The 115,343-nt window shown below is 63.6% G+C and carries 81 protein-coding genes, 2 tRNA genes and 1 pseudogene (1 of these 84 only partly in view); 53 read left to right on the plus strand and 31 right to left on the minus strand.

Going from position 1 to position 115,343, the window contains the following annotated elements; translation table 11 throughout:
• Nucleotides 1–946, minus strand: the 5' portion of a protein-coding gene (locus FKZ61_RS09485) for an acyl-CoA dehydrogenase family protein (protein WP_211358497.1). 245 nt of this gene lie to the left of the window's left edge; only the first 946 of its 1,191 coding nucleotides appear in the window; its start codon is at nt 944–946; the stop codon falls past the left edge of the window.
• A 377-nt stretch (nt 947–1,323) separates the two neighbouring features.
• Between FKZ61_RS09485 and FKZ61_RS09490 the strand changes: the two genes are divergently transcribed.
• Nucleotides 1,324–2,370 (plus strand): SIS domain-containing protein, encoded by a 1,047-nt coding sequence (locus FKZ61_RS09490; RefSeq protein ID WP_141609873.1) that lies wholly within the window; start codon nt 1,324–1,326, stop codon nt 2,368–2,370.
• Between the two features lie 83 nt (nt 2,371–2,453).
• Here FKZ61_RS09490 and FKZ61_RS09495 read toward each other — a convergent pair whose 3' ends face one another.
• Entirely contained in the window at nt 2,454–2,930 is a 477-nt protein-coding gene (locus FKZ61_RS09495; protein ID WP_141609874.1) for an aminoacyl-tRNA deacylase, read from the minus strand.
• Between the two features lie 129 nt (nt 2,931–3,059).
• Between FKZ61_RS09495 and FKZ61_RS09500 the strand changes: the two genes are divergently transcribed.
• Nucleotides 3,060–3,719, plus strand: a complete 660-nt coding sequence (locus FKZ61_RS09500; protein WP_141609875.1) for a hypothetical protein — start codon at nt 3,060–3,062, stop codon at nt 3,717–3,719.
• Between the two features lie 177 nt (nt 3,720–3,896).
• Here FKZ61_RS09500 and FKZ61_RS09505 read toward each other — a convergent pair.
• A tRNA-Glu gene (locus FKZ61_RS09505) sits at nt 3,897–3,969 on the minus strand.
• Between the two features lie 365 nt (nt 3,970–4,334).
• Between FKZ61_RS09505 and FKZ61_RS09510 the strand changes: the two genes are divergently transcribed.
• The 4 genes from FKZ61_RS09510 to FKZ61_RS09525 all read left to right on the plus strand — a co-directional run bounded on the left by FKZ61_RS09510 (nt 4,335) and on the right by FKZ61_RS09525 (nt 9,672).
• Nucleotides 4,335–6,422, plus strand: coding sequence for a TIGR03960 family B12-binding radical SAM protein (locus FKZ61_RS09510; RefSeq protein ID WP_141609876.1), 2,088 nt, complete (start codon nt 4,335–4,337; stop codon nt 6,420–6,422).
• A 25-nt stretch (nt 6,423–6,447) separates the two neighbouring features.
• Nucleotides 6,448–7,350 (plus strand): TIGR03936 family radical SAM-associated protein, encoded by a 903-nt coding sequence (locus FKZ61_RS09515; protein ID WP_141609877.1) that lies wholly within the window; start codon nt 6,448–6,450, stop codon nt 7,348–7,350.
• 1,299 nt (nt 7,351–8,649) lie between these two features.
• On the plus strand, nt 8,650–8,886 hold the full coding sequence (locus FKZ61_RS09520; protein WP_141609878.1) for an acyl carrier protein: 237 nt from the start codon (nt 8,650–8,652) through the stop codon (nt 8,884–8,886).
• A gap of 138 nt (nt 8,887–9,024) precedes the next feature.
• Nucleotides 9,025–9,672 carry a molybdenum cofactor guanylyltransferase gene (locus FKZ61_RS09525; protein ID WP_141609879.1) on the plus strand — a complete coding sequence of 216 codons (648 nt, stop codon included), beginning with the start codon at nt 9,025–9,027 and terminating at the stop codon, nt 9,670–9,672.
• A gap of 7 nt (nt 9,673–9,679) precedes the next feature.
• On the opposite strand, the gene lexA is transcribed toward FKZ61_RS09525, so the two are convergent.
• The 4 genes from lexA to FKZ61_RS09545 all read right to left on the minus strand — a co-directional run bounded on the left by lexA (nt 9,680) and on the right by FKZ61_RS09545 (nt 19,695).
• A complete protein-coding gene (gene lexA / locus FKZ61_RS09530) occupies nt 9,680–10,387 on the minus strand; it encodes a transcriptional repressor LexA (RefSeq protein WP_141609880.1) in 708 nt (235 codons plus the stop codon).
• Between the two features lie 300 nt (nt 10,388–10,687).
• Nucleotides 10,688–11,086, minus strand: coding sequence for a MazG-like family protein (locus FKZ61_RS09535; RefSeq protein ID WP_141609881.1), 399 nt, complete (start codon nt 11,084–11,086; stop codon nt 10,688–10,690).
• A 73-nt stretch (nt 11,087–11,159) separates the two neighbouring features.
• Nucleotides 11,160–11,966: a DNA repair protein RecO gene (gene recO / locus FKZ61_RS09540; protein WP_141609882.1), complete on the minus strand. Its 807-nt coding sequence runs from the start codon at nt 11,964–11,966 to the stop codon at nt 11,160–11,162.
• Nucleotides 11,967–12,096: 130 nt separating this feature from the next.
• On the minus strand, nt 12,097–19,695 hold the full coding sequence (locus tag FKZ61_RS09545; protein WP_141609883.1) for a CARDB domain-containing protein: 7,599 nt from the start codon (nt 19,693–19,695) through the stop codon (nt 12,097–12,099).
• Nucleotides 19,696–20,182: 487 nt separating this feature from the next.
• On the opposite strand from FKZ61_RS09545, the gene FKZ61_RS09550 reads away from it, so the two are divergent.
• Genes FKZ61_RS09550 through FKZ61_RS09560 form a run of 3 tightly spaced genes read left to right on the plus strand, consistent with a single transcriptional unit; the run spans nt 20,183 to nt 23,423 of the window.
• Complete coding sequence (locus tag FKZ61_RS09550) at nt 20,183–21,364, plus strand: COG1470 family protein (protein WP_141609884.1); 1,182 nt, start codon at nt 20,183–20,185, stop codon at nt 21,362–21,364.
• A gap of 27 nt (nt 21,365–21,391) precedes the next feature.
• On the plus strand, nt 21,392–22,432 hold the full coding sequence (locus tag FKZ61_RS09555) for an ABC transporter ATP-binding protein (RefSeq protein ID WP_141609885.1): 1,041 nt from the start codon (nt 21,392–21,394) through the stop codon (nt 22,430–22,432).
• Entirely contained in the window at nt 22,416–23,423 is a 1,008-nt protein-coding gene (locus FKZ61_RS09560; protein ID WP_141609886.1) for an ABC transporter permease, read from the plus strand. Before FKZ61_RS09555 ends, FKZ61_RS09560 begins: the two co-directional genes overlap by 17 nt.
• A gap of 431 nt (nt 23,424–23,854) precedes the next feature.
• Here FKZ61_RS09560 and FKZ61_RS09565 read toward each other — a convergent pair whose 3' ends face one another.
• The gene (locus FKZ61_RS09565; RefSeq protein ID WP_211358498.1) at nt 23,855–24,952 is read right to left on the minus strand and encodes a zinc-binding dehydrogenase; all 1,098 of its coding nucleotides are present in this window, start codon (nt 24,950–24,952) and stop codon (nt 23,855–23,857) included.
• Nucleotides 24,953–25,271: 319 nt separating this feature from the next.
• Here FKZ61_RS09565 and FKZ61_RS09570 point away from each other — a divergent pair, with 319 nt between their 5' ends.
• Complete coding sequence (locus FKZ61_RS09570) at nt 25,272–27,575, plus strand: ATP-binding response regulator (protein WP_170199510.1); 2,304 nt, start codon at nt 25,272–25,274, stop codon at nt 27,573–27,575.
• Here FKZ61_RS09570 and FKZ61_RS09575 read toward each other — a convergent pair.
• Entirely contained in the window at nt 27,508–28,692 is a 1,185-nt protein-coding gene (locus FKZ61_RS09575; protein ID WP_141609888.1) for a response regulator, read from the minus strand. The genes FKZ61_RS09570 and FKZ61_RS09575 overlap by 68 nt on opposite strands.
• Nucleotides 28,693–29,146: 454 nt before the next feature.
• On the opposite strand from FKZ61_RS09575, the gene FKZ61_RS09580 reads away from it, so the two are divergent.
• From FKZ61_RS09580 to FKZ61_RS09610, 7 genes are all read left to right on the plus strand, one after another.
• On the plus strand, nt 29,147–30,532 hold the full coding sequence (locus FKZ61_RS09580; protein ID WP_141609889.1) for an extracellular solute-binding protein: 1,386 nt from the start codon (nt 29,147–29,149) through the stop codon (nt 30,530–30,532).
• A 131-nt stretch (nt 30,533–30,663) separates the two neighbouring features.
• Complete coding sequence (locus FKZ61_RS09585) at nt 30,664–31,572, plus strand: carbohydrate ABC transporter permease (protein WP_141609890.1); 909 nt, start codon at nt 30,664–30,666, stop codon at nt 31,570–31,572.
• 12 nt (nt 31,573–31,584) lie between these two features.
• Entirely contained in the window at nt 31,585–32,514 is a 930-nt protein-coding gene (locus FKZ61_RS09590) for a carbohydrate ABC transporter permease (protein ID WP_211358499.1), read from the plus strand.
• Between the two features lie 110 nt (nt 32,515–32,624).
• The gene (locus tag FKZ61_RS09595; protein ID WP_141609891.1) at nt 32,625–33,569 is read left to right on the plus strand and encodes an NAD-dependent epimerase/dehydratase family protein; all 945 of its coding nucleotides are present in this window, start codon (nt 32,625–32,627) and stop codon (nt 33,567–33,569) included.
• On the plus strand, nt 33,566–34,690 hold the full coding sequence (locus FKZ61_RS09600; protein ID WP_141609892.1) for a Gfo/Idh/MocA family protein: 1,125 nt from the start codon (nt 33,566–33,568) through the stop codon (nt 34,688–34,690). Before FKZ61_RS09595 ends, FKZ61_RS09600 begins: the two co-directional genes overlap by 4 nt.
• A gap of 583 nt (nt 34,691–35,273) precedes the next feature.
• On the plus strand, nt 35,274–37,982 hold the full coding sequence (gene acnA, locus FKZ61_RS09605) for an aconitate hydratase AcnA (protein ID WP_141609893.1): 2,709 nt from the start codon (nt 35,274–35,276) through the stop codon (nt 37,980–37,982).
• Nucleotides 37,983–38,055: 73 nt separating this feature from the next.
• Nucleotides 38,056–39,858 (plus strand): M3 family oligoendopeptidase, encoded by a 1,803-nt coding sequence (locus FKZ61_RS09610; RefSeq protein WP_229964202.1) that lies wholly within the window; start codon nt 38,056–38,058, stop codon nt 39,856–39,858.
• Here FKZ61_RS09610 and FKZ61_RS24455 read toward each other — a convergent pair.
• Nucleotides 39,848–40,444, minus strand: a complete 597-nt coding sequence (locus FKZ61_RS24455) for an abortive infection family protein (RefSeq protein WP_170199514.1) — start codon at nt 40,442–40,444, stop codon at nt 39,848–39,850. The two genes, FKZ61_RS09610 and FKZ61_RS24455, sit on opposite strands and share 11 nt — an antisense overlap.
• A gap of 829 nt (nt 40,445–41,273) precedes the next feature.
• A complete protein-coding gene (locus tag FKZ61_RS09615; protein ID WP_141609894.1) occupies nt 41,274–44,765 on the minus strand; it encodes an ABC transporter substrate-binding protein in 3,492 nt (1,163 codons plus the stop codon).
• Between the two features lie 217 nt (nt 44,766–44,982).
• Between FKZ61_RS09615 and FKZ61_RS09620 the strand changes: the two genes are divergently transcribed.
• The 4 genes and pseudogenes from FKZ61_RS09620 (at nt 44,983) to FKZ61_RS09635 (ending at nt 49,687) form a co-directional block, all read left to right on the plus strand.
• Nucleotides 44,983–45,258, plus strand: a complete 276-nt coding sequence (locus tag FKZ61_RS09620) for a DUF4242 domain-containing protein (protein WP_141609895.1) — start codon at nt 44,983–44,985, stop codon at nt 45,256–45,258.
• Between the two features lie 227 nt (nt 45,259–45,485).
• Entirely contained in the window at nt 45,486–47,615 is a 2,130-nt protein-coding gene (locus FKZ61_RS09625) for an FG-GAP-like repeat-containing protein (RefSeq protein ID WP_141609896.1), read from the plus strand.
• 34 nt (nt 47,616–47,649) lie between these two features.
• A complete protein-coding gene (locus FKZ61_RS09630) occupies nt 47,650–48,150 on the plus strand; it encodes an OsmC family protein (RefSeq protein ID WP_141609897.1) in 501 nt (166 codons plus the stop codon).
• A gap of 632 nt (nt 48,151–48,782) precedes the next feature.
• A pseudogene (locus tag FKZ61_RS09635) lies at nt 48,783–49,687 on the plus strand (IS5 family transposase).
• A 74-nt stretch (nt 49,688–49,761) separates the two neighbouring features.
• Here FKZ61_RS09635 and FKZ61_RS09640 read toward each other — a convergent pair.
• The 3 genes from FKZ61_RS09640 to FKZ61_RS24460 form a co-directional block, all read right to left on the minus strand.
• Nucleotides 49,762–50,793 (minus strand): methyltransferase, encoded by a 1,032-nt coding sequence (locus FKZ61_RS09640; protein ID WP_141609898.1) that lies wholly within the window; start codon nt 50,791–50,793, stop codon nt 49,762–49,764.
• 169 nt (nt 50,794–50,962) lie between these two features.
• Nucleotides 50,963–51,274 (minus strand): DUF2442 domain-containing protein, encoded by a 312-nt coding sequence (locus tag FKZ61_RS09645; protein ID WP_141609899.1) that lies wholly within the window; start codon nt 51,272–51,274, stop codon nt 50,963–50,965.
• Nucleotides 51,255–51,494: a DUF4160 domain-containing protein gene (locus FKZ61_RS24460; protein ID WP_141609900.1), complete on the minus strand. Its 240-nt coding sequence runs from the start codon at nt 51,492–51,494 to the stop codon at nt 51,255–51,257. Before FKZ61_RS24460 ends, FKZ61_RS09645 begins: the two co-directional genes overlap by 20 nt.
• 443 nt (nt 51,495–51,937) lie before the next feature.
• Between FKZ61_RS24460 and FKZ61_RS09650 the strand changes: the two genes are divergently transcribed.
• The gene (locus FKZ61_RS09650) at nt 51,938–52,909 is read left to right on the plus strand and encodes an integron integrase (protein WP_141609901.1); all 972 of its coding nucleotides are present in this window, start codon (nt 51,938–51,940) and stop codon (nt 52,907–52,909) included.
• 229 nt (nt 52,910–53,138) lie between these two features.
• On the opposite strand, the gene FKZ61_RS09655 is transcribed toward FKZ61_RS09650, so the two are convergent.
• The 5 genes from FKZ61_RS09655 to FKZ61_RS09675 form a co-directional block, all read right to left on the minus strand.
• Complete coding sequence (locus FKZ61_RS09655; protein WP_141609902.1) at nt 53,139–54,131, minus strand: hydroxyacid dehydrogenase; 993 nt, start codon at nt 54,129–54,131, stop codon at nt 53,139–53,141.
• Between the two features lie 14 nt (nt 54,132–54,145).
• Nucleotides 54,146–55,633 carry a sulfatase family protein gene (locus FKZ61_RS09660; protein WP_141609903.1) on the minus strand — a complete coding sequence of 496 codons (1,488 nt, stop codon included), beginning with the start codon at nt 55,631–55,633 and terminating at the stop codon, nt 54,146–54,148.
• A 195-nt stretch (nt 55,634–55,828) separates the two neighbouring features.
• Nucleotides 55,829–57,364 carry a sulfatase family protein gene (locus tag FKZ61_RS09665; RefSeq protein WP_141609904.1) on the minus strand — a complete coding sequence of 512 codons (1,536 nt, stop codon included), beginning with the start codon at nt 57,362–57,364 and terminating at the stop codon, nt 55,829–55,831.
• Between the two features lie 74 nt (nt 57,365–57,438).
• Complete coding sequence (locus FKZ61_RS09670; RefSeq protein ID WP_268251941.1) at nt 57,439–58,578, minus strand: LysM peptidoglycan-binding domain-containing protein; 1,140 nt, start codon at nt 58,576–58,578, stop codon at nt 57,439–57,441.
• A 141-nt stretch (nt 58,579–58,719) separates the two neighbouring features.
• A complete protein-coding gene (locus tag FKZ61_RS09675; protein WP_141609906.1) occupies nt 58,720–59,274 on the minus strand; it encodes a c-type cytochrome in 555 nt (184 codons plus the stop codon).
• A 352-nt stretch (nt 59,275–59,626) separates the two neighbouring features.
• Here FKZ61_RS09675 and FKZ61_RS09680 point away from each other — a divergent pair, with 352 nt between their 5' ends.
• From FKZ61_RS09680 to FKZ61_RS09700, 5 genes are all read left to right on the plus strand, one after another.
• Nucleotides 59,627–60,871: an MFS transporter gene (locus FKZ61_RS09680; RefSeq protein ID WP_141609907.1), complete on the plus strand. Its 1,245-nt coding sequence runs from the start codon at nt 59,627–59,629 to the stop codon at nt 60,869–60,871.
• A 366-nt stretch (nt 60,872–61,237) separates the two neighbouring features.
• The gene (locus FKZ61_RS09685; RefSeq protein ID WP_170199516.1) at nt 61,238–62,968 is read left to right on the plus strand and encodes an ABC transporter substrate-binding protein; all 1,731 of its coding nucleotides are present in this window, start codon (nt 61,238–61,240) and stop codon (nt 62,966–62,968) included.
• Between the two features lie 296 nt (nt 62,969–63,264).
• Nucleotides 63,265–64,086, plus strand: a complete 822-nt coding sequence (locus tag FKZ61_RS09690) for a sugar phosphate isomerase/epimerase family protein (RefSeq protein WP_141609909.1) — start codon at nt 63,265–63,267, stop codon at nt 64,084–64,086.
• Between the two features lie 369 nt (nt 64,087–64,455).
• Complete coding sequence (locus FKZ61_RS09695) at nt 64,456–65,343, plus strand: dihydrodipicolinate synthase family protein (protein ID WP_141609910.1); 888 nt, start codon at nt 64,456–64,458, stop codon at nt 65,341–65,343.
• Between the two features lie 35 nt (nt 65,344–65,378).
• Complete coding sequence (locus FKZ61_RS09700) at nt 65,379–66,593, plus strand: hypothetical protein (RefSeq protein ID WP_141609911.1); 1,215 nt, start codon at nt 65,379–65,381, stop codon at nt 66,591–66,593.
• On the opposite strand, the gene FKZ61_RS09705 is transcribed toward FKZ61_RS09700, so the two are convergent.
• The 3 genes from FKZ61_RS09705 to FKZ61_RS09715 all read right to left on the minus strand — a co-directional run bounded on the left by FKZ61_RS09705 (nt 66,590) and on the right by FKZ61_RS09715 (nt 72,674).
• Nucleotides 66,590–68,692 carry a chloride channel protein gene (locus FKZ61_RS09705; RefSeq protein ID WP_141609912.1) on the minus strand — a complete coding sequence of 701 codons (2,103 nt, stop codon included), beginning with the start codon at nt 68,690–68,692 and terminating at the stop codon, nt 66,590–66,592. The two genes, FKZ61_RS09700 and FKZ61_RS09705, sit on opposite strands and share 4 nt — an antisense overlap.
• 218 nt (nt 68,693–68,910) lie before the next feature.
• On the minus strand, nt 68,911–69,630 hold the full coding sequence (locus FKZ61_RS09710) for an NUDIX hydrolase (protein ID WP_141609913.1): 720 nt from the start codon (nt 69,628–69,630) through the stop codon (nt 68,911–68,913).
• Nucleotides 69,631–69,755: 125 nt separating this feature from the next.
• On the minus strand, nt 69,756–72,674 hold the full coding sequence (locus FKZ61_RS09715; RefSeq protein WP_141609914.1) for an ABC transporter permease: 2,919 nt from the start codon (nt 72,672–72,674) through the stop codon (nt 69,756–69,758).
• A gap of 528 nt (nt 72,675–73,202) precedes the next feature.
• On the opposite strand from FKZ61_RS09715, the gene FKZ61_RS09720 reads away from it, so the two are divergent.
• The 8 genes from FKZ61_RS09720 to FKZ61_RS09755 all read left to right on the plus strand — a co-directional run bounded on the left by FKZ61_RS09720 (nt 73,203) and on the right by FKZ61_RS09755 (nt 81,525).
• Entirely contained in the window at nt 73,203–75,074 is a 1,872-nt protein-coding gene (locus tag FKZ61_RS09720; RefSeq protein WP_170199517.1) for an ABC transporter substrate-binding protein, read from the plus strand.
• Between the two features lie 149 nt (nt 75,075–75,223).
• Entirely contained in the window at nt 75,224–76,234 is a 1,011-nt protein-coding gene (locus FKZ61_RS09725) for an ABC transporter permease (RefSeq protein ID WP_141609916.1), read from the plus strand.
• Between the two features lie 227 nt (nt 76,235–76,461).
• Nucleotides 76,462–77,367 (plus strand): ABC transporter permease, encoded by a 906-nt coding sequence (locus tag FKZ61_RS09730; protein ID WP_211358500.1) that lies wholly within the window; start codon nt 76,462–76,464, stop codon nt 77,365–77,367.
• Nucleotides 77,364–78,377, plus strand: a complete 1,014-nt coding sequence (locus tag FKZ61_RS09735; RefSeq protein ID WP_211358501.1) for an ABC transporter ATP-binding protein — start codon at nt 77,364–77,366, stop codon at nt 78,375–78,377. Before FKZ61_RS09730 ends, FKZ61_RS09735 begins: the two co-directional genes overlap by 4 nt.
• On the plus strand, nt 78,352–79,383 hold the full coding sequence (locus FKZ61_RS09740; RefSeq protein ID WP_141609917.1) for an ABC transporter ATP-binding protein: 1,032 nt from the start codon (nt 78,352–78,354) through the stop codon (nt 79,381–79,383). The genes FKZ61_RS09735 and FKZ61_RS09740 overlap by 26 nt, the downstream gene beginning before the upstream one ends.
• A gap of 103 nt (nt 79,384–79,486) precedes the next feature.
• Nucleotides 79,487–80,002, plus strand: a complete 516-nt coding sequence (locus FKZ61_RS09745; RefSeq protein WP_141609918.1) for a thiamine pyrophosphate-binding protein — start codon at nt 79,487–79,489, stop codon at nt 80,000–80,002.
• Between the two features lie 100 nt (nt 80,003–80,102).
• Entirely contained in the window at nt 80,103–80,690 is a 588-nt protein-coding gene (locus FKZ61_RS09750; protein WP_141609919.1) for a thiamine pyrophosphate-dependent enzyme, read from the plus strand.
• 40 nt (nt 80,691–80,730) lie between these two features.
• A complete protein-coding gene (locus FKZ61_RS09755) occupies nt 80,731–81,525 on the plus strand; it encodes a cyclase family protein (protein WP_141609920.1) in 795 nt (264 codons plus the stop codon).
• A 123-nt stretch (nt 81,526–81,648) separates the two neighbouring features.
• Here the strand turns inward: FKZ61_RS09755 and FKZ61_RS09760 are convergent, their stop codons facing one another.
• A complete protein-coding gene (locus FKZ61_RS09760; protein ID WP_141609921.1) occupies nt 81,649–83,460 on the minus strand; it encodes an ABC transporter ATP-binding protein in 1,812 nt (603 codons plus the stop codon).
• Nucleotides 83,457–85,262 (minus strand): ABC transporter ATP-binding protein, encoded by a 1,806-nt coding sequence (locus FKZ61_RS09765; RefSeq protein ID WP_141609922.1) that lies wholly within the window; start codon nt 85,260–85,262, stop codon nt 83,457–83,459. The genes FKZ61_RS09760 and FKZ61_RS09765 overlap by 4 nt, the downstream gene beginning before the upstream one ends.
• A gap of 777 nt (nt 85,263–86,039) precedes the next feature.
• Between FKZ61_RS09765 and FKZ61_RS09770 the strand changes: the two genes are divergently transcribed.
• Complete coding sequence (locus FKZ61_RS09770; RefSeq protein WP_141609923.1) at nt 86,040–87,116, plus strand: FxLYD domain-containing protein; 1,077 nt, start codon at nt 86,040–86,042, stop codon at nt 87,114–87,116.
• 144 nt (nt 87,117–87,260) lie between these two features.
• Here FKZ61_RS09770 and FKZ61_RS09775 read toward each other — a convergent pair.
• Nucleotides 87,261–87,333 (minus strand) — tRNA-Glu (locus tag FKZ61_RS09775).
• 255 nt (nt 87,334–87,588) lie between these two features.
• Between FKZ61_RS09775 and FKZ61_RS09780 the strand changes: the two genes are divergently transcribed.
• From FKZ61_RS09780 to FKZ61_RS09850, 16 genes are all read left to right on the plus strand, one after another.
• The gene (locus tag FKZ61_RS09780) at nt 87,589–88,941 is read left to right on the plus strand and encodes a nitrilase-related carbon-nitrogen hydrolase (protein WP_170199519.1); all 1,353 of its coding nucleotides are present in this window, start codon (nt 87,589–87,591) and stop codon (nt 88,939–88,941) included.
• Between the two features lie 427 nt (nt 88,942–89,368).
• Nucleotides 89,369–90,556, plus strand: coding sequence for a homocitrate synthase (gene lysS / locus FKZ61_RS09785; protein WP_141609925.1), 1,188 nt, complete (start codon nt 89,369–89,371; stop codon nt 90,554–90,556).
• Between the two features lie 11 nt (nt 90,557–90,567).
• Entirely contained in the window at nt 90,568–91,191 is a 624-nt protein-coding gene (locus FKZ61_RS09790; protein ID WP_141609926.1) for an NUDIX hydrolase, read from the plus strand.
• Between the two features lie 4 nt (nt 91,192–91,195).
• Nucleotides 91,196–92,629, plus strand: a complete 1,434-nt coding sequence (locus FKZ61_RS09795; protein WP_141609927.1) for an aconitase/3-isopropylmalate dehydratase large subunit family protein — start codon at nt 91,196–91,198, stop codon at nt 92,627–92,629.
• Nucleotides 92,630–92,736: 107 nt separating this feature from the next.
• On the plus strand, nt 92,737–93,237 hold the full coding sequence (locus tag FKZ61_RS09800) for a LeuD/DmdB family oxidoreductase small subunit (RefSeq protein ID WP_141609928.1): 501 nt from the start codon (nt 92,737–92,739) through the stop codon (nt 93,235–93,237).
• Complete coding sequence (locus tag FKZ61_RS09805; protein ID WP_141609929.1) at nt 93,234–93,695, plus strand: NUDIX domain-containing protein; 462 nt, start codon at nt 93,234–93,236, stop codon at nt 93,693–93,695. Before FKZ61_RS09800 ends, FKZ61_RS09805 begins: the two co-directional genes overlap by 4 nt.
• Before the next feature lie 10 nt (nt 93,696–93,705).
• The gene (locus FKZ61_RS09810; protein ID WP_141609930.1) at nt 93,706–94,773 is read left to right on the plus strand and encodes an isocitrate/isopropylmalate dehydrogenase family protein; all 1,068 of its coding nucleotides are present in this window, start codon (nt 93,706–93,708) and stop codon (nt 94,771–94,773) included.
• Nucleotides 94,774–94,901: 128 nt separating this feature from the next.
• A complete protein-coding gene (gene lysW, locus FKZ61_RS09815) occupies nt 94,902–95,087 on the plus strand; it encodes a lysine biosynthesis protein LysW (protein WP_141609931.1) in 186 nt (61 codons plus the stop codon).
• A gap of 4 nt (nt 95,088–95,091) precedes the next feature.
• Nucleotides 95,092–96,024 carry a lysine biosynthesis protein LysX gene (gene lysX, locus FKZ61_RS09820; protein WP_141609932.1) on the plus strand — a complete coding sequence of 311 codons (933 nt, stop codon included), beginning with the start codon at nt 95,092–95,094 and terminating at the stop codon, nt 96,022–96,024.
• 204 nt (nt 96,025–96,228) lie between these two features.
• The gene (gene argC, locus FKZ61_RS09825) at nt 96,229–97,284 is read left to right on the plus strand and encodes an N-acetyl-gamma-glutamyl-phosphate reductase (RefSeq protein WP_141609933.1); all 1,056 of its coding nucleotides are present in this window, start codon (nt 96,229–96,231) and stop codon (nt 97,282–97,284) included.
• A 149-nt stretch (nt 97,285–97,433) separates the two neighbouring features.
• The gene (locus FKZ61_RS23935; RefSeq protein ID WP_268251944.1) at nt 97,434–97,568 is read left to right on the plus strand and encodes a hypothetical protein; all 135 of its coding nucleotides are present in this window, start codon (nt 97,434–97,436) and stop codon (nt 97,566–97,568) included.
• A 138-nt stretch (nt 97,569–97,706) separates the two neighbouring features.
• Nucleotides 97,707–98,510: a [LysW]-aminoadipate kinase gene (locus FKZ61_RS09830; RefSeq protein WP_141609934.1), complete on the plus strand. Its 804-nt coding sequence runs from the start codon at nt 97,707–97,709 to the stop codon at nt 98,508–98,510.
• A gap of 16 nt (nt 98,511–98,526) precedes the next feature.
• A complete protein-coding gene (gene proS, locus FKZ61_RS09835) occupies nt 98,527–99,969 on the plus strand; it encodes a proline--tRNA ligase (protein ID WP_141609935.1) in 1,443 nt (480 codons plus the stop codon).
• Between the two features lie 44 nt (nt 99,970–100,013).
• Complete coding sequence (locus FKZ61_RS09840; RefSeq protein WP_141609936.1) at nt 100,014–101,204, plus strand: aspartate aminotransferase family protein; 1,191 nt, start codon at nt 100,014–100,016, stop codon at nt 101,202–101,204.
• 63 nt (nt 101,205–101,267) lie between these two features.
• On the plus strand, nt 101,268–102,521 hold the full coding sequence (locus FKZ61_RS09845; protein WP_141609937.1) for a [LysW]-lysine hydrolase: 1,254 nt from the start codon (nt 101,268–101,270) through the stop codon (nt 102,519–102,521).
• Nucleotides 102,522–103,023: 502 nt separating this feature from the next.
• The gene (locus tag FKZ61_RS09850) at nt 103,024–105,012 is read left to right on the plus strand and encodes a LysM peptidoglycan-binding domain-containing protein (protein WP_141609938.1); all 1,989 of its coding nucleotides are present in this window, start codon (nt 103,024–103,026) and stop codon (nt 105,010–105,012) included.
• A gap of 218 nt (nt 105,013–105,230) precedes the next feature.
• On the opposite strand, the gene FKZ61_RS09855 is transcribed toward FKZ61_RS09850, so the two are convergent.
• The 6 genes from FKZ61_RS09855 to FKZ61_RS09885 all read right to left on the minus strand — a co-directional run bounded on the left by FKZ61_RS09855 (nt 105,231) and on the right by FKZ61_RS09885 (nt 114,574).
• Entirely contained in the window at nt 105,231–106,019 is a 789-nt protein-coding gene (locus FKZ61_RS09855; RefSeq protein ID WP_141609939.1) for an SH3 domain-containing protein, read from the minus strand.
• A gap of 65 nt (nt 106,020–106,084) precedes the next feature.
• A complete protein-coding gene (gene serA / locus FKZ61_RS09865) occupies nt 106,085–107,689 on the minus strand; it encodes a phosphoglycerate dehydrogenase (protein WP_141609940.1) in 1,605 nt (534 codons plus the stop codon).
• 32 nt (nt 107,690–107,721) lie between these two features.
• Nucleotides 107,722–109,425 (minus strand): arginine--tRNA ligase, encoded by a 1,704-nt coding sequence (gene argS, locus FKZ61_RS09870; protein ID WP_141609941.1) that lies wholly within the window; start codon nt 109,423–109,425, stop codon nt 107,722–107,724.
• 223 nt (nt 109,426–109,648) lie between these two features.
• Nucleotides 109,649–112,459, minus strand: coding sequence for a DNA polymerase I (gene polA / locus FKZ61_RS09875; RefSeq protein WP_170199521.1), 2,811 nt, complete (start codon nt 112,457–112,459; stop codon nt 109,649–109,651).
• Nucleotides 112,460–112,682: 223 nt separating this feature from the next.
• Nucleotides 112,683–112,892: a hypothetical protein gene (locus tag FKZ61_RS09880; RefSeq protein ID WP_141609943.1), complete on the minus strand. Its 210-nt coding sequence runs from the start codon at nt 112,890–112,892 to the stop codon at nt 112,683–112,685.
• A gap of 149 nt (nt 112,893–113,041) precedes the next feature.
• A complete protein-coding gene (locus FKZ61_RS09885; RefSeq protein ID WP_141609944.1) occupies nt 113,042–114,574 on the minus strand; it encodes a glycosyltransferase in 1,533 nt (510 codons plus the stop codon).
• A gap of 282 nt (nt 114,575–114,856) precedes the next feature.
• Here FKZ61_RS09885 and FKZ61_RS09890 point away from each other — a divergent pair, with 282 nt between their 5' ends.
• Nucleotides 114,857–115,282 carry an Hpt domain-containing protein gene (locus FKZ61_RS09890; protein ID WP_170199523.1) on the plus strand — a complete coding sequence of 142 codons (426 nt, stop codon included), beginning with the start codon at nt 114,857–114,859 and terminating at the stop codon, nt 115,280–115,282.
• Nucleotides 115,283–115,343 lie beyond the last annotated feature (61 nt).

The raw sequence follows: 115,343 nt of genomic DNA on the forward strand, positions 1-115,343 counted from the left end.
CCAGCCAGGCGGCCTTCCACGCCAGGGCTCGGGCCGCCTCCACCCGGATGCGCATGTCGGCCAGCATGAACCCGACCCCCTGGAACTGGGCGATGGGCTGGCCAAAGGCCGTCCGCTCTCCCGCATACTTGACCGCTTCATCCAGGGCCCGGCGGGCCACGCCGGTGGCCGCCGCAGCCACCGGGGGGCGACTGCGGTCGAAGACCTGCATGGCCAGCATGAACCCGTCCCCTTCCCGGCCCACCAGGTTGCTGGCCGGGACCTCCACCTCTTCGAAGAAGACCATGGCTGCCTGGGCCGCGTGCTGGCCCATCTTCTCCAGGGGCTTGCTGACGCTGACGCCGGGGTAATCCCGCTCCACGATGAAGCAGCTCATGCCCTTGTGGCCCCCTTCGGGGTCCGTCTTGGCAAAGACGGTGAAGAAACTGGCCACCGGCGCGTCGGTGATCCAGGTCTTGGCGCCGTTGAGGATGTAGCTGTCGCCCTTGCGGGTGGCGGTGGTTTTGATGCCAGCCACGTCAGAACCGGCGTCGGGCTCGGTCATGCAGTAGGACATGATCTTCCCTTCGTCCACCAGCCGGGGGAAATAGCGCTTTTTTTGCTCGTCGCTGCCGGCCAGCAGCAAGGGAAGGACGGCCAACTGGTTGAGCATCAGGGCGGTTTGGATGCCGGAGCAGGCATAGGCCAGCTCTTCGGCCACCAGACATTCCTCCAGCACGTTGGCGCCCAGGCCGCCGTACTCCTCGGGGATGTTCATGTTGACCAGCCCCACCTCCCGGGCCTTGTGGAAGATGTCCCAGGGCCATTCCCCGCTGCGATCGTATTCATCCGCCCTGGGCAGAATTTCCTTGCGCGCGAAATCCCTGGCCAGCTCCTGGAGCATGCGCATCTCCTCGGACAGCTCGAGCTGCAGGCCGGTGCTCTCTGCCATGGTGTCGTGCAACATATTTCGCTCCCTCCCTCTTGACCGACTCCGGGCGCCGCCATCCCGGGCAGGCTTGTAGCTGGTGATGGGCGACTCCCGCCTATTTGGGGTATCTCGATTGAATACCCGGGCTATTCTGGTATTGTTGTGGGTGGGTTTATAATATTCCCCCAGTAGGGAAAGGGGAGAACAGTGACCTGCAAAATTTTTAAACGCAAAGGCGCAAAGGCGCAAAGAAACGCAGGAGAGAGTCACCCGAACCAGCGTTCATCTCCGTGGGTCAGCGTCCTCATTTGACCTTTGTGCAGTACTTTTGTGCAGTAGAGTGTGCAGTAGAGCTATCCAATCGAAAACGCCAAGAGACAAACGTCAAGAGACAAACGTCAAGAGTGAGGTAAATGTTAGAAAATTCGCACCTGTATCGGGAGATCCACGAGCAACCCCAGGTGTTGGCGGATCTCCTGGAGAGAGCCCGGCCAGCCATTCAGGGACTGGCTCGTGAGATTCAGCGCCGGCAGATCCGGTACGTCATGATTGCGGCCCGGGGCACCAGCGACAACGCCGGCCGCTACGCCAACTACCTGCTGGGCGCGGTCAACGGCCTGCCGGTGGCCCTGGCGACCCCCAGCCTGTACACCATCTACCGACGTCCTCCCCGCCTCACCGATGCCCTGGTGTTGGGCATCAGTCAGAGCGGCAAGAGTCCAGACATCGTCAGCGTGGTGGCCGAAGCCCGACGCCAGGGCGTGCTCACAGCCGCCATCACCAACGAGGGCGCTTCCGACCTGGCCCAGGAGGCCGACCACGTCATCCTGTTGCACGCCGGCGAGGAGCGCTCCATCGCCGCCACCAAGACCTACACCAGCCAGCTCATGGCCCTGGCCCTGCTCAGCGCCACCCTGGCTGACGACGCGGAAATGTTGGCCACCCTGGAGCAGGTGCCGGACGCGGTGGCCAACCAGTTGACCCTGAATGAACAGATCGGTGTCCTGGCCCAGCGCTACCGCTACATGCGGGACTGTGTGGTTATCGGCCGGGGGTACAACTATGCCAGCGCCTTTGAATTGGCCCTGAAGCTCAAGGAGCTCACCTACACCATTGCCGAGCCCTACAGCAGCGCCGATTTTCTGCACGGCCCTCTGGCCCTGATCGAGTACGGTTTCCCGGCCATCGTCTTTGCCCCCACGGGCATCATGCTGCCGGAGATGCAGAGCTTCATCAGCCTGTTGCGGCAGCGGGAAGCCGAGGCCATCGTCATCAGCGATGACCCGGCCACGCTGGCCATGGGGCGCATCCAGCTTCCCCTGACCACGCCCGTGCCGGAGTGGATCTCGCCCATCACCGCCATCGTCCCTGGGCAGCTCCTGGCCATGCACCTGGCCCACGCCCGGGACTACGATCCCGACCATCCCCGGGGGCTGCGCAAGGTCACCGAGACCCGCTAGTAAATCCCGGCAGAAATTCGCCGAGCGCATCCACCAGGGGGCGTGCCGCCGAAGTTCTGCCGTGGTATTTCTGCCAGACTGGGTTAGAGCCGGATGACCCGGGCGCCGACCAGCTTGATCAGAGCCTGGACGGGCAGCTCCACGTTGGCCCCCCGCTGGCCAGCGCTGACGGCGATGGTCTCAAAGGCCAGGGCGCGATGGTCCAGGTAGACGCTAAAGCCCCGGTTGATCAACGCCAGCGGGCTGATCCCGCCCGTCTGCAGGCCGGTCAGCGCCTCGGCCTGGTCGTGGGAGGCCATGCGGGCCCGCTTGATGCCCACGGCCCGGGCCAGCGCCTTGAGGTCCAGGGTCTCGGGCCCGGGAACCACCACCAGCATGGGCTTGTGGTTGGGCTGGTCAGCCAGAACGACCAGGGTCTTGAAGACCTGCGCCGGCGGCAGCCCGATGGCTTCGGCCACCTCTGTGGCTGAGTGGATGCCGGCATCGTAGTCGTAGGTGTGGATGCGGTAGGGGATCTTTTTGCTGTTGAGAAGACGGGTAACGTTGTTCTTGAATTCCATGGGACCTGCCTGTTGGAGTCGTGCGTGGTATGACGTGATGGGTGAACCCCTTTACACACCGCCTGAGCTCTGGGCGTATTGACGCCTCTCGGAATCAGCCGGCTTCCGGACTGGGGTAAAGAAGCGTTTATGGACTACCTGGAACGGTTATGGGCAGAGAATCCCACCACGGTGGCCGCACTTGGCGTCCTCCTGGTGTGCATCCTGGCTATCCTCTCCGCGCTCATTCGGGCCCGCCAGCGCAGCCGTGACCTCTTGGCCGCCCTGGGAGACAGCGCCCGGGGGCAGGTGGTGTTGCTGCGGCCTCTGGGCCTGTGGGGGTTCGAGGCGGCCATCCAGCCGGCGCCGGAACCGTTCAGCCAGTTTGTGGTGCGCTATCGGGCTGCGCCGGCCCTGCTGGCCTGGCTGTTGCGGCCCCTCCTGTACGGCGCCAATCAACTCACCTTCCAGGCCAGCCTGAACACCCGGCCGGCCGGCGAGCTCCTCTGGATCCGGGGTCAGGTGCCCAGTCGAGCCCTGGGCAAAGGAACAGAGCTGGGCCTCTGGGTCCAGCATCGCCTGGACATCAGCGGCAGCGAATACGCCACCCGGGGACCGAACCCGGGTGCGCTCCAGCACGTCTTTCTGGATCTCCAGACCCGCTTTGGCCCGATCTTGCGCAAGGTGAGCATCCAGGCCGACGCCGCGCCAGAGATGGAGGTGGTGGTGCGCACCCGAGGCCTCAACCCGGAACAGATTCCGGCCCTGGTGGCCACCTTGCGGGCTGCCGGCCGGGCCGCCCTCTATTGACCCTGCGCAGATCAGCGTCAAAACCCAAAAGTGCCCAAAAGGAATACAGCGGCGTTTCGCTCTACCAAGAGCCTAAACGCCGCTGCATATCCATGATATCATCTTCACAAACGACTTTACTACGGCGATGTGATGCCCGGCGCTAAGCGCCCTGCGATGTGTGTTGTGAAGATGAAGTAGCGCATACGGGATTCGAACCCGTGTCTCTGCCTTGAGAGGGCAGTATCCTAGGCCTCTAGACGAATGCGCCACGATTGTGATTGGCCAAGATGGTGGCATTCTACGTGTTTCAGGGGACTTTGTCAAATTTCTGGAGCCTTGGGGTGCATCATAATCGGTGCATCATGATCAGGGTGTCGCTGGCGTTTGCCGATGGGAGGGGCTGGAGGTGAAGCGGGGAAGCGGAGGGGGGAATTGTTCCCTCTGTTCCGCCTGACTGTGCTATAATGGACCTCCCCCGGCGGCCTGGCACGCCGTCCATGGCGTCGCCCGGATCGGTCGGGATACCAAGCGATGCCAAGACCAAGACTCCATGGCGGGTTCAAACCCCGCTCAGGCATCCACGGTGGGCCTGAAACCACGGTTGGCCTGAAAGATGAGAAGGAAGGAGCTGGTATGTTGCGGACACCCAAACAGATCACGCGCGCCCTGGATCGGGTGCTGCATACGGTCGAGAAGCCTGCACGCTACACCGGCGGCGAGCTCAACAGCGTCGCCAAGGATTGGGCGGATCCCCACATCCGCACCAAGGTGGCCCTGGCCTTCCCCGACATCTACGAGCTGGGGGGCAGCAATCTGGGCCTCATGATCCTCTACGACCTGATCAACAAGCGGGATGATCTGCTGGCGGAACGGGTCTACTGCCCCTGGCCCGATTTTGAACAGGTCATGCGGCGGGAGGGCATCCCCCTCTACGGCCTGGAAACCCGCCATCCCCTGATGGACTTCGACATCGTCGGCTTCAGCCTACCCTACGAGCAGCTCTTCACCAACGTGCTCACCATGCTGGATCTGGCGGGCATCCCCCTGCGCGCGGCCGACCGCACGGCTGCACACCCGCTGGTCATCGCCGGTGGCTCGGCCTGCTACAACCCGGAGCCCATGAGCCCCTTCTTCGACGCCATGGTCATCGGCGAGGGAGAAGAGGTGATCTTCGAGGTCATCCAGGCCTACGAGGCGTGGCGCCAGGAGGTGGGCCCGGTTCAAGGGGCCGGGGACCCTGTCGCCGACAGGGCTGTCCGTCGGCGCCTTTGGGAATACCTGGTCAAAATACCGGGTGTCTACGTGCCCCACTTCTATGAGGTGAGCTACGCGGCCGACGGCACCATCGCCGCCATCACCCCGACCCACCCGGATGCGCCGCCCCAGGTGCTCAAGCGGGTGGTCACGGTGCTGCCACCCCCGGTGACCCGCTTCATCGTGCCCTTCATCGACGTGGTCCACAACCGGGCCGCCATTGAGATCATGCGCGGCTGCACCCGGGGCTGCCGCTTCTGCCAGGCAGGGATGATCTTCCGCCCCGTGCGGGAGCGGCCGGTGGAGGAGGTGCTCCAGGCCGTGGGCGAGATGATCGAGGCATGCGGCTTTGAAGAAGTCAGCTTCCTGAGCCTGAGCAGCAGCGACTACACCTATGTGGAAGAGCTGGTGCGCCGGACCATCGAAACCTATGGGGCCAGGAAGCTGAGCATCGGCCTGCCCAGCCTGCGCATCGAAAGCTTCAGCGTGGATCTCATGGAGATGCTGGAGAAGGGGCGGCGCCGCTCCGGCTTCACCTTTGCCCCAGAGGCAGCCACCGACCGCCTGCGGGATGTGATCAACAAGCCCATCGCCTCGGAAGAGCTGCTCCAGACCGCCGAGGAGGTCTACCGCCGTGGCTGGACCACCATCAAGATGTATTTCATGATCGGCCACCCGACCCAGACCCTGGAGGATGTGCAGGCCATCGCCGACCTCTCCAAGGAAGTGCTGGCGGTGGGGCGCCGGGTGTTGGGCAAAAAAGCCAACGTGCGCATCGGCGTCAGTACCCTGGTGCCCAAGCCCCACACCCCCTTCCAGTGGGTGCCCATGGAGGACGAGGCGGTCATCCGGGCCCAGATCGACCTCCTCCAGCGGGAGCTCCGGGGCCCTGGCATCTACTTCTCCTGGAACAACCCGGAGGAAACCCTGGTGGAGGCTTTCCTGACCCGGGGGGATCGACGCCTGGCCGACGTGATCCAGCGGGCCTGGGAGTTGGGCGCCAAGATGGAAGGCTGGGGCGAATGGTTCAACTTCGACGCCTGGCAACAGGCCTTCGCCGAGCTGGGGCTGGACATGGACTGGTACGCCCGGCGCGCCCGCCCGGTGGACGAAATTTTGCCCTGGGACCATATCTCCGCCGGCCTGAAGAAGGAGTTCCTGACCCAGGAGTACATCCACACCTACCAGGGCGGCGTGGTGGATGACTGCCGGGAGCACTGTTTCAGTTGCGGTATCCTGGGCTATTTCAAGGAGCAGCGCCGGGAGGCGCCCGACGAAGCCTGGGGGTGCCCGGCCTTGGGGCGGGGTAAGCAGCGGCAGCCGGTCGATATCACCCCCATTCCCCTCTATTTCAACGACCAGATGTCCCCGGACCGGCAGGGGCAGTTCGACCATCGGGTGCCCCAGCGCCGCTTTGGCACCGTCAGCAAGCGGGCTCAGGCGGCTGTAGCGTCCGGCGATGATTGAGGCCGATGAAGGAGGGAGGTAGATCATGGAATCGACCCATCTGACGACTTCTGCGCCGGATGCGGTAGAAGCGGAACAGGCCGAAGAAGCCCCGCGCCAGCGGGTCCGCATCCTCTTCGAAAAGGGGGAGTCCATCAAGTTCATCTCCCACCAGGATGTTTTCCGCCTGTGGGAGCGAACGGTGCGCCGGGCGGACCTGCCCCTGCTCTACAAGCAGGGGTTCAACCCCCAGCCCCACATCCAGTTCGCGTCGCCGTTGGGGGTGGGCATCACCGGCGTTCAGGAGCCGGTGGACATGATTTTCAGCCCGCCGGTTCCCCTGGAAGAGCTACGCCGCCGCATCGAGGCAAAATTGCCGCCGGGCGTCCGCCTTCACCACATCGAAGAGGTTCCCCTCAAAACCCAGGCGCTGCAGAGCCTCCTGATCGGCGCGGATTACACCATTCTCATCTTTGCCGAGCCCGGCGAGATCCCCGAGGTCCAACTCCAGGAGCGGATCGAGGCGTTCCTCGCCCAAAAGGAGGTGTGGCGCGAGCGGCAGCGCAAGGGCAAGACCTACCTCTACAACCTCCGTCCCCTGGTCCTGGAGTTGACCTACCAGGGCTATGTGCCGGAGCGGGAGGAACACCGCATCTTCCTGCGGGTGCAACAGCGGGCCGGGGCCACTGGCCGGCCGGACGAAGTGGTGGCCGCCATGGGCTTTGAAGCCTTTGCCCGGACCCTGCGCCGGGAGCGGCTCTATTTCGAGCACATTCCCGAGGATGCCGCTCTCTTTGCCCGTTATCCCGTGGTGGCCCAGGAAGAGATCATGGCGCGGCCATCGGAGCCCGGGCGCGGGCGGCGGCGCCGGCCCTCCCAGAAGCAGAAACCGCAACGCCGGTCTGCCGGGCGCTCCATCAACGAGCGGGCGGCCGATGAGTTCATCTGAAACCAGCTCAGCAACAACAACCAAAAAATTGGCATCCTGCCCTGAAAAAATGGAACACGGATGGGCACGGATGGGTAGGTCCGGCCAGGAGACCGGACCTACCCATCCAGCGGGACGGGAACCCATGTCACGCAGGGATGCGTGACCTACGGAGCGTGCCCTTTTTTCATCCCCCGCGGGGCCATGAAGGTGCATGAAGCACTCAGATGCCGACTCCGCGTCGAAATCGTGGTCGAAATCGTGAACGACTGAGATTAGAATCATTGAGGGGGAAAAGAGGAGGGCCCACCATCGTTTTGGGACGATGGTGGGCCTGTACAAAGGAGGAACCAAAGGAGGTGCTGGTTAGGAGGTTGTGAAGTAAGCTCCCCTCATACTTCACAACTCCGGCAAGCGACCAAAGCGCTTGGGGCCCTATCTCTGCCACCCCGAATGATAGCGATGATTGCTGCGTTGTCCCCTGTCGAACAGGCTACCATGGACTTCGACGTTGATTCGACAGGTGCCTTGGTCGCTTGCCGGAACCCTTCAGCTTGCTCTTTGGCTCCGGCGCTCTCGCCACAGCTTGTCTACCAGTATATCCACGAGGGTTACATTTGAGTTACGAAATGGCCCCGATCAAAGGGAATTTTTCAAATTCACCCGTCATCGGCGCAACTTTTACACTTTCCCCGTGTTGTTAATGATCGGGTTCGCCGGGACAGCCAGACGACACCATTCACCCTCGTTCGAATTATCACAAATTGTAGACGAGCCATGTTGTGGATGGGTTGCGTGTCTGTCTCCCCCTGAGGTTTGACAGCTTGTCACGCACTGACTACAATGGCCCATGCGTTGTGGACCGGTGAGCGCACCAGGGATGGTGGCACGTCTATCGTCATCATCTGTCGCCTGTGCCAGGGCTTCAGGGCATAACGTTCGGTTGCTTGCCTCTTGCCCAAAAGGAATGCGCCCGCATAGCGGCGATTTCGGTACGTCACGATTGTTGCCCATCTGCGGAGTGAGTATCCTCAGATGCGGCTCCATTCCGCTGGGCCCGGCATCTGAGGATGCCGACTCCGCGTCGAAATCGTGAACGACTGAATTTCACTTCATATCGGAAGTTGAACATTCTCGAGCGGTAAAGCAGCCGGCAAAGCCGACTTTTGTCCAAATTAGAATGGCTCATCCACCCCAAATGGGGCCGCCGGGCCAGATTGTTCCGCCGGCTACCGAGCCCAGAGGTTGGGGAGATGGGCAAAAAGGTTTTTGACCAACGAATTTGAACACCGAATTTGAACACTGAGGAGAGATTTAGACATGTCCGAAAAAGATACCTTCGAGCGGGTTCGCGCAATTATCGTCGAGCAGTTGGGTGTGGATCCGAGCGATGTGACCATGGACGCCAACTTCCGGGATGACCTGGAGGCCGACAGCCTGGACCTGGTCGAGCTGATCATGGCCTTCGAAGAGGAGTTCGGCGGCGAAATCAGCGACGAAGAGGCCCAGAAAATCGTCTCCGTAGGCGACGCCGTCCGCTTCCTGGATGCCCTCTGATCCCGACCGGCCACGAACCATTGGCCACGGAACCGGGATGCCAGATAGCCTGACCGGTCTGTGAACTTTGAGGCGAGCTGCTGGAAACACTGCGGCTCGCCTTTTTGTTCTGGCTCGGTTGTGGCAGAGGTGCGGCCCATGTCTCGTCAACATCCTGACCCTCCCGTTGCCCTCATCCTCAATGCCGGTGGCCAAAGCCGGCGGATGGGGCAGCCGAAAGCCCTGTTGCCCGTGCCCGGCAGCGGCCAGCCCCTCGCACTCCACATTGTCCGGCGGCTACGTCCCCTGGCCGCCGGCGGCCTGGTGGTGGTGACCAACCAGGCCGAGATCGCCCGCCTCTTCCCGCCGGAGGAGGGCGTTCAGGTGCTGGGCGACGCGTATCCCGGCGGCGCATTGGGTGGGCTGGCGACGGGCCTGGGGGCATGCGACGGCTGGGCCATGGCCGTGGCCTGTGACATGCCCCTGGTTTCCCGGGAGATCTTTGCCTGGCTGATTCAGCTGGTATCCAGGGAGTTGGATGAAGGAGGCGCAGAGCGGTGGGACGCGGTGGTGCCGCTGGTGGCCGGCTATCCCCAATCGTTCCATGCCCTCTACCACCGGCGTTGCCTGCCTGCCATTGAGGCCACACTACGGCGGGGAGAGCGGCGGGTTGCCAGCTTTTTGGCCGATGTGCGTACGAGGTATGTTACCGAGGAAGAGATCCGCCCGCTGGACCCGGCGTTGCGTTCCTTCCTCAACGTCAACACGCCGGAGGAATGGGCGGCGGTCCGGCCTTTTCTGACATAAAGTGGAATTATGTGTGCTCCACCAGCCGGATGACCGAGACCACTTTCCCATTGATGCGGACCTGATCGGCCGGCCGGACAATGGGCTGGTAGGCCGGGTTGGGATTCGCCGGCTGGAGGCGTACGTTGCGCCCTTCTCGGTAGAGATATTTTAGGGTCGTCTCCTCGTCCCCCTCGATCCACGCCGCCACCATGTCGCCATCGTCGGCGGTTTCCTGGTGGCGCAAAATCACGATATCCCCATCCAACACGCTGGCGTCGATCATGGAATCCCCCTGGACCCGCAGGGCAAAGAGGGGACCCCGGGCCCGGAAGAGCCCCTCGGGCACTTCCACCCACCCTTCCGGGTTGGTGGTCTCCCGAGGTTCAACCTGGATGGGCGTGCCGGCAGCGATGGGCCCCAGGATGGGGATGCGCAGCAGGGGGCCCGAGGAACCATTGCCGTTCTGGCTCTCTGCTCCGTAGCCCGCTGGCGCCTCCAGCCCCAACTCTGCCTGAATTCGCTCCCAGTTCAGGCTAAGGCCGCGGCTGACCTCCTTGCGGCGGCTGATCAGCTTCATCTCCTCCAGTTTGGCCAGGTTGTAGTTGACCACCGACGTGCTGGAAATCCCCACCTGTTCGCCGATCTCCCGGATGGTGGGCGGGAATTCGTTTTCCTGGAAAAACTGGATGATAAACTGGAGGATCTTGCGTTGTCGCTCGGAGAGATTGCCCATGACAAACCCTTTCGTGTCGCTGTTGGGACCGCATATCCCGGGTGCCACTGGCAGACAGGCTTTTCTGCTGGCGAAAGCCGTCAATGTCAAGTGGCGCCCAGTTCAGGCCTGGGAGACTGCCTGGCCCGGGGGAGCCCGGTCAACGCCCTCATGGGACCGATTTCCGGTTGAGATTCAGCCGACAAACTCTGGCCAATATCCCAAATGAGAACGTTTGTTTCCCAAATTTATCCCAAGTATACACGAACATTTGTGCGGTGTCAATAGGCAGACGCACGTTTGTTCTGTCAGGGCTCTGTGCTATTCACCCTCCGGGGCATCCAGCGCGGCGTCGGCCAGGTATTGCTTGAAGCGGCGCCAGTAGGCCTCCCGCTCCGCGGGACCGGTGGAGGGGTCGGGGAAGCGTTGGTCGGCCTTCTCCTGGCCCCGGCGCATGGCCTCTTCCATGTCGATGCCACAGAGGTAGGCCAGCTTGAAGATCATGACCTGCAGGTCGCTGAGCTCCAGGGCCAGCTCCTCCCGCAGGGCTTCCAGATCCGCAGGCGACAGGGGACGATAGCCTTCCAACATCTGGACCAGGCGGCTGATCTCTCCCAGCTCTTCCATGGCGTGAAGCAAGGTGTGGCTGGGCAACACCTTGTCCCATTCCCGGGCCTTGTCCCAGGATTCCAACCACTGTTGATATTCCCGGATGTGCATGGCGACTCCTGTGGGGTGTCCGTGTGGGATGTCTGTGTGGGGTGGCGATGAACGGGTGGCCGCCTGTCAGGCTTCATCCATGGCTGGCCTGGGGCGCAGGAGGGGGCGCAGGGCGGCTTTGCTGGAGGCGACGCAGGAACTCTACTGAGCGAAGTTGCCGTTCCAGGACGGTCAGCAGATAGCGATAGAGGATGTTTTCCACCTGGCGCAACAGGGAGGGGCGTACCTTCAGCCGCTGCACCTCTGCCCAGGGCTGCCGCTGGAGATGGCGCAAGATCTTGAGCACATCCGGCGGTACGGCTTCGCAGTCCGGCCGGGACTGGCCACAGCGGGGGCAGTAGACGCCCCCCTCCTGCAGGCTCAGGAAGTTGGTCACCGGTTCCAGCGCTTCCCCACAGCCCAGGCAGTGGAAGAGCTCGGGCTGGAAGCCAGTCAGGCTGAGGAGGTGGAGTTCGAACCAGCGCAGCAGGAGCTGGGGATCGTAGTCCGCGGCTCCGTCCAACACCCGCAGCGCCAGCAGGGCCAGGTCCCAGAGAGGCTGGTTTTCATCTTCGGCTTCCGTGAACGCGTCGAGCAGCTCGCAGATGTAGCCGGCCCGGCTGATGTGATCCAGATCTTCCCGCAGATGGCGGAAGCTCTCCACCGTCACCGCCTCGGTGATGATGTCCCAGGTGCGGGCCTGGGCCACCAGCAGGGAGGCATGGGTGAAGAGCTCCAGGTGTCCAGCTTTGCGGCTGGTGGTCTTGCGAACGCCTTTGGCGATCAGCTCCAGCTTGCCCAGGCCCGGCGTGAAGACGGTCAGGATGCGGTCGGCGTCGCTGTAGTCTCGCCGACGCAGGATCAGGGCGTGGGTGCGGTAGATTCGTTGGCGGTTGCTCATGGACGATGGCTCATATTGCTCCGGGTAGACCTGCCCATCCCCGGACAGGAGGGATGGGCAGGCAGCACAAACTCGCTCTTCGGTTCTTTGGGGCGCCAGACTACGCCCCGGGTGACAGGCGGGGCCGGGCCTAGGGCTGGGGGCTTAATCGAACCAGCACTTCGGCCAGATTGTCCGACCGGTCGCTTTCCACCAGCGACCCTTCCGGATCCACCACCACCTGAATGGCGCACTCCCCTTTCCGGCCATCTACCGGGTAGAGGGCCCGCACCATCTGGCTGCCGCCAGCCGGCAGCACATCCAGCGTCTGTACCTCGCCGATGGGCTTCACCGTGCCGTCCACCACTTCCCGGAACTGGACCGGCACGCCATAGGCATCCACATCGCCTTCGTTGTGGATCAACACGGCGACCATCAGGGTGTCATTGGCGCCGGCGCTCAGCGGTTCGACCACCATCTGTTCCCGACGCACCGTCAGGTTCAGGTGCGCCGGGGTAGCCTGGGCCTCTTCGCCCGAGCCTTCACCCACGGTCAAAGTTTTGGTCGCTTCGTTGTCCGTCTCGTCGGACTCGGAGATGGTGTCCTCCGGATCCACGATCACTTTGATGGAACGCTCCCCGGCCTTGTCCGTGGTGTCGTAGGTGACGGTGGCGGTAGTCGTGTTGCCGGCGGCGATGTTGCCGACGTTCTGGTCTTCGCCGATGGGCTCTTCGCTGCCGCCGGTCACATCCAGGAAGCGCACGACCACACCGCTGGCGCTGGCCTGGCCGCTGTTGGTGACGATCACCGTGATGGTGACCAGGTCGCCCGGCGACGGCGCCGGCGGGTCGAAGCTGATTCCCTCGGCCGTCACCTGGAGGTTGGGCTGGTTCGGCGACGGCGTCTCCGAGGGCGGGGCCACCGTCAGGGTGGCCTGGGCCTGGTTGTCTTCCTCATTTGTCTCGGCGATGGTGTTGTTGGGGTCGGCCGTGACCTGGATCTGGCGCTGGCCTTCCTTGCCCGTGGTGTCGTAGGCCACCTGGGCGATACCGCTGCCGCCGCTGGGAATGCTGGCGATGGTCTGGGTGCCGATGGGCGTGTTCCCGCCGTTGGTGACGTCGGTGAAGCGCACCTCCACGTTGTTGGCGTTGCGCTGGCCGGTGTTGCGCACCGTGACGGTCACCGTCACCAGGTCGCCTGCGGAGGGACTGCTGGGTGTGAAGCGGATGTCGCTGCTCTGGACCACCAGGTTGGGCGCGGGCGGGGGCGCCACGGTCAGGCTGGTGGTGGCGGTGTTGTCGGTCTCATCGCTCTCGGCGATGGTGTCGTTGGGGTCGACCACCAGCTGAATCTGACGGGTGCCCGCCTTGTCGGTCACGTCGTAGGTGACCTGGGCCACGCCGCTCTCCCCGGCCGGGATGCTTTCGATGAGCCGTTGCTTGTCGATGAGCTCCTCCTGGCCGTTGGTGATGTCTACCAGACGCACCACCACATCGCTGGCTGGCGCTGTGCCGTTGTTCAGCACCGTGGCCCGGATGGTGACCAGGTCCCCGTCGCTGGGCTCGGCCGGCTCGAATTCGATGTTGGAGGCGATGGCCACCAGGTTGGGCGTGGGCCGCGGCGCCACGGTCAGATCTCGGTTGGCCCGGTTGTCGTTCTCGTCGCTCTCCAGGATGAAGTTGTTGGGATCGGCCGTCACCTGGAGGGTGCGGCTTCCTTCCTTGCCGCTGGTGTCGTAGGTGAACTGGACCGCGCCGCTGCTACCGGGGGCGATGCGGGCGATGGTCTGGGGTGGGCCGATGGGCACACCGCTGCCCGGCCCGCTGTCGGTGATGTCCGCGAGCTGGACCACCACATCCCGGGCTTCCACGGCGCCGTGGTTCAGGACCACCGCCTGGACGGTGACCCGGTCGCCGGTTGTCGGCGCGGGCGGGTTGAAGCCCACGTTGCCGGCCAGCACCACCAGGTTGGGCCGGGGGGGCGCGGTGACGGTGAAGCTCTTCTTGGCGCTGTTGTCGCTCTCCCGGCTTTCGGGGATCAGGTTGTTGGGATCCACCGTGACCTGGATGGTTCGTTCGCCGGGAGCTCCCTGGCCGCGGCTCGCGGTATCGTAGAGGACCTGGGCGGTGGCGCTGCTGCCGGCGGGGATGGCCGGGATGACCTGGGGCGGGCCGATGGGCTGGGGATCGCTGCCCGTCACGTCGCTGAACTGGACCACCACGTCGCTCACGTCGGCCGCGCCGTTGTTGAGGATGATGGCGTGGACGGTCACCTGGTCGCCGACAATGGGCGACGCGGGCGTGAACAGGATGTTGTCGGCCAGGACGGCCAGGTTGGCCTCGGGCAGCTCGGCCAGGTTCAGGGTGGCCGTGGCCGAGTTGTCGCCTTCGTTGGATTCAGCCACCGTGTTGTTGGGATCCACCACCACCTGGATCTTGCGGTTGCCGCCGTTGGCCAGCTCATAGCTGGTCTGGAAGAGGGCGCTGCTGCCCGGCAGGATGGTGGCCACCGTCTGGGGGCTGCCGATGGGCACCGCGCCGCTGCCCGTCACATCCAGGAACTGGACCGTCACGTCGTTGGCGGCCTGGCCGCCGCTGTTGCGGACGGTGGCGTAGATCTGCACCGTGTCGCCGGCGTTGGGCCGGGGCGGCTCGAAGCCGATCTGGTCGCTCCGGATGACCAGGTTGGGCGCGGGCAGGGCGGCCACCTTCAGGGTCGCCACTGCCCGGTTGTCGTTCTCGTCCGACTCCACGATCTGGTTGTTGGGATCCACGATGACCTGGATCTTGCGGTCGCCGGCCGCGCCCATGCGGCCCGTGTCGTAGACGATCTGGGCCCGGCCACTGCCGCCTGCGGGGATCTCAGCGATGATCTGGCTGGCGCCGATGGGCGTGGTGCCGTTGTTGGTGGCATCCACGAACTGGACCACCACATTCTGGGCCGGCGCCGCTCCCACGTTCAGCACTGTCGCGGTGACGGTCACCGCCTGGCCGGTGGTGGGATCCACCGGCTTGAAGCCGATGTTCTCGGCCCGCATGACCAGGTTGGGCATTGCCGGCGGCAGGACCCGAAGGACCTTGACGGCCTCGTTGTCCCGCTCGTCGGTCTCGGCGATGGTGGCGTGGGGATCCGCCACCACCCGGATGCGCCGGTCGCCGGCCTTGCCGGTGGTCTCGTAGACTACCTGAGCCGTGCCGCTCTGGCCGGCCGGGATGCGGGCGATGGTCTGCTTGGCGCCGATGGGCTCCGCGCCGCCGTTGGTGGCATCCACGAACTGGATCAGGACATCCTCGGCGTCCATGGCGCCGGTGTTCAGCACGGTGACGGTCAGGGTCACTGCCTGGCCTTCGCTGGGGTTGGCCGGGTGGAAGCCCACGTTGTTGGCCAGCACCACCAGGTTGGGCGCCTGGGCAGGGGTCACCGTCAGGGTGCGGGTGGTCCGGTTGTCGGTCTCATCCGTCTCGGGGATGAAGTTGTTGGGATCCACCACCACCCGGAGCTGGCGTTCACCGCTGGCGCCCAGGGCGCGGCCTGCCGTCTCGTAGCGGGTCTGAACGGTCCCAGCGCCGCCGGCCGGGATCTGGTCGATGGTCAGGGGTGGGCCCACCGGGACGGCCTCGCCCTCGGTGATATCCAGGAGTTGAACGGCCACATCCTGCGCGGCCGCGTTGCCGTGGTTGTGGACGGTGATGGTTACGGTCACCGTGTCGCCGGCCACGGGCATAGGCGGGTCGAAGCCGATGCTGTTGTCGCTCACCACCAGGTTGGCCAGGGGCGCGGGTTCCACGGTGAGGGTGGCGACCGCCTCGTTGTCGTTTTCATCCGTCTCCGGGATGAGGTTGTTGGAGTCCACCAGGAGCTGGATCTTGCGCCGGCCCACCTTGTCGGTGGTGTCGTACTGGGCAGAGACGGTGGCGCTGCCACCGGCCGGCACCCGTTCGATGTACTGCTCTGGGGTGATGGGGATGGCCTCGCTGTGGGTGATGTCCAGGAACTGGACCAACACCCGGCTGGCGTCGGCGGCGCCGCTGTTGAGCACCACCGCGGTGATGGTGACCAGGTCCCCGGCCATGGGCTGGGGCGGGTTGAACTGGATGTTGGCCGCCAGCATGGTCAGGTTGGGCGCGTCCGGCGCCACCACCCGCAGGGTGCGGCTGGCCTGGTTGTCGTCCTCGTTGCTTTCGGGGATGAAGTTGTTGGGATCCACCACCACCTGGATGGTGTGGTCGCCCTGGGCCTGGCTGGTGTCAAAGGTGACCTGGGCCTCCGCGCTGCCGCCGGCCGGAATGGCCTCCAGGGTCTGGCGTTCGCCAATGGGGACGGGGCCATTGGGCCGGACTTCCAGAAATTGGACCACCACCTGGCTGGCGTCGGCGGCGCCGGTGTTGAGAACGGGCACGCGGATGGTCACCACGTCGCCTTCCACCGGTTGGGCCGGGCTAAAGCCGATGTTGGCCCCGTGGACGGTGAGGTTGGGCAGGGGAGGCGGCGTGATGGACAGGGTGGCCCGGGCCTCGTTGTCGAACTCCCGGCTTTCGGCAATGAAGTTGTGGGGATCCACCGTCACCTGGATCCGGCGGTCGCCCGATTTGCCGCTGGTGTCGTAGGTGACCTGGACCACGCCGCTGGCCCCGGGTGGGATGGCGGCGATGGTCTGGGCCGGGCCGATGGGGACCGCGGTGGAGCCGGTGGCGTCGGCGAACTCCACCTGGACGTCGGTGGCGGCCACGTCGCCGGCGTTGAAGATGGTGGCGGAGATGGTCACCAGGTCGCCCGTCTTGGGCTGGGCCGGCGCGAAGCCGATGTTGCTGCTGCTGATCGTCAGGTTGGGCGCCGGCGGTTCGCCCATGGAGAGGGTCTTGGTGGCTTCGTTGTCCTTCTCGTTGGACTCGGCGATGGTGTTGTGGGGATCCACCACCACCCGGATCTTGCGGTCGTCCGGCTTGTTGCTGGTGTCGTAGGTGACCTCCAGGGCGTGGCTCTCCCCCGGCCGCAGGATGTCGATGGTCTGGGTCGGGCCGATGGGGATGGCCTGGTCGGTGGCTGTGACATCCAGGAACTGGACCGCCACGTTGCTGGCTTCTGCGGTGCCGTTGTTGAAGATCACCGCGTGGATGGTGACCTGTTCGCCCACGCCAGGCTGGGCCGGCGCGAAGCCGATGTTGTCATCCTCGATGACCAGGTTGGGCGCCGGCTGGGCGGCCACGGTCAGGCTCTTCTGGGCCTGGTTGTCGAACTCGTTCAACTCGGCGATCAGGTTGTTGGGATCCAGCACCACCTGGATCTGGCGTTCACCCGATTTGCCCGTGGTGTCGTAGCGGATCTGGGCGATGGCGCTGCCGCCCACGGGGATGTTGGCGATGGTCTGGGGCAGGCCGATGGGCGTGGGCTGCTCGCCGGTGACGTCCACGAACTGGACTGTCACGTCGTTGGCTTCGGCGGTGCCATGGTTGAGCACCGTGGCGTAGACCGTCACCTCTTCGCCTTCGGTGGGGTTGCTGTTGCTGAAGCCGATGTTGCTTTCCTGCATCACCAGGTTGGGCTGGGCGGGGCCTGCCCCGGCCTGGGTGGGGGTTGCCACCAACACCCGGATGTCGTCCACATACCAGCCTTCGAAGGTGTTGAAGCGGTTGTCGATGGTGTCGAACCAGAAGCGCACATACAGGGTCTTGGCGTTGCCGATGTGGGGCGTCAGGCTGACGGCCCGCCGGATCCAGGAGCCGTTGGTGCCGTGGGACTCGAAGACGGTGGTCCACTGGTTGCCGTCGGTGGAGATCTGGACCCGGGTGCGGTCGTAGGCCTGGCTACTCTCCACTTCGCTCCATTCGTAGAAGGTCAGGAGCACATCCTGGTTGGTGGTCAGTTCGATGGCGGGCGAGGTCAGGGTGCCGTTGTTGGCGCCGCCGGTGTCGTAGTTACGCTTGCTTTCATCGCCGTAGTACCAGGCGTGGGTGGGGCTGTTGGAGCGATGCTGGGAGATGTGCCAGAGGCTGTCGTTGCCGGCCACCTCCCACTCGCCGGGCCCACTTTCCACGTCATCCTCAAAGACCACGGTGCCCGTGCTGGTCTTGCCCACCACCACATTGGAGAGCGCGGAGGCGTTGCCCACGTTGTCCACCACTTTCAACGCGAAGTAGTAGGTGGTGTTGGGCTCCAGCCCGCTGACGATGAACTTCTCACTGCTGCCTGCGGGCTGGGGCTTGGGCTCACCCACGGCCTGGGTAGCGCTTTCCCAGGTGTCCTCCGAGATGGGCGACGTGGCATAGCGGACGTCGTAGGCGTTGGCTGTGCCCGTCTTGTCGTCGTCGCCGGTGGCCGTCCAGCTCAATTCCACCTGGGTGAGCATGGTGGCGGTGACGGCCAGGTCGGAGACCGCGGCGGGCGGTTTGTTGTCATCTTCCAGCGCATTGTTGAGGTTGAGCCGGCCGTTGGTCAGGGTTTCCTTGCTGGTGTCGGTCAGGGGATCCACGCCGGCCAGGATGCGCTGCTTGATCTGGGCCAGGGTGAGGTTGCTGTACTTGCCGGCGATGAGGGCCACGGCGCCGGTGACGTGGGGCGTGGCCATGGAGGTGCCGCTGGCCTGGCCGTAGCCGGAGGGATCGCACATGGGGCAGGAGCCGGTGGGCACCGTGGAGAGGATGCCCACGCCGGGCGCGGCCAGGTCCACCCAGTCCTTGCCGTAGTTGCTGAAGTTGGCGTAGAGGTCGTCGTGGTCGGTTGCCGCGACGGAGATGATGTTGTCCAGGTCGAAGCCGGCGGGGTAGTGGGGTTCGCCACTGTTGCCGTTGCCCGCGGCGCAGATGTGGAGGGGCTGGTCCGCGCCGGCCATGGCGTCGTAGAGGGCCTGGGAGAAGCCGCCGCCGCCCCAACTGTTGTTGGTGGCGATGATGTTCTGGCCCGCCTGGTTTTTGAGCTGTTTGAAGTAGTTGAAGCACTTCACCGCGCCGGCCACGCTGCCGCTGCCGCTGGCAGAGAGGAACTTGCAGGCCGCAATGCGGACCGTCCAGTTGATGCCGGTCACGCCGGTGCCGTTGTTGCCCAGGGCGCCGATGGTGCCGGCCACGTGGGTGCCATGGCCGTAGTCGTCCATGGGGTCGCCCGTGTCGGTGATGGCGTTGATGCCGTAGAAGTCATCCACGTAGCCGTTGTCGTCGTCATCCTCGCCGTTGGCCACGCATTTGCCCGGACCCTGGGGACATTCCTTGGGGTTGGTCCACATGTTTTGGGCCAGGTCCTCGTGGTTGTAGTCCACGCCGGTGTCGATGACCCCGACGATCACCGTGGAGGAGCCGGTGGAGGTGTCCCACGCCTCCGGCGCGTCGATGTCCGCGTCCGGCGTGCCGCCGGTCTGGCCGGTGTTGTGCAGGCCCCAGAGCTGGCTAAACATGGGGTCGTCCGGCGTTTTGGAAAGGCGGATGATGTAGTTGGGCTCTGCGTAGACCACCCGGGGATCCCGGGCCAGTTGGGCCAGGAGCTCCTGGGTGATGTCGCCGGGTACGGCGGCCAGGCGCAGCTCCACCTCATCGTCAGTGCGGTCTTCGTCCAGGTTATCCTTCTGGACCAGGCCATGCTCCTGGTAGAAGGCTTCTGCTTCGGCCTGGGTGACGCCCGGCTGGAAGCGAATGATGAGTTCACCTGGGACGTAATCGGGACCGGGAGCCTGGCTGCGGGTGACCGGCAGGCCGGCGAGCTGGTACAGGCTCACGAACAGGAGCAGGACGCAAAGGGCGATCGTGGCGGGCCTTCTCATGCTATTCAATTCCCTCCGTCTGTGTCACCACTGGCGGCCATGTGGGGTCGTGGGCAAAAGTGGGCTGCCAAGGTGGATGTGGGCCTGTGCAGCCCGGTTGTGCCGGAAAGCGGATGTGGCCTGGATCGTGTCGATGGCGGTGTGCACAAAGAGTGTGACCAGATGCGCGACAGGGCGCGACGCGCTCTGATGGACGCTTATTGTATATCAGTTGACTACTTCTGCGCAATCATCTTTCGCTGTGCCGACCATTTTTTAATCTTCGTCTAATTTATGCATAATTTATCACCAAGATCGCGAGCGTATAACGGTCTTGTATGTCCAGATGGGAAAGCAGACGCCGATCGGCGCCGGCTACCGGAGGGTCCATCGCCCCCGGGGCAGGGTCCGTCCCGGCGTCTGGCCGATCTGGAGGCCGATTCACATCAAGCATCGAGGACAAACTTAAAAAAAACGCATGGAAATCGCACTGAAGGAGGCTATGACAATGGGACATCAACGGTTGCGATTGCTTGCGCTCATGTTGATTGCCCTGCTCCTGGTCTGGCCGGCGCCGCTCCAGGCCCAGGATGCCACCCCGACACCCGCGGCGGCGCCGTCGCTGACAGTTTTCACCCCCTATCCGTCCCAGATCATCGGCACGGAGGATAACGTCAACCTGGACATCAAATTGCGGGTGACCGGGGAGCCCCAGGTGGTCCGGCTCTCCATGGAGGAGCTGCCCGAGGGGTGGACGGCCACCTTCCGGGGCGGCAGCCGCATCATCCAGGCGGTCTACGTGGAGCCAGATACCGACGCCAGCGTCACCCTGCGTCTGGAGCCGCCCGCGTCGGTGGAGGCGGGCACCTACCGCTTCGTGGTGGCCGCCCAGGCCGATGATCGCTCGGCCCGCCTGCCCATCGAGCTCACCGTCCAGGAGAAATTGCCCCCCAACCTGGCCTTTTCCGTGGAGCTGCCCACCCTGCGGGGCAAGCCCAGCACCACCTTCCGCTATAACGTCACCCTGGAGAACAAGGGAGACGAGGACATCACCGTGAACCTGAGCGCGGACGCGCCCAACACTTTTGTGGTCACCTACAAGTTGAGCGGCCAGGAGGTGACCGACATCCCCCTGGGCGCCAATGAGTCCAAGCGGCTGAGCGTGGAGGCCAGCGCCCTGAGCGACGTGGCAGCCGGCACCTACCCCATCACCCTGCGGGCCCGGGGCGGCGAGGCAGAAGCCACCCTCCAGGTCAACGCCGAAGTGGTGGGCGAGTCCAGCATCCAGGTGACCACGCCCGACGGCCGCCTCTCGGGCCAGGCGTACGCTGGCCAGGAGGCGCCCTTCACCGTGATCGTCCAGAACAATGGCTCCGCCCCGGCCCGGGATATCCAGATGAGCGCCTCCCAGCCCAGCGGCTGGTCGGTGGAGCTGGATCCCAAGACCATCGACCTGTTGGAGCCGGGCCAACAGGTGGAGGTGACCGCGAAGGTACGCCCCAGCGACAAGGCCGTGGCGGGCGACTACGTGATGACCGTCACCGCCCGTCCGGCGGAAGGCTCTTCCAAATCGGTGGACTTTCGCATCACGGTGTTGACCTCCACCCTGTGGGGCGTGGCCGGTGTGGGCCTCATCGCGGTCTCCATCCTGGTGGTGGGGTTGGCTGTGATGCGCTTCGGCCGGCGCTGATGGCCGTGGCCCTCAAGGAGGCAGCCCATGGCTGAGAAAAACCGACGCTCATCGGCGCATCAGGAAGAAGGCCGCCACGACGACGTGGTGCTGCGTACCCGGGGGCTGACCAAGCACTACGGCTCCTTTGTGGCCGTGGACAACCTGGACCTCACCATCCGCCGGGGGGAGGTCTTCGGGCTCCTGGGGCCCAACGGCTCCGGCAAGACCACCACCATCCTGATGCTCCTGGGGCTGACCGATCCCACCGCCGGGACGGTGGAAGTGCTGGGCTTCGACCCCCAGCGGCATCCCCTCAGCGTCAAGGCCCGGGTGGGCTATCTGCCGGACCAGGTGGGCTTCTACGACAACCTGACGGGCCGGGAGAACCTGACCTACATCGCCAAACTCAACGGGATTCCCCGGGCCGAAGCCTACCGGCGCATCGACGAGGCCCTGGATCGCATGGGCCTGGCTGAGGCGGCGGACCGGCCGGTCTCCACTTACTCCAGGGGGATGCGTCAGCGGCTGGGGGTGGCCGAGCTGTTGCTCAAGCACCCCCAGATCATCATCATGGACGAACCCACCCTGGGGCTCGACCCGGAGGCGGCCCGCCTCTTCCTGCGCATCATCCGGGACCTGCGGGATGAGGGCATTACCATCCTCCTCTCCTCCCACCTGCTCTATCAGGTGCAGGAGGTCTGCGACCGGGTGGGCCTCTTCTCCCGGGGGCGCATGGTGTTGGAGGGGACGGTCCAATCCCTGGCCCAGCGGGTCCTGGGCGGCGCCTACCGGGTGCACCTGGAGGCCCAGAGCCCCAACGGCGCCGTGGCCGACGCCCTGGGCCGGCTGCCGGATGTGGTGGCCGTGCGCCAGGAGGGAGACCGCTACATCCTGGAGGCCCGGCGGGATCTACGGGCCGAGGCAGCCCGGGCGGTGGTGGAAGCGGGCGGCCGCCTGCTGAGCCTGGATGTGGAGGCGCCCAGCCTGGACGAGATCTACGCCCGTTACTTCCAAGAGATGAAATCGGCAGAGGCGCAACCCGCGGCGTCGAAGCGGGAGGAGGTGAAACATGGCCGCAACCCTTGAGCAGACTTCACCCCCCCAGGGGCAGGTCGGCCGGCCCCGGCGGGAAGGTTCCCCCTGGACCGGGCTCTGGGCGGTGGTGGCCAAGGACATGGCCGACCACCTGACCAGCGTGCGCATGCGCATCCTGGAGCTGCTGATCGTTTTGACGGCCAGCGGCACGGTCTACGTGGCCCTGCAGAACCTGCGGGGCACCACCGGCAGCCAGGACCGCTTCCTCTTTCTGCGGCTCTTCACCACCGGGCAGGATCCCCTGCCGGCCTTTGTGGGTTTCCTGAGCTTCCTGGTGCCCCTGATTGCCATCGCGCTGGCCTTCGACGCCATCAACGGCGAGTTCAACCAGCGGACCCTCTCTCGGGTCCTGGCCCAGCCCATCTACCGGGATGCCCTGCTGCTGGGCAAGTTCCTGGCCGGCCTCTTCACCCTGGCCCTGGTGATGGCGGCTATCTGGCTGTTGATCATGGGGCTGGGGATCCTGGGGCTGGGCGTGCCACCTACCGGGGAGGAGGTGGCACGCACGCTGATCTTCCTGCTGGCCACCATTTTCTATGGCGGCATCTGGCTGGTGTTGGCCATGCTCTTTTCCACTCTCTTCCGCCAGCCGGCCACCGCGGCCCTGGCCTCCATTGCCGTCTGGCTCTTCTTCATGATTTTCTGGGGCATCGTGGCCGACATTCTGGCCGCCGTCTTCCGGCCTGTCCAGGTGGGGCTGGTGCAGGAGGTCATCGCCCAGGCTGAGCTGCAGATGGCCCTGGCCCGTGTCTCGCCCAACACCCTCTACGCCGAGGCCATGATCGGGCTGTTGCAGCCCTCGGTGCGTTCCTTTGGCATCCTGTTGCCCTCCCAGCTCCAGGGGGCGTTGTTGGGCGCGCCCCTGCCTCTGGGGCAGAGCGTGTTGCTGATCTGGCCCCAGCTCACCGGCCTGATCGCGGCCACCATCCTGCTCTTTGCCGTGTGCTACGTGGTCTTCCAGCGCCAGGAGATCCGGGCGTAAGGTTCGTCGTAGCCACGAGGGCACAGCCGCCAATCCATCCAGGATGGATTGGCGGCTGTTGTTTTGCGCGTAGCCATGTCCGGCGGGCCGGGAGCCCGCCTCTACAGGAATTGTCGCCCCGTCGTAGGCGCAGCTCGCAGCTGCGCCGCCGTCGATATGCCTTCACCCGTCTGGATATGGCGCCATCGGGCGGCCGAGGGCCGCCCCTACGGCAAACCGGCGTCCTTTCGCGGCTGACGCCATCGGGCGGGCACGGAGGCTCGCCTTTACAGGAATTGTCGCCCCGTCGTAGGCGCAGCTCGCAGCTGCGCCGCCGTCGATATTCCTTCACCCGTCTGGATATGGCGCCATCGGGCGGCCGAGGGCCGCCCCTACGGCAAACCGGCGTCCTTTCGCGGCTGGCGTCATCGGGCGGGCACGGAGGCCCGCCCCTACGGCTGCAGGGTGACCTTGATGGACTCGGTGCCGGCGTGCACCAGCTCGATGCCCTGTTCGAAGCTGGCCAGGGGCAGGCTGTGGGTCAGGATCTCCTCCATGGGCAGCAGCCCCTTGGCCAGCATCTCCATGGCGATGGGATAACAATAGGGGCCCAGGTGGGAGCCGTGGATGTTCAACTCCTTGAGATCGCCGATCACCGTCCAGTCCACCGTAACCGGTTCCCGCATCACGCTGAACTCCACGAAGGTGCCCAGGCGACGGATCATGGCCAGCCCCTGGGTGACCGCAGCCGGGTGGCCGGTCGCCTCGATGTAGACGTCACAGCCGTAGCCGTCTGTCAGCTTGAGCACCTCTTCGACCACATCCACCTGGCGCGGGTTGAGCACCAGGTCGGCGCCACACTTGCGGGCGATCTCCAGGCGGTGGTCGTTGAGGTCGATGGCCACCAGGAGGTGGGGATTTTTCAGGCGGGCGGCGGCCACCATGCCCAGGCCCAACGGCCCGGCGCCGGCAATGACCACCACGTGGTCCAGTTCGATCTCCCCTCGCTGCACCGCATGGATGGAGCATGCCAGCGGCTCGATGAACACGGCATGGGCGACGGGGACCGTCTCCGGCACCCGGTAGTTGATGGCGTCGGCCGGGAGCCGCACATACTCGGCCATGGCGCCGAAGGCCCGCTGCCGGAAGCCGTACACATCGCCATTGGGGCACATCCAGTATTGGCCCCGCTGGCAGAAGCGGCACTGCCAGCACGGCACGATCTGCTCGGAGACGGCCACGTCGCCCAGGGAGAGGCCGTACTTCTCGCCGGCGCCCTCGCCCAGGGCCACCACCCGGCCCACGAATTCGTGGCCGGGAATCACCGGTGGCTGGCAGTAGCCGGGCGTGTCACCGGTGCCCCAGAACAGGGGCGCGCCCATGTAGCATTTCAGGTCGCTGGCGCAGATCCCCACCGATTCTACCCGCAGCAACACCTCGCCAGGGCCTGGGGTCGGCGTTGGGTATTCCTCCAGCCGGTAATCTTCTAGCCCGTGGCAGACCACCGCTGCCATCGTCTTGGGGAGTGATTCAAGGGTTTGGATGCCCATGTTGTACCTGCCTTTTCATACCCCCGCCTCGCGGGATGGATGGTTGTCCTGTCGAGAATCCAGATGAACTCAGGCACCGTGACAGCATAAAACAATGACAGCATAAAACAGGAGCCCTGGCAAGCCTGCCTGAGGGTTGTCAACCTGATTGTTGTAGTCAAAAGCGCGCCTTTGTGGCATCCTAATCTGGCCGGTATCGATGATGAGCGCTGCCCTGGTTGACAAGGAGCTATGAGGGATGGTGCGCAATTTCAAATCAAGAGAATATCCTGGTAGGGACATCAGCCTGCATTCCCACCGCCTGGCGGAGGGGGGGGATATGGCAAGCCCGCTGGATGCACGGGAGCCGGGCCCTGTAGCGCTCGAAGAGACCGGGGAGGCCCAGACCCTCCAGGCCCCTGAGCTCCAGGCGGGCGACTGGTCCTATCTGCAAGATGGTACCTTTGGGCCGATGGCAGCTGTCATCGGGGTGTTTGGGCTGGCGATCATCGTTTTTGAGCAGCAACTGGCCGCCCTGTTGCATCTATCCAGCCCCGGCGTTTGGTTGTCGGTGTTGGGCCTCTGCCTCATGGTGACCAGCGTAGGCAGCTATCTGCTGGGGCGCTACCACCTGCGGGCTGCGGATTGGGCGTTGGTTTCGGGCACTGCGGCGACCACGTTGATGGCAGCCGCCTGGTGGCCCGATCGGGGTTTTCTCTTCTTCTTGCCCGGGGCATTAGCCCTGGCCATCTTCCGGATGGGCGCGTGGCATGCCCTGTGGCTCCTTACCCTTTTGGGGGCGGCCCTGGAATCTCCATGGCTGAGCCCCCGCCTCTTCTGGCGCAGTGGCCAGGCGCCTGTTCTGGTGGGGGCGTTGGGCCTGCTCTGGCTGATCGGCTGGATCGACTGGCATCGCCGGAGCGAACTGCTCCACTTTTTTGCCCGTGCGTACCAATATGCTCAGGACCAGCTGCGGACCGTGCGGGAACATCGCATGGTGTTGAACCAGACCAACGACGAACTGCTCCACGCCTATGGGGAGATCCATCGTCTGAACAAACTTCTGCAGGCCAGTCGGTTAGAAGCTGAGGCCGCGCGGCGCTCCAAGGAGGATTTTGTGGCCAACGTGAGCCATGAGCTCCGTACGCCCTTGAATATGATCATCGGCTTCACCGAAATGATCATGAACTCGCCATCGACCTACGGACCCAACCTGCCCCGTGCCCTGCTCTCCGACATCCGGGTGATCTATCGCAACAGCCAACACCTCTCCCAAATGATCAACGACGTGCTGGATCTGGCCCGGGTTGAGGCTGGCCAGTTGATCTTGAGTCGAAATTGGGTGGATGTGCGTACCATCGTACAGGAGGCTGCCCAGGCGGTGCAGCCCCTTTTCATCAGCAAAGGGTTGTTCCTCCGGCTTGAGCTGCCGACCCAAGAGCTGACCGCCTTTTGTGACCGGCTGCGGATCCGCCAAATCCTGCTGAATTTGTTGAGCAACGCAGGGCGGTACACCGACACAGGCGGCGTGACGGTCACCCTACAGAGCCGGGAGAACCATCTGGTCTGTTGTGTGGCCGACACCGGGCCGGGGATTCCTCCCCAAGATCGAGAGCATCTTTTCGAGCCCTTCCACCAGCCCCACAACGTGGACCGGGCCGTGGCCGGAAGCAGTGGCCTCGGGTTAAGTATTTGTAAAAAGCTGGTAGAATTACATGGCGGCAAAATCTGGGTTGAAGATCGGGAAGGACCTGGCGCGGCTATCGCCTTTTCCCTGCCCCTGAAATTGCCCGACTCCGGCCCCCCGCCGGCGGTAGGCTGGCTCAACCCCTATCGCACCGCCGAGCTCCGACAACATGCACCCCTGCCGAAGTTGCCTGGTCTCCGAGACCGTTACGTGATCCTGGAGCAGGAAGAGATGTTACGGCGTCACTTTGCTGCACTCCTGCCCGAAGCTGAGGTGATCCGGGTAGAAAGCCTGGATCAACTGCAGGCGCAGATCGCCGAACTCCATCCGACGGCCCTGGTGATCAACGACATCGACGCGATGGAAGACAAGCGCTACAGCCATCGCTTTCAAAGCCTGCCGGAAAGGATGCCCATCGTCAGCTGCTATGTGCCGGGCCGCAAGGAGGCCATGGAAAAGCTCAACGTGGTGGAGTATTTGGTCAAGCCCATCGTCCGCCAGGAGCTGTTGGCCATCATCCAAGATATTGTGGGACCGGGCAGCACCATCCTGATTGTGGAGAACGAGCTGGAGATGGCGCTCCTGATTCGGCGCCAGCTGGAAAACGCGGACCGGGGCTACCGCATCATCCAGGTGGGGGATGGCCGTGAAGCCCTGACGTGTATGCGGGAGCGGCGGCCTGATCTGATCTTGCTGGACCTGGCCCTGCCCGATCAGGATGGCTACCAGGTCCTGCGGGAGAAGAACCTGGATCCGACCATCCAGGGGATTCCCGTAGTGGTGATCTCGGCGCGCGATCCGGTGGGTGAGCCGGTGATGGTGGGGCGGCTGCGGGTCGAGCTGGTGGGCGGCCTTTCCAGCCGGGACATTGTCCGGGGGGTAGAAGCCATCAGCCAGGCGTTTTCGTCGGTCCACCGGTCAGCACATCCAGCGTCTCCAACAGTTTCGTCCGATTGACCGGCTTTTGTAGAAATGCCCGGGCACCCAACAGGTAGGCCAGCTCCTCTTGAGGCAGAATCGTACAGACAATGACGGGAATATCGCGGGTGGCGGGATGGTGGCACCATTCGCTGAGCAGGTCCCACCCGGCCATGTCCGCCATCATGATGTCCAGAAGCAGGGCCCGTACCTGGTGCTGATGCGCCAACTGAATGGCCTGGCGACCGTTGTCGGTGGCAATGATCCGATACCGGGAATGGGTCACATAGCGCTTGATAAGCAAGCGGGCGTCGGGATTGTCATCCAGGACCAGGATGGGCACACTTTGGACCGTGGGCAGACGCACCACGATGGCCGGGGGGGTATCCTGGGTTTTTACTTTGCCGCCGAACGGAATCAACAGCTGGCCCACTGTGGTCAAGGTGGGCTGGCAGCCGGTCAACGTCAGGGCCGGAACCTGGGCATCGGCCAGTTCCACAGTACATCGCACTGAGTCGTCCCTGCTTTCCAATCGAATGCGAATATGCCTGCCCCCCTGGGTAATGGCACAGCTGATGACGGTCAGCAATGCCTGGCGCACAACCGGCGGCGGGATAGCTGCCAGGGCCTCGGTCTGGCTAGATTCATGGTGGATGGTCACGTCGTAGCGTTGGGCCAGGGGCATTACATCGTTCAACGCGTGACTCAGCTCCTCTGACACCCGACAGGCATCGGTACCGGTCTCCTCCCGCAGCCAGGCCACCTCCTGCTGAATGGCTGGGTTCGCCACCGGCGGATCCGGGAGGCCGTTTTCCAGCTGGAACCGTTGCCAGAGGCGCTCGGCCAGATATTCGATGGCATTGTTTTGCAGCCGTCGCAGTTGGCGCACACTGATGCCAAATTGATAGGCCACTTTATCCTGGTTTAACTGGTTGACAAAGCGGAAGTAGAGGACGTCCCAGAAGCGGGGTGGAACATCGCCCCGGCCAGCCAGGGCTTCAATTTCATCCAGCAGCAGTTGTTGGAGCGCCACCGGCGTGAGCGGTGTGCCATCGGCGCTCAGCAGAGTGAGCAGCGGGCTATGGCGCAGGTTCTCGAAGTCGTCCAGCTGCATGAGCGCTGTGCGGAGAATTGCAAAAAAGCTTTCTCTGTCCATATGTCCGCTTTTTGGCCGAAAAAGATGTCCGGAAATGGGTGCGGGGGCCTTCTCCTGGCATACATTTTGGGGTACCCTGGCCGGAAAGGGGAGGACGCCGCACCCTACACCACCTCATCGAACAGGCGCATATCTGACGACCCGAGCAGGCTTAGGCCGTCGGCACAGGCAGGGCCACTCCCTGTGGGCGTTGGTTTATGTTCCTGGGCCGTTAGGAATGCCAGGGGCATTATAGCAACCGCCCGCGGCCGTGACAACCTGGATTCCCTGCCACCGCCCAGAGATTGGGACACGACGAATTGTCCCTGGCGGCCTGGGATTGTTTCCTCCCCGACCCATTGCCACCCTGACAGCCCGGACCTTTTTCTGCTCTGGTTATATAGCTGGTTTTGCTTCTGCTGTTTCACCGATTCACATTCACACTGATTCACATTCACACCATGAGGAGGAAGCTATGTATCCCATTCGTCAGTCTGGCCTGAGTCGACGAGCCTTTTTACGTGGTCTGTCTGCGTTGGGGGTCGGGGCCGCGTTGGCCGCCTGCGCGCCGTCTGCTGCCCCTGAAAGCGGCACGACTGCCGGGGGTAGCGGCGAGGCACCCTCCAAGGAAGGGGTGACCATTCAATATTGGGTCTTCTGGAGTCAGTTGGGCGCCCTCAAGGAGGCCTTTGAACAGACCGAAGAGTGGCAGGAGGCCATGGGCGACAATACGTGGGAATTCCGCAGCGGCATCGAGCAGGAAGCCCGGCTGACGGCGGTGGCTGCCGGAACGCCGCCGGACATCGGTGCGTTGGGGAACTACCTGGACTTCATGATTCGCGGGGTGGTGATTCCCCTGGACGACTATGTGGAAGCCAGCGATATCATCGATCCAGAGCAGTTCATTGAGTCCAACTGGGAAGTCTGCCAACATGAGGGCAAGACCTATGGCATTCCGGCCAATGAGTGCTTCGTACGACGGGGGTTGAACTACAACGTGCGACTGGTAGAGGAGGCTGGCCTGGATCCGGACAACCCGCCGGTGACCTGGGATGAGCTCTTTGCCTGGCACGAAAAGCTGACCAAGTTTGACTCTGCCGGCAATATCGTGCAGATCGGGATCGATCCCTACGACGCTGAAGGCGGTACCGGTCCGGGCAACGACGGTTGGTTCCTCCAGGAGTCGTGGGGCTTTAACTATTACAACGAAGAGACCCGCGAGTTTAACCTGGACCACGACAAGATGGCTGCGGCCTTTGAGGTCATGGGCGAATTTATCAAGCTCATCGGGCCGGACAACCTGGTCGGCCTGCGCAGCGTCGAGGGCCAGGGCACCTGGGGCGCCGCCTACACAGCCCAGGTGCAGGCCATGATCATCGAAGGCTACTGGCACCCCGGCGAAACCTACAACGAAAACCCCGACGTGGCCCAGTACAATCGGGCCACCTGGGTCCCGGTTCCCGAAGATCGCCGCGGCACCAAGATCCAGTTCGGTGGCGGCCACATGGTACAGATTTTCCGAGACGGTCGCTACAAGGACGAGGCCTGGCCCATTGCCGAATGGCTGCAATCTAAATCCTGCAACGACCTGATTTACGACAACATTGGCTGGCTGCCTGCCTACAAGCCCTATTTCAACCAGGCAGACCAGAACAAATATCCCGGGCTCAAGTTCTACTTTGATTCTGTGGCGGAAGCCAATTACTGGGGACCCTTTATCCGTTGCCCCATTCAAGCCTTCGTCCAACAGAAGTATCAGGAACTCCGAGAGGCGGTCTACCGGGGCCAGATGACCGGCGCCCAGGCGGCGGCCCGACTTCAGGAAGAGGCCGTTAAGGAGCTCGAGGCGTCGGGCTTTTAGCACATGACGGCTTTAGAGAGGCCCGTGGTTACGTAAGACGTGGTGCGTGGTGCGGAGCGCGTCAACGGGCACACGCACCACGCACCACACCTTACGTCCCGGCATCTGAATTTGCCCCGCAGGAGGTCTCCATGTCCTTCACGCTTCCCATGTCTCCTCGAAAACGCCGAAATCTAATTTTGGGCTTGCTCTTTGCCTCGCCCTGGATAATCGGTTTTCTGGCGTTTACGATCATTCCCATCCTGTCGTCCCTGTACTACAGCTTCACCCGTTACGATCTCTTGCGACCACCTCATTTTTTGGGGTTGGACAACTACATTAACCTCTTTACCAACGACGATGACTTTCGGCTGGTAGCCTACAATACCCTCTGGTGGGTTCTCATCAGTGCGCCCATGGGCGTGCTCTCTGCCTTTCTGATGGCCTTGCTCCTTAACACCCGGATCTGGTGGCGCTCTCTCTTTCGAGCCATCTTTTTCTTTCCCTCCATCGTCCCTGTGGTGGTGACGGCCTTTGTCTGGCAGTTCCTCCTGAATGTCCAGTATGGGGCCATCAATTCCACCTTGCAGGGGTTGGGGTTGCCCACCATTCCTTTTTTATCCAGTCCAACCCTGGTGAAGCCCTCCCTGGTGTTGATTCACATGTGGTCCCAGGGGGCTGCCATGGTCATCTTCCTGGCCACCCTGCAGGACGTACCTCGCTCCCTGTATGAGGCGGCCACGGTGGACGGCGCCAACGCCCTGCGCAAGCTGTGGCATATCACCATCCCCATGGTCAGCCCGGTGATCCTGTTTAACCTGGTCATGAGTTTTATTGGCGGTTTCCAGTACTTCACCCTACCCTGGCTATTGACCCAAGGCGGCCCCAGTAAGGCGACTGAGTTCTATGCGCTCTTTCTGTACCGCAACGCCTTCATCTTCCTGCGCATGGGCAAGGCCTCGGCGTTGGCCTGGATCCTGTTTGTGGTGATCGTGGTGTTTACCTACCTACTTTTTCGCTTCTCGGGCCGGTTCGTCTATTATGCCGGCGCATCCCGATAGGAGGCGTAGACCATGTCGATGCGCACAACCACCCAGTCTCCATCCTGGCCACAACCTACCCTGTCTGGCCGCATCCAGCAGCTACGCAAGCTGACCTGGATGGATTGGCTGGTTGAAATCACGAAATACACCATTCTGATCGTGCTTGCGGTCAGCTTTTTGCTCCCGTTCTACTGGATGGTCTCGTCGGCTGTGAAGAATGACGCCCAGGTCTACACCGTGCCGCCCATCTGGTTTCCCGTGCCCCAGCACTGGAACAATTTCTGGGATGCCTGGAACAGTGAGAATTTTAACCTCTTCACCTACAACACCGTGGTCCGCTATGCCATTCCGGCCACTATCGGCACCGTGGTTTCTTCCTCCCTGGTGGCCTATTCCTTCTCACGCATCGAATGGCCAGGCCGTAACTTCCTGTTTGGCATTGTGCTGGCCACGTTGATGATCCCGGGTTGGGTGCGGCTGGTTCCCCTCTTCATCATCTTCAAGCAACTGGGCTGGATCAACACCTTCCTGCCGCTGGTGGTTCCCCACTTCTTCGGCAACGCTTTCTTCATTTTTCTCCTGCGCCAGTTCTTCCTGGCCATCCCCATGGAACTCTCCGATGCCGCTCATATCGACGGCGCCAACGAGCTCCAGATTATGACCCGGGTGATCCTGCCCCTGGCCAAACCTGCCCTCGCTGTGGTTGCGCTCTTTACCTTCATGGATGCCTGGAACGACTATCTGGGCCCCTTGATCTACGTCAATGTGGAGAGCAAATGGGTGCTGGCGTTGGGTGTGCAGCGGCTGCGCAACGCCGTCTACGAGATCGGCAACCGCCAGCTGGCCTACCCGTACCTCATGGCCGTCAGCTCCCTGATCACCCTGCCCATCTTTCTGGCCTTCTTCTTTGCCCAGCGCACCTTTATTGAGGGGATCTCCTTGACGGGGCTGAAGGGCTAGAAGATTGAAGGAAAAAGCCTTCCCCCAACTTGCATCGGGCGACCTTCTGGCGTAGCATCGTCTGTGACTGACCACTGCCACCACCACCCCTGGAAAGGAAGTGAAACGCCATGAAAGTCCTCGTCACCGGCGTGAGCGGACGCCTGGGCCCCTACGTGGTGCGGGAACTGGAGGCGGCCGGCCACGAGCTGGTGCTCTTTTCCCGCCGCGAGCCGCCCCAGGAATTCGCCCACTGGCCCTGGATCCAGGGCGATATCACCCGCTTCGACGACTGTATGCGGGCAGTGCAGGGCGGCTTCGACGCCGTTCAGCACCTGGCCGCCCAGCCCTGGCCCACGGACCATCCCCACATGCAGCGGCTGCGGGAGGAGCGGGGCGCTCCCTTTGACGCCACCCTGCGGGCCAACATCATGGGCCTCTATTACCTGCTCCAGGCGGCCCTCCGCCAGGATATCGGCATCTTTGTCATGACCGGCAGCAACTGCGCCCTGGGCCACGGTTTTCGCATCAGCGACCGCCCCTTTCCCCATCGGTACTTTCCCGTGGATGAAGCCCATCCCACCGACGTGGAGGATTCCTACTCCTATAGCAAGCTGGCCGGCGAAGAACTGCTGGCCTCCTATACCCGGGCCTACGGCATGCGGACCTACGCGCTCCGCTCCGCCGGCATCTGCAACCAGGAGCGCCGCCGGCAGATGGCCCAAAACGCGGCGCCGGCCCAGGCGTGGAACCCCTGGCTCTGGTGCTGGGTCAGCAGCGAAGATCTGGCCACCGCCCACCGACTGCTCATGGAGCGGGCCGAGGCCATCGAACCCCACGGCGTCTACTTCTGCAACGCCGACGACACCACGGCCCTGGAACCTTCCCGGGAGCTGGTGGAGCGCTTTCGGCCGGATCTCCTGCCCCTGGTGCGGGATCTCCCCGGGCACAGCTCCTTCCTCTCCAACCAGCGGCTGAAGAAGACCGTCGGCTGGGCCCACCGCCAGTCGTGGCGGCAACACCTGTTCGAAACCACCCCAGAATCACAATCACCGAATGAAGGAGATATCCCATGAGTCAGCGAGTCGGCATGGGCGTGGTGGGTGCCGGGGCCATCGGCATCCGGGGCGCGCTCATGCATCTGAGCCAGGAAGATGTCCAGGACCGGGTCCGGCTGGCCGCCATCTGCGACCCGGTGCCCGGCCGCGCCGAAGCGGCCGCCCAGAAGTACGGCGTGGCCCGCTGGTACCTGACCTACGAAGAGCTCCTGGCTGACCCGGACGTGGACGCGGTCACCCTGTGCACGCCCATCGGCCTCCACTACCAGCAGGGGCTCATGGCCATCGACGCGGGCAAGCACATCCACTTCAACAAGACCATGACCACCCGGGTCGATGAGGCCACGGATCTCATCCAGCGGGCCGCGGCCAAAGGCGTCCACATCATCGCCTCGCCGGGTATGATGCTCTTTCCCCACAACCGGCGCATCCGCCGCCTGATCCTGGAGGGGAAGCTGGGCACCCTCTCCTGGGCCATCGCCGGCACCACCGCCGGCAGTGGCCAGTATCACCTGCAGGAGGAGTTCCGCACCGGTCAAGATGTGCTCACCAGCGTAGATCCCAGCTGGTATTTCAAGAAGCCCGGCGGCGGCCCCCAGTACGACGTGACGGTCTACTGCCTCCACAACATCACCGGCATCCTGGGGCCGGCCAGGCGGGTCACCGCGCTGTCAGGCATCGCCATCCCCGAACGCCATTATCAGGGGCGGACCATCGCCACGGAGATGGACGACAACACCATCCTCATGCTGGACTTCGGCAACGCCATGACCGCCGTGATCTACGCTACGGTAGCCGGCAGCATCACCGTGGGCTTCCAGCCCAACATCTACGGCACAGAAGGCAGCGTGGTGGGCACCCGGTTCAAGCCTGTGGCGGGCGAGGAGCAGGAATTGAAGCTGCCCGACGAGTTCCCGCCCCATGTCTCGGGCGTCCACCGGGAGATGCGGGAGTTCCACGTCTTCGAGGATATGATGCAACTGGTGGACTTGATCCGCGAGGGCAAGCCTTCAATCGTCACCGCCGAACACGCCCGCCACGTCATCGACATCATCGAATCCGGCTACCGGGCCGCCGAGACTGGCCAGACCCAGGAGCTCCGTACCACTTTTGACCCCCTTCCTCTGGCCGACCTCTAGATCGGCATTCGATCGGCATCCACAGCCAGGCGCATCCACCCCGGAGGCCGCCTGGCTGTGCCCCCAATTTCGGGGCCCTCTCCGGCGGAAGCTCGCACGGCGGTGGAACGGCATTGGCCCAAACTCCACCGCCGTTTCTCTTCTCTTCCACCCCTCCTCGGGCCACGGCGCTGGCCAATCCTCGCGCGATCCCCAAATAAATCTGAAAAAGGGGTGGCGCATTTAACGCATTTTCAACTCTGCTGGTATGATAAGGGGTACCAACAGGGAAGGGCCCACAGCGACCGGCAGGCTATTGACAGGCAGTTTGCCAAAAACCAAAACCCAGGGCGAGGCCAACGCTCACCATCGTTGCCCATGTTGAATCTCTCCGTACCCAGGTTCCGCTGAGAGGGCCGGATAAATCTGTGTCCATTTGTGACACCTGGGAAGAGAGCCATCGGCAAGGAGCGAGAAGGCAGGTCCCTCTGAACCTGCGTTGCGGGGGGCTCCCCCGCTGTGTCATGGTTTTCAGCGGACGTTTAGCCCCTGATACCCGGCGCCAACAGGGTGATGTCAAGGGATTATGGAGAAAGGACATCAGATGGCTTTTCAAGACTTTTTCAACGCAAAAGGTACCTTTGATACCGGCAGCGGAGAAGCGGTCATCTACCGGCTGTCGGCCTTAGAAAAAGAGGGCGTTGCCAACATTTCTCGTCTGCCCTTCTCGATCAAGGTGCTGCTGGAGGCAGCCCTGCGTCAGGCGGACGGCTTTGAGATTACCCAAGAGGCGGTGGAAACCATCGCCCGCTGGAGCCCAGAGACCGCGGGCACGGTGGAGATCCCCTTCAAGCCCGCGCGGGTGGTGCTCCAGGACTTCACCGGCGTGCCCAGCGTGGTGGACCTGGCCGCCCTGCGCAGCGCCATGGCCCGCCTGGGCGGCGATCCCAAGAAGGTCAACCCGGTGGTACCGGTGGACCTGGTCATCGACCACAGCGTCCAGGTGGATCGCTTCGGCAGCAAGTTTGCCCTCTTCTACAACGCGGAGCGGGAGTTCGAACGCAACCGGGAGCGCTACGAGTTCCTCAAGTGGGGCCAGGAGGCCTTCGACAACTTCCGGGTGGTGCCCCCGGCCACGGGCATCGTCCACCAGGTGAACCTGGAGTACCTGGCCAAGGTGGTCCAGCTGGCGCCCCACAACGGCCTGCAGGTAGCCTATCCGGACTCGCTGGTGGGCACCGACAGCCACACCACCATGATCAACGGCCTGGGCGTCCTGGGCTGGGGGGTGGGCGGCATCGAGGCCGAGGCGGTCATGCTGGGCCAGCCCATCTACATGCTCCTGCCCGAGGTGGTGGGCTTCAAGCTCACCGGCGAACTGCCCGACGGCGCCACGGCCACCGACCTGGTGCTGCGGGTGACCGAGATGCTGCGCAAGAAGGGCGTGGTGGGCAAGTTCGTGGAATTTTACGGGCCGGGCCTGGCCAAGCTCAGCCTGCCGGACCGGGCCACCATCGCCAACATGGCGCCCGAGTATGGGGCCACCACCGGTTTCTTCCCCATCGACGAGGAGACCCTCCGCTATCTGGTGGGCACGGGCCGCCCCGAGGAACTGGTGGAGCTGGTGGAACGCTACGCCAAGGAGCAGGGCCTCTTCCACTCGGCGGACAGCCCCGAGCCCATCTTCAGCGACACCCTGGAGCTGGACATGAGCACCGTGACCCCCAGCCTGGCTGGCCCCAAGCGCCCCCAGGATCGGGTGGAACTGCGCCAGATCAAGGAGAAATGGAACGGCATGTTGCCGGCGCCGGTGGGTCCCCAGGGTTTCGGCCTGGCTCCCGAGGAGCTGGACACCCGGGTGGAGGTGGAGCACGACGGGGAACGCTTCGAGCTGACCCACGGCAGCGTAGTCATCGCCGCCATCACCTCCTGCACCAACACCAGCAACCCCACCGTGATGATCGGCGCCGGCCTGCTGGCCAAGAACGCGGTGGAGCGGGGCCTGGACGTCAAGCCCTGGGTGAAGACCAGCATGGCGCCGGGCAGCAAGGTGGTCACCCGCTACCTGGAGGCCAGCGGCCTCATCCCCTACCTGGAGGCCCTGAACTTCCACACGGTGGGCTACGGCTGCACCACCTGCATCGGCAACAGCGGCCCCCTGCCGCCCCACATCAGCCAGGCCATCAAGAAGGGGGACCTGGTGGCCGTCTCGGTGTTGAGCGGCAACCGCAACTTCGAAGGCCGCATCAGCCCGGACGTGCGGGCCAACTTCCTGGCATCGCCTCCCCTGGTGGTGGCCTATGCCATCGCCGGCACCATTGACATCGACATGGAGCAGGAGCCCCTGGGCCACGACCCCAACGGCGAGCCCGTCTACCTGCGGGACATCTGGCCCAGCCAGGAGGAGATCCGCAACGCCATCCGCCGCAGCCTGAGGCCGGAGATGTTCCGGGAAGAGTACGCCAACGTCTTCGACGGCAACGAGACCTTCAACCAGATCCCGGTCAAGGGCGGTGAGCTCTTCCAGTGGGATCCGGAGAGCACCTACATCAAGGAGCCACCCTTCTTCATGGACCTGACGCCGGAGGTGCCGCCCGTCCGGCCCATCACCGGCGCCCGGGTGCTGGCCGTCATGCCCGACAGCACCACCACCGACCACATCAGCCCGGCCGGCTCCATCGCGCCGGGCAGCCCGGCCGCCCAGTATCTGGAAGCCCACGGTGTCCCCCGCTCCGAGTGGAACAGCTACGGCAGCCGCCGGGGCAACCACGAGGTGATGATGCGGGGCACCTTCGCCAACATCCGCATCAAGAACCAGATGCTGGACGGCGAAGAGGGCGGCTACACGGTCTACATCCCCACCGGGGAGAAGATGACCATCTACGACGCGGCCATGCGCTATCAGGAGGATGGCACCCCCCTGATCGTCCTGGCCGGCAAGGAATATGGCACCGGCTCCAGCCGGGACTGGGCCGCCAAGGGCGTCCTGCTCTTGGGCGTGCGGGCGGTCATCGCCGAAAGCTTCGAGCGCATCCACCGCAGCAACCTGGTGGGCATGGGCGTCCTGCCCCTCCAGTTCAAGCCCGGCCAGAGCGTCAGCAAGCTGGATCTGACTGGCTTCGAGACCTACGACATTCTGGGGCTGGACGACAACATGAAGCCCGGCCAGGAATACACCGTCCGGGCCACGGCCGACAACGGCGCCGTGACCGAGTTCACCGTGATCAGCCGCATCGACACGCCAGTGGAAGTGGAGTACTACAAGAACGGCGGCATCCTGCACACCGTGCTACGCCGCCTGCTCCAGTCCTGAGTCTGGCTGAGGGATGGGGGGCGGCCCAGGTTGATAACGGGCCGCCCCTTCTTTTCAAGTGAGGGAACGTTTCATGAGCATCACAACCACGGAGCGGACCGAGCCCTTCGAGCTTTCGGGCTGGGATCTCTCGGAATTGTTGCCGGAACCGACAGAGGAAGTCATCCAGGAGCGCCTGGCCGCCCTGGAAGAGCGGGTGCAGGCCTTCACCGCCTGGCGGGAGAAGCTGAGCCCGGAGATGGATCCGGCCGATCTGGTGGCGCTATTGCGCCAGTATGAGGAGCTGGTGGCGCAGAGCTACGTCCTGGGCGCCTATGGCAGCCTCTGGTTCTCGGCGGATACCCAGTCCTCGGCCGCCCTGACCTACCGCAACCGCATCCAGCAGGTGCTGACCGGCGTCCAGAACCGGACCCTGTTCTTTGAACTCTGGTGGAAGTCCCTGGACGACGACGAGGCGGCCGCGCTGCTGCCCAGCCCGGAGCAGTACCCCGACTACCGCCATCACCTGGAGGATCTGCGGCGCACCAAGCCCTACACCCTGGACGAACGGTCGGAGCAGATCATCAACATCAAGGATGCCAACGGCATCGACGCGGTGATCACCCTCTACTCCATGCTGACCAACCGGCTGGAATTCACCATCACCGTGGACGGGGAGACCAAGACCCTGACCCGGGACGGGCTGATGGCCTATGCCCAGTCGGCCCGGGCCGACCTGCGGGCCGCCGCCTACCAGGAGCTCTACCGGGTCTACGGCAACGAGTCCAACATCCTGGCCCAGATCTACGCCAACCGGGTGCGGGACTGGTACGCGGAGCACGTGGAGTTGCGGGGCTATCCCTCGCCCATCGCGGTGCGCAACGTGGCCAACGACATTCCCGACGCGGCCGTGGACGCGCTGCTGGATGTCTGCCGGCAGAACGCCGGGGTCTTCCAGCGCTATTTCCGGCTGAAGGCCGGCTGGCTGGGCATGGAGAAGCTGCGCCGCTACGACATCTATGCGCCCCTCCAGGAGGACGACCGGGAGATCCCCTACCAGGAGGCGGTGTCCCTGGTGCTGGACACCTTCCAGCGCTTTGAGCCCCAGGTGGCCCGGCTGGCCCGTCGGGTCTTTGAGGAGAAGCACATCGACAGCGAAGTGCGCAAGGGCAAGCGGGGCGGCGCCTTCTGTGCCACGGTCCTGCCCAGCCAGACGCCGTGGGTGCTCATGAACTACACCGGCAAGGTGCGGGACGTGGCCACCCTGGCCCACGAGCTGGGCCACGCCATCCACAGCATGATGGCCGCCGACCATTCGGTGCTGACCCAACATGCGACCCTGCCCCTGGCTGAGACCGCCTCGGTCTTCGCCGAGATGCTCCTGACCGAGCGCCTGCTGACCGAGGAGCAGGATCCGCTGGTGCGGCGCAACATCCTGGTCAAGTCCCTGGACGACATGTACGCCACGGTCCTGCGCCAGGCCTACTTCGTCCTCTTTGAGCGGGAGGCCCACGCCGCCATCATGGACAACAAATCGCCCGAGGATCTCTACGCCATGTACATGGCCAACCTGGCCGAGCAGTTCGGCGACAGCGTGGAGGTGAGCGACGAATTTCGCTACGAATGGGTGAGCATCCCCCACATCTACCACACCCCCTTCTACTGCTACGCCTACAGCTTCGGCCAGTTGCTGGTGCTGGCCCTCTACCGGCGCTACCAGCAGGAGGGGGAGGCCTTCAAGCCGGGCTACCTGCGCATGCTGGCCCGGGGTGGCTCAGCCCGCCCGGAGGAGATCCTGCAGGAAGCGGGCATCGATATGACCGATCCGGCCTTCTGGCAGGGTGGCTTCGATGTGATCCGGGATCTGATCGACCAGTTGGAGGGGATCAAGCTCTAGGCCAGTCTGGCGTCGATACCACGGCAGAAATTCCGGGTGCCCTCTGGGCGTCCCTACCTCTGGTGGAAGCTATCGGCGAATTTCTACCGGGATTTACCAGGGGGGGCGCTGGATCAACAGCGCCGGCGGAGCAAAAGGGATCCACGATGCGAACAACGGCGTGGCGGTCCATCACATCTGGACCGCCACGCCGCTTTGTTGATTGGGCTGATGGGAGCGCATGAGGGATTGTTGCTTCTGCACTCTTGCCATGCGCATCACCAAGCTGGTTTCGCAAGGCCGCTAGACCGCCGACCACGGATTGACAGTTTCCCAGTATTCTCCGAACAAGGTGGTCTGTGTATTGCTCTGGAGCAAGGTGTAATTGCTCTACTACAAGATGATAAAGTTTTGGAAGATCGGCGCTGTCCGGATAGGCGATTTGCTCTTCATAAAGGATGTGCTTGCAAACGGTCTCAACCAAAGTCCGTGCTGCCGTAATGGCACCTTCGGGATCCTCGCTTTTCCGTCTTAGCGCCCTCTCCCAAGCCCGTTGTACGTGCTCTGAGTTAACAGTCAACAGTTGTTCCGAAACCTCGCTCTCCACTGGGCTTCTCTTGCTAGGGAGTCGGGGAACCCAAGCAATGTCTCGGATATGCCAGTTATTGGTCTGGGCAAGTCCTCTGATGGCCTGCTCAATCTGCTTTTTCTCTTGAGCGTATAACTCCTCGAGTCCATCCAGAATTTTACGAGGAGCAGCAATGTTTACGTCGTACAGCTCAAGTTCTCGCTCGCCCCCTAGTTCAAAGAGCAGATCTACGAAAGAGCAAGTCTAGCTCGCAGTCAGACAGTATAGCTGCTGCGCTCTTTTCATCTCCCTCTTTCAGCCACTCGATTACTTGTTCCATCATACCCTGACCCCTTGGCGGCTGAACGCTTGAAATCACGCGATTGCGGGTAAGCGAAGACACCCACAATCACCAGAATGATTGTGGCCCAAACCACTTTCAATAAAAACGAAGATTAGCAATTCGCGTGCATTGATTTGTTAGATTGCGACGGTGGTTTGCAAAGACACTTATTTTTAGGTGGTCTCCCTATTTTGTGTTGATGGCCTCGGGAGCCACAACGGTCATCAGTAGCTCTTTAACAGTCCAAATGTGTTCGGTCAAACCAGCGACCATGGCTGGCGAGCGAGGCTGCCACCGGCGTTGCTCGCCGTCCACCTCGATACGCAATGTTTTGACAGGACGAGTCAGGTTGTAGACCCAATCTTCCCAAGCACAGGAAGCCTCGCCTATTTTTACAAGACCTTTATAGACTTGGCTTGGTTAAACAGATAATTTCAAAGGCGAAGACCTCGCCTCCGGGTGGAGTATGGCTTTGATTAATGATAGTCACCCTTACCCGCCCGGTGGTTGTGGATGCTAAGACGGTCAATGGGGTTCAATGACAATATCTCGCCAAAACTGCCCTTTCATGGTTGATAACTGGTAGCTTTTGACCCACGGCTTCAACAACACGTGTACCCGGCCGTAGGCCAGCGGGATGATGGGGGCATCCTGAGCCAGGATGCGCTCGGCCTGGGTGTAAAGCTGGATGCGTTCTGCCTGACCGGTCACCCGACGGGCCGTTTCAATCAGGTTCTTGTAAGTTTCATTATTCCAGTTGGGGGTATCCAGGCCCACGCTTACCCGCAGAAAGCAATCGGGGTCGGGGTAATCGGCCACCCACAGGCCAAGGGCTAAATCGGGCGGCGACTGTTCGTACCGTTCAAAGAGGGCGGGGAGCGACACCGTTTTCCAGGGGATTTCAATGCCCAACACCTCACGCCAGGCGTGTTGGCAATACCGGGCCAGCGGCTCGTGATCGGGCCGGTTCAGCGCTTCTAACGGGGGGAAATTGCGGCCTGCCGGATAGCCGGCTTCGGCCAGCAGTTGGCGCGCCCGCGCCGGGTCATAAGGCAAGCCAACTTCAGGGGCATAGCCCGGCATCTCCGGCGGAACAAAGCCGCCGTGGGCCGGGTACACGTAGCCCCTCATCGCCACATTAGCCAACTCCTCCTTGTCCAGGGCCAAGGTCAGGGCTTGCCGAACACGCGCATCATTTAATGGCGGGCGCGTTATTTGGATGAACCAAACATAGTTGGTGAGCAATTGCGGGCCGGACAGATAATCTGCGGCGTACCACTGCCGGGCGCTATCCATATCCGCAGGCGGCAACAGGTGCAGGTGGAGCAGGTCGAGCGCGCCAGCCTGATATTGTTGGAGCAAATTGGCGGGGCCGGTATTCAGGCTTATTTCCAATTGCGCCACATTGCCCCGCCAGGGGTGGTGATAGGTTGGGTTGCGCCGCAGGGTGATTGATTCTTCGGGCCGCCATGCCGCCAGGCTGAACGGCCCATTCGTGACAAGATGGCCCGCTTCGGCCCAGGCCTCGCCATATTGCTCAACCTGGTGACGCGGGATGGGAAAGGTGGTGGGGAAGGCCAACAGGTGCGGGAAGTAGTTGGTTGGGCCTTCCAACTCCACCATCAGGGTCAAGTCGTCAATCGCCCGCACCGCTACCAAATTGGAATCGGCACTCTCCCCCTGCCGAAAGGCGCTGCCCCCTTTAATATCATCTAACAATGCCCCGGCAAAAGAAGCCCACCCGGCCGGGTCAAGCGCCCGCCGCCAGGCATATTCAAAATCCCCGGCTGTCACCGGCACGCCATCGCTCCAGAACACATCATTCCGCAGATGAAAAACATAGGTGTGGCCGCCATCTGAAACCTCCCAACGATGAGCCACATCCGGGGCCACATCCAACTCCGAATTGAGGGTCAGCAGGCCGCTGAATAGTTGGTGGGCCAGGCCCACTGACCAGATGCTGCGCGGGCGGGTGGGGTCAAGTGTGCCCGGATCGCGCCAGTTGGTCCGCAGGGCGTGAGGGGCCGGCGGCAGGTGAGGGTCAGGGCCGGGGCGGGCCTCGCGTATCTGCTGCCAGAGGGTAAACCCCTCGGCATAAGCCTGATGCGCTTGCTTAAAGTCAAAATTAAGGTGATGCGCCAGCCCCAGCTTCATCAGCGTGCGGGCGGCCTGTTCGTGTTGACCGGCCTTGCGCATAAAACTCAACGCTTGTTGGTAGTGCTCAATCGCTTCCTCGTGAGCGTACAACGCCCGAGCACGGTTGCCGGCTTGCAGCAGATAGTGAATGGCTTTTTCGATTTCGCCGGCTGTGGCAAAGTGATGCGCTAACAGTAACGTGACCGCCTCAAGGCCTTCCGCACAAAGGGATTCCAAGGCCCGGCCAATCTCGCTATGCAACAGCCGCCGTTCGCCCGGACTGAGGCGATTGTAGAGATATTGCTGAAACAGGATATGGCCGAACCGGAAACGTGACAGGCGTTGTTGACCAATAATCAGTTCGCCGTGCTCGCGCACCAACCGATGGCGCTGCTGCAAGTCTCGCGATATCTGATGCAATATCTGTCTCTCGTCGGTTTTTTGCACACGGGCCAGAACTTGAGCGCAAAATACTTCCCCTTCCACACTGGCGATGGTCAAGATGTTGCGCAGGGTCTCATCCAGGCGGGCTAACCGCTGCTCTATGATCGCCTCTACCCGCACCGGCAAGGCAGACCAGTTCAGCGTCTCTGCTTTCAGCACCCAATGGCCGGCCTCGTCCCGAATCAGGTCGCCCCGGTCTTGCATTTCCCGGACTAACTCAATAGTGAAAAGCGGATGGCCTTTGGTTTGCCAAAAGAGCGCGGTTCGGAAAGAGTCCGGCAGGCGGTTGGAATCTCTATCCAGGAGCGCGTCTACCAGTTTGCGGCCCCGGGCCGGTTCAAATCTATCCAAATCTATTTGGATGTTGCCAAAATAACGCCGCAACTCGTGGATAACGGCCTCTAGCGGATGCTGCTGCCGAGGTTCAGGTTGCAGGGCCGGCTGGCCCAAAGCAACTTCGCTGGGGCGATACGCGCCCGCAATGAGAATGCGGCTGCCGGATAACCGCCGGCCCAAATGGAAGAGCAGGTTGATTGAGGTGACATCGGCCCACTGCAAATCATCCAGCAGTATCAGCAGGGGCTGCTTGCGGGCCACGGCCTGTAACGCTTTGGTAATCTGGTCGAAAAGGTGGCGTTGCTCCAAAAGGCCCGGCTGCCTCTGGCCGGATGGGGGTTGGCCTTTAAACCGTTCAGACAGGATGTGAGCCGGAACAAAGAGGTCAACCAAATTCGGGCCGACCTCAAACAGCGTTTGGATGGTGGCGGGCGCCGAGGCCCACAACCGGCGCGCCTGTTCGCGGTCAATAATTCCGGCGGCCCAGCGCGTTTCCACATCCCCGCTGAGCATCTCTATCACATCACGAAAAGGCAAAAAAGGGTCGCCGCCAATACCGGCATAGGCGTTGCAGTAACCACAGGCCACAATCAACTCCGGCTGAGCCGCCTGCGCCCGGCGGGCGAATTCGGCTAACAGCGCGGTCTTGCCCCGGCCGGCCTCGCCGGTTACAAAAACAAGGCGGCCCTCTCCGGCCAACGCCGCCGTAAAATGGCCGGTTAAACGTTCCAGCTCATTTTCGCGCCCCACAAAGCGACCCCATTCGCCGCCAGCCCGTTCCGGGGCTGTGGCCTCAAAAAAGGCCGGCACTGAAGGGGGGGCCGTATCACCCGCTTCGACAGGCCGGGCCGGCAGGGGCAGCGCATCCACCGGCTGTTGGCCCAGGCCGCACTGAATGAACGTTTCGCGTTCGTCCGGTGGGATAGCCAGACAATCGGCCAGACGATGGGCCATCTGGCGTGAGGGTCGGCGCTCATCCCGTTCAATTTTTCTGATGGTGACCGGGGCGCAGCCAACTTGCCGGGCCAGGTTGACCTGGGTTAAGTCCAGCGCCTTGCGCTGCCGCCGGACCCAATAACCAAATGAAACGGTGTTTTCCATATCACGTTCGTTACAGTATCAGTAGAGCCAATTTTTGGAGCAGAACGGGCTCCCACGCCTGTGAATCGGCGGCGTGGGAGCCGCCTCCGCTGTAAATTTGGATATACTGAGTATCACTTTTGTATCACAAATAGCTACCCACGAAGCGGTGGATTGTGCTTTAATGAGCTTAGGTCAATGAATTTTACAAATTTCACTATAAGAAAGGAGATTAGCCATGCCAAAGTTTATCATTGAACGAAGCATCCCTCAAGCCGGCCAATTATCGAGCCAGGAGTTGCAGGCCATTTCACAAAGTAGCAACAATGTCCTCAAAGAGATGGGCAAACCGTACACTTGGGTGCAGAGTTTCGTGGCCGGCGACAAGATTTACTGCATCCATATTGCGCCCGATGAAGAAACGGTGCGGGAGCACGCCCGGCTGGGTGGTTTTCCGGTCGACAGCGTGGCCGAGGTCAAAGCGGTGATTGATCCGGCCACCGGCGGCCAGTAATCACCGGTTGCTCAGTGACCCTCTTTCACCATTCGGTCATTTAGATAGTATTTTGAGTTGCCGATTTCTGCCGGAGGAGATGGACTCAGCCTGCGGCACGGCAACGGGCGTTGGTAAGCCAACGACAATGAAAACCTGGAGATTGGAGACTGGAGATTAGGAGATTAGGAGATTGGGCTAATCTCCTAATCTCCTAATCTTCCAATCGCTATTTTCAGGGGAGATAAATGACAACGCAGAGATTGCCTGTTTTGATTCGCCTGACCGCGACGCTGGTGATTTTATGCGGGGTGTTGGGCGCCGGAATGTTGCCCCTCAAGGCAGGGCCGCCCCCATCCCCGCAAGGGCAAAGCGGAACGGTTCACTTCACCGACAGCGGCCAGGCGTTAGGCGGCAACGCCTACAGCTATGATGTCGCCTTAGGCGATTTGGACGGCGACGGCGACCTGGACGCCTTTGTGGCCAATACCTGGGACGGCGTTTCAAGCCGAACCAACATCATCTGGGTCAACCAGGGCGGCGCGCAGGGCGGCGTCCCCGGGGTGTTTGCCGACAGCGGCCAGAACTTGGGCGCTGAGTCGGGGGTGGCTGTGGCCCTGGGCGATGTGGATGGCGATGCTGATTTGGATGCCTTTGTGCTCAACGACGGCCTGCCGGCCAAAATCTGGCTCAATTCGGGCGGCCTCTTTACCGATAGCGGCCAAAGCCTGGTCGTTGATTTGGGGTTGGCCGTGGCCCTGGGCGATTTGGACGGCGACAGCGACCTTGACGCCTTTGTGGTTGGCAACGTGGGCCGGGCCGATACGGTCTGGCTGAACCAGGGCGGGGATCAGGGCGGCGCGCCTGGCGTCTTTGTGGACAGCGGCCAGACGCTTGGCCCGGGTGGCAACACCGCCGTTTCGCTGGGGGATGTTGATAATGATGGCGATCTGGACGCCCTGGTTGGCGATTTTGGCGGCAGTACCCTGTGGCTCAATCAAGGGGGGCTACAGGGGGGGGCCGCCGGTGTTTTTGCCCAAGGGACCACCCTGGGCAGCGCCAATAGCCTTGCTGTCGTCCTGGCTGATTTGGATGGCGACGCCGCCCTCGACGCCTTCCTGGCCAACGACGGGCCTGATCAGGTCTGGCTGCAACAGGGCGGCGTGTTGGCCAACAGCGGCCAATCGTTGGGCAACGCTGCCAGCCGCGGGGTGGCCCTGGCCGATTTGGATGGCGACGCCGATTTGGACGCCTTTGTCAGCGTCACCGGGCCGAACCTGGTGTGGCTGAACCAGGGGGGAGTATTCTCATCCAGTGGCCTGGCTTTGGGTAGCGCCGCCAGCGAAGCTGTGGCCCTGGGCGATTTGGACGGCGACGGCGCCATTGACGCCTTTGTAGCCAATTGGGGCGCACCCAACAAGGTCTGGCTGAACCAGACTGCGCCCCCTGACCCGCAGGCCGATCTGATGGTGCAGGCCTCCGGCCCGGTGGCCATAAACATTGCTGGTACTAACCTGGTTGATCATAAAGCCACTGTCACCAACCTGGGGCCGGTTACCGCCACCAATGTATCGCTAACACTAGACACAAGCCGCATCCACGAAATATCCTCTATAAACGATGCTTTTGGACGCTGCTTTCCCCCAAACGACGGAGAAATCTGTTCGTATCCGTTCTTTGGTAGCGGCGTTAACCATAGTGTAAATATTGAGTATTCTGTTGTCGCGATGAATAATTCGGTGGACATCTACCGGGGTGGGGTTACCAGCCAATTTAGCGTCAACAGCGACACCACCGACCCAAACCCAGGCAATAATTGGGCTCAGGTGGGGACCGATATCTACGATTGCGATATGGCAGCCTGTTGGCTGGAAGAGTTCTTTTGTGTACTCTCTTTCCCTGCATCCTCAATGCGCAGCGATTCGTCAGGTCTCATCAGCCAGGCCATAGCGGCCACTCAGGTGGCCTTTGATCTGCCGCTTTATTACCGGGTGCGGGATGAAATTTTGGCCGGCAGCCCCAACGGCCAGCACTACACCGATCTCTACTACACCCACAACGCCGAAATCACCACCCTGGTCCTCAGCAATACAACGGTGATGTCGCAAGCCCTGCAAACAATCCAGATTTGGGAGCCGAACCTGCGGGCGCTGGTTGAGGGTCAGGGCGACAGCGCCACCATCACCGCGGCCCAAATTCAGGCAATGGACGATTTTTTGCAAACCATGTCTGCGTTGGGCAGTCCCGCCCTGCAAGCCGCCATCACCGAAGAACGGGCCAAACTACCGGCGTTGAACACTTTTGTCGGCATGAGTATGGCTCAGGCCCGCAGCAGTGTGGTCGGATATGGGGTATATCTGCCGGTTATCCTCAAATGAGACATAAAGTCAGAAATAAAGGGAACAGAGACCCATGAAAGCCGAAGATTTGCGTTTACTACAAAAACCGCTCAAAAAGCGCTATCAGGAACAGCCCGAAGCTGCCCTGATTACCCTTAAAGCGCAAGGCCAACTTGGTGAAGGGATTGCTTGTAAGGTGGAAACCGGAAAAGCCCTGGTGGAAGCAGGGTTGCACCCCGCCACAGGCGGCGATGGGTTCCTGGCATGCTCAGGAGATATGCTTCTTGAAGCATTGGTTGCCTGCGCAGGCGTAACGCTATGTGCCGTCGCCACTGCCATTGGGGTAGAGGTACACGGCGGCGTTGTCAAGGCAGAAGGGGATTTAGATTTTCGGGGCACGCTCGGCGTGTCTAAAGAAGTCCCTGTTGGGTTTCAGAAAATTCGGCTGCAATTTGATTTAGATACAGAGGCCACTGCCGACGAGTTAGCTACTCTGCTCCGACTGACAGAACGGTATTGCGTTGTTTACCAAACGCTCCGCCACCCCGCCAGGATTGATGTTGCATTTTCCTAAAGCCCATCAACGGAAATCGAAGCAAGCTAATGGCGCGACGGGTCAGCCGTGCGAGACGGGGCGCGTAGCGCACCAGCCGAAGCATCGGCTGCATCCGCTTGTTCGGCCGCCGCGAGCGCAGCGAGCAAGGCCGACAAGCGGGCGAAGCCCGCCGCGCCATTCAGCCGAGCGCGCAGCGGTCGGCTGAACGCTGCGCCTCAGCTGCGCCCGAAAGCGGGAGCGTAGCGGACGCTGTAGGGCGTCAGCTGCAGGCGGTTGTTGGGCGCAGGAACGGGTGCCGAGGGCGTTGTTGCATAACCCTTCTTTGGCGCTATACTGTGCGGAATGTGTGCGCGTGGGCTGTGAAGGAGGGGATGGTGGGCCAACGAGTGCTGCCGGAACGCAAGTCGCGTGAGGCGATCATCGCCAGTTTGCTGGCCGACGGCATCCTGACCGACGACGACATCGCCGAACTGGTCGCACAAGCGGCTGTCGACCAAGCCCGAGCAATCATGCGTAAGCATCGCCAGCCAGCCGCCACCAAACGCCGCAAGCCGAGCACTCCTCCTCCCGCGCCGCCCGCTCCGCCTGCGCCACTCACACCGCCTCCGCCTCCTGCTCCGCCACCACCTGCTGCCAACAACCGCTATCGCATTCGCAACTGGAAAGCCTATAATCAAGCCCTCATCCAGCGCGGCAGCCTGACGATTTGGTTCGACCAAGACGCCCTTGCAGGCTGGACCAATGATCTGCCCAACGGTCTGCCAGGACGCGATATCACCTATTCCGACACCGCTATCCTGACTATGCTCACGCTCAAGGCGGTCTTTCATCTCCCCTTGCGCGCGACCCAAGGTCTGACTGCTTCGATCCTGCGTCTCCCCAGCTTGTGCTTCCCATTCCAGATTACAGCACGCTGTCGCGCCGCGGCAAGATGCTGCGCGTGCCTTTCCCCCTCGAACGACGTGACGCGCGTCACATCGTGATTGACTCGAGTGGGCTGAAAATCTACGGCGAAGGCGAATGGAAGGTGCGCCAGCATGGCTGGCGCAAGCGACGGACCTGGCGCAAAATCCATCTGGGCGTGGACGAAACGACCCAGGAGGTCGTGGCATGTGTAGTGACCGAGCGCGAGAAAGCCGATGGTGAAGCACTGCCGCAGCTCTTGGAGCAGATTATCGACCCACTGACACAGGTCAGCGCGGACGGCAGCTACGACACGGCGGATGTGTATCACGCCATCCTTGACCGGGCAGCCACGCCGGTCATTCCGCCTCGCGCGAACGCGGTCGTCAATACTGGGCCCGCGTGGGCTGCTCGCAACACCACGGTGGCACGGGTGGGCGAGATTGGACGACGTGCGTGGACGGTCGAGGCCGGCTATCATCGACGCAGTCTGGCTGAAACGGCGATGTTCCGTTTGAAACCGCTCTTTGGGGATCACCTGCGCAGCCGGACGACGGAGGGACAACGGACCGAAGGCGCGATCCGCTGCGCCGCACTCAACCGCATGACGCGGCTTGGCATGCCCGACAGTTACAAGGTTCTGGCTGCCTGAGCTACACGGAAACGGGAGCAGTGCGCTCTGTTTTTCCCCTCGTCTCAAGTTATGCAACAAAGCCGTGCCGAGTTTTAGACTGGTATGGCCTCCACGATACTTGCCCCAGCGGCTGTGGGGACCACACGCGCCAGGGCAAACCCCGCAGCGCGAAAGAGCGCCTCGTATTCGGTGGCTGTCCGTTCGCGTGCCCCCAACAGCACGAGCATGTGCAGGTCCAACCATTTGCCGAAGAATGGCTCCTCACCCGGCGGCAGCACGAGCTCGACCACCAGCAGCTTCCCGTGCGCGGGTATCGCCCGGCGACACTGCCGGAGAATCGCCACGCTCCGCTCGTCGTCCCAGTCGTGCAGGATTTGGGCGAGTACGTACGCGTCCCCACCGGAAGGGACCTCGACGAAGAAGTCCCCGCCGACGGTCGTGCAGCGCTCTGCCACCCCAGCCCCCGCCAGCTGCTCCCCAGCAGCGGCGACCACGTGGGGCTGGTCGAATAAGATCCCTCGTGCGGCAGGATGGCGCCGCAGAATGGCCGCGAGCAAGGTCCCGTAGCTGCCCCCCACGTCCACCACGGTCTTGAACGGCGAGAAGTCATACGCCTCCACCACCGCACCGACGAGTTGCGTGGTCCAGCCGGTCATCGCCTCATTGAACACGCGGTCGGACTCGGGATGTTGGGCGAGATACGTGAAGTAGCTGGTGCCGAACTGCCGCTCGAAGGCGGTCTCCCCGGTCTGTACGCTGTAGAGGATGTCACCCCAGGCACGGTACTGCTCCTCGGCGTACATGATGGCCAGCGCGCGCATGGAGTCGGGTGTCCCGGTCCGCAGTAGCGCCGCCAGCGGGGTGAGCGCGAAGGTGCCAGGAAGCGCTTCGGTGAAGACGCGAACGCTGGCGAGCGCCCGCAGCACGCGCCGGAGAGAGGAGGCGTCGGTCTGGGTCGCTGCGGCGAGTTCCTCGACCGGTCGCGGCCCGTCGGCAAGCAGGTCGGCCACGCCCAGCTTGGCAGCGACGTAGAGCGCCTGTGAGACCCAGTAGCCAGTCATCATCTGAAGCAGGGTCGCGGGTGGCGGGACGGGGTCCACACCGGTCGGGTCATTCTCAGACATACCCACCTCCTGAATGAGAAAGGAACTTGTGACGCCTAACGGTTGGTTTCAGCGGCAGCGGCGGGACGGGCAAGACCCCTTCGCCCAAAAACTACTCCGCTGGCTCGCGGCGCATACCCTCAACGGCAAAGCCGCTGTCCGCTGAAAACGGTGTTGGGCGGGGCTGCTCCTACGTAGAACCGGACTTCTTTCGGCTGGCTAGCCACTTTTGTAACGACTTCTGACTCTCACCTGACGGAATACCTGCCAACAAATGCGCCACACTGATGTCTTCATCCAATTCTGGCCAGTGAATGCCTTGTCCCCCCCCAATTAGGCGCCATTTCTTTCGTTCTTCCGCTGTGCCATGCAGTAACCGCGGATACCAGACTAACGGCACGACGATCGTCCGCCCATCATCGAGCGCAACGATCAATTCATCGTCTGTCACTTTCACGTCCTGGGCTTTTGCCAGCCGTAGTTCAATCGCTAAAGTGCTCATTCCACTGCTCCAAAATCATCGCTTGTCGCTCTTCCACCAGTTGTTGAATCCGCCGGGCTTCGTGGGGACGAAAACCGCCGCTGTCTTGCAATCGTACTGGGTTAAGCCAGAACTTGGCAATTTTCCCTTCCCTTTCCACATGAACATGAGGTGGCTCATTTCGATCACCGGAGTAGAAGAAGAAACGGTATGGACCTACATAGGCTATTGTAGGGGACATAGCAAGCCGATGGCTTTTCGAGGCATCAGAAAACTGCGTATTTGGTCAGCCAACAAAGTGACTTTTGTTAGTTTACCATCATCTTTGCTTGATTGCCTAGACACAGATGTGCCCCGCCCAATGGCGCGGCGGGTCAGCCGTGCGAGGCGGGGCGCGTAGCGCACCAGCCGAAGCATCGGCTGCACCCGCTTGTTCGGCCGCCGCGAGCGCAGCGAGCAAGGCCGACAAGCGGCGAAGCCGCCGCGCCGTCCAGCCGAGCGCGAAGCGGTCGGCTGGACTTATCATTATCGAGCAAATGACCGATGAATTCGCCCCGAAAGGATAATATCATACAAATCGGAGATTATGATCCGCCAAACGAACGATTGATCGGCGAATCGGCAAAATATGCACAGGCGTTGTCTGGAGCCTGCCATCATAACTTGCCAATCTGGAGGCACACCATGGCTGACAAACCGAAAAAGCTACTCGACCAGGTGCGGGACAAACTGCGCTTGAAAAACTACAGCTACGCCACCGAAAAGACCTATGTCGGTTGGATCCGGCGCTATATTCTCTTTCATCAGAAGCGCCATCCCGCAGACATGGGCAAGGCGGAAATCGAGGCCTTTCTCACCCACCTGGCGGTCGAGGGCAACGTCGCGCCTTCCACGCAGAATCAGGCGCTGCACGCGCTGCTCTTTCTCTATCGGGATGTACTGGAGCAGCCGATCATCGGCAATGTCGAGGCGCTGCGGGCGCGCGAACGACGGCGATTGCCGACGGTGCTGACCGTGGAAGAGACGCAGCGCGTGCTCAACCACCTGGAGGGCGTCTACCATCTGATCGGGTTGCTGCTCTACGGCAGTGGGCTGCGCCTGCAGGAGTGCCTGTCGCTGCGCGTCAAGGACATCGACTTTGCCCGGCGGGAGATCACGGTTCGTAGTGGCAAGGGCGACAAGGATCGGGTGACGATGTTGCCGGAAAAAGCGCTCCCTGAGCTGGAGGCGCATCTAGTGCAGGTACGCCTCCAGTATGAACGTGACCTGGCGCGCGGCTACGGCATGGCACCGCTGCCCGATGCCCTGGCGCGCAAATACCCGAATGCACCGCGCGAATGGGCCTGGCAATTTGTCTTTCCGTCCGCCTCCCTTTCTAGAAACCCGCGCCGCGACGATGGCGCCCTCTATCGCTTTCACCTACATGAAAGCCAGGTGCAGCGAGCTGTCCACAAAGCAGCGCGCCAGGCTGACATCAACAAGCCCGTCAGCCCCCACACCTTCCGCCACTGCTTCGCCACCCATCTGCTCGAGGCCGGCTACGACATCCGCACCGTGCAGGAGCTGCTCGGCCACAAAAACGTTAAGACCACTATGATCTATACCCACGTCCTCAACCGCGGCCCCCGTGCTGTGCGCAGCCCGCTTGATCGCTGAAACAAACAACAAGACGGTACCAAATATCGAATGTGGACGTAAAATCCGTCTGGAGCCGGATACGCTGGGTAGGTTGATGGATGCCTTTGGCCTTACCCCGCCGGAGCGACGGGAGTTTCTGCTTGCGGCCAGCGGGGTGGAGCAGGAGACAGCCGCCACGCTGAGTGCAGTCCCTTGTGCCCGGCCCAGACGACCAATCTCCTGCGTTTTGTTTCCCCGATGGCCTGCTTCAGGACCGCAGGGTAGGGCTCTCCAGCACGGCCGGGTTCACCACGTCCGGCGCGCGTCCATCCCGGAAGAAGGCGATGACCCGCTCCACGGCCATGGTCTCGATGCGGGTGCGCCCTTCCACCGTCAGGGAGGCGCTGTGGGGGGTGGCCACGATGAGGGGGTGATTGCGCAGGGGCGAATCCACGGGCGGCGGCTCCGGGTCGAAGACGTCCAGCCCGGCGCCGGCCAGCTTGCCGCTCTCCAGGGCTTCTAGCAGCGCGTCGGGATCCACCAGCGGCCCCCGGGCCAGGTTGAGGAGGAAGGCGCCGTCCTTCATGCGGGCCAGCCGCTCCCGGTTGATGAGGCGGTAGGTCTCCGGCGTGGCGGGCACGTGCAGGCTCAGGAAGTCCGCCTCGGCCAGGACCGTCTCCAGGTCGGCCAGGGTGACCCCCAGCGCCGCGGCCTGCTCCGGCGTGACGAAGGGATCGGTGGCCAGCACCCGCATGTCGAAGCCGTGGCGGCAGATCTGGGCCACCCGGCGGCCGATGCGGCCCAGGCCCACCAGCCCCAGGGTCTTGCCCTGCACCTCCACCCCGATCAGGGGGCCGCTGCGGGGGCCGAACTTGCCCGCGGCCAGGTTGTCGTTGCCCTGCTTGATGCGCTTGGCCAGGTTCAGGAGCATGGCCACCGTGTGCTCCGCGGTGGACTCGGTGGGGCCGTCGGGGGTGTTGCAGACCACGATGCCGCAGACGGTGGCGTCGTCCAGGTTGATGTTGTCCACGCCGATGCCCGTGCGGGTGATGATGCGCAGGTTGGGGAGCTGTTCGAAGACGGCCCGGTCGTAGCGCAGGCCCGAGGAGGCCAGGATGGCCTGGGCCGGCCCGGCGTTGGCAAAGGGAGAGGCCGGGGGCTCCGCTGGAAAGAGCACGGCCACGTGGTCGGGCAAGAGCTTCAGCGCGTCGGAATAGGGGGGCACTTCCACCCAGAGATGAGTCAGGTCGGTGATGGGCATGGTTTCTTCCCTTTCTACTCCAGGCCGCTGGTGAAGGGGCGGCCGCCGAACTGTTCCAGCCGGTCGGCGTGGTGGCCCCGGCCCGTGGCCCGCAGCCGGGCCAGGTATTGGTGCCAGTCTTTGCTGTGTTCATTGGCGTGCAACGGGCCGCCCTCCCGGATGATGCCCCAGAAGGGGTCGCCCCGCTGGGCCCGGTACATCTGCTCCGCCACCCAGCGGTCCATGCGTTCCAGGCCGGCGCCCAGGACATCCGGCCGCTGCCCGGCCAGGTTGGTGGTCTCGTGGGGATCGGCCGCCAGGTCGAAGAGCATGTACTCGGGGAAGGCCTTCATGCCGGTGTGGTAGGTGCGGATCAGGAGCCAGTTCTCCCAGCGGACGCTCCGCTGGCAGCTCCAGGCGCCCTGGCTGATGACCAGGAAGTCCCGGCCCGTCTCCTGGGGGCCGCGCAAGTCCGGCGCGAAGCTGCGGCCGTCCCACGAAGCGGGCTGCTCGCCCCCCACCAGCTCCAGGATGGTGGCCGGCAGGTCCAGGTGGTAGTGGAGGCCCCGGCGCACCTGGCCGGCCACGGCGTCGGTGACGCCCGGCCAGCGGACGATCAGGGGCAGGCGGTTGGTGCACTGGTCGGCCGTCTGGTGGTCGCCCCAGACGTTCAGCTCTCCCTGGTTCTCCCCGTGGTCCGCGCTGATGATGATGGCCGTCTCCTCGTAGATGCCCAGGTCCTTCAGGTCCTGGATCAGCTTGCCCACGAAGTGATCGGCGTAGTGGATGCCCGTGTCGTAGCCGTCCAGGTGGGCCTTGGCGTCGTCCAATGTGCGGATGCGGCCCCGGCCCATGCGCCAGACGGGGGGCAGCTGGTCGGTGTAGCCCGGCACCTCGGTGGCGCTGTGGGGGCCGAAGCTTTCGTTCTGGGCGTCGATGAGCTCCTGGGTGATCCACTCCTCGATGGGCTCGTCGGCAAAGGGGTTGCCGTACGCCTCGGGGTGGTCGTAGGGGGTGTGGGGATCCCAGAAGTTCACATGGAGGAACCAGTTGTCGGCCTGGCCGTTGGCCTGGAGCCAGCGGCGGGCTGGTGGGTACATTTCGTCCGCGTTTTCCAGGCCGCCCTTGCCGGTGTCATAGGTCTCGGTGAAGCCGAACCAGACCTGGTAGGCTGTGTGGCGGAAGGGGAAGGGGCTGATGCTGGCGGTGTGGTAGCCGGCCCGGCGCAGCGTGGCCGCAAAGCTCTCCATGGCCATGCGGCTGCGGAAGCCCCGGCCCGGGCCCTCCAGGGGCAGGTCGGCGTATTCGCCGCCGTGGTTGACCACGCCAGTGCGGATGCCGAAGTGGCCCGTGAAGAAGGCCGTCCGGCTGGGCAGGCAGGGCGAGTCGGTGGCGTAGAAGTTTTCAAAGCGGACGCCCTCCGCGGCGATGGCGTCGATGTTGGGGGAAGTCCGCCGGTGGTAGCCGTAGCAGGATAGGTGGTCCGGCCGCAGGGAATCGATGTCGATGTAGAGGATACGCATGGGCCTTTTCCTTTCTTGGTCTGTGAAATAGCTCTACTGCAGAAACCACAGATGTCGCAGATGGGCACAGATTCAGTGGCGTGAGCATCCACGGATGCGACGCCGTCCTGTCTGGCCCGGCATCTGAGAATGCCGGCTCCGCGTCGAAGCTCTGAACGACAGGGATTTGTTTTCAGCGCTACTCTGTGGAGCCGCTCACGCGCCGGCGATGCGGGGCATGCGGGTGGGCTCCCGCTGGATCTCCGCCTGCACAAATTTCAGCAGCAGCTCGGCCTTCACGTCGGCGTAGTCCGGGTCATCCCACCGGTTGTGCAGCTCGCCCGGGTCCGTTTCCAGGTCGAAGAGCTCGCCGTAGTCGGCGTTGCGGTAGACGGTGATCTTGTAGCGGTCCGTCACCAGGGTGCGCAGGTGGACGGTGGTGGGGTTGTGGCGATTCTCCACCAGCGCGTGGTCCCGGGCTGTGGCCTGCTTGCCCTGCCAGACGGGCAGCTGGTTGACCCCCTGCATGAAGCCCGGGGCTTCGATGCCCGCGGCGGCCAGGAAGGTCTGGGGAAAGTCCACCAGGCTCTGGATGGCGTCCGAAACCTGGCCGGCGGGGATCTGTCCGGGCTGGCGCACGATCATGGGCACCCGCAGCAGGTCTTCGTAGTGGAAGGCGCCCTTGGCGATGAGGCCGTGCTGGCCCAAGAAGTGGCCGTGGTCTGTGGTGAAGACCACCAGGGTGTTCTCGGCCAGGCCGCTCTGATCCAGGTACTCCAGGATGCGGCCGATCTCCTGGTCGATGAGGCTGATCATGCCGTAGTAGGCGGCCATGCTGCGCTGCAGCTCTTCTTCGGTGTGCAGGTGGGAGTGGAAGCCGTGGAGCCCCTGGCCGCCTGGCTCCTGGTAGTCCGAAAAGTCCGGGGCTGCCTCTCGGGTGCGGGCGAAGTGGGGTGGCATGCGGTCAAATTCCCCCTCCACGTAGCGACCCGGCTTCATCTCGGCCGGGTCGTACATGCTGGCCCATGGTTCCGGCACCACGTAGGGCGGGTGGGGGTCGAAGAAGCTGGCCCAGAGGTAGAAGGGCTTGCCGGCCTGGCGGCAGCGTTCCATGTGGGCGATGGTGCGTTCGCCCACCCAGTGGCTGTGGTGGAACTCTTCCGGCAGATCCCAGGTGAGGCTGTCCCGCATGTAGTAGGGGCCGCTGTACTTGTCGTTGGGATCCCGGGGCCACTTCTGGAAATAATCCTGCCAGTTGGTGAGCCCCTTCTCCTCCATCCAGATGGCGTAGTGCTGGCCCGCGTGGGACTCGTTGGCGTGCATGCGGGCGGTTTCCACGTGGTTGAAACCGTACCACGGCCCGTGGAAGTTCCGCCAGAAGTCCAGGTCCCGCAGGAGGGGCTGGCATTCGATGGATTCGCTGCCCGGTGCGGAAGCCAGGGGTTGGAAGTGGGCCTTGCCGATGAGGATGGACTCGTAGCCGTGTTGCTGGAAGAGGTCGCCCACGGTGGGCACATCCTCGGGCAGTTTGACGCCGATGGCCCAGCAGCCGTGCCAGGCCGGGTACATGCCGGTGACCAGGGTGGCCCGGGTGGGGGAGCAGGTGGGGTTGGGACAGTAGGCCCGGGTGAAGCGGGTACCCTCCCGGGCCAGCCGATCCAGGGCCGGTGTCCGAATGGCCGGGTTCACCGTGCCCAACGTGCTGTAGTGCTGCTGGTCGGTGGTGATGAAAAGGATATTCGGCTGTGACACAAGGGGCGCCTTTCCGGTGAATCGCTGTTTGTATGGAAAGCAAACGCTGTCGCCGGGCACCGGGCCGGGCCGTCTCAGCGCCAGGTGAAGTTGCGCACTTCGCTGGGTGGGCTGGCCGCTTCCAGGGCCAGCTGTTCGCCATTGCCAGGCTTCACCCGCACCACAGAGACCTGCCAGGCGTAGCTGGCCTCTTGACCCGCGGGCGGGGCCAGCTCGATGCCCAGGCGGTAGCTGGTGGCTTTGGTCCAGATGCTGGGAATGGTCTGGGCCGCGCCGCCCGATGGGTAGATGAGCAGGACATACCACTCGTTGGGCGCCAGCAGGTCCACGCTGATCCAGCGCAGGAGGACGCTCTCGTTGCGGGGGAGCACGGCTCCGTCCGGAGGACCCAGCAGGCGCGGCTCGATGTAGATGGTATCCACGATGGCCGGCGTGAGGGTGTTGCCGCCATTGGGGCTGCCCCCGTCGGCGGACGCGGTGGGGGTGGCCGGGGAGCTGGCCAGCACTTCGGGCGGCAACTGGGGCACCGGCACGATGAGGACATCGCCGGGACGGATCACGTCGTTGGCAGCCAGGTTGTTGGCGGCCAGGATGTCCTGCACGGTGCTGCCAAACTGGTTGGCAATGGAAATAATGGTGTCGCCAGCCTGGACGGTGTATTCAAAGCGGGAGGCCACCGTGTTGGAGGAGGCGGTGCCTTCCGTGCGGGTGACCGGGATGATCAGCTCGTCGTCGGCCCGAATCAGTTCGCTGGTCAGCCCATTGGCTGCCTGGATCTCCTCCACGGTGACGCCGTAGAAGGTGGCAATGGAAAGCAGGGTTTCGCCGGGGCGCACCCGGTGGCGCACGGTGGTGGTCGTGGTGACGCCGGCTGCGGTGGGCACAGGCGTGGCCGTAGGGGGGGCCTCCGCCGAGGCGGTGGGGGTGGGCGTGTCGGTCATCAGGGGGATGTTGGTGGGCAAAATGGCCAGGCCCTGCTCCCCGCTCCCCTGTTCCGCCTGGGGCTGGCTGGCGATTTGCCACCAGAAGGCCAGCACCGCCAGGACCGCCAGCACCAAAAGCGTGTCCACCCATGAGACCCGCTGCCGCCGGCGGGGCCGGATGCGCAGGTCATGGCCACACATGAAACAGCTTTCTGCATCGCGGGCGACCCGGGTGCCACAGTTGGGGCAACGCCGTTCAGCAACCGCTGGGGATATCTGTTCTCGAGCCATTGCTGGCAATTATAGCACTGATGGGGCCTGGTCGTGAAAGCGGGTGAACGGGTGGATGAAAACAGGAAAGCGGTGTGCAGGAGGGGCTATCCTGCACACCGCCCGGTTCACCCAATGCTGGCTGGCCTGGGAGGCCGTTGCTCAGGGCTGGCCGTGCTGTTCCAACATGTAGGCGATCAGGTCGGCGATCTCCTGCTCACTCAGGGTATCCCCAAAATTTTGGGGCATGATGTTGGCAGGGTAGCCCGGCACCACAAAGGAATTGGGGTCCACGATGCTCTCGTAGAGATAGAGGGCCGGGCTCATGCCGGGCACCCGCTCGGTGGCCGTATCGCCGATGTTGTGCCAGGTCGGACCGGTCATCTGCTGGGCCGGATCCAGAGAATGGCAACCCACACAGCCGTACTGCAGGGCCAGGTCCGCGCCGTGGCTGGGGTCGGCGTTGGCCAGGGCGTCGGCAATGGCCGGCGGCAGCCCCGCGGTAATCTCTTCTGGCGAAAGGTCGGCCAGGCGTTTGGGCTCCGGCGTGGGCTGAATGACCACTTCTGAGCCTGCCTCCGCTGCGGCCAGTTTCTCGCCCAGATCAGGCGAAATGATTTCGGCGTTGGCATTCGGCGTGCAGCTGGCAACGGCCAGGCTCAAGAGGGCGAGGATGATCAAAAGCGCGATCTTGGGCGTGCGCAGCAGAGACTCCATCCGTACCTCCAAACTCCCTGGGTTCGTTCATGGTCGTGTTTGTTTCAACGCTGGGCACAGTGTAACACAGGCCGGGGCATCTCCCCAATTTCCCCCTCTGTCTGCGGAATAATTCACAAAATGACTTTGCCCCGCAACCACAGATTTTACAGATGAACCTGGATGCCGCCCTGCGCGAGGGTTGCCCTGGGCGGAGGGAGCATCCTCCTCGGTCTTTGTCGGGATATTTCCGCCAGGCTATGTCAGTGCGACCTATCGGCGGGCCTGTGATACAATGGGCCCATTGAGCTGGCTGATCAACCCTGTGATCCTGATGATCAATAAACATTCCTGAAGCGCCCCTGTGCCTGCCATGAACGCCTACGTCGCCCTCTTGCGCCACAACACCAACTATCGCTTTCTCTGGCTGGCCCGGGTGATTAGCAACCTGGGCGATTGGTTCAATCTGCTGGCCTCGGCCGCCCTGATTACGGCCCTCAGCGATGCAGGAACCGCCATCAGCTACCTGTTCCTGGCCCGTTTCCTGCCCGTCTTTTTCATGAGCCCGGTGGCCGGTGTGTTGGCCGACCGCTACGATCGACGCCTGTTGATGATCCTGGCGGATCTGCTGCGGGCCGTCACCGTCCTGGGCTTCCTGTTCATCCGCAGCCCGGACCAGCTCTGGCTGCTCTACCTGTTGACCACGGTGCAGTTTGTGCTCAGCTCCCTCTACACGCCGGCCCATTCGGCCCTGTTGCCCAACATCGTGGCGCCGGACGAGCTGGTCACCGCCAACGCGCTGGACAGCTTCACCTGGAGCAGTATGCTGGCCATTGGTTCCCTGTTGGGTGGGCTGGCGGCCGCCTTTTTGGGCGTACAGGCCGCCTTCGTTTTGGACGCCCTGACCTTCCTGCTGTCGGCCTGGTTCGTGGCCAGGATGACGCGGATGCCTGTCTCCCGGGAGGTTGAAGCAGGCCGGGCTGGCTACCGGGATTTCTGGGATGGCCTGGGCTATCTGCGGGTACGGCCGTTCATCCTGGGGCTGAGCCTGGTCAAGGCGGCTGGCGCCCTGGTCTGGGGGGCGATCAATGTGTTGGAGCTGCCCCTGGCCCACGAGCTCTTTCCCCTGGCAGGGGATGGCGCGCTGACCCTGGGGCTCATCTACGCGGTGACAGGGATTGGCACAGGTGTGGGGCCCCTGGTGCTCCGGGCCTGGCTGGGCGATAGCCAACGGGCGGGGCTGTGGGCCATCAGCATGAGCTTCGGCCTGCTGACCCTGGGCGTCCTGGGCATTGGCCTGGCGCCTTCCCTGGGCTGGGTGCTGGGGGCTACCTTGCTGCGGGCTTTGGGCAGCGGAGCCTTGTGGGTCTTTTCCAGCGCCCTGTTACAATATCTGGTGGAAGATCGCTTCCGGGGGCGTGTCTTCGCCTTTGAATTCGCCGTCCTGACCCTGACCCAGTCCATCTCGACCCTGTGGGCCGGTTATGCCCAGGATCGCCTGGGGCTGTCGGTGCAGGCCGTCTTCCAGGTGATGGCCGGGTTGGCTGCGTTGCTGGGAGGTGGCTGGTTGCTCTTCCAGTGGCGGCGCGCCCCTCAGACCTCGGGCAGAAGCGCTTAGCCTGCGTCCGTCACCGTCGGTCCGGTCTCCTGGCCGGACGTGGATGCCCGGGGCCTGCGCTGCTGTCACGCAAGGATGCGTGACCTGCGTGTGATGTATCGTAGGTCCGGTCTCCTGGCCGGACGTGGATGCCTGGGGCCTGCGCCGCTGTCACGCAAGGATGCGTGACCTGCGCGTGATGTATCGTAGGTCCGGTCTCCTGGCCGGACAGGGGTGCCTGGGACCTGCACATGCCGACCCAAATGGGACCGCATCACATCGGAGGATGCTCCCTCCGCCAATGGCAATCGTCAAGGACTGAGTTTGTTCGGAATGAGTTTCGTCGGAAAAAGAGAGGTCGTGTCTGTGTTTTGTCTGCTGCATCGGATGCGTGCGAAAGTCGTCGGGCTGGTGAGTTTGGGGTGGGCACTCCTGTTGGCGGCAGGACTCCTGGTCGGTTGTGGCGACTTGGGCAATTCCTCACCCGCCAACGGCGCTTCCTCGGCCACATCGCCCGTGGTGGCGACGAATGGCGCCAATTCAAGCGCGGCCCCACCCGCCCCAACTGTCTCCGCCACGCTGTCCATCTCTCGCCTGCGGGTCACCCAACTACTCAGCGACACCCTGGTGGTGGCCATGAGCGAAGATGCCATCTCCCTGGATCCGGCCCGGGCCACCGGGCGCACAGCCGCCCTGATTCACAAGGCCACCTACCAGACCCTGGTCACGTGGTCCGGCAGTCCATCCGACCCGCCTACGCGCCTCCTGGCCGAATCCTGGGAAGTCTCCCCGGACGGCTTGACATACACCTTCCAGCTGGATGCCCGGGCCACCTTCGCCAGTGGCAATCCCGTCACGGGGGCGGATGTGGTCTTCTCCTTCAACCGCCTGCGGAATGGGGATGGAGTTCCCGCGGCCCTGGCGGCCAACCTGGCCGAGGTGACGACGCCAGACCCGGCCACCGTGGTGTTGACCCTGGCGGCACCTGATCCGGACTTCCTCTTTAAACTGGCCGCCGCCCCATTCAGCGTTTTGGATCGGGCCACCATCCTCGCCCAGGTGGGGGGCACGGTGGATGGCCAGGCCAGTCAGATTGCCGCCTGGCTGAACAGCCATTCCGCCGGCAGTGGTCCATACCAGCTGGAGCGGTGGACCCCCGGCATCGGCGCGGTGTTGGTGCGCAATGAGGCCTACTGGAGAGACTCTCCGGCCCTGTCCCGCGTCGTCATCCGGCATGTGCCCTATGCCGCGGCCCAGGCCCTCCAGCTGGCTGCCGGGGATGTGGATCTGGCCCTGGATCTGCGGGCGGATCAGGTGGAGCCCGTGCGCAACAACCCGGACGTCTCCATCCTCACCGGCGTGGGGCAGGGGACGCTCTTGCTGGCTGCCAGCACGGATCCAGAACTGGCCGGTCCCCTGGCAGATCCGGCGGTGGTCCGGGCCATGCGCCACGGCGTGGACTACGCCGGCATCCGGCAGCTGGTGGGGACGCGCTCCGTGCCCATGGTCTCCATCCTGCCCGTGGGCCATCCGGACGCCCTGGGGGTGGACCAGGCCCCCATCTACGATCCAGAGCTGGCCCGCAACATCCTGCTGGAGGCGGGCTACCAGGAGCCCATCAGCGCCACCCTGAGCTACCCCGACGTGACCCTGGCCGGCGTCCCTTTTGGAGCGGTGGCCCGCAAGGTGCAGAGCGATCTTAACACGGCGGGCTTTCGGCTGAGCCTTTCGCCCCAGCCGGTGCCGGCTGCCTTTTCGGCCTGGTACAGCGGCCAGGTCACTCTGGGGCTCTGGTACTGGCGGCCGGCCTACGGCGCCCCTTCGGCCTACCTGGCCTTCCTGCCCGGCGGCACCATGGCCCGCGCCCTGCACTGGACCGACGAGACGGCCGACGAAACCATTCTGACGATTCGAGATGGGCTCCTCCAGAGTACCGAGGGGGCAGCGCGACGGGAGGCATGGGCGTCGGCCCAGCGGTATCTGCTGGAGCAGGGGCCCTACGTGCCGCTGGTTCAGCCCGGCGTGCAGATCGGGCTCAACAGCCAGGTGCAGGGGATCCGCTATCACCCCCAGTGGTGGGTGGATGTGGCCGCGGCGGCCAAGCCCGGGCCCCAGTGAAGCCCGGCCCACCGTTTTGTCAACCCGAAGCCACTGCGAGAACGCCGTGGAATTTTGGGTTCATTTGTGACTCTACTGCAGAAAGGTCAAATTTGGACGCTGGCCCACGCAGATGAACGCTGATTTGGGTGATTCTCTCCTGCGTTTCTTTGCGCCCTTGCGTTCAAAAATGCCCTTTTGGCAGGGGAGCCATTCCATGTAAACCATGCCGTGAGCAGCACGCACTGGGCATTATCTTCATCTTCGTCCCCGTATTCGTCCCGGCCATCAGGGCCGCGACTGGAAAGGAGCTCCCCATGACCGCGCGTCTTTCGGTTTCCACCTGGAGCCTGCATCGGACATTGGGCCGGCCTACGCCCTACGGCCCGGGCGATGCAGGGCCCCGGCCCATTTTGTCCGATGGCCGTTCCCTGGCCCTGTTGGAATTGCCAGCTCGCCTGGCGGAATTCGGCATCCACACCCTGGAGATCTGCCACTTTCATCTGCCCAGCCTGGAGCCGGCCTATCTGGACCGGCTGCGTCAGGCGCTGGAAGCCGCTGAGATTGAGCTCTTCTCCCTGCTCATCGACGCCGGCGACCTGAGCGATCCCATCTGCCAGGAGCAACACATGGCCTGGATGGCCGGCTGGATCGATGTGGCGAGTCGGCTGGGGGCCCGCTGTGCCCGGGTGAGCGCTGGCAAGGCCGCCCCCAGCCCCGAAACCCTGGAGTTGAGCCGGCAGGCGTTGCAGCGGCTGGCCCTCTATGCCCGCTCTCGCCAGATCCGCCTCATGACCGAGAATTGGCATGCCCTGCTCTCCACCCCGACCGCCGTGCTCCATCTGTTGGAAGCCCTGGATGGGGAGCTCGGGCTCTGTCTGGATTTTGGCAACTGGCGCGGCGACCACAAGTACGCCGATCTGGCGGCCATTGCGCCCCGGGCAGAATCCTGTCACGCCAAATGCCACTTTTCCGGACCCGGGGAAATGGACCGGGAAGATTTCGTGCGCTGCCTGGACATCACCCGGGCCGCGGGTTTCCAGGGGCCATACACCCTCATCTACGATGGGCCGGACGATGACGAATGGGCCGGGCTGGAACAGGAGCGCGCTGTCGTCGCGCCGTATCTCACGGCCTGATGGAAAGCGACGGGGTCCGCGCCAAGGGCATCCATTCCCATAGGGGCGGGGCTTGCCCCGCCTGGTGACGCCAGGACCTGGGGATGCGTTCCCGGAGAGCCGGCCACCCATGGCGGGCCGGAGACCCGCCCTACGTTCCTGTTGCACCCAATCCGCGCGGAAGGCCGCCTGTCGTAGATGCGGTCTCTGGCCGCACGGTTTTGCCACACCCAGGCGGGTGAAGGCATGGCGACGGCCGCGCGGACCGGTAGGGGCAAATCATGATTCGTCCTTGCGACGGGGCACCCGTTCCCGAGGGGCGGGGCTTGCCCCGCCCGGTGATGTTATTTGAAAAAAGTAATAGAAGGTAGAAAGCAGAGGGACAGAACCATGCCACAACTGACCGGTATCATTCCGCCCATGGTGACGCCGTTTCGGCCCGATGAAGCGGTGGACGAGGAGGCCCTCCGGGCGGACGTCAACTATCTGGTGGAGCAGGCCCATGTCCACGGCCTGGTGGTGGGCGGCAGCACCGGCGAGGGCCATACCCTCTCCACGGACGAACTGCGGACGGTTGTCGGGACGGCTGTGGAGGCCGCGGCAGGACGAGTGCCGGTTATCGCCGGCGTCATCGTGGACAGCACCCGCCAGGCGGTGGAACGGGCCCGGGCCCTGGCTGACCTGGGCGCGGTCGCCCTCCAGGTGACCCCGGTGCACTACCTCTTCCCACCCGACGACGACGGCATGTTGCGCCACTTCAGCGCCATTGCCGACGCCAGCGGCCTGCCCGTCCTCATCTACAATGTGGTCCCGTGGTCCTACTGCTCCCCCGCCCTGCTGACCCGGATCATCACCGAGGTGGATGGCGTCATCGGCGTGAAGCAGAGCGCGGGGGATATGAAGCTGCTGGCCGACCTCCTCCTCTTGCTGGATGGGCGGGGGCTGGTCCACTCGGCCGTGGATGCCCTGCTCTACCCCTCGTTCATGCTGGGGGCGGACGGCGCCATCGCCGCGCTGCTCACCGCGGCACCCACCCTGTGCGTGCAGCTCTGGGATGCAGTGCGCCAGGGGGACCATGCCACCGCTCTGGATCTGCACCGCAGGCTGCTGACCGTGTGGAATGCCCTGGAAGGCCCCAACCTGCCGGCCAACGTCAAGACAGCCATGGCGCTCCAGGGGCGGGACGGCGGCGCGGTGCGGGCGCCCATGGCGGCCAGCTCCCCGTCCCAGACGGAGGCGATCCGCCGTGCCCTGACAGCCGCCGGGCTGATCGGCTGACGGTGGCCGGTTTCCAGGCACCCTGCTGAACCATCATGGCACGCCGTTCTGAGTGGACCTGGGCCGCAGCCCTCTTCGCTGCGGCCTTTGCCCTCTACTGGGGGACGGCCCTGCTGGCGGGCAGCACCCATTCCCCCGACGTGGCCTATTTCGACCATCTGGCCGCAGCCTTCCTGGAGGGCCGTCTCTACCTGCCCCATCCTCCTGCCGTCCACGATCTCACGCCCTACCAGGGGCGGTGGTATGTGCCTTTCCCGCCCCTGCCCGCGCTCTTGCTGTTGCCGTGGGTGGCCTGGCGGGGGGTGGCCGGCACCAGCACCGTCCTATTTTCGTCTCTGATGGGTGCGGCCAACGTGGCGCTGGTCTACCTGCTGTTGACCGGCCTGTCCGCCCGGGGATGGAGCCGGCTGGGGCTGAGGGACAACCTGTGGCTCACGGTGCTCTTCGGCCTGGGCAGCGTCCACTGGTACATGGCGCCCATCGGCTCCGTCTGGTTCGTGGCCCAGATTTGCACTGTGACCTTCGTGGCCCTGGCCGTGTGGCTGGCCGTGACCACCAACTCCCCCTGGGCGGCCGGCACGGCCCTGGCCATGGCCATGCTCGCCCGGCCCAACGTGGCCTTCACCTGGGTGCTGTTGGTGGGCATCGCCGCCCAACAGCTGGGCGAGGGTTGGCGTACTCGTCCGGGCGTGGGTCGCCTGGTGGGGTGGGGGGTGGCGGCCGGGCTGCCCATGGCCATCGCGGTGGGCGGCCTGTTGGGGTACAATCTGGCCCGGTTTGGTTCCCCGTGGGATTTCGGCTACGCCACGGAAAACGTGGCCGAGCGGCTGGCGCCGGATCTGCACACCTACGGCCAGTTCAACCTGCGCTACCTGGGGCGCAACTTTTGGGCCATGTGGCTGGCCCTGCCCGAGTGGAGCTGGCGTCACAACCTGCCCCTGCCCAATCCCGAAGGCATGAGCCTCCTGTTGACGACCCCGGCCCTGGTCTACCTGGCGCGGGCACGCTCCCGGACGCCGCTGGTGCTGGGGGCGTGGGGCGCCTTCCTGTTGCTGATGGTGCCCCTGCTCCTCTACTACAACACGGGTTGGTACCAGTTCGGCTACCGCTTCAGCCTGGATTTCATGGTGCCGGTGATGGTCCTGCTGGCTGTGGCCGCCGGTGAGCGGGTTTCGCCGTGGATGCGCGGCCTGATCCTGGCCGGCGTGCTGGTCAACCTGGCCGGCGTGCTCTGGTGGTTTTTCCGCTAGGGGACCGGCTGGGCGGATGGTGCCTTCTTCTGCAGGCACTGGCGCAGGGCCTCCGCGTCGCTGCTGCGGGTGAAGGCGGTGATGCGGTCTCCGGGCTGGAAGACGTTGTGGCCGTGGGGGATGAGCATCTTTCCCTGGCGGCGGATGGAGACCAGGATGCACTCCCGGGGCAGGCTGGCCGCCACCTCCTGGACCGTCTTGCCCACCACCGGGCTGTCGGCGTCCAGGGTGATGTCCACGAACTCGGTGCCGTCGATGTTGCGCAGCTGCATCCGTTTGGCCCGATGCTGGAGCTCGGCCCGGCGGGCCAGGGCCAGGTTGTAGGCCCGGATGATGTCCGACCGGCGGATCAGCCCCACCAGCCGGTCCGGATCGCGGGGATCCACCACGGGCAGGCGGCCCAGGCCCCGGGTGCCCATGCGGGCCAGGGCTTCGCCGATGCTCTCGTCCGGCGTGGCCACCAACAACTGGGCCCGGGGTACGCCGATCTCGGCCACGGTGGTGCGGCGGGGACGGTTGTCGGCAATGGCCTGCTCCAGGTCGGTGATGGTGACGATGCCCCACAGCTTCCCGTTCTCGTCCAATACCGGGTAGCCATGGTTGCGGGTGCGGCTGAACATGTCCGACAGCTCGGTCAGGGTCATGTCCTTGGGCACGGTGTTCACCTCCTGGCTCATCACCTCGCCCACCGTCACGTTCTGGAGGATGTCTACATCGCGTCCCCGCTGCAGGCTGATTCCCCGCAGCTTCAGCTTGAGGGTGTAGATGGACTCGCTGAAGAGGTGCTCGGCCAGGAGGGTGGCCAGCACGGTGGTCATCATCAGGGGGAAGATGAGTTTGTAGTCCCCCGACATTTCAAAGACGATGAGGACGGCCGTGATGGGCGCCCGGGCCGCGGCCGCGAAAACGGCCGCCATGCCCACGATGGCGTAGGCGCCGGGGTTGGCTGCCACCTGGGGCCAGAGGCTGTTGGCCGTGTTGCCCACCATGCCGCCCAGGATGGCCCCCATGAAGAGGCTGGGCGCGAAGACGCCGCCGGAGTTGCCCGAGCCCAGGGTCCAGCAAGTGGCCAGGAGCTTGAGCACCAGCAGGGCCGCCAGCAGCCCCAGGCTCATGTTAAAGTTCTCGGCGATGGTCTCCCCGATGAGCTCCAGGCCAGGGCCCAGAACCTGGCGGCCCGGCAAGAGCAGCGCGGTCAGCCCGGTGAGCGCCAGCCCCACCGAAGTCTTCACCGGCAAGGGGGCCTGCCATCGGTCGAAGAACGCCTCGGTCCGATACAGCAGGCGGATGAAGGCCACCGCCACCAGGGCCGCCAGGATGCCCAACAGGACGTAGATGGGCAGTTCCAGGACGTGGTTCATGGGGTAGGCGGGGACCAGGAAGGCCGGCCGGTCGCCCAGGAAGTGTCGGCTGATGATGCCGGCGGACACGGCGCTGATCACCACCGCGCCGAAGTAGTGAACGGTGAAGCTGCCCAGGATGACTTCCATGGCAAAGATGGTGCCGGCGATGGGCGCGTTGAAGGTGGCCGCGATGCCCGCCGCGGAGCCACAGGCCACCAGGGTACGGACCCGGTCGTCGGAGAAGCGCAGGAGCTGGCCCACCGTGGAGCCCAGGGCCGCGCCCACCTGCACGATGGGGCCCTCCCGGCCGGCGGAACCGCCTGCACCGATGGTCAGGGACGAAGCCAGCACCTTCACAATCGCGACTGGAGGGCGGATACGTCCACCCCGCATGGCGATGGCTTCCATCACTTCCGGCACGCCGTGCCCCTTGGCTTCTCGGGCCCAGCGGTCGATCATGAAGCCCACGATGGCGCCGGCCACGGCCATGAAGCCCAGGATCCCCACCACATCGCCCACCTGCCCCCGGGTCCAGCGGGCTAGCTGGCCGATCTGACCCAGGAGCCAGATGAAGAGCACCGCGCCCAGGCCGGTGCCGGCCCCGACCAGCACCGCCGTGCTGCTGACGATGACATCCTCGGGCACGCGCCAGCGTTCCAGCAGCGTGCTGATGGCGAATCGGATCCGTTCGATTTGATTCCGGTCCGGCCGTGGGGTGGCCACGGCGGAAGCCTGAACTCGTTTGTCCTGTACCATGAAAGCTGAACCTGGTCTCTATTTTTGGGCAGCATGTGGGCACCAGCAGGCTGTCTGTCACACTGGCGCTGCAACAATGGCCCATGGCCCGGCACTGGCTGCCGGGGGTAGCAGAGCCCGGCGTAAATCGGCCAGGGAATTCGGACGTGGTGCGTGGTGCGTGTACCAGTTTATACTACCTCTGGTGGAAGCCATTGGCGAATTTCTGCCGGGATTTACTAGGGGAAACGCCGGCGGGCCTGTTCCAGTTCGATGGCTTTGGCCGTAAAGCGGTAGAGCTTGGCCGGCCGATGATCCCCTTCCCGCAGGTTGCCTGTCTCCTCCAGCACGTCAGCCGCCAGCATCTTGCGCCGGAAGTTGCGTTTGTCCAGGGGTTCGTTCAACACGGTCTCGTAGACCTTCTGCAGCTCGGACAGGGTGAACTCCTCCGGGAGCAGGAGAAAGCCCAGCGCGGTCCATTCCAGTTTCCAGCGCAGCCGCTGCACGGCATACTCGATGATGCGCCGATGGTCGAAGGCCAGGGGGGGCAGGTTGTAGACGCTCCACCAGCGGGCCTCCCGCGCGTCCGACTGACCCCGCACCTGGAGGCGGGCAGCCTGGTCGGCGCTGAGGAGGGCGAAATAGGCCACGGTGATGACCCGGGTGCGGGGATCCCGGTCCGGCTGGCCGAAGGTGTAGAGCTGCTCCAGGTAGACGTCGGTGATGTTGGTCTCTTCCCGCAGCTCCCGGAGGGCGGCCGCCTCCAGGTCTTCATCCATCTCCACAAAGCCGCCGGGCAGGGCCCACATGTGCTCGAACGGAGGATGGTTGCGCTGGATCAACAGGACCTGGAGCTGGTTGTCTTTGAAGGTGAACAGAATGATGTCCACCGTGACGGCAGGACGGGGAAATTCGTAACAGTAGGGCCGGGGACGTTCCGTACCAGTCGTCGATGTCACCTTCTGCCTCAAGGAGCTGTCAATGGCCAAAAATTCGACGGGAAAATCCGACTTTGTTATGGTAAACAGGCCCGCGCCATTTGTCAAACAGGGAGCGGCGGGCGGGTACGTCTTGGGTCAGGCCATCAGGCCTGGTGGCCCAGCCGCAGGGCCTCGAACAGGCGACGGTAGAAGGCCGATGAGATGATGAGCACCTCCAGCACCACCATGACGCCGGCGAAGGTGAGGGCCATGGGCAGGATCTGCTCGTCTGCAATCACCGGCAGCAGGGGGGGCAGGGGTGTACCTGGCCCGCTGCTGGAGACCCGGAAGAGGGGGACGAAGAGCTGGGCCGCCAGCCGCCCACAGAAAACCCCCGCCGCCGCGCCGTACAGGGTCAGCACGGCATACTCCATCACCACCTGGGCTACGATTTGAATCCGCCGCAGGCCCACGGCCCGCAGAACGGAAAACTGGAAGAGGCGTTCGTGGAGGGAGGCGTAGCTGTAGGTCAACAACCCCAGGGCCGCCATGGCAGCTGCCGCCAGAAAGCTCACCGTCAGGGTGCCAAAGACGCCCACCCGCTCCATCTGGGCCTGCTCCTCGGCCAGGATGGCCTGGGTGTCCTGCACGTTCACCGCCTCGATGCCGGTGGTGGGGATGGCTTCCCGGACGGCCTGCCCGTTGACGCCCGGTGCCAGGCGCAACCAGATGTTGTGGGGCATGCCCACGCCGAAGAAGGAGAAGATGTACTCCAGGTTCCCCACCACCGTCACCGTGTCCTCGTAGACCGTGGGGAAGTATTCGTAGGTCCCCACCACCGTGAACTGGGTGTTGACGCTGGCGCCGAAATCCGGGATCACCAGGATGCTCACCTTGTCGCCGATCTGGAGGGTGTTCTCTTCCAGGAAGCGTTGGGAGACCAGGATGCCGTCCGGCACCAGGGCCAAGCGGTTCATCAGGCTGCCCAGGGATTCCCGGGCGAAATCGTTGCGGAACCAGGCCACCTGGGGAAACTTGACCCGGTCCAGGCCCAGGAAGCGGGCCTCGATGCCGCCGCTGCGGGTAGCCAGGCGAATCTCGGCCGGGTAATCGCCCACCCGGGTGGCCGCCACCACCCCTGGCAGCGCGGCGAACTCATCGTCCGGAGGAATCCAGTCTGCGCCGCCGCCCGGCGTGGCCGAGATGGCCTCACTCTCCAGGTACGGCGTGAAGGTCAGGTCCGCGCCCACCCGGTAGTAGACCCGGTCCACCAGCCACTGGTCCATGCTGGCGGCCATGGAGAGGGTATAGACCCCCAGGGCCAGGGAGACGATCACCAACAGGAGGGGGTTGATGTAGTTCTGGCTCTGGCGGCCCAGTTGCCGCAGGGCCAGGTAGCCGGTGAACGAGGGCAGGAAGGCAGCCGCCCGATCCAACAGGGCCATGAAGAGGGGGAAGAGGCGCATCACCAACAGGGACAGGACCACGATAAACAGGGCCGGCACCAGGATCAGGAGGGGATCCTGGTAGAGATCCTCCGGGCGGTCCTGGATCAGGGCGCCCAGAGAGCCCCGGTTCAACAGTTGCTGGTAGGCGTACAGGGTGGGCAGGATCAGCAGCAGATCCAGGAAATTGCGATACCAGAAGGGGCCCCGGGATGGCCGCGCATGCTCCCGCTGTTGGGAGACCACTGTTTCCTTGCTGGCCGCGGCCACCGTCCACAGCTTGGCCACCAGGACCACGCCCAGGGTGGCCAGGGTCAAGGGCAGGTTGAGGCCGTGGAGGGAGACGGGCAGAGGCGGCCGTGGGCTAAAGGAGAGGAAGCTTTCCGCGTATCCCATGAGCCGGGCCACCAACACCCCGAACAGCAGGCCCAGGGGGCAGCCGATGAGAAACAGGAGGCTCCCCTCGATCAGGGTGTAGTTGAGGATGCTCAGCCTGGGAATGCCCCGGCTGAGGAGGATGGCCGTCTCCCGCCGCTGCCAGTAGGCGATAACGGCCGAAGTCAACACCAGAAAATAGATGAGAAAGCCCAGCGCGGGCACGTTGAAACCCAGCAGCAGGGTGGTCAGGGCCGTCTGCCGGCCGACAAACTTCTCCAGGGAGACGGTGGGCGCAGTCAGCCGGGCGTCGGGCAGGTATTTCTGGATGATGATGGCCGCCCGCTCAAAGCCCTCCTTGTACTGGCGGGCCTGGGCCGGCTGGGCCCGGTGTTCATCCAACACCACGTGCCAGGTGGCCGTGCGCACCTTGACCGCCAGGTAGGGCTCCACGTGGCTGATGTAGTCGTTGCGGCGGACCAGGAGCTTGGTGCGCAGGGTCTGGTCCGGGTCGTTGGTCCAGTAGGCATCCTTGGGGTCCAGGGATTGCCAGAAGCCCCGGACCACGATGGGCAGGTTGCCTTCGGCGCTGCTGGCATGAAGTTCGAAGGGGTCATCTAGCTGGACGCCCAGGCGCTCGGCCAGGCTCTGGTGCATCCAGACCTCCAGCCGCGGGCCGGAGGCGCCGTCGTCCAGGGGCGCGCCCTCCACGGCAATGTGATCCTGGACATCCTGGAGGTAGATGACGCTGACATCCTCCAGGGCCCGGCTGCCGGCGTACTGGCTATCCGCCGGCGGGCGCAGCTCCATGACGCCGCTGTCGGCCAGCAGGGTCATCCGGGCCACCGGCAGACCCACTTCGCCTGCGAGGGTATCGCCCACGTGGCCGCCCAGGGTTTCGGCCCGTTCCAGGGTGAGGGGGACGCTGGTGCTGGAGGCGGCGAAGACCCGCGCGGAGAAGGGTGGGCGTTGGGTGATGCGGCTGTACTCGTCCAGCTCCCGGCGCATCATCACCGTGTCCACTGCCTGGGCGAAGAAGGCGGCGCTGGTCACCAGGCCCACAGCCAGGATCACACCGATGAGGGCCAGCAAGCTCAGGCCGGAATAGTAGCGCAGGCGAAAGACGGCCAGCTCGGCCAGGCCCAGGAGTCGGTGTATCGGCCGCAGGAGGCGCGATGACTGGCCGAAGGAGCGCCAGTGGTCGAGCCGTTCCTGGAACGACGGTGAGGAAGCAGACGGAGGAGCGCTGGTGGTCGAACTCATGAATCCATGTCCCCAAGATTTGGCCAATATTTCGAGCGTTTGACAGGCTGGGATGTTCTATTCTATACTCAACTTACCTGTTCAACAACTTCTCACCCAAATTCATTTTGAAGCCCTGCACTCATTTTCCGGTCATCATCGGTTCACTTGCCTGGATGGTAGGGGCGTACTTCTATCATGAGAAGCGCCTGGACAGTTGAAGAGCAGGGACAGCCTGTATTCAACCGATATGCTGTGCCTCTCATCTGGCCGGTTCTGGTGCATCAGTATATCGTTGACATTTGACAATCGGCAACTTCTGCCGCAACATAGAGAGGCAACTGGATTGCCCGACCGCGCCCCCCAGCGCGGTAGTGGACTGCCCACCCAATGTTTGGCTCTAGCTGTACCTGACCGAAACCGAAAATGACTCCCCGGATTCTGGCTCGAACCGGTGACTTCCGGGGGGCACGGCGGGGTCAGCCCGTGGCAGGGCCAGATGTTTCATTACCAAATCTACCCAATGTTGTAGACTCAGGAGGTCAATCCATGACGAAGCAAGCGTCCGAGAAGCGGACCGAGAAGTCGCGCACCGACATGAACCGTCGGGACTTTCTGCGCTTGAGTGGTCTGGCCACGGCTGGCGTGATTGCGGCAGCCTGTGGCGGTGGGCAGACGGCTGCCCCGGCCGCGGCCCCCAGCGGGGGTGAGGCAGCCGGGGGGGCCGCGGCGCCGGCCGAGGGCGCTGCCCAAAGGCTCAAAGATGTTCCTCGAGAGCGGACTTTGATAGTAATGTGGGCTGGCACTGATGGCCAATTTACCGATGTTGGTTTGGCGAATGGTTATGCGACTGGAAGTAAGAATGGGCATCGGGCCGTACTAGGTGCATTTGAACCTCTTTTTTACTATTCAGCCTTCGCTGATGAAGTGATTCCGTGGTTGGCAACCGACGCTCAGTATAATGACGATTATACTGAGTTAACTGTCAAGATTCGCGAAGGTGTCGAATGGAGTGATGGTACGCCGTTTACTGCTAATGATGTGGCCTTTACACTCCAGATGTTGAAGGATAATGAGCCGTTTTTGCGTGATTCAACAGCGATCAAGGCATGGGTTGAATCCACGGAGGTAGTAGATGATCTTACTGTAGTCATCAAATTTTATGAACCACGTCCACGGTTCTTGTTTGATAAGCTATACGGCAAATTCGACACCGGCATCTGGTGGGTCCCTGCCCACATCTTTAAAGATGTCGATGAGATCCAAGGCTTTGGGTTTTACGACTTAGAAAAGGGGTGGCCGGTCGTTACAGGTCCTTATAATGTTGTGGACTGGACTCCTCAACAACAGACTATGGATCGGAGGGACGACTGGTGGGCTGCCAAAATTGGTTTTGCTGAGCTCCCGGAGATTGAGCGCATCATTGTCATACCGTGGACTAGCGAAGAACGGGCTTCTCAGCTTATGATTTTGAACGAGATTGATTCAAGTTTGGATTTGCGAGCAACGACAATTTCCCAGGTTGTAGCTCAAAATCCGGCAGTGATCACGCATACGGGACGAGAATTGCCGTATGGGTATATTGACTGGTGGCCAACTTCCTTCTGGTTCAATTGTGATGAGCCGCCCTTTAATGATCCGAATGTTCGGTGGGCTGTGAGCTACACTATTGATCGACAGCAGATGTTAGATGTGGCTCTGGAAGGATCCGGGATCCTCACAGAGCTACCGTTTCCATATTATCCTCCTTTGATGCCCTATATCGAGGCCACCAAGCCCTTACTCGAGCAGTATCCGACGAATGAGCACAACTTGGATAAAGCTGCAGAACGAATGCGGGCGGCAGGCTACGAAAAGGATTCTGAGGGCTTCTGGGTCAAAGATGGCCAGCGAGTTGAAGCTTCTATTGTTGGTGGTGCCATTTTTAACGACATTGGACCAGTTTTAGCTGAGCAACTTCGTCGCGGTGGCTTCGAAGCTGAATACATAACTCCTGCAGATGCTGGCACACGTCGTTCAGATGGTACCGCTAAGATCAGCCTCTTTGGTCATGGCGGCAGTATTGCGGATCCCTTTGATACTCTAGATATGTACACTAGTAAATACTATCGGCCGACCGGTGAACCAGCACAATTTTTCTCGCGATACCGCAATCCTGAATATGATGCTATCTTGGAGGAGATGGCGTCTATGAGGCCCGATCCCGACGATCCGCAATATATGGATCTGTATTTGGCGGCCATCGAAATCTACCTTCGTGATCTCATTGACTGCCCCATTCAGCAATGGCTCCATCGGATCCCTATGAATACTACCTATTGGACCAACTGGCCGACCCAAGACAATAACTATGTTAACGGGGCGTTCTGGCATCAAACAGTTGGTCTGATACTCCATAACCTGAAGGCTACGCAGGCCTAAGTTGAAGTCCTCAACTGTGATTTCCCTCTTGTGGCATAGGGTTCCCCCTATGCCACAAGAGGGAAGCTCAATTGTTCGAATGAGTCGGCTAATTTGTTAAAAACCTTGAGAACATTGGTTAGACACCTGACAATATTGAGCAAACTACAATGAGATACTCATGGTCTTTTGTACTTAGAAGGTTTGGGCAACTGCTTCTTGTGGTTTGGGCAGCGGCAACGTTAAATTTCTTCATTCCTAAGTTAACTCCCCGCAATCCACTTCGTGAAAAATTGTTAGCGGAGGCAACCCGTAGTGGTTATATTGCACCTGGTTTTGAAGAGATGGTGCAAGCTTACGAGACTAAGTTTGGGTTAGATCGTCCATTATGGCAACAATATCTTACTTATTTAGGGGATGTTGTACGGGGTGACTTAGGCTATTCCATCGCCAATTACCCCAAAACTGTTTGGGAGCTTATTCTTGAAGGATTACCCTGGACAATAGGATTACTGTTAACTACTACTTTGCTAGCCTTTCTAATCGGCTCCTTGCTAGGAGCTTTAATGGCATGGCCCAAAGCATCCCATTGGTTTAGATATATTTTGCCCTCTTTACTGATCTTCGGAGCCATTCCGGCGTACGTTATTGCACTTACCTTGATTTACTTTGTTGCATTTCGCTGGAAGCTAGTTCCACTGGGCGGAGGCTATAGTATTGGCTCGACCCCAAGTTTGACAATGTCATTCATTCTTGATGTTTTGCACCATTCAATTCTACCAGCACTGGCTTTAGTATTAGCTGGGGCAGGTGGATGGGCTATAGGTATGCGTGGGATGATGGTAACAGTCCAAGGAGAAGATTATATGACTTTTGCAGAAGCTAAAGGGTTAAAAGAGTGGCGATTGTTTTTGAAATATGGTGTGCGTAATGCTTTATTACCTCAAGTAACAAGTCTTGCACTTGCCCTTAGCTTTATCGTGTCCGGTTCCGTCCTGGTGGAGTTAGTGATGGGATATCCGGGTTTAGGGACGTTATTAGCCCGTTCTATTAACCAGCTCGATTACTTTATGATTTATGGCATAGTCTTTGTGATCGTGGTTGCTATTGCTGTGACGATGTTTATCATGGATATGATTTATCCTCTGTTAGATCCACGCATCTCATACGAGCGGCATTGAGTTAGTTGGAGCTCATGTCACTAACTCGAACTTCCGTTTCTCCTGCATCAAGCCAGTATATCTCTATCTGTGTACTTTTTGTTTCCACATATAAAGCAACTTGCTCAGGCAGAGCGGTTGTTATCTCTGATGAAATCGAAAAAGTACAAAGATAGTGCTGTACATGGTTTCTACAAGTGATAGTTGTGTCATCGTATTACTCTATATCGGATATCCAGATGATAGGTATGAATCAGTTGCTCTCAATATTGCAATATTTGCGACGTAACAAATCACTTGCTCTTGGATTAGGCATTTTGGTTTTCCTTACCTTATTTACAGTTGTGGGACTCCAGTTTATAGATCGGAAGGTAGATCCATATCCGCTAGCAGCGCCTGCAAGTATTCCTCCGACATTATCTTACTGTCCTCGCACGGAACCTGATTGCCCGAACCCAAAAGCATACCCTTTCGGGACAGATGCGCAGGGAAGGGATCTGTTTGCCGTCGCAGTTACGGGAACATGGATGACTCTTCAGATTGGCTTCCTCGCCGGTGGTATAGGCCTGGTGGTGGGAACTTTCCTGGGGTTCACCTCCGCTTTCTATGGTGGCCTTTATGACGCAGTCATTCGGCTATCTGTAGATGTGCTTTTAACAGTTCCAGGTCTTTTAGTGTTAGTAGTGATTGCCTCCTCATTGGGAGACAAAAATATCACTGTCACAGGAATGGGATTGATCATTTCGCTACTTGCTTGGCGAGGACCTGCTCGGGTGATTCGTTCGCAAGTTTTAAGTATGCGTGAACGTTCTTACGTAATGATGGCTCGTTTGAACGGCATGTCCAATATGGCCATCATTTTTAAAGAGATGATGCCGAATCTTCTACCGTATCTCGGAGCCAGTTTAGTTAGCGCTGTAACTAGTGCCATTTTCGCCTCAATGGGGTTAGCTGCGTTGGGGCTAGGCCCTTTGCGCGAGCCCACATTGGGCGTGACCATTTACTGGGTGATTAACCAGAGTGCATTTCTACGTGGGTTATGGTGGTGGGGTGCAGTTCCCATTACAATTGTTGCTTTAGTATTTGTAATGCTTTTTCTGATTTCAATCGGCCTGGATGAGCTGGCCAATCCTCGAGTGCGGAGGGCCCGGTGAGCGAGAAACCCATCCTGCGAATTAAAGATCTGGACGTCCGCTACTACACCGACGCGGGGATCGTCCGGGCCAACAACCAGATCAACCTGGAACTCAAGCCCGGCGAGCGGGTGGGCCTGGTGGGCGAATCCGGCTCCGGTAAGTCGACCTTAGCCCTGGCCATCCTGCGCATGATTAAACCGCCGGGCACCATCGCTGGCGGCGAGATCTGGCTGGACGACATCGAGTTGACCCGGCTCTCTGAAGAGCGTATGCGCCAGATTCGGGGTAAGGATATCAGCATGGTTCCCCAGGGAGCCATGAACTCCCTGAACCCGGTCATGCGCATCAAAGACCAGATCATCGACACCATGATCGACCACGACCTGGGCCTGAGCCGGGCCGAGATGGAAGAGCTGGCCATCGAGGCCCTGCGGGCTACCGAGCTGGATCCCAAAGTGGGCAACATGTATCCCCACGAGCTCAGCGGCGGCATGAAGCAGCGGGCCTGTATCGCCATCAGCGTGGCCATGAACCCCAAGGTGATCATTGCCGACGAGCCCACCAGCGCCCTGGATGTGATTACCCAGCGCCAGGTGATGGAAACCCTGGGCCGGCTACAGGAACGGCTGGGCAGCGCCATCATCCTCATCGGCCACGATATGGGCCTCATGGCCCAATTTGTGGACCGGATTGCGGTGATGTATGCCGGCTGGATGATGGAGCTGGGCAAGATCGAGGATGTCTTCACCAACCCCCTCAATCCTTACACCCAGCTCCTGATCAGCAGCCTGCCTCTCCTGGACCGCCGGGGCGAGTTCTCCGGCATCCCCGGCATTACCCCACCGCTGACCGACCTCCCGCCGGGCTGTGTCTTCAATGACCGCTGTCCCCAGGCCATGGCCGTCTGCCGGACCGCCATGCCTCCCCTGCGGGAGCATGAGCCCGAGCACCTGGCGGCCTGTTACCTGTATGAGAATGGAATCAAAGTGACCGAGGAACGTCATGACGAAGCTGTTAGAGCTCAATAACGTCACCAAAGTCTTCAAGGGTGGCACAGTCGCCCTGGACGACATCTCGTTTTCGGTGGATGCCGCGTCCCCCAGCGTGATCGCTGTGGCCGGCGAAAGCGGCAGCGGTAAATCTACCCTGGGGCTGATTACCCTGGGCTTTCTGGAGCCCACTAAGGGTACCGTCCTCTACAAAGGGCAGGATATTCACAAGCTGCGCGGGGAAGCCCAATTCGCCTTCCGTAAGGAAGTCCAGGCTATTTTCCAGGATCCCTTCGCTGTCTACAACCCCTTTTACAAGGTGGACCACCTCTTCTACGAGGCCATCAAGAATTTCAAGCTGGCCAATTCCAAGGATGAAGCCCAGCGCCTCATTGTGGAGGCCCTGGAGAGCGTAGGCCTGCGGCCCGATGAGACATTGGGCCGTTTCCCCCACCAGCTCAGCGGCGGCCAGCGCCAGCGGCTGGTAGTAGCCCGGGCCCTGCTGCTTCAGCCCCAACTGCTGGTGGCCGATGAGCCGGTCTCCATGGTGGATGCCTCCCTGCGGGCCACCATTCTGAAGAGCCTGCGCAAGCTGAACGACGAATACAAGATCACCATCCTCTACATCACCCACGACCTGACCACCGCCTACCACGTCAGCGACTACATCATGATCCTGTACAAGGGCTCGGTGATGGAGGCCGGCGATGTGGAGTCGGTGATCCGGGACCCGAAACATCCCTACACCCAGCTGCTCATCGACTCCATCCCCTGGCCGGATCTCCAGCGGACCTGGGGCCAGAAGGAGATCATCATTCCCGACGGCACGGAGGTTATCGGCAAGGGGTGTAAGTTTGCCAGCCGTTGCCCCCACGTGATGTCCATCTGCCGGGAGGCCCGGCCGCCCCTCTATTTTCCCAACGGCGAGAGCCGGGTGGCCGCCTGCTACCTGTACGAAGGCCAGCCCACCCTGTCCCGGGACGATGTGGGGGATCTCTTCGCCACGGTGGCCCACAAGCAGGCGGCGCCCGTCGCGGCGGACTGAAGGTCCTTTCCCTCTACGTAGAGCGGATTGCCAGCCCGCCGAGCCTGGCAGGTTCAAACTGACATCGGTATGGATTGACACCAGGTAGAGTGACACCCGGCTGATGACTGTTTCGCGCGAGAATTCCAAGCTGGTCTACCAGGGCATCAAAGAGGCAGGGATCCGCTTCATCACCGCGCTGCCAGAGACCTGGCTGGTCTATCTGCTGCAGATGGCGGAGGACGACCCGGAGATGACCCTGATCGAGGTGGCCCGGGAGGAGGAGGCCGTGGGCATCGCCGCGGGGGCCTACTTCGCCGGTACCCCCAACCTGATGCTGCTGCAAAACCATGGCTTCTTCGGTGCCATCAACGGCATCGTCTCCCTGGCCCTGCTCTACAGCGTGCCCCTCTGCATGTTGATTGCCCACCGGGGCCACATGGGCGAGCCCTACCCCTGGCACACCCGGGGCGGCATCCTCACGGAGCCCATCTTGCGCAGCATGGGGATCCCCTTCGACTACGCCCGCGACCCGCGACAGGTGGGCCGCCAGATCCGGGAAGCCCACACCCTCTCCCTGAGCTCCCTGTCGCCGGTGGCGCTCCTGCTGACCCGGGACCTGATGGAGGGGAGCGTGTAGTAAATCCCGGCAGAAATTCGCCGATAGGTTCCACCAGAGGTTGTTGCCGCCGAATTTCTGCCGTGGTATTTACGCCAGACTGTAGTAGGAGGAGCATGGCATGAAACGGGCTGAATGCATCCAGGCGCTCTACCCGGAGCTGGAGCAGTGCCTGGTGGTGACCATCATGGGGGCCTGCGCCCAGGAACTCTATGACCTGGGACATCGGGAGAATTTCTTCTACCTTCAGCATGCCATGGGCCTGGCTTCGTCCATCGGCCTGGGGCTGGCCCTGAACCTGCCCGAGGAGAAGGTGGTGGTCCTGGACGGCGATGGCTCGGTGCTCATGAACCTGGGCACCCTGACCACCCTGGCCCGCTACCGGCCCCGAAACCTGGTGCACATCATCTTCGACAACGGCAGCCTCCTCTCCACCGGCGGCTTCCCCTCCCACACGGCGGCCGGTCCCACGGACCTGGCGGCCATGGCCCGGGGAGCAGGCATTCCCCACGTGGCGGACGTGCGCACCCTCTACGACTTTGTGGCGGCCGCAGCCGATGCCTTCGAGCGCCAGGATCTGAGCGTGATCGTCGCCCGGGTGGAGGCTACCGGCCCTGACCACTACGGCATGGACCTGAAGCTGCCCGAGAATGCCTTCCGTTTTGAGCGTTACATCCGTTCCCGGCGTCGGCAGGCCATCTCGGCCTGAGTCTGGTGCCGGCCCACTGAACCAAAGCCAGGAGCCAGCCATGACCACACCTGCCACCCTCCTTGCCCAGCTCGTCGGCGCCCTCAACCAGGGCCAGATCCAGGTCGTCGATCTCACCCAACCCCTGGGCCCGGACACCCCCGTCATCGAGCTGCCGCCCATCTTCGCCCAGTCGCCCGGCCTGACGGTGGAGCGCATCTCCTACTACGACGACGCCGGGCCCATGTGGTACTGGAACACCATCCGCCTGGGCGAACATACCGGCACCCATTTCGACGCCCCGGCCCACTGGATCACCGGCAGGGACCTGCCCGACAACACCACCGACACCATCCCGCCCCGGCGTTTCATCGGGCCCGCCTGCGTGGTGGATGTCAGCCGGGAGGTGGCCGAAGACGAGGACTTTGTGCTGACGCCCGACCACGTCCTGGCCTGGGAGCGGGACCATGGGGTCATCCCCGCCGGTGCCTGGTTCTTGATGCGCACCGACTGGAGCAAGCGCCGGGGACGGGAAGCCTTCCTCAACGTGCGGGAGGACGGCGCCCACTCGCCGGGCTTTACTCCCGAGTGCGTCCGCTTCCTGGCCCAGGAACGGGACGTGTTGGGCGTCGGGGTGGAGACGGTGGGGACCGACGCCGGCCAGGCGGCCAACTTCGATCCCCCCTTCCCGGCCCACAACATCATGCAGGGCGCCGGCAAGTTTGGCCTGGCCAGCCTCTGCAACCTGGACCAACTGCCGCCGGTGGGCGCGGTGGTCATCGCCGCGCCCCTCAAGCTGGTCAACGGCTCGGGCAGCCCCCTGCGGGTGTTGGCCCTGGTGCCGGGCCAGGCGTAGCCGCCCGTGCCGGCCCCACTGGCCGCACCATGGGCAAGTGGGGCGTGACATTTTTCTAACTACAGAGCCCGCGGAGAACGCAGGGGGACTTCTTCCCCCGGCGCACGCCGCGGGCTCTGGCCTTCACGATGCCTCCACCTCCTGCCACAGCCGCTGCATCTCCGGGCAGCGGGCCAGGAGCTGGTCCAGGGGGCCTGTGTCCACCACGCGCCCTGCCGCCAACACCACCACCTGGTCGGCCCGACGCAGGGCCGCCCGACGGTTGGACACGGCCAGGAGGGCGCTCGGCCCCCGGACGCCATGGCGGCGGGCCAGCAGTCGCTCCCATAGTTGGGCCTCTGTCTCCATGTCCAGGCCCCTGGACAGGTCGTCCAGGATCAGCAGCTCCGGCGCCCGCACCAGCAGGCGGGCGGCCGCGGTGCGCTGGAGCTGCCCGCCGGACAGGCGTGTCCCCCGGGGACCCACCAACGTGTCCAGGCCGGCCTCCAGCCGCGGCATATCAAGCTCCAGCACCGCATCGTGAAGGGCCGTCGCCAGTTCGTCTGGTTCGGCCGGGAAACCCAGCAGGATGTTCTCCCGCAGGGTGGCGCTGAACAGGTGGGGTTCCTGGGGCACGTAGCCGCAGCGGGGCGGCGCCAGGAAGGTGGCCGGATCGGCTACCGGCTGGCCATTCCAGCGGATCGTCCCTGCCTGGCTCGGCAGGAATCCCAGCAGTGCCTGTAGCAGGGTGCTCTTACCCGCCCCCACCTGACCGCAGATAACGGTGAAAGAGCCCCGCTGCAGACGCAGGTTCACCCCATCGATGCCTTGACCGCCGGCCTGGCGGCGGCAGGTGAGGCCGATGACTTCCAGCTCCTCCAGTCGCGTCTCCAGGTCGTCCCCGACCTGTCCGGGCGCCTGGACTTCCTCCACACGCATCTCTGGCCAAAAGTCCACACCGGATGGGCGGCCCTCAGGCCTGGCCGCCACCAGGGGAACCTGGGGCGGCAGCAGCTCTTCCAGCCGTCGCTGGGAGACCTCCGCCTGTCTGGCGGCGGCCAGGAGACGCCCCAGCACACCCACCAGTTCGCCTGCGCCCGTGTTGTTCAAGGCGATGTAGCTGGCGAAGAGCGCAAAGTCGCCCACCGAAAAGCTGCCTGTGTGCATGCGATTCGCCGCGAAGAGCAGGACCATCCCCGTGGCCAGGGGAATGGCCGCCCGGTTGAGGGAGCGGGCCAGGGCATCCCAGGTGGCATCCTGGACCATGGCCCGGCGCCGCCCATGGCCTAGCCGGATGAAACGGGCCACGGCTGCCTCTTCGGCCGTGGCCACCTGCAGGGCCTGGACGCCGTTCAGGATTTCACCCAGCAGGCTGGAGACCGCGCCGGTGGCGGTGCGGGCTGTTGTGCGCACCGCCTGAAGCCGCGCGCCCAGCCGTCGCATGAGCCAGATGGACGCGACCATGGGCACCAGCGCCAGGAGCGTCAGGGGCACGTCGATGCTCAGCATCACGCCCAGGGTGAGGAGGGTGGCCGTCAGGTATCCCCCGCTGAACGGCACGATCCATGCTGGTTCGATGACGGCCTGGGTGTCCTCGTCCAGCCGGTTGAGCACTTCCCCCACGCTGAAGGGCACCTGGAGGGGGCGGGAGGCCATGATTGCCTGGAACACCCGGCGTTGGAGCAGGCTCTGCATCCGATAGTACTGATAGGCCGAACTGCCCGCGTAGCCCATCTCCACCAACTGCACGGCGATACGGTTGGCCAGAAAGAGGACCAGCAGCGTCTGGATGCTGAAGCGGGCCGGCGCGGCACCGGTCAGGGTATCGAAGAAGGCGCGGCTGATGAGCCCGAAGAGCAGGGGCAACGAGGCGTAGAGGATGGACGACAGGAAGATGCCCAGGGCCAGCCACGGCGCCGCGCGCAGCAGATGCCACGTGAGTCTCGCCAGGCTCATACCAGCACCTCCTCCAGGCCCTGGCGCAGCAGCCCCGCGAAGACCGAATCCGGCGCTTCTGCCAGCGCGGCGTAGGTGCCCTGCTCCAACACGCGGCCCTGCTCCAGGATCAGGAGCTGGTGGGCCCGGCGTATCGTCTCCAGCCGATGGGCGATGATGATCCCTGTGCGCCCCTGGAGCAGGTGATCCAGGGCCACGTCCAGCAGCCGTTCGGTGGCCGGATCCAGCCGAGAGGACGGTTCATCCAGGATGACCAGACCCGGATTCCGAAGAAAGACCCGGGCCAGGGCCAGCAGTTGGGCCTGGCCTGCGGACAGCCCACCCCCTTCGCCGCCGAGGAGGGTGTCCAGGCCGGCCGGCAGCCCGTCAAGCCAGGGGGTTAATCCCAGGCGTTCCAGGCTCTCCAGGATCTGGCGATCCTGGATGGTTTCATCGAACAGGGTGAGATTTTCCCGCACGGTGGCATGGAAGATCTGCACGTCCTGGGTGACGAAACCCACCCGCCGGCGCACTTCTGCCCTGGGCACCTGGCGCAGATCCACGCCGTCCAGGGTGATACGCCCGTGGGTCGGGTCATACAGGCGCAGGAGCAGGCGGGCCAGGGTGCTCTTGCCGCTGCCGGTGCGGCCCAGGAGCCCCAGCACCTGGCCGGCTTCCAGGGCGAAGCTGATGTCGTGGAGCGCCGGGCTGTCCCCATGGCTGGCGGATTCATCCGCAGGCAGGCTATCCGTCAGAAGAGCGCCGGGAGAGGGGTGGGCGCGATAGTCGAAGGTGACCCGCTCCCACGTCACGGCCAGGGCTTGCCCCGCCGGGAGGCTGGCCGTTCCCTCGTCGGTGTCGGCCGGGGGAATGGCCAGCAGCGCCTGGATGCGCTCGGCGCCCACCCGGGCCCGCTGAATCTCTTCCATCTGCTGGGCGATGCGGTTGAGGGGCTGGTTGATCATGGACAGGTAGTGGAGCAGAAGGTAGACCGTGCCGATGGTCAAGGTGTCCCGGTGATACAGGTAGGCGCCGACGCCCATGACGACCACCGTCCCCAGGTCGTAGAAGATTTTGGAGGCGCTCCAGCCGGCGTCGGTGATCACCTCTGCCCGGAGGGTTCTCTCCAGCAGCTCCCGTAGCCGTTGGAGGAAGCCCTGCAGGGCATAGGGGACGGCGCCGCAGCCCTGGAGGTCTCGACGGCCGTCCAGCTGCTCCCCCACGAAGCCGCTGAACTCGGCCGCAGCCTGCCGCGCCAGGCGCCAGTGGGGTAGGGCCAGGCGTTGGCCCCGGGTGTGGACGTACAGATAGGCCAGGGCAAAGCAGGCGAAGAGGAGGCCCACCCGCCATTCCGTCCAGAAGAGCAATACCAGTACGCCCGCGGCCAGCAGCAGCCCGCTCAGGATCTGCAACAACGTTTCAGAAAAAAAGGTCGCCAACAGATCCACGTCTCCATCTATCCGTTCCAGCAGTTCCCCCGGGGTGTGACGGTGGTGGAATGCCAGATCCAGGTGGAGAAGGTGGCGCAGCAGATCGGTGCGAAGGTGGTTGGTGGCGGTCCAGGCAATGTCACTGCCCAGGCGGATGAAGAGCACCGTCAGCCCTTGTTGGGCCAGGCCTGCCAGGAGAAACAGCCCGGCCGCGGCCAGAAGCTGGGCCATGGCCGCGTGGGCCTGGGCCTGGTCGATAAAATAGCGAATCAATTGAGGGGCGAAGAGTTGCAGGCCGATGGTGCTCAGCAGCAGTGAGCCCAGCGCCATGACCCGTCGCCCCTGGGGTCGCAGGTAGCGGTGGAGCAACCCCATGGATGGTGAAAACAACATGGGACCGGTGGTCTCCTTGTTTTTCTTCAGTGTCTTTCTTCTACTATGAAGAGAGCTCAAGACATGCCGCATGTGGTGAGACATGCGAGGATGTCCAGCAGGGGCATGCCCGATGGAGCCTACCGGTCGGCTCAGGAAGGACGCACCGTCTCTCCGCTGTCTCCACGCCATGCTGCAAGCGCGTCGTCAGCGGCGGGGCCAGGCGGTTGGAGCACGAAGGCCGGGCAGGCCGCAGGTGGCCTGCCTTGAAGCCAGGGCGCAATGGAAGGATGAATGCGACTCAGACCAGCGAGGGGGGGATGGTCCTGTTCGCCGGCAGCGCTCCCCAGGCATGCACGGAGTATTGCAGGGTGTCGGTTCGGGTTGCCATGGGAGCACCTCCTTTCTGCCGCGGGGCAAACGTGAATGCATGGCTGTTGAAGTGGCGGGCACTATAACATGGGCCCCATCGCCTGTCAAAACCACCCCCGCACACGTCGCGTTGCGAGGCACTCCAGATTCCTGACAAGGCAGGTAGGTGCTGCGGTTTCCATGCCGCACGAAGGGCAGTCCTGTATGGCAAGGGGACCTGCGGCTTGCAGACGCTCCTGGGTGCCGCCCTGTCCGTGCCGGGCGCAGCAAGCAGCGTCCCTACGGGGGCGTCCGATGGGCGAACGCCGACGATTTTGACCCTGCGTTGCGAAGACAGTAGCCAACTGGCCTGGAGATGTAGTACAATGGAGTCACGCCGCGTTTTGTGTGTTGTCCTGGCCTGATCCGACGAAAGGCGAGCCCGCCATGAAGCTACGACTTTTCATCGGTGGATTTTTGCTGCTCCTGTGGCTGGCAGCATGTTCACCCGTGCAAGACCGGCGCCCGGATGGAGCTCCCGCTTCCGCCCAACGCTCAGGCGACCCGCCGGCCACCCTCACCTCTGTCACGCCGGTTTCCTCTGTCCCCGTGACCGCCACAGCTACCATCACGGCCACCGCGCCGGTGACGGCCACCCTGACACCCACCGCCACAACCCCCGTGACCGGCACCGTCGCGCCGCCCACCCAGGTTCCCACGACCACCGCCACCGTCACGGTCACCGTGACCCCGACCACCACCGTGATTCCGACGCCCACGGTGACGGGAACGGTGACGGCGACGGTGACCCCGACGGCCACGCCCACCGGCATGCAGCCGCCGGATCAGACGCCGACGCCCACGGCCACCCCTTCGCCCACGCCCACGGGCGGTGCCACGCCGGTGACGCCGACCCCCACGCCCACACCCACCGGCTCGCCCACGCCGACGCCGGCGCCCTCCACCGTCTTCCTGCGCAGCCACCGCAGCTACATTCAGGGCTCCAGCCTGTATGTGGTGGGCGAAGTGATGAACGGCTCGCCTGTGCCGGTCTACAACGTCAAAGTGATCGCCACGTTTTACGACAGCGGCGGCCGTCTCATCGGTGCGCAGGAAACCATGACCTTGCTTCCGGAGACGGCACCCACCCAGGCCAATCCCTTCAAGCTCCAACTCAACACCACGCCGGCTGCAGTCAGCCGTTATGACCTGGCCCTGATCTGGGACGACATCAGTCTGCTGGAATACGATCGGGTGACGGTGATCCGGGAGGAGGTCAGCGATGAGCCCGTTCTGGAGGTCCGCGGGGAGTTGCGCAACGATCAGCCTGTGGAAGTCCGGGATTTACGTGTCGTGGTGACCTTCTACGACGCCGATCTCAACGTGTTGGATGTCTTCCCCGGCACCGTGGGTTCCACCACCCTGGCGCCCGGCGCCACCACCAGCTATACCATCACCACCGACAAGCAGAACTTCAAGTACGAGTCGTTCCTGGTTCAGACCCAGGGGGTGTTGACCCGGTAGGAGGACCTGACCTGCACCTCGGCCGACCATCACCCGATCATGGCCAAATCACACTGCCAAATCCACTGCCAAATCAAAAGGGAACGGAATCTGATCAGATCCCGTTCCCTTTTCGTTGAAATGGTCGTTGAAATGGTGTTCAGGTGCCCCCAAGGGGATTCGAACCCCTGTTGCAGGCTTGAAAGGCCTGAGTCCTAGTCCTCTAGACGATGGGGGCCCATGGATGTTGCCAGTCGCTGGGTGAGACTTCAGCCCAGGCCAGCCAGCAGATGACCAGGATGGGCAGCAGTATAACAGCCCCGGCCCAAACGGTCAAATCGGGAAGGGGGTGGCGGACATTTGGATCGGGCGAAATTGGCCGATCAATTGCATGAACCCGCCGCGCTATGGTAGACTGCAGCCGGTGGGATGCCATGCCCGGGGTAGTTGCTGGCTGCCGGGCGGCTGGATGGAGTGGACAAAGGACGTACGCGTGGACAAGTTAGTGGTTGCCTGCATCCAACAGCGGATGCGCCTGCCATGGAGCCTGGAACAATACCAGGAGGACCTGCGGCGTTTTTTGCGTGTGGCGACGGCAAAACGGGCCCGTCTGATCGTCTTCCCCGAACTGGCCGGGCTGATGGTGGCACCGCCCCTGCTGGCCGACTTCAAATCCAGCCTGCTCAAGCGGGCCGACCAGGGCCGCAGTCGCTCGGCCACCCCCTGGCAACGCCTCTCCGGCGCCGCAGCCCGCACCCTGGCCCGCCTCCTCCATGCCGATCTGCGGGCCAGCCTGGCTGCCCTGCTGGACGTCTCAGCGCCCGCCGTCTGGCAGGCCTACCAGGAGGTCTTCGCCGGCCTGGCCCGGGAGTTCGGCGTGGTGCTGGTCGCCCCCAGCGCCTATCTGCCCGATCCCCAGGATGGCGTCCTGCGCAATCTGGCTGCCGTCTTTGGCAGCAACGGCGAGCTGTTGGGCACCCAGGCCAAGGTGGTGTTGCACCCGGATGACGTGGATATGGCCCAGGCCGGCCAGAGCTGGAACGTGATCCCCACGGAGGTAGGCCAGCTGGGCCTGATCCTGGGGAGCGATGTGTTATACCCCGAAGTGGGCCGCCTCCTGGCCTACCAGGGCGCCGAGATCCTGGCTGTGCTGGCTGCCTGTCCCGAGCCTGCCCTCTACAACAAGATTCGCACGGGTATCCTGGCCCGCATGCAGGACAACCAGCTCTTCGCCGTGGCCAGCTTTCTGGTGGGACACAATGAGATCGGCCGCACCGGGAAGTCCTTCGTGGGCAAGTCGGCCATCTTCGCCCCCCAGGAGCTCACCCCCCGGCTGAATGGGGTGCTGGTGGAGATGGGCAACTATCGCAGCGAAGGCGTCCTGACCGCCGAATGGGACTTCCCCGCTCTGAGGGCGCTGTGGGAATCGTCCGACACGCCGGTGAGACGGCAGTTGCCCCTGGGCCAGACGGGCAAAATCCTGGCCCAGCTCTATGGCCGCCTGCAAGGCCTGCCCAACGTGATGGAGCCCGCCACCTTGCGGACTCTGGAAGTCAACGAAACGCCCACTTTGCCGGCCAGCGCCGGCAGTGAAGAGGTCCATTCCCTGGACGACCTGCCCGTGATCAGCTCCATCACCAGCCGCTGGCCACCTCCCTCCACCGCATCGCCGCGGCGAGGATCTCAGGCCGAAACGACTGACGACCCCTTGCCGGATGACCCTTTGCCGGTGGAAGAGGTGGAGGATGGCAGCTGGGTCCTGCCCCCTTCGCCTGCCGCCTCAACATCGCCGCCTCCGCCGGTGAGCTCGGAAGATGAAACCGACGAAATGGACGCGCTGTCCTGAAGGGCTCCCATGCTGCGCCCGAACGCCCAGATGCACCCGTGGTGGCGACAGCCGCCGCTGGATGCAAATCGGCTTACAATGGGCCGGCGACTGGGCAGCCTCGACTGACAACTGGCGCCCGCGTAATTTGACAGCAGGGCGACAAATGAATATGATTTTTCCTGTTTTGAACTGAGCCACTGTCCAGCCTGAAACTTGAATCCAATGTTGAATTATCCGTTCTGCGCCGTAGACGCGAAGGCTGCTGCTGAAATCGCCATCGCCAGCCAGACGATCAACAACCAGACGATCAACAAGAAGAGCAAGAAGTCGAGCCCGGACTAAGGTCTGGATATCCGTGCTTGCTCTGTTCGCGGAGAGATAGCAACCGGCCATCCAGACGGAAGGCCGGTTTTTTTATTGAGCGTATGCCGAAGGGAGCCATGCCATGAGTCTCGAAAATTTTGCCATCATCGAATCCACCCTGCGTGAGGGCGAGCAATTTGCCAACGCCTTTTTCACCAGCGATCAGAAGGTGGAAATCGCCCGCCTGTTGGACGCGTTCGGCGTCGAGTACCTGGAGCTGACCTCGCCGGCCGCCAGCCCCCAGAGCCGCAAGGACTGTGAGCGGATCGCCCGCCTGGGGCTGAAGGCCAAGATCCTGACCCATGTGCGCTGCCACATGGACGACGCCCGCATGGCGGTGGACACCGGCGTGGATGGCATCGATGTGGTCTTCGGCACCAGCAGCTATCTCCGCGAGTTCTCCCATGGCAAGGACATCCCCTACATCATCGATTCGGCCATCCAGGTCATCGAGTTTGTCAAGAGCCAGGGGCTGGAGGTGCGTTTCAGCTCCGAGGACAGCTTCCGCAGCGATCTGGTGGATCTCCTCACCATCTACCGGGCCGTGGACAAGATCGGCGTGAACCGGGTGGGCATCGCCGATACCGTGGGCATCGCCACGCCCCGGCAGGTCTACGACCTGGTGCGGACCCTGCGGGGCGTGGTCCACTGCGACATCGAGTTCCACGGCCACAACGACACCGGCTGTGCCATCGCCAACGCCTACTGCGCGCTGGAGGCCGGCGCCACCCATGTGGATACCTCGGTGCTGGGCATCGGCGAGCGCAACGGCATCACCCCCCTGGGCGGCCTCATCGCCCGGCTGTACGCCTACAACCCCGAGCTCATCCGTCGCCGCTACAACCTCCCCCTCCTGCGGGAAGTGGAAAACCTGGTGGCCAACCTGGTCAATGTGGACGTGCCCTTCAACAACTACATCACCGGCTTCACCGCCTTCACCCACAAAGCCGGCATCCACGCCAAGGCCATCCTCAACAACCCCAGCACCTACGAGATCCTGGATCCGGCCGACTTCGGCCTCACCCGCTACATCCACGTGGCCCATCGCCTCACCGGCTGGAACGCCATCAAGCAGCGGGCCGAGCAGCTACAGCTCAACCTCACCGACGACGAGATCAAGAAGATCACCGCCCAGATCAAGGCCCTGGCCGACCAGAAGCAGCTGAGCCTGGACGACGTGGACGTATTGCTGCGCAACTACCACAGCGCCAACGTGGACGCGGAGGCAGAGACCGGCCTGACCCCTTCCGACGTGGTGGCCGCCGACTGAGGGAGAATCACATGCCAGGCCCCAACTTGCCCGCAGATCCAGGCCCTCCGGCAGCGGCGGACATCCCTCCCCCGGACGATCCCCGTCCCTGGCAGACCCTCTCCACCCGTCAGGCCTTCCGCAACCGCTGGGTTGGCGTGGCGCTGGACCAGGTTCACCTGCCCACGGGAGCGGTCTACGAGTACACCCGCCTGGAACCGGCCGGGGTGGGCGTGGGCGTGGTCGGCTTCAATGCCGCGGGCCAGGTGCTCCTGGAGCGGGAATACCGCCACGGCGTGGGCCAGGTGATCTGGCAACTGCCCGGCGGCCTGGCTTCCCCCGAGGAAGACCTCCAGGCCGCGGGCCTGCGGGAGCTGCTGGAAGAGACGGGCTATGCGCCGCGGGCAGTCACCGGGGAGACGGTGCGCTATCTGGGTGCGGTCTGGGACAACCCGGCCCTGGGCCCCGGCCAGAGCCACCTCTTCGCTGCCTGGGATCTGGTGCCGGTGGATCGCCCCCGGCGGGACCCGGCCGAGTTGGTGACCCTCCACTGGCGTTCTCCTGGCTGGCTACAGGAAGCGGTGCGTCGGGGGGAGATTCAGGACCGGGTGGTGGTGGCTGCAGTCGCCTATTGCATGCTCAACGGATGGATTTGAAACCATGAGTGAATCCCATTTGCAACCATCCAATTCACAGCCGCAGACCTTCGCCCAAAAGGCCCTGGCTCGGGCCGCGGGCCTGCCGGCGGTAGAAATTGGCCAGGTGGTGGATGCCCGGCCAGACGTGGTGCTCAGCCACGACAACACCGCAGCCATCCGCCGCATCTGGCTTCAGTTTGGCCAGGAACGGGTGGTGATCCCGGAGCGCCTGGCCATCACCCTGGACCACGCGGTACCGGCGCCCACCACCCGCCACGCCCAGAATCACGCCGAGGTCCGCCAGTTCGTGGCGGAACAAGGGATCCGGCACTTCTGGGAGGTGGGCCGGGGCATCTGTCACCAGGTCCTCAGCGAGGAGGCCATCGTGCTGCCCGGCCAGCTCATCCTGGGCGCCGATTCCCACACCACCCACTTCGGCTGGATGGGGGCTTTCGGCGCGGGCATCGGCCGCAGTGAAGTGGCCGTGCTCTGGGCCACGGGTGAACTCTGGCTGCGGGTGCCCGAGTCCATGCGGGTGGTGCTGGAGGGGGAGCTCCCCCTGGGCGTCACGGCCAAAGATTTCGCCCTGCGCCTGATCGGCGACCTGGGCGCCGACGGGGGGCTGTATCTCTCCATCGAGTTTGCCGGCGACGGCATCCAGCGCCTCTCCCTGGCCTCGCGCATGGTCCTGGCCAACATGATGGCCGAGTTCGGCGCCAAGACGGCCTACGTCCCGCCGGATGAGAAGACGTACCGATATTTGGCGGAGCGGTTGATGAAAAGAAAGATTCAAGATGCAAGATTGGGCGGGAATGTTGAAGTGACCCCAGCACAGGATCTCGGGGCGAGCGGTCAGCCCTCCATACCCAATCTTCAATCTTTCATCTTCGATCTTCAATCTTCCGCCCTCTTTCCGGATCCGGGCGCCGAGTATGTGGCCACCCACGTCTACCGGGCCGAGGAGCTGGAGCCCTACGTGGCCTGTCCCCACTCGGTGGACAACGTGGTGCCCCTCTCCCAGATCGCGGGCACGCCCGTGCAGCAGGCCTTTTTGGGCACCTGTACCAACGGCCGCCTGGAGGACATCGCCGCCGCCGCGGCGGTGGTCCGGGGCAGGCGGGTGGCCCGGGGGACCCGCTTCATCGTCATCCCGGCGTCCAGCCAGGTGTTGCAGGCGGCCATGGAACGGGGCTATATCCAGACGCTGGTGGAGGCCGGCGCGGTGATCGGCGTCCCCGGCTGTGGGCCATGCATGGGCAACCACATGGGCATCCCCGCGCCCAACGAGGTCACCATCTCCAGCGCCAACCGCAACTTCCGGGGGCGCATGGGCACGCCGGAGGCGGAGATCTACCTGGCCAGCCCCGCGGTGGTAGCCGCCTCGGCCGTGGCCGGCGTCATCGCCGATCCCAGGGAGGTTCAGGGAGAAGGGGTCAAAGTTGAAGATGAAGATTAACGATTAAAGATTGGGGCCTGGACCATTCAGGGTACAAGTGATCCCCACAACGTACCCGACCCAATCTTCAATCTTCAATTTTTAATCTTCCACATTTGGGAGCAACCATGCACATCAGCGGCAGAGTCTGGAAATACGGCGACAATGTCAATACGGATGTCATTTTCCCGGGGAAGTACACCTACACGGTGACCGACCGGACCGAGATCGCCCGCCATGCGCTGGAGGATCTGGATCCAGATTTTGCGAAGAAGGTGCAACCGGGTGACATTATCGTGGCCGGTCGCAACTGGGGCTGCGGATCCAGCCGGGAACAGGCCGCCACCTGTCTGGTCTACAACGGGGTGGCCGCAGTCATCGCGGAGAGCTTCGGCCGCATTTTTTACCGGAATGCGCTCAACAACGGCCTGCTGGCCATCGCCTGCCCGGCCGCGGCCCGGGCCATCCAGCCCGGCGAGACGGTGGAGATAGACCTCAGCCGCCACGTGATCCGCTGTGGCGCCGGCGAATTTGCCTTCCCGCCCCTCAGCCCCACCATCATGGGGATCGTGGCGGCCGGCGGCCTGGTTCCCTATGTGCAGCGGAAGCTGGCGGCCGCCGCACCATGAACTGGCTGTTGAGCTGGGCCTACCGCCTCTACGCACTACAGTGGCGGGTGACCCGGCCGATTACCCTGGGGGTGCGCATTCTGTTGATCCAGGAGCAGCAGGTGCTCCTGGTGCGCCATACCTATCAGGCGGAGTGGCACTTTCCGGGGGGAGGATTGAAGCGAGGCGAGACGGTGGCCGAGGCCGTGCGCCGGGAGGCACGGGAAGAGGTGGGCGCCCACCTGTTGGAGCCGCCCCAGCTTCTGGGCCTCTACACGGCCTATCACTCGGGGAAGAGCGACCACATCGCCACCTTCGTCTGTCACGATTTCGTGCTCCACACGCCCACGGACCGCTGGGAGATCCATCAGTGTCGGCCATTCCCCCTGGATGCCCTGCCGGCGGACCTTTCGGCGGGGAGCGCCCGGCGGATCCGGGATTATTTGCAAGGAAACTGGCCGTATGCCGGCCGATGGTGAGGGAGGAAGGATGAACCTGCAGAAGGAAGATGCCCCGGACAGACGGCGGTATCGGATCGCCCTGATCCCCGGCGACGGGATCGGCGGGGAAGTGGTCCCCGCGGCACGCCAGGTGTTGGAGAGCCTGGGCCTGGACCTGACGTTTGTGGAGCTGGCCGCCGGCTGGGAGACCTTCCAGCGGGAGGGGACGGCCCTGCCGGCGGAGACCCTGGCGGCCCTGGAGCGCTGTCACGGCGCGCTCTTCGGCGCGGTCAGCTCCCCCAGCCATCGGGTGGAGGGCTACACCAGCCCCATCATTGCCCTGCGCCGCCACCTGGACCTGTATGCCAACCTGCGGCCGGTGGTGTCGGCGCCGGTGCCGGGCAGCCAGCCGGACGTGGACCTGCTGATCGTGCGGGAGAACACGGAATGCCTCTACGTCAAGCAGGAGCAGCTGGAGGATGACGGGGAGACCGCGGTGGCCCGCCGGGTCATCACCCGCCGGGCCTCAGCCAGGATTGCCCGGGTGGCCTTCGAGCGGGCCCGGGCCAGGCAGGCCGCGTCTGCCCGCCCCGGGCGCTCGCCCCGGGTCACGGTGGTCCACAAGGCCAACGTCCTTCCCCTGACCGACGGCCTTTTCCGGGAGACGGCCCTGGCCGTGGCCGCGGATTACCCCGATGTGGCGGTGGAGGAGCAGATCGTGGACTCCATGGCCTACCGGCTCATCCGGGAGCCCCAGCGCTATGACGTGATCCTGGCGCCCAACCTGTACGGTGACATCCTGAGCGATGCCGCCGCCGCGCTGGTGGGCGGGCTGGGGCTGGTGGCCAGCGCCAACGTAGGGGATCGTTTTGTGGTGGCGGAGCCGGTCCACGGCAGCGCGCCGGACATCGCCGGCCAGGGCATCGCCAACCCGGTGGCCACCGTGCGGGCGGCTGCCCTGCTGCTGGCGGCCCTGGGCGAGCCCGAGGCAGCCGGCCGGATAGAACGGGCAGTGGGCCGGGTGTTGGCCGATGGGATCTGGACGCCGGACCTGGGCGGCACTGCCCGCACCGGGCAGGTCACCCGGGCCATCATCCAGGCCCTGCAGTCATCGTAGTTTGAGTCGTGCACCATGCCGACGGGAAGTCGGCATCCGCCGATGCCGGGCCAGAGCGTGCTCTGCGTCTCTGCAGTGTTCTTGCAGTAGAGTTATTTATCACGAATCACAAAAAGAGGAGCTAACCCATGTCATTGCAAACCGTCTCCGGCACTGCCGAGTGCCCTGAATGTTTTGCGGAGATCGAGCTGGTGGATGTGATGGAGAACGAGATCACCCAGTGCCCCGAGTGTGGCGCGGATCTGGAGGTGGTCAGCATCGATCCGTTACAACTGGAACTGGCCCCGGAAGAAGAAGAGGACTGGGGAGAATAACGCCATGAAAGTGGGCATCCTGTACAGCCGCGTGCGCGTCGAAGAAAAACTACTCTTCGAGGCGTTTCAAAAACGTGGCGTGGAGTTCGACCTGCTGGACGACCGGGAGCTGATCTTCGAGATTACACCGGGGCATCAGTTTGCCGACCAGTATACCCAGTATGACCTGATCGTGGAGCGGTGCATCAACCACAGCCGGGCCCTCTACAGCCTGCGCATCCTCAACGACCGGGGCATTCCCACGGTCAACACCGCCCAGGTGGCCGACATCTGCGGCAACAAGCTGCAGACCACCAGCGCCCTGACCGCGGCCGGCGTCCCCTCCCCCCGTACCCTCATCGCCTACACCTGCGAGAGCGCGCTGCAGGCCATCGAGACCCTGGGCTATCCCGTGGTGCTCAAACCCGCGGTGGGCTCCTGGGGGCGTTTGCTGAGCAAGATCAACGACCGGGAAGCGGCCGAGGCTGTCCTGGAGCACAAGGAGATCCTGGGCACCTATCATCACAGCATCTTCTACATCCAGGAGTACATCAACAAACCCATGCGGGACATCCGCGCCTTCGTGGTGGGGGACGAGACCATCTGCGCCATCTACCGCAACTCCCAGCACTGGATCACCAACACGGCCCGGGGCGGCCAGTCCAGCAATTGCCCGGTGACGCCTGAGCTCAACGACCTGTGCGTGCGTGCGGCCCGGGCTGTGGGCGGCGGCATCGTGGCCATCGACGTCCTGGAGGACCCGGACCGGGGCCTGCTGGTCAACGAAGTCAACTACACCATGGAATTTCGCAATAGCATCGCGCCCACCGGGGTGGATATCCCAGGGCGGATGGTGGACTTCTGCCTGCGGGTCGCCCGGGATGGCTGGGCCAAAGCCAACGGCTGGGACAACGGTGAGCCGGTCTATCACTCGGTCTCCCTCACCGGCGAGGATTGAGGGCCGGCAGGGCATCCACCAGGGGCGTCTGGCCGAGTGGCTCCCCTGGGACAGGAGTAAAGGGTGGGGCACCGCTTGCCCGGCCGCCTTCTGATCGCGGCGGGCAGGCTTTGCCCCTGCCTGGCCACCTTGACCCAAAAACCGGAGGGGCCAGCCTGCGCGGGCGTCCCCTTCAAGCGTTGACATCGAGAATCCAGAACAATCATGGTTGACAAACTTCGTGTATCCATCGTCGGTGGATCTGGCTATGTGGGAGGGGAGCTGTTGCGCCTGTTGCTGGACCATCCCTTCGTGACCGTGCAGCAGGTGACCAGTGAACGCAACGCCGGGCGGTATGTCCATTTCACCCATCCCAATCTGCGGGGACGCACCCGGCTGCAGTTCGTCAGTGTGGCGGAGCTGGAGCCGTGTGACCTGCTGTTTGTGGGCTTGCCCCATGGCGCGACCATGGAGCGCATTGACCACTTCGCCAGCCTGGCGGAGCGCATCATCGACCTGAGCGCAGACTTTCGCCTGCGGGATCCGGTTTTGTATGAGCGTTGGTATGGCAAACCCCACGCCAACCCGGCCTGGCTGGAGCGGTTCGTTTACGGCCTGCCCGAGCTACATCGGGAGGAGATTGCAGCGGCCCGCTACGTCAGCGGCGTGGGCTGCAACGCCACGGCCACCAACCTGGCCATCCTGCCCCTCTTCGCCCACAACCTGGTGGACCCGGCCCGGGGGGTGATCTGTGAGGTCAAGGTGGGAAGCAGCGAGGGCGGGAACAGCGCCAGCGACGCCACCCACCATCCCGAGCGGGCCGGCGTCATGCGGAGTTTCGCCCCCACCGGCCACCGCCATACCGCGGAGATTCTCCAGGCCATCCGTCGGGTGGGAGGGGAGACAACCGTCCACCTGAGTGCGACGGCCGTGGACAACGTGCGGGGGGTGCTGGCCACAGCCCACCTCTTCGCCCAGGACGGCGTGGAAGAGAAGGATCTCTGGCGGGCCTACCGTCGCAGCTATCAGAACGAGCCGTTCATCCGCCTGGTAAAGGAGAAGACCGGCATCTACCGCTATCCCGAGCCCAAGATCCTGGCCGGCAGCAACTATGCGGACGTGGGCTTCGACTACGATCCCGATACGGGGCGCATCGTGGCCCTCTGTGCCATCGACAACCTGATGAAGGGCGCGGCCGGCAGCGCGGTCCAGGCCATGAACCTGATGCTGGGCTGGGAGGAGACCACCGGGCTGACCTTCCCGGGGTTGCATCCGGTTTAAAGGGGAATGGTGTTTTTGCGGTGGGCTGCGTTGCAATGCGGTGCAGCCCATCACAAAAACGCATGATTTCCCTCTGGGGGTGAGGGGGAAGGGCTACAAGTTGCATTTCTGGCCTGGGATGCCGATAATGGGGCGGGAGGATATCGGCCATGGAGAATCCAAGCTACCGGCGGCAGGCGCCCCTGGTGGTCACCGAAAAAATGCGCCGGGAAATTGCCGGTGCGGTGGCGGAGATCGACCTGGGGCAGATGGAAATCTTTCGGCGAATGACACCAGCAGCGTAGGTCACGTTTCCATACGTGACCGTCGGTCCGGTATGGAAACCGGACCGACGAAATCATGCGCGCCATTTCGTAAGGCAATCGGTATTAGAGGCCAGCAGATTCCACCTTTCTCAGAATCTGAATCGGAGTATTGTATCCATGATTGTCATCAAAGTCGGCGGGGGCAAGGATCTCAACGTGGATGCCATTGTGGCCGATGTGGTCCAGCTCCTGGGTGAAGGGCAGGAGCTCCTTCTGGTCCATGGCGGCGCCGAGACCACCAACGAAGTGGCAGAGGCCCTGGGCCACCCGCCCCAGTTTGTTACCAGCGAGAGCGGCTTTGTCAGCCGCCGCACCGACCGCCGTACCCTGGAAATCTTCGAGATGGTCTACTGTGGCCAGCTCAACAAAATGTGGGTGGAAAAATTTCAGCGGCTGGGTGTGAACGCGGTGGGCCTCAGCGGTCTGGACGGCCGCATCTTCGAGGGCACCCGCAAAGACACCCTGCGGGTGCGCATCAACGGCCGGCGCCTGGTCCTGCGGGATGATTGGACCGGCACGGTGGAGCGGATTAACACTGGGCTGCTGCGCCTGCTGCTGGACAACGGCTACTTCCCCATCCTGACGCCGCCCGGCGCTTCTGACCAGGGCGAGGCCATCAACGTGGACGGCGACCGGGCCGCGGCCATGGTCGCGGCTGCCTTCAACGCCGAGGCGTTGGTCATCCTCTCCAATGTGCCCGGTCTGTTGCGCAACTTCCCGGACGAATCCAGCCTCATCCCCAGCATCCCCCGGGCCAGGGCCGGCGAGTTCATGCAATTTGCCGAGGGACGGATGAAGAAAAAGGTGATGGGCGCGGTGGAAGCCATCGAGGCCGGCGTCCAGAAGGTGATCTTCGCCGATGGCCGTGTCGACCGTCCCGTCAGTGCGGCTCTGGCCGGCGGCGGCACCCACATCTCATAAAATAGAGGAAAGCGTCATGGCAAATCAACAAGGACTGGTCTCCCGGGCAGAGGACTTCAACGAATGGTATAACACCCTGGTCCTGAAGGCTGACCTGGCCGACTATGGCCCGGTGCGCGGGACCATGATCATCAAACCCTACGGCTGGGCCCTGTGGGAAAACATCCAGCGGGCGCTGGACTGGCGTTTCAAGGCCACCGGCCACGAGAACGCTGCCTTCCCCATGTTCATCCCCATGAGCTTCCTGGAGAAGGAGGCCTCCCATGTGAAGGGCTTTGCGCCGGAGCTGGCTGTGGTCACCCACGGCGGCGGCGAAGAGCTGACCGAGCCCCTGGCCGTTCGCCCCACCTCCGAAACCATCATCGGCCACACCTACGCCCGCTGGATCCAGAGCTATCGGGATCTGCCCATCAAGCTGAACCTCTGGAACAGCGTCGTGCGGTGGGAGAAACGGACCAAGCTCTTCCTGCGCACCCTGGAATTTTACTGGCAGGAAGGCCACACCGCCCATGCCACCGCCGAGGAAGCCCTGGCTGAAACCCGCCAGATGCTGGACGTCTACACGGACTTCGCCCGCAATGAAGCCGCCATCCCCGTCATCCCCGGCGAGAAGTCCGAGAACGAGCGCTTCGCCGGCGCAGAGATGACCCTCACCATCGAAGCCATGATGGGCGACGGCCGCGCCCTGCAGTCGGCCACCTCCCACTTTATGGGCCAGAACTTCGCCCGGGCCTTCGAGATCCGCTACCTGGATGCCAACAACGAACTCCAGTACTGCTGGACCACCTCCTGGGGCCTGAGCACCCGCTTCATCGGCGCCATCATCATGACCCATGGCGACGACCAGGGCCTGGTGCTCCCCCCCAAGCTGGCGCCCATCCAGGTGATCGTGGTGCCCATCTTCCGCCAGGAAGAAGAGCGCACCCGGGTCCTGGAGGCTGCCCGAGCCATTCAACAGGAACTCCAGGACAACGGCTTGCGGGTCAAAGTGGACGAGCGGGACAATCTGACGCCCGGCTTCAAGTTCAATGAGTGGGAGCTCAAGGGCGTGCCCGTCCGCGTCGAGATCGGCCCCCGGGATCTCCAGAACGAGACGGTGATGTTGGCTCGCCGGGATGTGCCCGGCCGTGAGGGCAAGGAGAGCGTCTCCCGTAGCGGCCTGGTCGCCCGGGTGCAGGAGCTCCTGGCCGCCATCCACGACAATCTGCTGGAGCGGGCCACCCAATTCCGGGACAGCCACACGGTGGCTGTGTCCGACTACGGCGCGTTCAAAGAGGCCGTGGAGCAGGGCTTCGCCCGGGTCTGGTGGGCTGGTAGCAGCGAGGATGAGAAACGCATCCAGGAGGAGACCCGGGCCACCCTTCGCTGCATCCCCCTGGAGCAGCCCGGCGGGGAAGGCACCTGTTTCTACACCGGCCGGCCCGCCACCCAGATCGCGATTTTCGGCCGCTCGTACTGAGCGGTCGCCGATTCAGCCACCCCAGCCGAGAGGAGACAGAGGAGATGGAGAAGTTACCGGCCCTGGCCGACCTGGCCGCCACCGAAGAGGCCATCCTGGGGGGGACCACTGCCCGGCGGGGCGATGTGGTGATCGCCCGGGGCGAAGGCTGCTGGCTGTGGGATACCCAGGGGCGCCGCTACCTGGACCTGACCGCGGCCCAGGGGGTGGCCATGTTGGGGCACTGCCACCCCACCCTGAGCCAGGCCATCGCCGAACAGGCCCACTGCCTCATCGCCTGCCCCAACTTTTTCTACAACGACGTCCGCGCCCGCTTCGCCGCGGCTTTGCGCCAGGTACTGCCGGACCATCTGTCCCATGTCTTTCTGGCCAACAGCGGCGCGGAGAGCATCGACGGTGGCCTCAAGCTTGCCCGGCTGGCCACCGGCCGCACCGGGATCGTCGCCACCATGCGGGGCTTCCACGGCCGCACCGTGGGCGCCCTGTCCCTCACCTGGGAGCCCAAATACCGGAAGCCCTTCGAGCCCCTGCTGGATGTGACCCACGTGCCCTTCAACAACCTGGAGCGCATGGACGCCGCGGTGGATGAAAACGTGGCCGTAGTGGTGCTGGAGGTGGTGCAGGGGGAAAGCGGCGTCATCATGGGCGACGCCGCCTACCTCCGGGGGGTGGAAGAGATCTGCCGGGAGCGGGGCGCCCTGCTCATGATCGATGAGATTCAGACAGGCTTCGGACGGACCGGCCGCTGGTTTGCCCACCAACACCACGGCCTGCGCCCGGACATCATCTGCATGGCCAAGGGCATCGGCGGCGGCTTCCCCATGGGGGCCATCGCCTACACCGAAGCCGTCCACCAGGCCCTCTACCCGGGCGCCCACGGCAGCACCTTCGGCGGCAATCCCCTGGCCTGTGCCGCAGGGCTGGCTGCGTTGCGCATCTACCGGGAAGAGCAGCTGATTGAGCGCTCGGCGGCCATGGGGCAGTTGCTGCTGGAACGGCTGAACCAGGCCCTGGCCGATCGAACGGCGGTGCGGGAGATCCGGGGCCTGGGCCTCATGGTGGGCATCGAGCTGCGGGAAAAGGTGGGCCGCTACCTCAAGGCGCTCATGGAAGAGCACGGCGTCATTGCCCTGCCAGGCGGCTCCAATGTCCTGCGCCTGTTGCCGCCCCTGACCATCAGCGAAGCGGAGATCGAGGTCGGCGTGCAGGCCATCGCCGCCGTCCTGCCGGACTGACCATCCCGGGCATGAGCCCCGGGCCCTTTTCCTGCCACGACGCCGACAAGGTTGACAGAAGCCATGCACCCGTATTCTGATCCGTCCTTTGAACCCACTGCCGGCGAATCGGTGAGCCCCACACGCCAGGAAGCCGTGGCCCTGTTGCACGGCCTGGTTTCCGTTCCCTCCCTCTCCGGCCAGGAAGAAGCGGCCAGCCGCTGGCTGGTTGCCCGGATGGCGGAACTGGGCTACGACCGGAGCTACGTGGACGAGGCCGGCAATGCGGTGGGGGAGATGGGCCCGGCGGATGCCCGTCATTTGGTGGTCCTGTTGGGGCACATCGACACCGTCCCTGGGGACATCCCCGTCCGGGTGGAGGAGACGGCCGACGGGCCGGCCCTCTATGGCCGGGGCAGCGTGGACGCCAAAGGTCCCCTGGCCACCTTCACCGCGGCCGTGGCCCGGCTGGGTGCGGATTGGGTAGCCCGGCATGGCCTGCGCCTGGTGGTGGTGGGCGCGGTGGAGGAAGAGGCGGCCACCAGCAAGGGCGCCCGTTTCATCCGGGATCGTTTCGATGGCCGGGGGGAGCCCCGGCCTGTGGCCTGCATCATCGGCGAACCCAGCGGCTGGCATCGGGTCACCCTGGGCTACAAGGGGCGCATCCTCCTGGACGTGGAGGCGGCCCAGCCCATGGCCCATACGGCCGGTCCGGACGCGGGGGTGGCCACCGTGGCCGTGGATCTGTGGAATTGGGTGGCAGCCTATGCGGCCCGCTTTAACCAGAGCCGGGAGCGGGTCTTCGAGCAGCTTTCACCCAGCCTGCGTCAGATCCGGACCGAGACGGACCTCCAGATGAACGAGCGGGTCTTTGCCCAGATCGGGATCCGCCTGCCCCTGGATTTTCGTGTAGCAGAATTTTGGGACGAGCTGGTCCAGGCGGCAGCCCAGCGCCTGGGGGTGGACGAGCTGCCATCCACCGGCGACGAAGGGGCGATCGAGCTCCACGGCCCCACGGCATCCCTCCGTCTGCGGCGCTATGCCCACGAGGAAGCCTGGCGGAGCGACCGCAACAACCCCCTGGTGCGCAGCTTCCTGGCCGCCATCCGGTCTGTGGAGGCGGATGGGCGGCCGGGCTTCGTGGTCAAAAGTGGCACCAGCGACATGAACGTGGTGGGGCCGGCCTGGCGTTGCCCCATCCTGGCCTATGGACCAGGCGACAGCACCCTGGATCACACACCCCACGAGCATCTCCCCCTGGACGAATATTGGCGGGCCATCCAGGTCCTGGAACAGGCCCTGCGCAACCTGGCCGCCATGCTATCGGCCCAGGAGTGACCCCTCTTTTTTCCTTTCTCCATTTGCCCGTAACTTTTGCCTGGCTTTTCCGTCATCATCCAGTAGCAAGGGGATCGTTCGACGGCGAGCATCATTGGGTGCGCCTGGTTTGAGAGATACGGTGCAATTCGTTCCTGGAGGGAACCCCTCCATCAGGGACGCATCCAACATCAGCCAACCCGCTCGCTGAGGCAAGTTCGGTCAGGTCCCTCTACCTGGCCGTCACGACACAAATTTCGCATATTGCAATTTCTGGCCGATGCCACGCCCATAGGCGCTCAAGTGGTGTTCGTATAGGCATCGTTCGGAAAAAATAGATGATAAAATTGGGTATTGCATCCACAAATATGGAGTGTTATACTGTGGCGCAACCTGCCACAGCCCTGGAGTGGAGCACCACATCGGTGCACGGGTCCGCCATCCGATCTGGAGAGTGCGGGTGGCCGGTCCGAATGGAGAGCGCGAGCCGCCTCAGGCTATGACGTGAAGGAGGGTATTCCAGATGTTGACGATCGTTCGCAATTATGTTGGATCTCGGGCCGGCCTGCCATCCTGGCTGCAACGTTTCCTGCGGGGCTCGCCAGGTCGGCGGAAGCTGGTCAGCCTGCTGGCTGCCGTGACCCTGGTGGCCACGTCGGTGCTGGCAGGTACGGTGGCCATGACCTGGGGATCGGCCCAGGTGGATGTGTTGGCCAACGGCAGCTTTGAGCAGGGCTTCACCAGCATCCCGGGCTGTGGCGTGGTGGGGGCGCACTGGGGCTGCTTCACCAATGGCGGCCTGGCCTCCTATGGCTTCTACGACGATCAGTGGGAGCGGGTGGTCTTCGACGGCAAGCACAGCCAGCTGATCGAGATCAACACCAAGGATTTCCCGGCCGCCGATCCGGACCGGTATGCCGGCATCTATCAGACGGTGCGGGTGGTTCCCAACGGCACCTACAAGTTGAGCCTCAAAGGCATCATCCGTACTACGGAGATGGAGGGCGACCCCTGGCGCTATCGGGTCCAGGTGGGCTGGACCAAAGGGCCCAAGGCCGACTGGACCCAGGTCATGAACTGGGAGGATGTGGGCTGGAACACCTACTACCCCCGCACCGAACCGGGCGCGTTCAGCGATTTTCAGACCATCCTCCGGCCCGAGGCGGAGGTCATCACCCTCTACGTTCGGGTCTGGAAAAAGTGGGGCGTGGCCTTTCAGGAGTTGGACGTGAACCTGGACGCCATCTCCCTGGTGGGGCCGGCGCCGGGCATGCCAAAGCCTCAGAAGCCCTCCATGGGGACTGGAGGACCGGTCAAGCCCATGGGGCAGGCTGGCCCCATGGATATGCCCATGAGGCCGGAGCCGGGCGTCTGCGCCGGGCCGGAGTTGATCTACAACGGCAACTTTGAGCGAGGCTTCAACCGGGTGGCCCTGGGGGATGTGGGCCGGGGCTGGGGTGCCTTCACCAACGGCGGCGCCGCCAACTACGGCTTTTATGACGAGCAGTGGGAGCGGGTGATTGCCGACGGGCAGCACGGCCAGCTGATCGAGATCAACACCAAGGGGCTCTACCCGACCGATCCGGATCGCTACGCCGGCATTTACCAGCACATCGGCGGCCTGAAGAAGGGGATGGTCTACGAACTCTCCCTGCGGGGGCTCCTGCGGGGTGAAGGGAACGAGGAGGATCCCTATCGCTTTGCCGCCCAATGGGGCATCAACCCGGGCAAGAACATCAACTGGCAGGATGTGAAACAGTGGGAAGAGATGGACCTGGGGCCCATTTATGCCCGCACCGAACCCGGCGCCCTGGGCAGCTACACGGCCCGCTTCGTGGCCCCGGCCGACCACATTGTCCTCTTCATCCGCGGCTGGAAGAAGTGGGCCATCAGCCAGGTGGAGATGGACTTCAACCTGGATGCCATCAGCCTGCGGGCGTGCGGCGGCCAGGGCGGCCCCATGGCCGATCCCAAGCCCGGCAAGGATCCCTGGCCCGGGCAGGGGAACCAGTGCGTCTATGTGGTCAAGCCGGGCGATACCCTGGCGGCCATCGCCGCGGCCCTGGATGTGCCGGTTCAGGCCCTGATCAAGGCCAACGCCATCGCCAACCCCAACCTCATCTTCGTGGGCCAGAAGCTCCAGATCCCCGGGTGCACCATGGGGGCTGATGCCATGGGCCCAGCCATGGATGGCCCGGGCATGAAGCCGGACGGGGCCATGATGGGCATGGACGGGCCGCCGATGAAGTCGGATGGGCCGATGATGGGCATGGATGGGCCGTCCGGTCCCGACCATCCGGACCGGCGCTACGGCGGCCCCAGCATGGCCGACGGCCCGGCCGGCATGCAGGATCCCATGGAGCGTCGGGGGGCCGTCTACACGGTCAAAGCCGGTGATTCCCTGACTGCCATTGCCGCCCGGCTGGACGTGGACGTCTATGCCCTGGCCCGGGCCAATGGCATCCAGGACATCAACCTGATCTACGTGGGCCAGCAGCTTATGGTGCCGTAGGGAACTGCCCCCGAGCGGGCCGGGTCAATCACAGATCAAAAGAGAGGGCAGGCTGATTCCCTGCCCTCTCTTTTTGTCGTGTTCAGGGTAGTGGGTGATACGTGGTGCGTCAAGCGACGTGCCGGCCGATGGATTGGGAAGGCCCCTTGGGATACGCACCACGCAAGAAGCCATCGGTCGAGCTACGTCGGGCTCTATGGCGCAATCCGTGGAGCATCCTACTCCAGGGGGCTGAGCCAGCGGGTCGTCCCGTCCCCGTCTGCCGCCCATCCTTCGACGGTGCCGTCATCCGAACGGATCTGGTACCAGGTGTATCCATTGGCGGACTGGGGGCCGGCCAACACGGTGAATTCCTGCCCCTGGTTGACTCGGGTGAGCAGCGCGCCGTCGGTCCCGGGCAGGGCCCGCACGCTCAGCTGGGCGGTGGTCACCACCACCCGGTCGCCCACCCGGGGAGGTCGGTTGACAGGCTGTGGCTCTCCAATGCGGGGGGTGAGCCACTCGGTCTCGCCGTCTCCCTGGGCCACCCAGCCCACGTTGCCCTGGCCGTCATCCACCCGCCACCAGATGAAGCCATCGGCCGAGACCGGGCCCTCCAGTACCTGAACCAGCTGGCCGGTGCCCAGTTGCCCCAGGAGGCCACCGCTGGTGCTGGGGGCATCTCGGAAGTTGAGGCCAGCCGGTGCACTGACCCGGGCCGGCTGGCCTGCCGCCAGCGCGGTGCCCGGCACCGGTGTGGGCGTGAAGGTGGGGGTGGGGCCAGGCGGGGGCGTGGCCGGCGCCGGTGGCAACGGCGTCGGCAGCTCGGTCACCGGCGGCTCGGCCGGGGACGTGGGCGTGCTTGCCACTTCGGGCGGCAGGGTTGGCGTGGGCGTGGGGCGCGGGGCAAAGCTGCCACAGGCCAGGGTTGGCCCCAGCCACATCAACGAGAGCACCGCCAGCAGCCGCAGCCGCCAGAAGGTAGCCAATATCTGGGAAGCCCTTGGGTTCTGCGCAGTTGGTTTCATGCTGCCAGATTATAGTGCGATTTCACGGAAATGGCCATTCTCGTATCTGACTGCTGGCCGACGATTTACAGGGTGACGGCCTTCAGCCAGCGAATGTGGGGCAGGGCGGCGATCTCCGCCTGCAGCGCAGGCGGCGTCACCTCGTCGGTGCCCAGCACCATGATGGCTTCGGTGCGCGGGGCCCAGCGGCCCACGTGCATGAAGCTGATGTTGATGTCCGACTGGCCCAGGATGGTGCCCACCCGGCCGATGATCCCGGGGCGATCCTGGTGGGCCGAGATGAGCAGGTTGCCGGTGGCCGGGAAGTCCACCCACAGGTCGTTGATCCCCACAATGTACGGCTCCCCCTGGAGGACCGACCCCCGCAGGGTCCAGGTGTCGTTGCCGGCCGTGACCCGCAGGGTGAGCATGTTTTCGTAGCGGGCTTCGTGCTGGTGCTTCTTGCGCTCCACCAGGTTGATGCCCCGCCGTTCCGCCAGGAGGGTGGCGTTGACCAGGTTGATCCGAATGTTCAGCACATCGCTGAGGAGCCCCTTCAGGGCCGCCGCGTTGACGTAGGCCAGGTCAAAGTCTGCCAGGTGGCCGTGGGCGGTGATCTCCACGCTGCCGATGCCGTGGCCGCCCACCTGCTGGATGAAGCGTCCCATGCGCTCGGCCAGGTCGATGTAGGGGACCAGGAATTCCAGATCCTTGGGTGGGATGATGGGCGCGTTGACTGCGTAGCGGGCCGGCCGGTCGTTGAGGACGTCGATCACCTGCAGGGCCACGTCCTCGGCCACCTGTTCCTGGGCCTCGATGGTGCTGCCGCCCAGGTGGGGCGTGAGGATGATCTTGTCCGAGCGTCGGAGGGGGCTGTCCGGCGGTAGGGGCTCCTGTTCAAAGACATCCAGGGCCGCGCCGGCGATTTCCCCGGCCTCGATGGCCTCCACCAGATCCTGCTCGTTGATTACCCCACCCCGGGCCACATTCAGGATGCGGGCCGTGGGCTTCATCAGCCGCAGCTTGGCCCGGTCGATCAGGTTATGGGTCTGGGGGGTCAGGGGCACGTGGACGGTAACGAAGTCGGCCTCGGCCAGGAGGGTATCCAGATCCACCAGTCGCACACTTCGCTGGGCCGCGTATTCGCTGCTGACGTAGGGGTCATAGGCGATGCAGGTCATGCCCAGCCCCTGGGCCCGGCGTACCACTTCCTGGGCCACCCGGCCCAGGCCCACGGTCCCCAGGACCTTGTCCCGCACTTCCACGCCCATGAACTGGCTGCGTTTCCAGAGGCCCGCCCGCACGTGGGCGTCGGCCTGGGGGATGTGGCGGGCCAGGGCCATGAGCATGGCGATGGTATGTTCCGCGGCGGCCACCACGTTGCCGGTGGGCGCGTTCACCACCACGATGCCGGCCTGGGTGGCCGCTTCCACGTCGATGTTGTCCACGCCCACGCCGGCTCGGGCGATCACCCGCAGGCGCTTGCCCGCCTGGATCACCTGGGCCGTCACCGTGGTGCTGCTGCGCACCAGCAGGGCGTCATATTCGGGAATGGCAGCCAGCAATTCGTCCGGGGATAGCCCGGTGCGGATGTCCACCTGAATGCCCGGCGCCTCCCGCAGGGGAGTCAAGCCAGATTCCGAGAGGGAATCGGCCACCAGTACTTTGAAGATCGGGGTCTCAGCATCCATAGACGTTTCCGTTCTAACCTATTGGGGTTCTCTCACATGCTTTCCGGCGCCCGCACGCCCATCAGGCGCAACACCTTGGCCAGGACAATGCGGGTGGCCCGGCTTAACAGCAGCCGCGCCCGGCTCAGGGCCGGGTTCTCCGGATCTACCACCTTGCAGTCCCGGTAGAAGGCGTTGAAGATGCGGGCCAGATCGATGGCGTAGTAGGGCAGGTTGTGGGGGGAGAGCTTGTCCACCGCCAGGTCGATCTGTTCCTCCAACTCCAGCAACTTCCGGATCAAGGCCAGCTCGGAGGGGTGGGTCAACAGCGACAGCACGGCCCGGTCCTCGTCGGTGACCGGCCCGGAGACGTCAAAGCCTTCCTCCTGGGCTCGGGCCAGGATGGAGCAGATGCGGGCGTGGCTGTATTGGACATAATAGACCGGGTTCTCGTTGCTCTGGGCCACCGCCAGGTCCAGGTCGAACTCGATGGTGGCTTCCGGGCTGCGGGTGAGGAGGTTGAAGCGCAGCGCGTCGGCGCCCACCTCGTCCACCACGTCGTTGATGGTGAGGAGGTTGCCGGCCCGCTTGCTGAGCTTGACCTCCTGGCCGTCCCGGACCAGCTTCACCAGGTCGTACATGAGGATGACCAGCCGGTTGGGATCCAGGCCGAAGGCCTCCATCATGGCGGCCATGCGGGGCACGTGGCCCTGGTGGTCCACAGCCCACACATTCACCACCCGGTCGAACTTGCGGCGCAGGAATTTGTCGTAGTGGTAGGCGATGTCGCTGGCGAAGTAGGTGGGGGCGCCGTTGGAGCGGATGACCACCTCGTCCTTCTGGTTGTTCGCATAGCGACTGGCCCGAAACCAGACGGCCCCGTCCCGCCGGACCAGGTCGCCCTTTTCCTCCAGGTAGCGGAGGGCTTCCTCCACCAGGCCTTCGTCGTGGAGGCTCTGCTCGCTGAACCAGTTGTCGAACTCCACGCCAATGCGCCGGAGCTCTGCCTTCAGCTCTTCGATGATGAGCTCGCGGCCCAGCTGTTTGATTTCTGCGATGGCCTGCTCCCGGTCCAGGTGGAGCAGCCGGTCGCCCACCCGCTCCTGGATCTTGCGGGCGTAGTCGATCATGTATTCGCCGGGGTAGCCTCCTTCGGGGAGGGGAACATCCTGGCCGAACAGTTGCGCGTAGCGAGCGTAGAGGCTCTCGGCGAAAAGCTGAAACTGGGTGCCGGCGTCGTTGACATAAAACTCGCGCTGGACCTCATAGCCGGCTGCCTCCAACACGTTGGCCAGGGTGTCGCCCAGCACTGCGTTGCGGGCGCCGCCATAGTGGATGGGGCCGGTGGGGTTGGCGCTGACATACTCCACCTGCCAGCGCTGGCCCTGGCCCCGCTGGATGTTGCCGTAGGCGTCGCCGGCCTCCACAATGGTGGCCACCTGTTGCTGGAGCCAGCCCTCGGCCAGGCGGATGTTGATGAAGCCCGGCCCGGCCAGGGAGACCTCGCCGATGATCTCGCTGGACGGGAGGTGCTCCACAATGGCCTGGGCGATCTGGCGGGGATTGACCTTGTCGCCGGTGGCCTGGCGGATGGCAGACGCGGCCACCAGGGCCACGTTGCTGCTGTAGTCGCCGTGCTCGGGTTGTTTGGGGCGCATCACCTCCACGGGCGGCAGGTCGAAGGTGGGCAGACTGCCATCGGCCTGGGCCGCCTGAATCGCCTGTTGGATGAGTTCTTTCAGTTGATCCCGTAACATGGGTTCTGGCTTTCGTCTCTGTTTTCCGCTTTCACCGGTTTTTTTTAGGGCGCTCTCCTGGGCTTTCCACCCATGGAACCCGTGAGGCCGCTGGCCAGCGACCTTCAACCTGGGACGCCCCTCTTTGGTCCAAACCCTAGTACAGTCTGGCGTAAATACCGCGGCAGTAATTCGGCGGCACGACCTCTGGTGGCAACCATCGGCGAATTTCTGCCGGGATTTACTAGGCCACCGGCTCCAGGTTGTACCAGTCGGGGCCCACCTCCACATCCACCTTCAGGGGCACGGAGAGGGGGTAGGCCGTCTCCATCACCTCCCGCACCAGGTCGGCCACCGGTTTTCGTTCCGCCTCGGGCAGCTCCAACACCAACTCATCGTGGACCTGAAGCAACATACGGGCCTGGTAGCGCTCCTCCTGGAGGCGTCGGTGGAGGCGGATCATGGCGATCTTCATGATGTCGGCAGCGGTGCCCTGGATGGGCGCGTTGATGGCGGCCCGTTCCACGGCCTGGCGCTGGTTGTGGGGCAGGCGTCGGTTCTGCAGCTCGGGGAAAAAGCGCTTGCGGCCCAGCAGCGTCTCCACATAGCCCTGGCTGTTGGCCTTCTCGATGGTTTCGGCGATGTACTGGCTCACCCGGGGATAGGTGGCGAAGTACTGGTCCAAAAATTCCTGGGCCTGTTGCGGGCTCATCTCCGTGCGGCTGCTCAGGCCAAAGGCGCTCACCCCGTAGATGGTGGCGAAGTTGATGGTCTTGGCCAGGCCCCGCTGCTCCCGGGTGACCTGGTCGATGGGCACGCCGAAGAGCCGGGAGGCGGTGGCGGCGTGGATGTCCTGGTCCGCCTGGAAGGCTTCGATGAGGGCCGGCTCCTGGGTGATGTGGGCCAGGATGCGCAGCTCCACCTGGCTGTAGTCGGCCGAGAGGAGCAGCCAGCCCGGCGGCGCGATGAAGGCCCGCCGGATCTCCCGGCCGATCTCGGTGCGGATGGGAATGTTCTGGAGATTGGGGTTGCTGGAGCTCATGCGCCCGGTGACCGCGCCCGTCTGGTTAAAGCTGGTGTGGACCCGTCCCGTCTCGGGGTTTACCAGCGCGGGGAGCGCGTCCACGTAGGTGCTGCGCAGCTTTTCCAGCTGCCGATGTTCGAAAATGATCTCCAGGACCCGTCGCTGTTGGTCGGTGAGCCCCTCCGCGAGGGCTAGCTGCTCCAGGGTGCCCACCGCGGTGCTGATGAAGCCGCTGCTGGTGCGGCGCAGCCCTTTGGTGGGGAAGCCCAGCTCCTCAAACAACACCTGGCTGAGCTGCTGGGTGCTGCGCAGGTTGAACTCGTGGCCCACGATCTGGAAGAGCTCCGCCTCCAGCTCGGCCAGGCGCTTGCTCAAGTCTTGGGACATCTGGGCCAGGAACTCCACATCCAGCAGGACGCCGGCCATCTCCATGTCGGCCAGCACCGGCAGCAGGGGAAGCTCAATTTCGGTGTAGAGGGACCACATGCCTGCTTCCCGCAGGCGGGGTTCCAGCCGGTCGAAGATCTGGATGGTGGCGTCCACATCTGCGCCACAGTAGGCCGCGGCCTGGTGGATGGGCACCTGGTCCATGGTGAGCTCTTGCCCAGAGGATCCCCGTCGGCGGCCGCGGCCGCTGCCGATGAGCTCGCTCAGCTCGGTCATCTGCCAGCCCAGCTCATGGGCGGCCTGGTTTTTGAGCCCCAGGCTGCGGCTGGCCGGGTCCAGCAGCCAGGCCATGGTCATGGTGTCGTGGATGTCGCCGGCCACGTCCAGGCCATGGCGGCGGCAGACAATGAGGTCGTACTTGCCGTTGTGGGCGATTTTAGGCAGTTCTCCGTTGCCCAGGTACGGTTCCAGCCGTTCTTTGACCATCTCCCAGGCGAGCTGCGGCCCTTCCTGGTGGCCCACCGGGATGTAGGCGGCCTGACCGGGAGCCCAGGCCAGGCCCAGGCCCACCAGCCGCGCCTGCATGGCATCGGTGCTGGTGGTCTCCACGTCGAAGCTCAGGCGGCCGGCCTGGGCCAGGGCCTCCAGGAGTTGCGCCAGGCTTTGGTCGTCCTGGACGCAGAGGTAGGGGGAAGGGCCGACGTCCTCACCGGCCGGTGTCTCTGGGGTGAAGAGGGCCAGTTGCCCCTGGCCGTTGGTGCCGTTTTGCGGCGTCTCCTCCAGGTTGGGCAGCTCCCGGAGGAGGCTGCGAAATTCCAGCTCGTTAAAGAGCTCGATGACCGCCTGGCGGTCGTAATCCTGCAGGCGGCACGTTTCCAGATCGAAGGAGAGGTCCAGATCGGTGTGGATGGTGACCAGGCGCTTGTTGCGTTCCACCTGTTCCCGGTACTCCAGGAGGTTCTGCCGGGTTTTGGGGCCGCTGACTTCGTCGATGTGGGCGTAGAGGTTGTCGATGTCGCCGTACTGGCTGAGCAGCTTGATGGCCGTCTTTTCACCGATGCCAGGCACGCCGGGGATGTTGTCCGAGCTGTCGCCGGTGAGGGCCTTGACATCCACCAGCTGGTGGGGTTCCAGCCCGTATCGCTCCCGGAATTCCTCCAGGCCCACGATGACCGTCTCCGGGTTGGGGCCGCCCCGGGTGTAGAGGATGCGGATCCGCTCGTCGATGAGCTGGAACATGTCCCGGTCGCCGGTGAGGATGAGGACATCCAGCCCCTGGGCGGCCGCCTGGCGGGCCAGGGTGCCCAGGATGTCATCGGCTTCGAAGTTGGGGTAGGTGATGACGGGGATGTTGAAGGCGCGCAGGAGTTCTTCGATGCGGCCCATCTGGACGCGCATCTCGTCGGGCATCTGATCCCGGGTGGCCTTGTAGTCCTGAAATTCCGCGTGTCGCCAGGTCTCGCCGCTGTCGAACGCGGCGGCCACATAGTCCGGCCGGTATTCCTTCAGGATGCTGATCAGCTTGCGGGCGAAGCCGTAGACCGCGGTGGTCGGTTCCCCCTGCCGCGTGGAGAGGGGCGTCTTCAGCCCGAAGAAGGCCCGATAGGCCTGGGAATGGCCGTCGATCAGTAGTAAGGTTGCCATGGTCCTTTCCCGTCCGCTCATCTTGTCCCGCCCGTTTCCCTGCCAATGGCAAGAGGGCGGCCCTGTCCGGTCCCCTGCCCAACCGGGCTGGCGCCCGTGGGCGGTCGATGAGCCCTTCCCCTTTCGTCAGACCGCTCGTCAGACCGCGTTTGTCTGGCGTTTGTCTGGCCGCGTCTGTCCGGTTCTGCCTGTCCGATCGTGGCGGGAATGCCCGGGCGCTTGCTCAGCCCTCCTCGACGGCCAGATCGCCCTGATCCACCAGGGCCTTGATCTGGGGGATCTTCAAGATGGCGCGCAGGGTCCGCATACGCCGGCCGGCATCCAGGCGGACGCGCCCGGCAGGCAGCTCCAGGATGTAGTTGTTGCGGGTGCGGTTCACCAGCACGATGATCTCGTCTGGATCTTCCATCCAGGTGGTGTCTGACTTCTTCATGGTGACTACCCTGTCCATGGTTTCCACGGTGCTCTCCACTGTCATGTGAATGTTGCGGGTCCAGCCCTGGCCGTTCTGGCAGGATCTTGACCATTGTACAGTTGTGCCGGAGGTTTGACAAAATTCTCCCGGACAGTCTGTGCCCTGTTTCACAACCGGCCTTTGGTGGGCAGTGGGTGTCCATCCTGGCTACTGGCTGGCTGCTCTGGCCGGGCCAGGAAGGCTTCCCAGGCCTGCCAGAGGGCCACTCCCGCCATGAGCCCATACCCGCCGGCGTAGATGGCCAGGAACGGGATGGACCACCAGCGTCCCAGGTAGGCAGCCAGCCCGATGGCGGCCAGGGCGTAGAGGGCCAGCCCCAGCTCGATGAAGGTGCCGACTTCCAGGGGGAGGCGGTAGCGGCTCTGCTGCCAGCCATCGCCGGCCCGCTGCACGTGGAATTTGGGCGTACGGAGGAACTGGCTGTGGTGGCCCAGCAGGCCCTGGGCCACGGCCAGGGAATTGTTGAAGCTGAGGCCGGTGCCCAGCAGCATCAGAAAGGGCAGGCGCGCCCAACGCCAGAACCAGCTTCGGGGATGGAGCTGGCGCTGGGCCGTGGCATAGAGCAAGGGCGGCCCCAGGGAAGTGAGGCTCAGGAAGGAGAGGGGCGCAGCCGGGTCCACGCCCAGGGCCATGAGGGGCAGCGAGAGGAGCACCATGGCCAGGAGCAGCGGGTGGATCAGGTAGCTGCCCAGGTGGGCCAGGGCGGCCAGCCGGGTGACCAGGGGCCAGCCGCTGCGCCAGACCGGCCTGGCCAGTTTGCGGAGGGCCTGGACGCTCCCCTTGGCCCAGCGGAACTGTTGCCGTTTGAAGGCCGAGAGCTGGGGGGGGATTTCAGCCGGGGCCTCCACGCTGTTGAGGTAGAGGGCCTGCCAGCCGGCCAGTTGGGCCCGGTAGCTGAGATCCAGGTCTTCGCACAGGGTGTCGCTCTGCCACTGTCCCACCGCTTCATCTTCGATGCAGGCCCGACGCCAGATACCGGCCGAGCCATTGAAACCGAAGGGGTAGCCCGCGGCCTGCCGCCCGGCCTGCTCCACCACGAAGTGCCCGTCCAGGGCCAGGGCCTGACAGCGGGTGAGCAGGGAGTAGTCGGCGTTCAGGTGGCCCCAGCGGGCCTGAACAAAGCCCAGGCGTGCATTGGCCTCGTCCAGGAAATAGGGGACGGTACGCTGCAGGAAGTTGGCAGGCGGCATGAAATCCGCGTCGAAGATGGCGATGAACTCGCCCCGGGCCAGGGGCAGGGCGTGGGCCAGGGCGCCGGCCTTGTAGCCCTGGCGAGAGGCCCGGCGGATCACCGTCACCTGGCGGCCGGCCCGGCGCCAGCGGGCAGCACAGCGTTGGGCCAGCGCGGTGGTCTGATCGTCGGAGTCGTCCAGGACCTGGATTTCCAGCTTGTCGCTGGGGTAATCCAGGCGGGCGCAGGCGTCGATCAGGCGCTCCACCACGTGATATTCGTTGTAGATGGGCAACTGGACGGTGACCGTGGGCCAATCCTGGTCTGGGGTGGGGCGTCTGCAGGGTGGTTTCTCCTGGTAGCGACGGTAGTGCCAGCTCAGCCAGAGGGCGTGGAAGCCGTAGAGGGCCAGGCCGATCACCGAGAGGGCATATGCGATCTGCAGCAGAACCACCAGCAAGGTGTGCATTGGGATCACCTACGACAATCTGGCATCAAAGTGCGTTCAAAAAAAAAGCCGACGATAGCCCGCCAGCTCACAAACGCACAGTATAGCGGATGGACAGAGAAGGGGCCAAATCGGCCTGTGGGAGGGATCGAGCCGTTGTCTGGAGTTTGGTATACTCGATGGCGGCCCGCGCTTATGTTATACTTAAAAGCAACGGGCTCACTTTTACCGCTCTGCTATCACTTGCATCCACCCTTTGCATCCACATCCATTGGTCCAGCACGCTGTTGTGAAAGGAATGTCATGAACCAGAGCATGGACAACAACAAGCCTGATGCCGCCTCCTCAGAAAGCGCTTCATTGCCGCCGGCCATCTCCCAGGAAGAGTTCCAGGCGGTCGTGGAGATGATCGGGCCGGACGAACCGGATCTCATGGTGGAACTCATTGACACCTACCTGGAGGAGTCCGGGATGCTGGTTGAGACGCTCCTGCAGCCCCCGCGTGAGGACAATCAGGAGGCCAGGCTGCGCGCGGCCCACAGCCTGAAATCCAGCAGCGCCAGCCTGGGCGCGCTGCACCTCTCTCGTCTCTGTGCGGATCTGGAGGCTTACCTGCGGGGGCGAGGTGGTGAGCTGGACGAGGAGCGCCAGGTTCAGCAAATTGTGGCTGAGCGGGAGCGGGTTGTGCTGGCGCTCCAGGCCGAGAAGGCCCGGCTCCAGCAGTCGTAGCCCGGCCTCTCTCCACCGTTGGCGCCAGCCCGGCGTCCCGTCTGGCAGTGCAGGCCGGCCA

This window comes from Litorilinea aerophila (assembly GCF_006569185.2).
GTDB lineage: Bacteria > Chloroflexota > Anaerolineae > Caldilineales > Caldilineaceae > Litorilinea > Litorilinea aerophila.

What these genes read in the sequence shown, in the direction of transcription:
- FKZ61_RS09490 (WP_141609873.1), top strand. Translation starts at nt 1,324, where the DNA reads ATGTTAGAAAATTCGCACCTGTATCGGGAGATCCACGAGCAACCCCAG.
- FKZ61_RS09495 (WP_141609874.1), bottom strand. Translation starts at nt 2,930, where the DNA reads ATGGAATTCAAGAACAACGTTACCCGTCTTCTCAACAGCAAAAAGATC.
- FKZ61_RS09500 (WP_141609875.1), top strand. Translation starts at nt 3,060, where the DNA reads ATGGACTACCTGGAACGGTTATGGGCAGAGAATCCCACCACGGTGGCC.
- FKZ61_RS09510 (WP_141609876.1), top strand. Translation starts at nt 4,335, where the DNA reads ATGTTGCGGACACCCAAACAGATCACGCGCGCCCTGGATCGGGTGCTG.
- FKZ61_RS09515 (WP_141609877.1), top strand. Translation starts at nt 6,448, where the DNA reads ATGGAATCGACCCATCTGACGACTTCTGCGCCGGATGCGGTAGAAGCG.
- FKZ61_RS09520 (WP_141609878.1), top strand. Translation starts at nt 8,650, where the DNA reads ATGTCCGAAAAAGATACCTTCGAGCGGGTTCGCGCAATTATCGTCGAG.
- FKZ61_RS09525 (WP_141609879.1), top strand. Translation starts at nt 9,025, where the DNA reads ATGTCTCGTCAACATCCTGACCCTCCCGTTGCCCTCATCCTCAATGCC.
- lexA (WP_141609880.1), bottom strand. Translation starts at nt 10,387, where the DNA reads ATGGGCAATCTCTCCGAGCGACAACGCAAGATCCTCCAGTTTATCATC.
- FKZ61_RS09535 (WP_141609881.1), bottom strand. Translation starts at nt 11,086, where the DNA reads ATGCACATCCGGGAATATCAACAGTGGTTGGAATCCTGGGACAAGGCC.
- recO (WP_141609882.1), bottom strand. Translation starts at nt 11,966, where the DNA reads ATGAGCAACCGCCAACGAATCTACCGCACCCACGCCCTGATCCTGCGT.
- FKZ61_RS09545 (WP_141609883.1), bottom strand. Translation starts at nt 19,695, where the DNA reads ATGAGAAGGCCCGCCACGATCGCCCTTTGCGTCCTGCTCCTGTTCGTG.
- FKZ61_RS09550 (WP_141609884.1), top strand. Translation starts at nt 20,183, where the DNA reads ATGGGACATCAACGGTTGCGATTGCTTGCGCTCATGTTGATTGCCCTG.
- FKZ61_RS09555 (WP_141609885.1), top strand. Translation starts at nt 21,392, where the DNA reads ATGGCTGAGAAAAACCGACGCTCATCGGCGCATCAGGAAGAAGGCCGC.
- FKZ61_RS09560 (WP_141609886.1), top strand. Translation starts at nt 22,416, where the DNA reads ATGGCCGCAACCCTTGAGCAGACTTCACCCCCCCAGGGGCAGGTCGGC.
- FKZ61_RS09565 (WP_211358498.1), bottom strand. Translation starts at nt 24,952, where the DNA reads ATGGGCATCCAAACCCTTGAATCACTCCCCAAGACGATGGCAGCGGTG.
- FKZ61_RS09570 (WP_170199510.1), top strand. Translation starts at nt 25,272, where the DNA reads ATGGCAAGCCCGCTGGATGCACGGGAGCCGGGCCCTGTAGCGCTCGAA.
- FKZ61_RS09575 (WP_141609888.1), bottom strand. Translation starts at nt 28,692, where the DNA reads ATGGACAGAGAAAGCTTTTTTGCAATTCTCCGCACAGCGCTCATGCAG.
- FKZ61_RS09580 (WP_141609889.1), top strand. Translation starts at nt 29,147, where the DNA reads ATGTATCCCATTCGTCAGTCTGGCCTGAGTCGACGAGCCTTTTTACGT.
- FKZ61_RS09585 (WP_141609890.1), top strand. Translation starts at nt 30,664, where the DNA reads ATGTCCTTCACGCTTCCCATGTCTCCTCGAAAACGCCGAAATCTAATT.
- FKZ61_RS09590 (WP_211358499.1), top strand. Translation starts at nt 31,585, where the DNA reads ATGTCGATGCGCACAACCACCCAGTCTCCATCCTGGCCACAACCTACC.
- FKZ61_RS09595 (WP_141609891.1), top strand. Translation starts at nt 32,625, where the DNA reads ATGAAAGTCCTCGTCACCGGCGTGAGCGGACGCCTGGGCCCCTACGTG.
- FKZ61_RS09600 (WP_141609892.1), top strand. Translation starts at nt 33,566, where the DNA reads ATGAGTCAGCGAGTCGGCATGGGCGTGGTGGGTGCCGGGGCCATCGGC.
- acnA (WP_141609893.1), top strand. Translation starts at nt 35,274, where the DNA reads ATGGCTTTTCAAGACTTTTTCAACGCAAAAGGTACCTTTGATACCGGC.
- FKZ61_RS09610 (WP_229964202.1), top strand. Translation starts at nt 38,056, where the DNA reads ATGAGCATCACAACCACGGAGCGGACCGAGCCCTTCGAGCTTTCGGGC.
- FKZ61_RS09615 (WP_141609894.1), bottom strand. Translation starts at nt 44,765, where the DNA reads ATGGAAAACACCGTTTCATTTGGTTATTGGGTCCGGCGGCAGCGCAAG.
- FKZ61_RS09620 (WP_141609895.1), top strand. Translation starts at nt 44,983, where the DNA reads ATGCCAAAGTTTATCATTGAACGAAGCATCCCTCAAGCCGGCCAATTA.
- FKZ61_RS09625 (WP_141609896.1), top strand. Translation starts at nt 45,486, where the DNA reads ATGACAACGCAGAGATTGCCTGTTTTGATTCGCCTGACCGCGACGCTG.
- FKZ61_RS09630 (WP_141609897.1), top strand. Translation starts at nt 47,650, where the DNA reads ATGAAAGCCGAAGATTTGCGTTTACTACAAAAACCGCTCAAAAAGCGC.
- FKZ61_RS09640 (WP_141609898.1), bottom strand. Translation starts at nt 50,793, where the DNA reads ATGTCTGAGAATGACCCGACCGGTGTGGACCCCGTCCCGCCACCCGCG.
- FKZ61_RS09645 (WP_141609899.1), bottom strand. Translation starts at nt 51,274, where the DNA reads ATGAGCACTTTAGCGATTGAACTACGGCTGGCAAAAGCCCAGGACGTG.
- FKZ61_RS24460 (WP_141609900.1), bottom strand. Translation starts at nt 51,494, where the DNA reads ATGTCCCCTACAATAGCCTATGTAGGTCCATACCGTTTCTTCTTCTAC.
- FKZ61_RS09650 (WP_141609901.1), top strand. Translation starts at nt 51,938, where the DNA reads ATGGCTGACAAACCGAAAAAGCTACTCGACCAGGTGCGGGACAAACTG.
- FKZ61_RS09655 (WP_141609902.1), bottom strand. Translation starts at nt 54,131, where the DNA reads ATGCCCATCACCGACCTGACTCATCTCTGGGTGGAAGTGCCCCCCTAT.
- FKZ61_RS09660 (WP_141609903.1), bottom strand. Translation starts at nt 55,633, where the DNA reads ATGCGTATCCTCTACATCGACATCGATTCCCTGCGGCCGGACCACCTA.
- FKZ61_RS09670 (WP_268251941.1), bottom strand. Translation starts at nt 58,578, where the DNA reads ATGGCTCGAGAACAGATATCCCCAGCGGTTGCTGAACGGCGTTGCCCC.
- FKZ61_RS09675 (WP_141609906.1), bottom strand. Translation starts at nt 59,274, where the DNA reads ATGGAGTCTCTGCTGCGCACGCCCAAGATCGCGCTTTTGATCATCCTC.
- FKZ61_RS09680 (WP_141609907.1), top strand. Translation starts at nt 59,627, where the DNA reads ATGAACGCCTACGTCGCCCTCTTGCGCCACAACACCAACTATCGCTTT.
- FKZ61_RS09685 (WP_170199516.1), top strand. Translation starts at nt 61,238, where the DNA reads ATGCGTGCGAAAGTCGTCGGGCTGGTGAGTTTGGGGTGGGCACTCCTG.
- FKZ61_RS09690 (WP_141609909.1), top strand. Translation starts at nt 63,265, where the DNA reads ATGACCGCGCGTCTTTCGGTTTCCACCTGGAGCCTGCATCGGACATTG.
- FKZ61_RS09695 (WP_141609910.1), top strand. Translation starts at nt 64,456, where the DNA reads ATGCCACAACTGACCGGTATCATTCCGCCCATGGTGACGCCGTTTCGG.
- FKZ61_RS09700 (WP_141609911.1), top strand. Translation starts at nt 65,379, where the DNA reads ATGGCACGCCGTTCTGAGTGGACCTGGGCCGCAGCCCTCTTCGCTGCG.
- FKZ61_RS09705 (WP_141609912.1), bottom strand. Translation starts at nt 68,692, where the DNA reads ATGGTACAGGACAAACGAGTTCAGGCTTCCGCCGTGGCCACCCCACGG.
- FKZ61_RS09715 (WP_141609914.1), bottom strand. Translation starts at nt 72,674, where the DNA reads ATGAGTTCGACCACCAGCGCTCCTCCGTCTGCTTCCTCACCGTCGTTC.
- FKZ61_RS09720 (WP_170199517.1), top strand. Translation starts at nt 73,203, where the DNA reads ATGACGAAGCAAGCGTCCGAGAAGCGGACCGAGAAGTCGCGCACCGAC.
- FKZ61_RS09725 (WP_141609916.1), top strand. Translation starts at nt 75,224, where the DNA reads ATGAGATACTCATGGTCTTTTGTACTTAGAAGGTTTGGGCAACTGCTT.
- FKZ61_RS09730 (WP_211358500.1), top strand. Translation starts at nt 76,462, where the DNA reads ATGAATCAGTTGCTCTCAATATTGCAATATTTGCGACGTAACAAATCA.
- FKZ61_RS09740 (WP_141609917.1), top strand. Translation starts at nt 78,352, where the DNA reads ATGACGAAGCTGTTAGAGCTCAATAACGTCACCAAAGTCTTCAAGGGT.
- FKZ61_RS09745 (WP_141609918.1), top strand. Translation starts at nt 79,487, where the DNA reads ATGACTGTTTCGCGCGAGAATTCCAAGCTGGTCTACCAGGGCATCAAA.
- FKZ61_RS09750 (WP_141609919.1), top strand. Translation starts at nt 80,103, where the DNA reads ATGAAACGGGCTGAATGCATCCAGGCGCTCTACCCGGAGCTGGAGCAG.
- FKZ61_RS09755 (WP_141609920.1), top strand. Translation starts at nt 80,731, where the DNA reads ATGACCACACCTGCCACCCTCCTTGCCCAGCTCGTCGGCGCCCTCAAC.
- FKZ61_RS09760 (WP_141609921.1), bottom strand. Translation starts at nt 83,460, where the DNA reads ATGAGCCTGGCGAGACTCACGTGGCATCTGCTGCGCGCGGCGCCGTGG.
- FKZ61_RS09765 (WP_141609922.1), bottom strand. Translation starts at nt 85,262, where the DNA reads ATGTTGTTTTCACCATCCATGGGGTTGCTCCACCGCTACCTGCGACCC.
- FKZ61_RS09770 (WP_141609923.1), top strand. Translation starts at nt 86,040, where the DNA reads ATGAAGCTACGACTTTTCATCGGTGGATTTTTGCTGCTCCTGTGGCTG.
- lysS (WP_141609925.1), top strand. Translation starts at nt 89,369, where the DNA reads ATGAGTCTCGAAAATTTTGCCATCATCGAATCCACCCTGCGTGAGGGC.
- FKZ61_RS09790 (WP_141609926.1), top strand. Translation starts at nt 90,568, where the DNA reads ATGCCAGGCCCCAACTTGCCCGCAGATCCAGGCCCTCCGGCAGCGGCG.
- FKZ61_RS09795 (WP_141609927.1), top strand. Translation starts at nt 91,196, where the DNA reads ATGAGTGAATCCCATTTGCAACCATCCAATTCACAGCCGCAGACCTTC.
- FKZ61_RS09800 (WP_141609928.1), top strand. Translation starts at nt 92,737, where the DNA reads ATGCACATCAGCGGCAGAGTCTGGAAATACGGCGACAATGTCAATACG.
- FKZ61_RS09805 (WP_141609929.1), top strand. Translation starts at nt 93,234, where the DNA reads ATGAACTGGCTGTTGAGCTGGGCCTACCGCCTCTACGCACTACAGTGG.
- FKZ61_RS09810 (WP_141609930.1), top strand. Translation starts at nt 93,706, where the DNA reads ATGAACCTGCAGAAGGAAGATGCCCCGGACAGACGGCGGTATCGGATC.
- lysW (WP_141609931.1), top strand. Translation starts at nt 94,902, where the DNA reads ATGTCATTGCAAACCGTCTCCGGCACTGCCGAGTGCCCTGAATGTTTT.
- lysX (WP_141609932.1), top strand. Translation starts at nt 95,092, where the DNA reads ATGAAAGTGGGCATCCTGTACAGCCGCGTGCGCGTCGAAGAAAAACTA.
- argC (WP_141609933.1), top strand. Translation starts at nt 96,229, where the DNA reads ATGGTTGACAAACTTCGTGTATCCATCGTCGGTGGATCTGGCTATGTG.
- FKZ61_RS23935 (WP_268251944.1), top strand. Translation starts at nt 97,434, where the DNA reads ATGGAGAATCCAAGCTACCGGCGGCAGGCGCCCCTGGTGGTCACCGAA.
- FKZ61_RS09830 (WP_141609934.1), top strand. Translation starts at nt 97,707, where the DNA reads ATGATTGTCATCAAAGTCGGCGGGGGCAAGGATCTCAACGTGGATGCC.
- proS (WP_141609935.1), top strand. Translation starts at nt 98,527, where the DNA reads ATGGCAAATCAACAAGGACTGGTCTCCCGGGCAGAGGACTTCAACGAA.
- FKZ61_RS09840 (WP_141609936.1), top strand. Translation starts at nt 100,014, where the DNA reads ATGGAGAAGTTACCGGCCCTGGCCGACCTGGCCGCCACCGAAGAGGCC.
- FKZ61_RS09845 (WP_141609937.1), top strand. Translation starts at nt 101,268, where the DNA reads ATGCACCCGTATTCTGATCCGTCCTTTGAACCCACTGCCGGCGAATCG.
- FKZ61_RS09850 (WP_141609938.1), top strand. Translation starts at nt 103,024, where the DNA reads ATGTTGACGATCGTTCGCAATTATGTTGGATCTCGGGCCGGCCTGCCA.
- FKZ61_RS09855 (WP_141609939.1), bottom strand. Translation starts at nt 106,019, where the DNA reads ATGAAACCAACTGCGCAGAACCCAAGGGCTTCCCAGATATTGGCTACC.
- serA (WP_141609940.1), bottom strand. Translation starts at nt 107,689, where the DNA reads ATGGATGCTGAGACCCCGATCTTCAAAGTACTGGTGGCCGATTCCCTC.
- argS (WP_141609941.1), bottom strand. Translation starts at nt 109,425, where the DNA reads ATGTTACGGGATCAACTGAAAGAACTCATCCAACAGGCGATTCAGGCG.
- polA (WP_170199521.1), bottom strand. Translation starts at nt 112,459, where the DNA reads ATGGCAACCTTACTACTGATCGACGGCCATTCCCAGGCCTATCGGGCC.
- FKZ61_RS09880 (WP_141609943.1), bottom strand. Translation starts at nt 112,892, where the DNA reads ATGAAGAAGTCAGACACCACCTGGATGGAAGATCCAGACGAGATCATC.
- FKZ61_RS09885 (WP_141609944.1), bottom strand. Translation starts at nt 114,574, where the DNA reads ATGCACACCTTGCTGGTGGTTCTGCTGCAGATCGCATATGCCCTCTCG.
- FKZ61_RS09890 (WP_170199523.1), top strand. Translation starts at nt 114,857, where the DNA reads ATGAACCAGAGCATGGACAACAACAAGCCTGATGCCGCCTCCTCAGAA.